Source organism: Streptomyces sp. GB4-14 (genome assembly GCF_022696125.1).
Taxonomy (GTDB): Bacteria; Actinomycetota; Actinomycetes; order Streptomycetales; family Streptomycetaceae; genus Streptomyces; species Streptomyces werraensis.
Genome location: NZ_RZHO01000001.1, coordinates 172,321 through 287,663 on the forward strand (window position 1 = coordinate 172,321; position 115,343 = coordinate 287,663).

Here is a 115,343-nt window from a genome sequence, read left to right on the forward strand (position 1 = left end):
GCAGGATCAGGTCCGCCTCGGCGACCTCCTCCAGGGTGGAGCGGAAGGCGTCGACCAACTGGTGCGGCAGGTGCCGTACAAAACCGACGGTGTCGGCCAGGGTGTAGGCGCGGCCGGCGGGCGTCTCGGTGCGGCGCACGGTCGGGTCGAGGGTGGCGAACAGCGCGTTCTGCACGTGGGCGTCGGCGCCGGTGAGCCGGTTGAGCAGGGAGGACTTGCCGGCGTTGGTGTAGCCGGCGAGGGCGACCGAGGGGACCTTGTTGCGGCGCCGTTCCTGCCGCTTGAGGTCCCGGGAGGTCTTCATGTCCTCGATGTCCCGGCGCATCTTGGCCATCTTGTCGCGCAGCCGCCGCCGGTCCGTCTCGATCTTGGTCTCGCCGGGGCCGCGGGTGGCCATGCCGCCGCCCCCGCCGCCGCCCATCTGCCGGGACAGCGACGCGCCCCAGCCGCGCAGCCGGGGCAGCATGTACTGCATCTGCGCGAGGGCGACCTGCGCCTTGCCCTCGCGGGAGGTGGCGCGCTGGGCGAAGATGTCGAGGATCAGGGCGGTCCGGTCGACCACCTTCACCTTCACCACCTCCTCCAGCCGCACCAGTTGGGCCGGGCTCAGCTCGCCGTCGCACACGACGGTGTCGGCGCCGGTCTGCTCGACGAGGTCGCGCAGTTCGGCGGCCTTGCCGGAGCCGATGTAGGTGGCCGGGTCGGGCTTGTCCCTGCGCTGGACCACCCCGTCGAGGACGAGGGCTCCGGCGGTCTCGGCGAGGGCGGCCAGCTCGGCCAGGGAACTCTCGGCCTCGGCGACCGTGCCGGAGGTCCAGACGCCGGCCAGTACCACGCGTTCCAGGCGCACTTGGCGCTGCTCGACCTCGACGACGTCCCTGAGGTCGGTGGACAGGCCGGCCACGTGGCGCAGGCCGGTCTCCTCGGTGGCGTCGATGGCGTCGGCGGGGCCGATGACGGTTCGGGTCCGCGGCGTGTCGCTCGTGTGGTTCGTCAACGTGTTCCTTTCGGTTTCCCTCGGTCGGGAGCGGTGGGGGGTCGCGGCGTGCGGTCGGCCGGGGTCAGCCCGCGAGGCGGCCGGTGAGGCGTATGTCGGCCGATGAGGAGCCGACCTGGACCGTACGGGCACCGGGCGCGGGCTGCCAGGCGTCCCGGGCCGCGTCCCAGTAGCGCAGCGCGCGGGCGTCGACCGGAACGGTCACGCGTCTCTCCTGGCCCGGCGCGAGCGTCACCTTGGTGTATCCGGCCAGCTTCCTGACCGGTTGCGGTACGTCCGTCCGCGTGCCCGGGCCCAGGTAGACCTGGACGACCTCCTTGCCGGTGCGCTCACCGGTGTTGCGCACGGTGACCCGCACCACGGCGCCGGCGTCCGTGCGCTCGACGGCGAGGTCCCGGTAGCCGAAGGAGGTGTACGACAGTCCGTGACCGAACGCGAAGAGCGGCCGGACGCCCTGCTGGTCGTACCAGCGGTGGCCCACGTGCACGCCTTCGCTGTACTGCTGCTCGCCGTCGACGCCGGGGAAGCGCTCGGGGTGCCCGGCCATGGGGTGGGCGTCCTCGGCGGCGGGGAAGGTCTGGGTGAGCTTGCCGCCCGGGTTGGCGTCGCCGTACAGCAGGGCGGCGGTGGCCTGCGCGCCTTCCTGGCCGGGGTACCACATCTGGAGTACGGCGGCGGTGTCGTCGAGCCAGGGCATGAGCACCGAGGAACCGGTGTTGAGGACCACGACCGTGTTCGGGTTGGCCTCGGCGACGGCCGCGATGAGCCGGTCCTGGCCGTCGGGCAGGGAGAGCGAGGGCCGGTCGTAGCCCTCGGAGCCCTCGTCCTGGGCGAAGACGACCGCGGTCTCGGCGGCGGCCGCCGCGGCCACGGCACGGTCGAAGTCGGCGGCGGCCTGCTGGGGCGTGACCCAGGTCAGGTCGACCTCCAGCGGCCGGTCCGGCCACGCCCAGCCGCTCATGGTGACCCGGTGGGTGCCGCGGGTGAGCTTCATCGGGACGCTGGTGGTGTCGCTGAAGGAGTCGGCGGCGTAGACCGGGCTCTGGCCGTCGATCTGGAGGATCGCCATGCCGCCGTCGACCCGCACGCCGATGCGGTAGTCGCCGTCGGCGGGCACGGTCAGGGTGCCCTCGTAGAACTGGCGGTCGCCGCCCGCGTCGAGCTGCCTGCCGTTGGTGAAGGCGGGGCTGAGGCTGTCGGCGGTCAGGGGGCTGCCCAACCGGTCGATGCCGGGCTCGTAGGTGACGCTCGCGTCCGTGCCCGCGCGCTCGCGCAGCGCGTCGAGGGGCGCCGCGGCGGCGTCCGGGACGACGTGGGCGCTGCCCAGGCCGGAGACCTTGGGGTGCTTGGCGCTGTCGCCGATGACGGCGAGGTCGGCGCCGGCCGTGCCGGTCAGGGGCAGGGCGGGGCGGTCGCCGGTGGTGGTGTTGCGCAGCAGGACGGCGCCGTTCTCGGCGATCTTGCGTGCGGTGGCGCGTCCGGCTGCCGTGTCGCGCACGGGGCGGGCCGGGGCGGTGGTGGCGAGCAGCCCGAAACGTTCCATCCGGCCGACGATGCGGGTCACCGCGGTGTCGAGGGCGGTCTCGGGGACGGTGCCGTCCTGGACGGCGGCCTTCAGGGCGGCCCCGAAGTAGCGGGTGTCCGGGACGGGATCGGTGGGCTTGCCCATCTCGAGGCCGAGTTCCTGGTCGAGTCCCTTGGTGAGGTCGCTGGTGGCGTGGGTGGCCAGCCAGTCGGACATGACCCAGCCCTTGAAGTCCCACTGGTCGCGCAGCACGGAGCGCAGCAGGCCTTCGTTGCCGCAGGAGTGGGCGCCGTTGACCTGGTTGTAGGAGCACATGACGGCGGCGGCGCCGGCGTCGACGGCGGCCTGGAAGCCGGGCAGTTCGACCTCGTGCAGGGTCTGTTCGTCGATGGCCGCGTCGACGGTGAAGCGGTCGGTCTCCTGGTTGTTGCCGGCGAAGTGCTTGACCGTGGCCATCAGGCCCTGGCTCTGGATGCCCTCGATCTCGGCGGCGGCCGTGCGGGCGGTGACCAGCGGGTCCTCGCTGAAGGTCTCGAAGTTCCGTCCGCCGTGCGGCACCCGGATGGTGTTGACCATGGGAGCGAGCACCACGTCCTGCCCGAGTGCGCGGCCCTCGTGGCCCAGCACCTTGCCGTACTCCCGGGCGAGGCCGTCGTCGAAGGTGGCGGCGAGCGCGGTCGGGGTGGGCAGGGTGGTGGCGCGGACGCCGTTGAGGCGTATGCCCGTCGGGCCGTCGGAGACCTGGAGCGGGGGTATGCCGAGGCGGGGCACGCCGGGCAGGTGGCCGACGCCGCGGGCGAGCGGCCCGTTCTCGGGACCGGCGGTCCAGTGGACGAAGGACAGTTTCTCGTCCAGGGTCATCAGGGCGACCAGCGACTGGACGCGGTCGCTCCCCTCCTGCGCGGCGGGGGCGGGCGCCGGGGCCGCCGTGGCCGGGGTGAGCAGGCCGCTCGCGCACCCGAGGGCTACGGCGGCGGCCAGCAGCCGTGCGGGCCGGACGGGGCGGCGCCGGCCGGGCGTGCCGGAACGGGGGCGGGGGCGGGGCTCCCCTGGGCCGCGGCGGAAGAGCATGAGGTCTCCGTAGGTGTCGGTCGGCCCGACAGGGCCGGGTGTGGCTGATGGGGTGTCATGTCGCCCCGGCGACTCGGCTCGCGCTCCCCGCGGGAACGTAACCGCCCTGGTCCGGGCGGGCAATCGGCCGCGGGGGCCCCGGCGGGGGCGGCACGCGCACCACGAGGGCGGGCGGGCCGGGCGGGGGCGGTGGCCCGGGCACCGGATCCCGGACGCCGCCTGGGCCGATGGCCCGAGGAGCGGCGCGGCGCGGCATGCGCGGCGCTCACAGCCGGGGGCCGGCGCGGGGTCGGCCCTCCAGCGGACTGCGAGCGGTTCTCCGGTGGTTCTCCGGTCGCTCCCGAGGGGCGATGGGGCTCGCAGGCGCCTGGATCGTCGCCGTGGCGGGCTGGTGGTGCCGGTTCGGGGGCGGTCAGGGGCGGGTGCCGAGGAACAGGCCGCGGCCGGAGGGTCCGCCGGGGAGGAACTCGGTGCCGAGTCCGGCGCGTTCGAAGGCCAGCTCGTAGGCGGAGCGCGGGAACAGGGTGATGCGGTGGCTCTCCGAGAGGTGCTCGATGCCCCGTCCGGGTTCGGCGACGAGGTAGTGCACGTCGATGCGGGTGGCATCGTCCTCCAGCCGGGAGTGGGAGACCCGGGAGATGGTCTTGCCCTCGGCCTCCACGACGGCGGCGCCGACGTAACCGGGGGTGAACGTGTCCGGGAACCACCAGGGTTCGACCACGACGACACCGCCGGGTGCGGTGTGGGCGGCGAAGGAGGCCACGGCGGCGTCCAGTTCACTCTGGTCGGCCATGTGGCCGATGGAGCTGAACATGCAGGTGACGGCCGAGTACGTGGTGTCCAGGGCGAAGTCGCGCATGTCACCGTGGTGGACCGTGGTGCCCGGGTTGCGGTGCCGGGCCGCGGCGAGCATGTCCGGGGACAGCTCCAGCCCCTCGGCCCGCGTGAAGCGGCCCGTCAGGTGGGCCAGATGCAGGCCGGTGCCGCAGGCCACGTCCAGGAGGCTGTCGGCGCCGGGGACCCGGCCGGTGACCAGGTCGGCCAGATCGGCCGCCTCCCGGGCGTAGTCCTTGCCCTTGCCTTGGTGCACCAGGTCGTAGACCCGGGCGATGGCGCCCGTGTAGCCGTCGGCGGGACGGGCGTCGGTGGTGGTCACTGGGACTCTCCTCGGCGTCGGGGTGCGGTGCGGTGGCGGTCGCGGTGGGCCGCCGTGAGGTGTTCGAGCCGGGTCACGACGGCGGCCGGGGAGGGGTCGGCGAGGGCCTGCTCGCGCAGCCGCCGGGCCCCCGCGGCCAGCGCCGGGTCCTCGACGGCCCGGATGATCGCGGCACGCAGCGTGTCGGTGTCCAGCTTGTCCGGCGGCAGGTCGATGCCCGCGCCGGCCTCGGCGTGCAGCAGCGCCTTGAGCGGGGCGTCCCACAGGGCGCCGACGATGATCTGAGGCACGCCGTGCAGCGTGGCGGTGGAGTGGGTGCCGGCGCCGCCGTGGTGGACGATCGCCGCGCAACTGGGCAGCAGGGCGTCCAGGGGGACGAAGTCGACGACGCGGATGTTGGCGGGCAGCGCGTCGCGGTCGGCGAGCTGGGCGGCGTCGAGGGTGGCGACGATCTCGGCGTCCACGTCGCCCAGGGCGTGCAGCAGGTCCTCGAAGGGAACGGCGTCGCGGCCGAAGGTCTCGCGGGCGGAGACGCCGAGGGTGAGGCAGACCCGGGGGCGGTCGGGCGGTGTCCGCAGCCAGTCGGGGACGACGGACGGCCCGTTGTAGGGGACGTAGCGCATGGGCAGGACGTCACCGACGGCGGGCAGGCGCAGGCTCGCCGGGGCCGGGTCGACGGTCCAGTCGGCGGTCACGATGTTCTCGATCTCGGCGGCGTCGGGGGTGATGCCGTGGCGCTCCAGGGTCCAGGTCAGCCACTCCGCCATCGGATCCTCGCGCCGCTCCGCGGGCTGACGGCTCATCAGGTCGAGGAACTGGCCACGGGCGTTCAGGACGACGTCCGGCCCCCACAGGACCCGGGCGTGCGGGGTTCCGGTCACGTGCGCGGCGATGGCACCGGCGTAGGTGAAGGGCTCCCAGACGATCAGGTCGGGCCGCCAGGAACGGGCCACGTCCACCAGGTCGTCGATCGTGGTGTCGCCGTTGAGGGGCGCGAACGACATCGCGGTCATCATGGTCTGCTGACCGAGGGCGTGCTCCCAGCCGTAGGGCAGGTGGCGGGTCTCGGCGAAGTCCAGGCCCCGCTGGTAGGGGGTGGGGTCGCCGGCGATCTGTGTCATCAGCTCGGTGATGGAGTCCAGGTCGCCGACGGGCTGCGCGGTCAGGCCGGAGCCGTTGACGACCTCGGTGAGGGCGGGCTGGCTGGCCACCCGGACCTCGTGGCCGGCCGCGCGCAGCGCCCAGGCCAGGGGCACCAGCGGGTGGTAGTGGGTGTTGTGCGCGAAGCACGTGATCAGGACGCGCATGGCGTCGACTCCCTTTTGGCGACCGGGAAACGGGCGGGGGCGAGCAGGACGGGCGACCGCGGCCGGGTCACCGGCTCGCCGGCTTCCCGCAGGTGGGGCAGGGTCTCGGCCAGGGTGCGCAGCGCGGCGGTGGCCAGCACCGTGATCAGGGTCGCGGACAGCGCGAAGTGCAGGTCCGGGGCGAAGCCCAGGGGTGCGGCGCCGGCCGGTGCGGCGGGGTCGCGGTGGGCGGCGGCGACCAGGACGACGACCCGGCTCCCGGCGGGCAGTGGGGTGCCGGCCAGGGTCGTCGCGGTGCGGGTGATCCGGGTTTCCAGGCGGACCGGCGGGGCCGTGCGCAGGGTGTCCCGGACGGCGTCGGCGGCGAGCGCCGGGTCGGCGGTGAGGCGTTCCCAGGCACCGGGCCGGGCGCGCAGGCGCCGTACCGTCTCGACGAGGAGTACGGCGGTGGGCTCGGCGGCGCCGACGGCCAGCACGCCGGCGGCCCGTACGGCGTCCTCGCCGGCGTCGGACAGGTGCCGGGCGAGCAGCCCGGTGACGGCGGCCTCGGCGGCGCGGGTCGCGCGGGCGGTGGCGTACGGCTGGGGGCAGACCAGGCCGTCCAGGGCGTGCCGGCAGTCGGGCAGGACGCGGGCGAACTCCTCGTGGGCGGCGTCGGGCAGGCTGAGCTGCTCGGCGAGGACCGGCCCGACGAGCCGGCGGGCGAAGTCCTCGGCGAGGTCGAAGTACTCGCCGCAGCCCTCCAGGAGCCGCCGGGCGTAGGTGGCGGCGCGCTGCGCCACGCAGTCCTCCTCCTGCGCCCACAGCAGCGGGCCGCCGAACGCGGTCAGCGGGGCGAGGCGGGCGGCGGTGGCCCGGTCCAGGGCGAGCAGGTCGCTGCGGTAGGGCAGGTCGTCCCGGCCGACGGGGGTTCCGTCGGGGCCGGTGCCGTCGAAGGCCGGGTCGGTGAAGACCTGTTCGGCGACGGCCCGGTGGGCGGTGACCCAGGTGTCCAGCGGTGCGCTGCGGTGGAGCGGCCCCTGCGCGCGGACGCGCTCCTCGTGGACGGCGGGGTCGTCCCGTCCGGCGCGCAGGAGCAGCCCGTACGGGTCGTCCTCGATGCCCGCGAACCACTGGGCGGCACGGGTGAGCTGGTTGCGCCGCGCGACCCGGGCCTCCGCCAGGGCGACGTCCCGGGCCGCGGGCCCGGCGGGGGCGGGGGGCGCCGGTTCCGCGGAGGGCTCCGCGGGGGCGGGCGCTTCGGGGGTGGGCGGCTCGGCGGGCCGGTGTGCGCCCGGCGACGGTTGCGCCGGGATCGGCTCGGCGGACAGCGGCTTCGCCGGGACGGCCTCGGCGGGCAGCGGCTCTGCGGTCATGTGCGGCTCCTCATCGGTCACCGCCGGGCAGCGCCCCGGTCCAGGCGTCGACGGCGCGGGCCGTCTCCGGGGCGTGCTCGGTCATCATCGTGAAGTGGTTGCCGGGTATGTCGGCGGTGGTGTGGGCGCCGTCCCACACCGAGCGCCAGTCCCGGTCCGGGTCGGTCCAGGGGGCCATCGGCAGGCCGGCCCTGAGGTGCAGCACGGGGGCGCGGGTGGGCCGCGGCCGCCAGTCCTGGAGCAGTCGGTGGTAGGCGCCCATGGCGGTGAGCCGGGTGTCGTCGAGCGGCACGACCGCGCGGTCGCCGGCCCAGCGCAGCATGACGTCCCGCCAGACGCCCATCGCGCCGGGGTCGGCGGGGGTGTAGATGTCGGCGAGGACGAGGCCGGCCGGCCCGGTGCGCCCCTCGCTCTCCAGGTGGGCGGTGAGGGCGTGGGCCAGGTTGGCGCCGGCGGAGTGGCCGATCAGGACGTAGGGCCGGCCGGCGGTGTGCTCGGCGAGGCTGTCGGCGTGCGCCGCGCACAGCGCCGCCAGGGAGTCCGGCAGCGGCTCGCCGGACCGGAACCCCGGCTGAGGCAGGGCCAGTACGGTGCGCCGGTCGGCCAGCGCGGCGGCGAGGGCGGTGAACTCCGCGGGGCCGGACACGGCGGCGGTGCCGGCCAGCGCGATCAGCAGCGGGCCGTCCCCACGGCTGTTCCCGGGACTTTCCCCGGGTCCTTCCGCGAGTCGGACGGGGCGGGTCGGCCGCCGGGTGGCGGTGGTGAACGCCGGGCGCAGCGCGGCCACGGCCGACAGGGCGTCCACGGCATCGCCCACCCGGCCGTCGTCCAGCGCCGCGCGGTACAGGGCGACCAGGGTGCCGTCGGGAGCCGTGGCGGGCGGGGCGTCCGGTTCCCCGCGGCCGAGCAGATCCAGCAGGTGGGCGGAGAGCGCGTCGGGGGTGTCGTGCTCCAGGAGGGTCTCCGGCGCCAGTTCGGTGCCGGTGGCGCCGGCCAGGCGGCGCCGCAGGCGGGTGAGGGCGAGGGAGTCGAAACCACTGTGGGTGAACGGTGTGTCGGTGGCGACGTCGTCGGCTCCGTCGAGGCCCAGCACGGCGGCGGCCTCGGTGCACACCAGGGTGCGCACGGCGGCGGCGCGGGCGGCCGGGTCGAGGGCGGCCAGTGCGCGGGCGCGTTCGCGGGGCAGACCGCGCGGGGCGGTCTCCGGTGCCGTTCCGACCGGGACTTCGCCGTCCAGGCCGTCACCGTCCGGGGCGGGGGCGGGTGCCAGCTCCTCGATCAGGGGGCTGGACCGGTGGCCGGTGAACCCGGCGGCGAACCGGGGCCAGTCGGTGTCCGTGACGGTGACGGTCGTCTCGCCCGCGCCGACGGCCCGCAGCAGCTCGGTGAGCGCGTCCTCGGGATCCATCGGCCGTATCCCGCGACGGCGCAGATGGGCCGTGCCGGCGCCGTCGCCGAGGTCGCCCATGCCGCCGCCGCCCCACAGACCCCAGGCGACGGACGTGGCCGGCAGACCCCGCGCACGGCGCCGCTCGGCCAGCGCGTCCAGCGCCGCGTTCGCCGCACCGTATGCGCTCTGGCCGGCGCTCCCCCACACACCGGCGCCCGACGCGTACAGCACGAACGCGTCCAGTTCCAGCGACCGCGTCAACTCGTCCAGGTGCAGCGCGCCCGCCACCTTCCCCCCGTACACCTCGCGGACGAGGTCCGGTCCGGTCCCGGTGAGCGGGGCGACCTGCGGGACGCCCGCCGCGTGGAACACGGCGGTCAGCGGTGCGTCGGCGGGGACGGCGGCGAGCACCTCGGCGAGCGCGTCCCGGTCGGCGACGTCGCAGGCGGCGAAGGTCACCTTGGCGCCCAGGGCGAGGAGTTCCGCCTCCAGGGCGTCGGCGCCGGGGCTGCGACGGCCGCGGCGGCCCAGCAGCAGCAGGTGGCTCGCCCCCTCCCGGGCGAGGCGGCGGGCGAGCCGGCCGCCGAGCGCTCCGGTGCCGCCGGTGATCAGCACCGTGCCGTGTGCCCGGTACGGGGCGGCAGCGGGCCGGGGCGCGGGGGTGAGCCGGCGGCCGTGCAGGCCGTCGGCGCGTACGGCGACCTGGTCCTCGTCGCCCGCGAGGACGGTGGCGAGCCGGTCCCAGTCGGCGGGGCCGGGCTCCGGCGGCAGATCGGCCAGGCCGCCCCACCGGGCGGGCAGTTCGAGGGCGGCGGTACGGCCGAGGCCCCACAGGGCGGCGCCCGCGACACCGGGCGGTTCCCCGGGCGCGACGGCCACGGCCCCCCGGGTGACGCACCACAGGCGGGCGGGCACCGCACTGTCCGCCAGGGCCTGGGCGAGGGCCAGGGTGGCCCGCAGCGGGGCGGGGACCGGGTCGGCCGCCAGGGCGGTGCCGGACCACGCCGGGTGGTCCGGGGCCGGGTCGTCCTGGCCGAGCAGGGACAGCACCCCGTCGAGGGGGCCGGCGTCGGTGTGCGCCTCGCGCAGGGCGGCGGTGAGGGTGCGGCGGTCGGCGGTGGCGGGGTCGGCGGCGAGGCGGTGGACGGTGACGCCGCGCGCGGTGAGGGCCCGCGCCGCCGCGTCCCCGGCGGCGGACCCGGTGCGGGGCTCGACCAGGAGCCAGGTGCCGTCCGGTCCGGTCCGGCCGGCCGGGAGGGGACGCCAGGTGATCCGGTAACGGCGGGGTCCGCCGGCCCGGTCCGGGTTCCGCGGCGTGGGTTCGATCCAGTACCGGCGGTGCTGCCAGGCGTACACCGGCAGCGGCACCGCGGAGGCGGGAGGGTCCGGGAAGAGGCGCGCCCGCTCAAGGGAGGTACCGCGGGTGTGGGCGGTGGCGACGCCCCGCAGCAGCGTGGCCCGCTCGTCGCGGTCCCGGCGCAGCAGGGGCACCGTGCCCGGGTCCGCGCCGTCCGCACCGTCCGCGAGGGTTTCCTCGACCGCGCCGCACAGCACGGCGTCCGGCCCCAGCTCCACGAAGGTGGCGGCGCCGAGGTCCCGGGCGGTGCGGACGGCGTCGGCGAAGCGGACGGTGCCGCGCACGTGCCGGGCCCAGTAGGCGCCGGTGCGCAGGTCGTCGCCGGTGGCGCGGCGGCCGGTGAGGTCGGAGACGACGGGGATGCGGGGCGTCCGGTAGGTGAGCCGGTTCGCCAGCGCGCGGAACTCCTCCAGCATCGGCTCCATCAGCGGGGAGTGGAAGGCGTGGCTGACGGTCAGCGGCTTGGTGCGGTGGCCGAGGGCCCGCAGCGCGGCCCCGATCCGCTCCACGGAGGCGGCGGCGCCGGAGACGACCACGGAACGGGGCCCGTTGACGGCGGCCACGTCCACCGTCGGGTCCGCGTCCAGCAAGGCGCGCACCTCGTCCTCCGAGGCGCGTACGGAGAGCATCGCGCCGCCCGCGGGCAGGGCCCGCATCAGCCGGCCGCGGGCGGCGACCAGGGCGCAGGCGTCGTCGAGGTCCAGGACGCCCGCGGCGTGGGCGGCGGCGATGCCGCCCACGGAGTGCCCGAGGAGGACATCGGGGCGCACGCCCCAGTCCTCCAGGAGCCGGAAGAGGGCGGTCTCCAGGGCGAAGAGGGCGGCCTGCGCGTTCTGGGTGCGGTGCAGGGCCTGCTCGTCGTCGAGGAGCGCGGCCAGCGGCCGGTCCAGTCCGGGGTCGAGGCGGGCGGCCACGGCGTCGAACGCCTCGGCGAACACGGGGTGCGCGGCGTGCAGTGCGCGCCCCATGCCGAGCCGTTGGCTGCCCTGGCCGGTGAAGAGGAACGCGGTCTTCGCGTCGCGGCGGGAGACGCCGCGGACGAGGAAGGGGTGCTCTTCCCCGGCGGCGAGCGCGTCCAGCGCGGCGGCCAGCCGGTCCGGGGTGTCGCCGAGGAGCACGGCACGGTGCTCGAAGGCGGAGCGGGTGGCGGCGAGGGCGTACCCGAGGTCGCGCGGTCCGGTGCCGGTCGCGGCGGCGATGTGCTCGCGCAGCCTGGACGCCTGTGCCCGCAGGGCCTGGCCGGACCGCCCGGAGACGAACCACGGGACGAGGCCGGAGACGGCCGTGGACGCCGCGGCGGGCGCGGAGGGCCGCGTGGTGCCCGGCGGACCCGGGGGCGGGGCGGGGGGTTCCTCCAGGACGACGTGGGCGTTGGTGCCGCCGACGCCGAAGGCGGAGACGCCGGCACGGCGCGGACGGCCGTCGGCGGGGGGCCAGGGGACGGGCTCGGTCAGGAGGCGGACGCGGCCGGCGGACCAGTCCACGTGCGGGGTGGGCGTCTCGGCGTGCAGGGTCCGCGGCAGTCGGCCGTGACGCATCGCCTCGACCGTCTTGATGATGCCGCCGACCCCGGCCGCCGCCTGCGCGTGGCCGAAGTTCGACTTGAGCGAGCCGAGCCACAGCGGATGCCCGTCCGGCCGGCCGGCCCCGTAGACGTCGAGCAGTGCCTGGGCCTCGATGGGGTCGCCGAGCCGGGTGCCCGTGCCGTGCGCCTCGACGGCGTCGACGTCCCGGGGTTCCAGGCCCGCGTCGGCGAGCGCCCGGCGGATCACGCGCTGCTGGGAGGGGCCGTTGGGGGCGGTCAGCCCGTTGCTGGCGCCGTCCTGGTTGACGGCCGTGCCGCGGATGACGGCGTGGACGGTGCGTCCGGCGCGTACGGCGTCGGAGAGCCGTTCCAGCACCAGGACGCCGACGCCCTCGGCCCACCCGGTGCCGTCGGCGTCGGCCGAGAAGGCCTTGCAGCGGCCGTCGGCGGCCAGGCCCTTCTGCCGGGAGAACTCCACGAAGGCGGCGGCGTCCGGCATCACCGCCACTCCGCCCGCCAGCGCCAGCCCGCATTCGCCGCGCCGGAGGGCGGCGACGGCCAGGTGCACGGCGACGAGGGAGGAGGAGCAGGCCGTCTCGACGGTCATCGCCGGGCCCTCGAGGCCGAGGACGTAGCTGATGCGCCCGGACAGCACGGCGTCCGCGCTGCCGGTGAGCAGGTAACCCTCAGAACCGGCCGGGACGCGCCGGGGGTCCGTGGCGTACTCGCCGTGCGCGGCGCCGACGTACACGCCGGTGCCGGAGCCGCGCAGGGTGCGCGGGTCCAGCCCGGTGCGTTCCAGGGCCTCCCAACTGGTCTCCAGGAGCTGCCGCTGCTGGGGGTCCATGACGACCGCCTCGCGGGGCGAGATGCCGAAGAACGCGGCGTCGAAGTCGGCCACGCCGGAGAGGAACCCGCCCTCGGCGCAGTACGTGGTGCCCTCCGACTCGGGGTCGGGGTCGTACAGGGCGGCCACGTCCCAGCCGCGGTCCCGCGGGAACGGTCCGACGGCGTCCGTCCCGGAGTCGACCAGGCGCCACAGGGCCTGAGGCGAGTCCACCCCGCCCGGGTACCGGCAGGCCATGCCGACCACGGCGACCGGCTCGTGCGCTGCCTCGGTGAGTTCCCGGTTGCGCCGGCGGAGCCGCTCGGTCTCCTTCAGTGAGGTCCGCAGCGCCTCCATCAGCTTCTCGGAGGACATGGCCATCGGTGAGGGTCACCTCTCTCGGCGGGCGTGCGACGGCTCAGGCGGCGTCGCGCAACGCCAGTTCGATCAGTGCCTCGTCGTCCAGGGCGTCGATGTCGGCACCGCCGTCCGGCTCAGTGAATCGGGTGGCACCTGAGAATCGCTCGGGCGACGCCAGTGCCAGCAGGGTGTCCAGCAGTCCCGCCTCCCGCAGCACCGGCAGCGGGACGCCGGCGAGCGCGGCCCGGACGGCCGCCTCCTCCGGGTCGGCCGCCCCTGCCTGGTCCTCGTCCGGTGCGAGCAGTCCGACGAGGTACTCGGCCAGGGCGGACGCCGTCGGGTGGTCGAAGACCAGGGTCGGGGGCAGTTTGCGTCCGGTGGCCCGGCCGAGCCGCGCGGCGAACTCGCTCGCGGTCAGTGAACTGAACCCGAGGGCGCTGAACGCCTGGTCCGGGTCGACGTCCTCCGGTCCGCTGTGGCCGAGGACGGCCGCGACGCCGCCGCACACTTCGGCGAGCACGGTCTCGTACCGCTCGGCGGGGTCCACGTCGGCGAGGTGCGCGACCGGTCCGAGGGCGGCCGGCTCGCCGCCGTCGTCGTCCCGGCCCAGCGCCTCACGCACGCCGGGCAGCCGGCCGATGAGCGGGCTGGGCCGCAGGGCGCAGTACGAGCGGGCGAACAGCGGCCAGTCCAGGTCGGCCAGGGCGACGCAGACGTCGTCGCGGTCCAGGGCGTCGGCCAGGGCGCGGACGGCCATCGCCGGGTCCATGGTGCGCAGGCCGCGGCTGCCGAGGAACTCCTCGCCGGCGCCCTCGCCCATGCCGCCGCCGCCCCACAGCCCCCAGGCGACGGACGTGGCCGGCAGACCCTGCGCACGGCGCCGCTCGGCCAGCGCGTCCAGTGCCGCGTTGGCCGCACCGTAGGCGCTCTGGCCCCCGCTGCCCCACACGCCCGCGCCCGAGGCGTACAGCACGAACGCGTCCAGTTCCAGCGACCGCGTCAACTGGTCCAGGTGCAGCGCACCCGCGACCTTCCCCCCGTACACGTCCGCCAGGGAGTCGAGGCCGGTGTCGAGGAAGGCCTCGGAGTGCGGCACGCCGGCGGTGTGGAAGACGGCGGTGGGCGGGTGCTCCGCCAGCAGCGCGGCGAGCGCGTCCCGGTCGGCGACGTCGCAGGCGGCGACGGTCACCTCGGCGCCCAGCGCGCGCAGTTCGGCGGCGAGTTCCCCGGCGCCGGGGGCGTCGGGCCCGCGCCTGCCGGTGAGCACCAGGTGTCCGGCGCCGGCGGCGGCGAGCCAGCGGGCGACGTGCCCGCCGAGGGCCCCGGTGCCGCCGGTGACCAGGACGGTGTCACGCGGGGTGTAGGCGCGGCGGACGGGCGCGGTGGCGTCCGGGGCGAGCCGGCGGCCGTAGGTTCCGGACGCCCGTACGGCGATCTGGTCCTCGTCGTCCCGGCCGGCCAGCGCGGCGACGACCCGCTGCCAGGCGCGCGCGTCCGGTTCGGCGGGCAGGTCCACCAGGCCGCCCCACAACCGGGGGTGCTCCAGTGCGATGCCCCGCCCCAGCCCCCAGACCTGGGCGCCGGCGGGGGACGGCCGCTCTGCGGGTGAGACGGCGACGGCTCCCTGGGTGAGGGCCCACAGCGCGGCGGCGGTGCCGGAGTCGACGGCGGCCTGGGCGAGCGCGGTCGTCCCGCTCACCGCGAGCGGCAGCCCGTGGTCGCGCGGATGGGCCCGCTCATCGAGGCCGAGGAGGGAGAGGATGCCGGTGAGGTCACCGTGGGCCGCCAGCCGCTCGGCCAGCTCCGCCCGCCCGACGGACACCGGGTCCACCACCAGCCGCTCGACCGCCGCCCCCGCACCGCTCAGCACCGCCACGGCCTCGTCGGCCACCCCGGACCCCACACCCCCGGGAACCACCACCAGCCAACGCCCACCGAGCGAACCGGCAACATCCCCGGCCGACCCCAGCCCCTGCCACGTCACCCGGTAACGCCAGGCATCGGTGCCGGTGGCCCGGCCGGCGTCGGAACGGGTGCCGGGCTCCAGCCAGTAGTGCTGGTGCTGGAAGGGGTAGGTGGGCAGGTCGACGTGCCGGGCGCCGGTGCCGTCGAAGAGGGGCGCCCAGTCGACGGGCGTTCCGTGGACGAAGAGTTCGGCGGCCGAGGTGAGGAAGCGGGCCAGTCCGCCCTCGTCGCGGCGGAGCGATCCGACGGCCGTCACGTCGGCCGTCTCCTGCACGCCCATCGTGAGCACGGGGTGCGCGCTGGACTCCACGAAGGTACCGAAGCCCTTGGACGTGAGCAGCCGGACGGTCTCCTCGAAGCGGACGGTGTGACGCAGATTGCGGTACCAGTAGCGCGCATCCAGCGACGCGGTGTCCACGGGTGCCGCGTCCACCGTGGAATAGAAGGGGATACTTGCCTCAAGCGGGGTGATCGGGGCGAGGACCTCGAGAAGCTCCGCCTCTATGCGCTCGACGTGCGCGGAGTGCGAGGCGTAGTCCACGGGAACCTGACGGGCCCGGATCTTCTCGGCCCGGCAGGCCTCCACGAACTCCACGATCGCGTCCGCGTCCCCGGCGACGACCGTGCTGGAGGGGCCGTTCACCGCGGCCACATCCAACCGGCCTTCCCAGCCGGAGGCCAGGCGTGCCTCGACCTCCGCACGCGGCAGCGACACCGACGCCATACCGCCCAGACCGGCCAGCTCCCGGCCGATCACCTGCGCCCGCAGAGCCACCACACGCGCCGCGTCCTCCAACGACAGCGCACCACTGACCGCGGCAGCGGCTATCTCGCCCTGTGAATGCCCCACCACCGCGTCCGGCACCACACCCAACGACCGCCACAACTCCGCCAGCGACACCATCACCGCCCAGGTGACCGGCTGGATCACCTCCACCCGCTCCAACGCCGCACCGGAACGCAGCACTTCGACGGGATCGAAGTCCACGAACGGCGCCAACGCCCCCGCACACTCCGCCATACGCGCCGCGAACACCGGGGCGGTGTCCAGCAGTTCCCGGCCCATCCCCGCCCACTGCGTCCCCTGACCCGGGAACACCAGCACCGTCCGGCCAGGCGACGCCGACACCACCCCCTCCACCGTGACCTGGTCCAGCGTCACCGAGCGGTGCTCCAGGACGGAGCGTTCGGTGGCGAGGCTGTAGGCCACGTCCAGTGGACGCGGCGCACCGGCCGGCTCCAGCAGCTTGCGCACGCGCGCGGACTGGTCCTCCAGTGCGGCCCGGGACTTGGCGCTGACCACCAGCGGGACCACCGGCAGGTCACGCACCACGGCCGGCTCCCCGACCGCCTCGACGGCCGGCGCCTGCTCCAGGATCACGTGCGCGTTGGTCCCGCTCACCCCGAACGACGACACACCCGCCCGGCGGGGACGGCCGTCGGTGCTCTGGGGCCAGTCACGGCTCTCCGTCAGCAGTTCCACGCCGCCGGCTGACCAGTTGATCTCCGCGGAGGGCGTGTCGACGTGCAGGGTCTTCGGCAGGACACCGGCGCGCAGCGCCATCACCATCTTGATGACGCCCGCGACGCCGGCGGCGGCCTGGGTGTGGCCGATGTTGGACTTCAGCGAGCCCAGCCACAGGGGGCGTTCGGCGGCCCGGGCGCGGCCGTAGGTGTCCATGAGGGCGTGGGCCTCGATCGGGTCGCCCAGGCGGGTGCCCGTACCGTGCGCCTCCACGGCGTCGATGTCGGCGGCGGTGAGTCCGGCGTCGGTGAGGGCCTGGCGGATCACACGCTGCTGGGCGGCGCCGCTGGGAGCGGTGAGGCCGTTGCTGGCGCCGTCCTGGTTGACGGCGGAGCCCCGCAGGACCGCCAGGACGCGGTGGCCCCGGCGTACCGCGTCGGACAGTCGCTCCACGAGGAGCATGCCGGCGCCCTCGCCGGGACCGAAGCCGTCGGCGGCGTCGGCGAACGCCTTGCACCGGCCGTCGGCCGCGAGGCCCCGCTGCCGGGAGAACTGGACGAAGACGGCCGGGGTGGACATGACGGTGACGCCGCCCGCGAGGGCGAGGTCGCACTCCCCGGCGCGCAGGGCGCGGACGGCCTGGTGCAGGGCGACCAGGGAGGAGGAGCAGGCGGTGTCCACGGTCACCGACGGCCCTTCCAGGCCGAGGGTGTAGGAGATGCGGCCGGAGCTGAAGCTGACGACGCCTCCGGTGAGCAGGTCGCCCTCCAGTTGGGCCGAGGGCTCGCGGACGGTGGAGGTGTAGCCGCTGTCCCAGGCGCCGACGAACACGCCGGTGCGGGATCCGCGCAGGGAGCGCGGGTCGACGCCCGCGCGCTCCAGGGCTTCCCAGGAGGTTTCCAGCAGCAGCCGCTGCTGGGGGTCCATGGCCACCGCCTCGCGCGGTGAGATGCCGAAGAACGCCGCGTCGAAGGCGCCCGCGTCCGGCAGGAAACCGCCTTCGCGGCAGTAGGTGCGGCCGGCCGCGTCCGGGTCGGGGTCGTACAGGCCCGTGGTGTCCCAGTTGCGGTCGCCGGGCAGGGGGGAGACCGCGTCGGTGCCGGTGGACACCAGCTCCCACAGCGCCTGGGGTGAGGCGGCGCCGCCTGGCAGGCGGCAGGCCATGCCGACGATCGCGACGGGCTCGTGGGCCCGCGCCTCCAGGTCCCGCAGGCGTTCGCTGGTGCGGTGCAGTTCGGTGGTCGCCCGCTTCAGGTAGTCGCGGAGCTTGTCTTCGTTCGCCATGTCTGTCTGGTCACCCCGTCATGTGGTCGCGGCTCAGTACCGCTCGTCGATGAATGCGAAGATCTCGTCGTCGTCGGCGTCCTGGAGGGAGTCGGCCGTCGTTCCGTCCGCGGCGGGTGTGCCGCGGGTGCCGCCGATGCCGTTCCACAGTCCGGCCAGGGCCGTGAGGCGGCCGGCGATCTCCTGGTGTGTGGTGGTGTCGGGAGCGGTGCCGTCGGCGGCCTGTCCGGCGAGGGCGCCGAACAGGGCCTCCAGACGGTCGAGTTCCGTCATGACGGACGTGCCGTCGGCCTGGGCGGGCAGTGATGTCCCGGTCTCCTCGGGAGCCAGTGCGGCGCGCAGGTGCGCGGCGAGGGCGAGGGGCGTCGGGTGGTCGAAGACGAGGGTGGCCGGCAGGCGCAGGCCGGTGTCGGCGGCCACCCGGTTGCGCATCTCGACCGCGGTGAGGGAGTCGAAGCCGGTCTCCTTGAACGCCCGGTCGGCGGCGATGCCCTCGGGTCCGCCGTGGCCGAGGACGGCGGCGGCGTGGCCGCGGACGGTGTCGAGGAGGAGTTCCTCCTGTTCCTCGGCGGACAGTCCGGCCAGGCGGGCGGTGAGGGTGCCCGCGTCGGCGGTGCCCTCCTGCGCGGCGGGCCGGGAGGCCTCGGTGGTGCCGCCCTGGACGAGTGTGCTGAGGAAGGCGGGGACGGGCCCGGCGGCGCGGACGGCCGCGTGGTTGAGCCGGATGGGTACCTGGAGCGGGCTGTCGGCGGCCTGGGCGGCGTCGAACAGGGTCAGCCCCTCGGCGTCGGTGAGGGGCAGGATCCCGCCCCGGGCGAGCCGGCGGTGCATGCCGCTCTGGTCGAGGTGGCCGGCCATCCGGCTGTCGCCGGCCCACAGGCCCCAGGCGAGGGAGACGGCGGGCAGGCCCAGGGAACGCCGGTATCCGGCGAAGGCGTCGAGGAAGGCGTTGGCGGCGGCGTAGCCGCCCTGGCCCGGGCTGCCGAACAGCGCCGACGAGGACGAGTACATGACGAATCCGGTGAGGTCCAGGTCGCGGGTGAGGTCGTGCAGGTTGAGCACGGCGTCGACCTTCGGGTGCAGGACGGTGTCGAGGTCGTCGTGGGTCAGTGCGGGCACGGTGCCGTCGGCGAGGACGCCGGCGGTGTGCACGACGCCGGTCAGCGGCCGGTCGGCGGGGATGTCGGCGAGGAGCGCCGCGAGCTGCTCGCGGTCGCCGGCGTCGCAGGCCCGTACAGTGATCTCGGCGCCCAGTCCGGTCAGTTCGGCGGCGAGTTCCGTGGCGCCCGGCGCGTCGGGTCCCTGGCGGCCGGCGAGTACGAGGTGGCGTACGCCGTGTTCGGTGACCAGGTGGCGGGCCACGGCGCTGCCGAGGGTGCCGGTGCCGCCGGTGACCAGGACGGTGCCGTACGGTCCGAAGGACGGCGGCATGGTGAGGACGAGCTTGCCCGTGTGCCGGGCCTGGCTGAGCGTGCGGAAGGCCTCGCGGGCGCCGCGGATCTCGTACGTGGTCAGCGGCAGCGGGCTCAGGACGCCCCGGGCGAACAGGTCGAGCAGTTCGCGGAGCATCTCGCCGACGGTGTCGGGCCCGGCCTGGACGAGGTCGAACGCCTGGTAGGCGGTGCCCGGGTGGGTCCGGGCGAGGTGTTCGGGATCGCGTACGTCGGCCTTGCCCAGTTCCAGGAAGTGCCCGCCGCGCGGCAGCAGCCGCAGGGAGGCGTCGACGAAGTCGCCCGCGAGGGAGTTGAGGACGATGTCCACGCCCTTGCCGCCGGTCGCGGCGAGGAACGTGTCGGCGAACTCGGTGGTGCGGGAGTTGGCGATGGCGTGGTCGCTCAGGCCGAGGCGGCGCAGGGTGTCCCACTTGCCGGTGCTCGCGGTGGCGTACACGGTCAGGCCGAGGTGGCGGGCGAGCTGCAGGGCCGCCATGCCGACCCCGCCGGCGGCCGCGTGGATGAGCAGGGTCTGGCCGGGCCGGGCCGCGGCCAGACGGGTGAGGGCGTAGTGGGCGGTGAGGAACACGGCCGGTACGGAGGCCGCCTCGGCGTAGCTCCAGGTGTCGGGGACGGGGGCGACCATGCGGGCGTCGGCGACGGCGAAGGGGCCGAAGCCGCCGGTCCACATGCCGAGGACGCGGTCGCCGGGGGCCAGGTGGGTGACGCCGGGTCCGGTCTCGGTGACGATGCCCGCGCCCTCGGCGCCCATGACGGCGTCGCCCGGGTACATGCCGAGCGCGATGAGGGTGTCGCGGAAGTTGACGCCGGCGGCGCGTACGGCGATGCGCACCTGTCCGGGTTCGAGGGCGGCGAGGGTGTCGGGGGCGTCGGTCAGGCGCAGGCCCTCCAGGGTGCCGGTGCCGGTGGTGGCGAGCCGCCAGGCGGTGCTGTCGGCCGGGGGCAGCAGCAGGTCGCCGCGTGCGGTGGCGTCGGCGGCGCGGGCGAGCCGTGGGACGCGGACGGTGCTGCCGCGGACGGCGGCCTGGGATTCGCCGCAGGCGAGGGCGGCGGCCAGGGTGGTGCCCTTGAGGGTGTCGGGGTGGTCGACGTCGAGGACGTCGAGGAGGGCGAAGCGGCCGGGTTCCTCGGACTGGGCGGAGCGGATCAGGCCCCACACGGTGGCCGCGACCGGGTCGCCGACCTGTTCGTCGGCGGCGGTTGCCACCGCTCCGCGGGTGATCAGGGCGAGGGTGGTGCCGGCGAGCCGGTCTCCGGCCGCCAGCCAGCTCTGGGCCAGGTCCAGGGCCCGGTGGGCGGTGGCGTGGGCGGCCGCGGCGTCGGGGCAGGGGTGCTGCGGGAAGGAGATGGCCACGGTGTCGGGGGCGGGCCCGGTCCCCGTGGCGGCGAGCAGCGCGGCCAGGTCGGGATACCAGTCGCCGTCATGGCCGGCGGCCTCCAGCGCGGCGAGCACCTTGGCGTGGTCCTCGCCGACGACCGCGAGGCGGCGCACGGGCGGCGCGGCGGGGACGGGCAGCGTCGGCCAGTCCACCTCGTACAGGGAGCCGTGGTGTCCGGCCCGGCCGGCCGACGCGGCGGCCAGTTGGGCGTCGGAGACGGTGCGGACCAGCAGTTCCTCGATGTCCAGGACGGGCCGTCCGCTGTCGTCGGTGGCGTGCAGGGAGACGGCCTCCTCTCCGGCGGGGCGGATCGTGACGCGCAGGCGGGCGGCGCCCTCGGTGTGCAGGGTCACGCCGCGCACGGCGAACGGCATGCGGGTGAGCCCGTCCTCGGGGAAGAACCGGCCCAGGCTCATGGCCTGCAGGGCGGCGTCGAGGAGGGCGGGGTGCAGTCCGTAGCCGGTGCCGGTGGCCTGTTCGGGCAGGTGCACGTCGGCGTGCACGGTGTCGCCGTCCGTCCAGCCCGCGCGGTAGCCGCGGAAGGCCGGCCCGTAGTCGTAACCGCGGTCGGCGAACTCCGCGTAGAAGGCGGCGGGTTCGGTGTGCCGTGCGGGGGCCGCGGCGGTCGGCGGCCAGGGGGCCGGCGCGGGGGCCGGCGGTGCGGCGGCGGGCGCGGGGGCGACGACGGCTTCGGCGTGCCGGGTCCAGGGGGTGCCGGGGGCGGCGCCGGACTCGCGGGAGTGGACGGTGAGGGTGCGCCGTCCGTCCTCGTCGGCGGCGGCGACCAGGAGCCGCAGTTCCAGGGCGCCGGTGTCGGGCAGCGCGACGGGTGCCTGGAGGATCAGTTCGTCGGTGCGGGCGCAGCCGGACTGCCGTCCGGCCCAGCCGGCGAGGTCCATGAGGGCCGCGCCGGGCAGCAGGGCGGTGCCCAGCAGGGCGTGGTCGGCCAGCCAGGGCTGGGTGTCGGCGCCCAGGCGCGCGGTGTAGACGACGGAGCCCGACTCGGGCAGTTCCACGCCGGTGCCGAGCAGCGGGTGGGCCGCTTCGCGCAGGCCTACGGCGGACAGGTCGCCGCGCCGGGCCGGGGCGCTGTACCAGTACCGCTCCCGCTGGAAGGGGTAGGTGGGCAGTTCGACGCGGCGGGAGCCGGTGCCGAAGAGGGCGTCGGCGTCGATCTCGACGCCGCTGACGTGGGCGGTGCCGAGGGCCGCGGCGAACCAGCGGGCGCCGCCTTTCTCGCGGCGCAGGGTGCCGAGGACGGAGGCGCGGGCGCCGCAGTCCGCGACCGTCTCCTGGAGGGAGGCGGCCAGCATGGGGTGCGGGCTGGGCTCCAGGAACACCTCGTGGCCGTCGGCGACGAGGGCGCGGGTGGCGGCCTCGAACTCCACCGGGTCGCGCATGTTGCGGTACCAGTAGCCGCTGTCCAGTGCGGCGGTGTCCAGCAGACCGCCGGTGACGGTGGAGTAGAACGGGATGTCGCCGCTGCGGGGCGCGACGGGGGCGAGGACCTCCAGGAGGTGGTCCTTGAGGGCGTCGACCTGCGCGGAGTGCCCAGCGGTGTCGACGCCGGGGATGGGCCGGGCGTGGACGCCGTCGGCGGCGAGTTCGTCGAGGAGTTCCTTCAGCGCCCCGGGTTCGCCGGCGACGGCGGCGGTGTGGGGGCTGTTGACGGCGGCCACGGAGAGCCGGTCGCCGAAGCGGGCGAGGCGGGCCCGGAGGTCCCCTGCGGACAGGGACGCGGCGATCATGCCGCCCTGCCCGGCCAGGGTCAGCCAGGCCTGGCTGCGCAGGGCCACGATGCGGGCGGCGTCGTCGAGGGAGAGGCCGCCGGCGACGTACGCGGCGGCGATCTCGCCCTGGGAGTGGCCGACGACGGCCGAGGGGTGCACGCCCAGGGAGCGCCAGGTGGCGGCCAGCGACACCATCATGGTGAACAGCACCGGCTGGACCACGTCGACGCGGGCCGTGGAGGGGGCGCCGGGCACCTGCCGCAGGACGTCCAGCACGGACCAGTCGAGGTGGGCGCGCAGCGCCTCGTCGCACTCCCGCACACTCGCGCGGAAGGCGGCGGAGCGTTCCAGCAGTCCTTCGGCCATCGCCGCCCACTGGGAGCCCTGCCCGGGGAAGACGAACACGATCCGGTCGCCGGGCCCGGCGGTGCCGCGCAGCACGACGGGGTGCGGGCGGTCCTGGGCGAGGCAGTTGAGGGCGTCGAGGAGTTCCTCGCGGCTCTCGCCGATGACGGCGGCCCGGTGCTCGAAGCGGGAGCGCGCGGTCATCAGGGTGTAGCCGGCGTCGGCGGGGTGGGTGTCGGGGTGTTCGATCAGTCCGGCGCGCAGCCGGGCCGCCTGGGCGCGCAGCGCGGATTCGTTGCGGGCGGAGAACAGCAGCGGGACGGTGACCTCCGACCACCAGTCGGTGTCGTCGTCCCGGCCGGGGCCGGCGGCGTCGGGCCGCGGCTCGGGACGGGGGGCCTCTTCGAGGACGACGTGGGCGTTGGTGCCGCTGATGCCGAAGGCGGAGACGCCGGCGCGGCGCGGGGTGTCCCGCTCGGGCCAGGCCACGTCGTCGGTGAGCAGGGACACGGCGCCCGCGGTCCAGTCGACGCGGGGGGTGGGCTCGTCGACGTGCAGGGTGCGCGGCAGTACGCCGCCGCGCAGGGCGAGCACCATCTTGATGACGCCGGCGACGCCGGCGGCGGCCTGGGTGTGGCCGAGGTTGGACTTCACCGATCCGAGCCACAGCGGGTCGCCGGCGGGGCGCTCGGCGCCGTAGGTGGCCAGGAGCGCCTGCGCTTCGATGGGGTCACCGAGTTCGGTGCCGGTGCCGTGCGCCTCCACGGCGTCGACGTCCGACGGTCGCAGGCCCGCGTCGGCGAGGGCCTGGCGGATGACCCGGATCTGGGAGGGGCCGCTGGGGGCGGTCAGGCCGTTGCTGGCGCCGTCCTGGTTGACGGCGGAGCCGCGGATGACGGCGAGCACGGGGTGGTTGTTGCGTACGGCGTCGGAGAGCCGCTCCACGAGCAGGGTGCCGGCGCCTTCGCCGAGGGCGACGCCGTCGGCTCCGGCGGCGAAGGCCCGGGAGCGGCCGGTGGGTGACATGACGCGCTGGCGGGAGAACTCGACCAGCATCTCCGGTGTGGACATGACGGTGGCGCCGCCGACGAGGGCCATGCCGCATTCGCCGCGGCGCAGCGACTGCACGGCCAGGTGCAGGGCGACCAGGGACGCCGAGCAGGCGGTGTCCACGGTGACGGCGGGGCCTTCCAGCCCGAAGACGTAGGAGAGGCGGCCGGACATGACGCTGGCGGAGTTGCCGGTGCCGAGGTAGCCGTCGAAGTCCTCGTCGCCGTTCTGGAGGAGCGGCATGTAGTGCTGGCCGTTGGTGCCGATGAAGACGCCGGTGCGGCTGCCGCGCAGGTGGGCGGGGTCGAGTCCGGCACGTTCCAACGCCTCCCAGGACGTTTCCAGCAGCAGCCGCTGCTGGGGGTCCATGGCGAGGGCCTCGCGGGGCGAGATGCCGAAGAACTCCGGGTCGAAGTCGGGTGCCTCGGGCAGGAAGCCGCCCTCGCGGACGTAGGTGCGGCCCTTGGCCTCCGGGTCGGGGTCGTAGAGGCCGTCGAGGTCCCAGCCGCGGTTGGTGGGGAAGGGGGTGACGGCGTCGCCGCCGTCGAGGACGAGCCGCCACAGCTCTCCGGGGGTGCTGACGCCGCCGGGGAAGCGGCAGGCCATGCCGACGATGGCGATGGGCTCGCCGGCGCGGTCGGCGGGCGCGAGGGCGAAGGGCGCGTCGGCGGACCGGTCGGTGCCCGTGCCGGTGGCCAGCTCCTTCAGGTGGCGGGCGACCGCGGCGGGGTTCGGGTGGTCGAAGACGAGGGAGGCGGCGAGGTGCAGGCCGGTGGCCTCGCGCAGCCTGTTGCGCAGTTCGACGGCGGTGACGGAGTTGAAACCGAGGGCGCGGAAGGCCCGGTCGGGGGCGATGCCGTCGGCGTCGGTGTGTCCGAGGGCCGCGGCGACGTGGGTGCGCACCAGCCGCAGCAGTTCCCGTTCCTGCTCCTGGTCGGACTTGCCGCGCAGGACGGCCGCGAGTCCGGTGGCCCCGTCCTCGCGGTCGGTGGCGGCCCGTTCCTCGTGGCGCGCCCGCCGTACCTCGGGCAGTTCGTCGAGGAGGGCGCAGGGCCGGGCGGCGGTGTAGGCGGGTTCGAAGCGGCTCCAGTCGACGTCCGCGACCGCGATGCCGGTCTCGTCGCGGCCGAGGACGGCGTCGAGGGCGTCCAGGGCCCGCTCGGGGGCGAGCAGGGACAGGCCGGTGCGTGCGAGGTGTCCGGCCAGGACGCCGGAGGTGTTCCGCCAGGGGGTCCAGGCCACCGAGGTGGCGGCCAGGCCCACGGCCCGGCGGGTCTGTGCGAACGCGTCCAGGTACGCGGTTCCGGCCGCGTAGCCGCCCTGGCCGGCGCCGCCCCAGACGCCCGCGACGGAGGAGAACACGACGAACGCGTCCAGTTCGCTGCCGGCGAGGAGTCCGTCCACACGGGTGGGCAGGTCCGTCTTGGCGGCGACGGCGGCGGCGAAGCCCTCCATCGTGGTCGCGGTGAGCGTGGTCGGCGGCGCGGCGGGCGGGGCGACGTAGACGGCGGACGGGGTGTGCCGGGTGAGGAGTTCACCGAGGGCGCGGTCGTCGGTCAGGTCGCAGGGCGTGACGGTGGCGCGGTCGGCGAGGTCGTCGAGGTCGTCCGCGACGGCGCCGGTGAGTCCGGCGAGGACGACGTGCGCGGTGCCGGAGGCGAGCAGGCGGCGGGCCAGTGGCTCGGCGACGCCCGCGATGTCGCCGACGACGAGCGCGGTGCCGTGCGTGGGCCGCGTACCGCCGTCCGGGGCGAGCGGGGCGTGGACGATGCGGCGGCCGAAGATGCCGGAGCCGCGGACGGCCACCTGGTCGTCGGTGCCGGGTGCGGACAGCAGGACGGCGAGCTGCTGCCAGGAGCGGGCGTCGGCCGCTCCGCCGGCGGGCAGGTCGGCCAGTCCGCCCCACAGGGTGGGCAGTTCGAGGGCGGCGACTCGGCCCAGGCCCCAGACCTGAGCCTGGGCGGGGGACGGCACCTCGCTGGCGGTCACCGTCACGGCGCCTTCGGTGACGGCCCAGAGCCGCGCCCCGGTGCCCGCGTCGGCGGTGGCCTGGGCGAGGGTGAGGGTGGCGGCGAGCCCGAGCGGTACGGCCGGGTGGTCGGGGTGCTCGCCCTCGGCGAGGGAGAGCAGGGACAGGATGCCGGTCAGTGGTTCGGCACCGGGACGGTCGGCCGTCTCGGCGAGCCGGGCGCGCAGCAGGGACCGGTCGGTGGCGGCCGGGCTGACGGCGAGCGACTCCACGACCGCTCCGCGGGCGGCCAGGTGCTGCCGGGCGGCGTCGGCGGCGGCCTCCCCGGCGGGCCCTTCGGGCAGTACGAGCAGCCAGCGCCCGGACATCCGCGTGGCGCCCTCGTCGACGCCGAGGGCCTTCCACTGGACGCGGTAGGTGAGCGAGTCGTTCTCCGGCGTGCCGGATTCCAGCCAGTAGTGCTGGTGCTGGAAGGGGTAGGTGGGCAGGTCGACGTGCCGGGCGCCGGTGCCGTCGAAGAGGGCGGCCCAGTCGACGGGCGTTCCGTGGACGAAGAGTTCGGCGGCCGAGGTGAGGAAGCGGGTCAGTCCGCCCTCGTCGCGGCGGAGCGATCCGACGGCCGTCACGTCGGCCGTCTCCTGCACGCCCATCGTGAGCACGGGGTGCGCGCTGGACTCCACGAAGGTGCCGAAGCCCTTGGACGTGAGCAGCCGGACGGTCTCCTCGAAGCGGACGGTGTGGCGCAGATTGCGGTACCAGTAGCCCGCGTCGAGGGTCGTGGTGTCCGCCGGGGCGGCATCGACGGTCGAGTAGAACGGGATACGCGCCCGGCGCGGGGTGATCGGGGCGAGGACCTCGAGAAGCTCGGCCTCTATGCGCTCGACGTGTGCGGAGTGCGAGGCGTAGTCCACGGGAACCTGACGGGCCCGGATCTTCTCGGCCCGGCAGGCGGCGACGAACTCCACGATCGCGTCCGCGTCTCCGGCGACGACGGTGCTGGAGGGGCCGTTGACCGCCGCGATGTCGAGGCGGCCCGTCCAGCCGGAGGCCAGGCGCGCTTCCACCTCCGCACGCGGCAGCGACACCGACGCCATACCGCCCAGACCGGCCAGCTCCCGGCCGATCACCTGCGCCCGCAGAGCGACGACACGCGCCGCGTCCTCCAACGACAGCGCACCACTGACCGCGGCAGCGGCTATCTCGCCCTGTGAATGCCCCACCACCGCGTCCGGCACCACACCCAACGACCGCCACAACCCGGCCAGCGACACCATCACCGCCCAGGTGACCGGCTGGATCACCTCCACCCGCTCCAACGCCGCACCCGAACGCAGCACCTCGACGGGATCGAAGTCCACGAACGGCGCCAACGCCTCCGCACACTCCGCCATACGAGCCGCGAACACCGGGGCGGTGTCCAGCAACTCCCGGCCCATCCCCGCCCACTGCGTCCCCTGACCGGGGAACATCAGCACCGTCCGTCCGGGGGACTCCGGGACCACGCCTTCCACCGTGACCTGGTCCAGCGTCACCGAGCGGTGCTCGAGGGCGGAGCGTCCGGTGGCGAGGCTGTAGGCCACGTCGACCGGGCGTGGGGAGAGGTCCTCCTGGTCCAGGAGGGCGCGCACGCGTGCCTGCTGTTCCCGGAGGGCTTCCCGGGACTTGGCGCTGACCACCAGCGGGACCACCGGCAGGTCACGCACCACGGCCGGCTCCCCGACCGCCTCGACGGCCGGCGCCTGCTCCAGGATCACGTGCGCGTTGGTCCCGCTCACACCGAACGACGACACACCCGCCCGACGCGCACGACCCACCTCCGGCCACACACGCTGCTCCGTCAGCAACTCCACCGCACCCGCCGACCAGTCCACCCGCGACGACGGCCCATCCACATGCAGAGTCTTCGGCAGCACACCCCGCTCAAGAGCCATCACCATCTTGATGACCCCACCCACACCGGCAGCAGCCTGCGCATGCCCGATGTTCGACTTCAACGACCCCAGCCACAAAGGCCGCTCGGCATCCCGCCCCTGCCCGTACGTCGCCAGCAACGCCTGCGCCTCGATCGGATCACCCAGCCGCGTCCCCGTACCGTGCGCCTCCACCACATCCACATCAGCCGCCGACAGACCCGCCGACTCCAACGCCGCCCTGATCACCCGCTGCTGCGACGGACCGCTCGGAGCCGTCAGCCCGTTGGACGCACCGTCCTGGTTCACCGCCGAACCCCGCACCACCGCCAGCACCCGGTGACCCAGCCGACGCGCGTCCGACAACCGCTCCACGAGCAGCATCCCGACACCCTCACCCCAGCCCGTACCATCCGCACCCTCCGCGAACGCACGGCACCGCCCGTCCACCGACAACCCCCGCTGCTGCGAGAACTCGACGAAGGTGTTCGGGGTGGACATGACGGTGACGCCGCCCGCGAGGGCGAGATCGCACTCCCCGGCGCGCAGGGCCTGCGCGGCCAGGTGCAGGGTGACGAGGGAGGACGAGCAGGCGGTGTCCACGGTCACCGCGGGGCCCTCCAGGCCCAGGGCGTAGGAGATCCGGCCGGAGACGACGCTGCCGGAGGTGCCGGTGCCGCCGTAGCCGCCGGTGTCGTCCGTGGCGGCGGTGCGGTCGGTGCCGTAGTCGTGGTACATGGCGCCGACGAAGACGCCGGTCCGTGACCCGCGCAGACCCTCCGCCGGGACACCCGCCCGCTCCAACGCCTCCCACGACGTCTCCAGCAGCAACCGCTGCTGCGGATCCATCGCCACCGCCTCACGCGGCGAAATACCGAAGAACCCCGCGTCGAACTCCCCCGCCCCGTGCAGAAACCCACCCTCACGCACATACGTACGCCCAGGCCGGCCCGGCTCCGGATCGAACAACCCCTCCACGTCCCAGCCACGGTCCACCGGGAAACCCGACACCGCGTCCGCCCCCGACACCACCAGATCCCACAAACCCTCCGGCGACCCCACCCCACCCGGGAACCGGCACGCCATCCCCACGATCGCGATGGGTTCGGTGCCGCGTTCCTCGGCCTGGCGGAGCTTCTCCCGGGTCTCGTGCAGTTCGGCCATGGCACGGCGCAGGTAGTCGCGGAGCCGGACCTCGTTGCCGGCGGCGTCCTTGTGAGTTTCGTTGGCGGACACAGCTCTCCCCTGAAGGTGTGGTTGCCGAGGCGTCAGACGGCGCGGAAACCGCTGTCGAGCAGCTCGAACAGTTCGTCGTCGGAGGCGGATCGGAGTAGTTCGGTGACGTCGCCGGTGGCTTCGGCGGCGTCGGTGGACGGTTCGGTGCCCGCGGGTGCGGTGGCGTCGCCGCCCTCGTCGAGCCGGGTGAGCAGCCGGCGGAGCTGTTCGGTGACCGTCTGCCGGGCTCGGTCGTCGAGGGTGTCGGACCGGTCCACGGCCTGCGTCAGCTCTCCGAGCAGGGCGAGGACCGCGCTGTCGGCGCCGGGCAGGGCGCCGTCGATGTGGGCGGCCAGTGCCTGGGGGGTCGGGTGGTCGAAGACGAGGGTCGGGGTCAGGCGCAGACCGGTCTCGGCGGTGAGCCGGTTGCGCAGTTCCACGGCGGTCAGGGAGTCGAAGCCGGCGTCCTTGAAGCTGCGGCCGGCCGGGATGCCGTCCGTGCCGGTGTGGCCGAGGACGGCGGCGACCTCGGCCCGGACCAGTTCCAGGACAAGCGCGGCGCGTTCGGCGCGCGGCAGGCCGGCGACGCGGTCGGCGAGGGAGGGACCGGCCGGCGCGGCAGCCGGGAGCGCGGCCGTTCGGGCGGCGGGACGGTGCGGGACGCCGGTGGTGAGGCCGCGCAGCACGGCGGGTACGTCGGTGCCGGCGCGGGCCGGGTCGAAGCGCAGCGGCAGCAGGACGGGTGCCTCGGTGTCCAGTGCGGCGTCGAACAGGGTGAGGCCCTCGGCCTGGGTGAGCGGTACGAGTCCGGTGCGGCGCAGGCGGACGGCGTCGGCGCCGTCGAGGGCGGCGGCCATACCGTCTCCCGCCCACGGTCCCCAGGCCAGCGAGAGGGCGGGCAGGCCCTGGGCGCGTCGCCAGGAGGCGAAGGCGTCGAGGTGGGCGTTGGCGGCGGCGTAGCCCGCCTGTCCGGCGCTGCCGAGGAGGCCGGCCGCGGAGGAGAAGAGCACGAACGCGTCGAGGTGCAGGTCCCGGGTGAGGTCGTGGAGGGTCAGCGCGGCGTCGGTCTTGGGCCGCAGGACGGCGTCGACGCGGTCGGGGGTCTGGGCGGTCAGCACGCCGTCGTCCAGGACGCCCGCGGTGTGCACGACGGCGGTGAGCGGGTGGGCGGTGGGCAGGTGGGCGAGCAGGGCGGCGAGGCGGTCGCGGTCGGCGGCGTCGCCGGCGGCCACGGTGACCTCGGCGCCCGACGCGGTGAGGTCGGCGGCGAGTTCGCGGGCGCCGGGTGTGCCGGGGCCGCGGCGGCTGACGAGCAGCAGGTGGCGCACGCCGTGGGTGGTGACCAGGTGCCGGGCGACGGCGGCGCCGAGGCCGCTGGTGCCGCCGGTGACGAGGACGGTGCCGTCGGGGTCGAAGCGGGTGCCGTTCCCGGTGGAGCGGGCGCGGGCGGTGGCCGGGGTGTGGGCGGTTCCGGCGCGCAGGGCCAGTTGCGCGTCCGGTCCGGCGGCGGCGAGGGCGGCGGGCAGGGCCCGGTGGGAGGCCTCGGTCGTGTCGGTGTCCACCAGGGCGAAGCGGCCGGGGTGTTCGGTCTGGGCGGTGCGCAGCAGGCCCCAGGCGGCGGCGCCCGCGGGGTCGGTGACGGGGCCGGCCGCGTCGGTGGCGCCCTCGGTGAGGACGGTGAGGCGGGCCGGAGGGAGGTGTTCGGCGGCCAGCCACCGGTGGACGAGGTCGAGGGCGAGGTGCGCGGCGCGGTGCGGGTCGCCGGTCGCGGGCAGGGCGGCCAGGACGTGCGGCGGGGCGGCTCCGTCGGCCGGGACGCCGTGCGGGTCGTCGGCCGTGTGGACGGTGGCGCCGGTGGCGGTGAGGGCCTCGGCGAGGCCGGGGGTGGGGGCGCCGAGCAGGTACCAGGTGCCGGGATCCGGTGCCTGAGGTCCGGCGGCCAGGGGGGTCCAGGTGGGCCGCAGCAGTGGCGGCGTGGCGGTGCCGGCCGCGGCGATGACGTGGTCGGCGGCGATCTCTCGCAGGGCGAGGCCGCGGGCTGTGAGGACGGGGCGGCCGGTGAGGTCGGCGGCGGTGACGGCGACCGAGTCGGTGCCCTCCGGGGTGATGCGGACGCGCAGTGCGTCGGCGCCCCGGGCGTGCAGGCCGGCGCCGGTCCAGGCGAAGGGGACGAGGCCGTGGGCGTCGGGCCGGGTGGCGGTCACGGCGTGCAGCGCGGCGTCCAGCAGGGCGGGGTGCAGCAGGTAGCGGGGCGCTTCCGCGGCCTCGGCGGCGGGCAGGGCGGCCTCCGCGTACACGGTGTCGCCGAGCCGCCAGGCGGCCGTCAGTCCCTGGAAGGCGGGGCCGTAGCCGACGCCGGCGGCGGTGAAGCGGGCGTGCTCGTCGTCGAGCGGCACGGGCTCCGCGCCGGGCGGTGGCCAGGTCCCGGCCAGGTCGGTGACCGGCGTGTCCTCGGGCGCCCCGGCGGGTTCCGTGCGGCCGGTGGCGTGCGCGGTCCATGCGGCGCCGAGGTCGAGGGGCGCCGAGTGCACGGTCACGGGGCGGGAGCCGTCGGCTTCCTCGGCGCCGACGCGTACCCGCAGCCGTACGGCGGTGTCGTCGGGCAGGACGAGGGGCCGGCCGAAGGTGAGTTCCGCGATCGCGTGGCCGTCGCCGGCGGCGGCGAGGGCGAGTTCGAGCAGGGCGGTGCCGGGGACGACGGTCCGGCCGGCGAGGGTGTGGTCGGCCAGCCAGGGGTGGGTGCGGGTGGAGAGGGTGGCCGTCCACACGCCGCCCTGGCCGTCGGGGAGTTCCACGGCGGCGGCGAGCAGCGGGTGCCCGGCGTCGTCGAGTCCGGCGGTGGCCAGCGGCGCGGCGGGGGCGGGGGCGTCCAGCCAGTAGCGGGTGCGTTCGAAGGGGTACGTGGGCAGTGCCGCGGAGAGTTCGGCGGCGGGGCCGGGGTCCGGCTCGGCGGCCGGCCGTACGGGCAGGCCGTGGGTGTGGAGGGTGGCGATCGCCCGGTCGAGGACGGCTCCTTCGGAGTGGCCGCGGCGCAGCACGGGCACGGTGAGCACGTCCGGCCCCGCGGGGGTGCGGCCGTCGGTGCCGGTGGCGGTGGCGTCGTCGGTGTCGAGGATCGTGCGGGTGACGGCGGTGAGGACGGCGTCGGGGCCGAGTTCCACGAAGGTGTCGGTGCCGGTGGCCCGCAGGGCGCGCAGCCCGTCGAGGAACCGTACGGGCCGGCGGGCGTGGCGGACCCAGTGGTCCGGGTCGCACAGGGTGGCGTCGTCCGCGAGGGCTCCGGTCAGGTTCGACACGACGGGGATCGTGGGCGGGCGGAGTTCCAGACCGCGGACGACGGTCTCGAACCGGGGCAGCATGGCGTCCATGTGCGGGGAGTGGAAGGCGTGCGAGACCTTGAGGTGCTTGACGGACCGTCCGAGTCCCTTGAAGTGCTCGGTGAGTCCCGTGACGGCCGCGGTGTCCCCGGCGACGACCACCGCGGCGGGCCCGTTGACGGCGGCGAGGTCCAGCTCGTGGGCGCGGTCGGCCAGCAGGGGCAGCACCTCCTCGGGCGTGGCCTGGAGGGCGGCCATCGCGCCGCCCTCGGGGAGTTCGCCCATGAGACGGCCGCGGGCGGCGACCAGCGTCGCGGCGTCCTCCAGCGACAGGACACCGGCAACGTACGCGGCGGTGATCTCGCCGACGGAGTGGCCGGTGACGGCGTCCGGGACCAGGCCCCGCGCGGTGACCAGGGCGTACAGGGCGGCTCCGAGGGCGAACAGGGCGGGCTGGGTGTACTCGGTGCGGTCCAGCAGCGCGGCGTCGGCCGAGCCGGGGCCGGCGAACATCACCTCACGCAGCGGACGCTCCAGGTGGGGTGCGAAGGCCGCGTCGATCTCGTCGAGGGCGCGGGCGAACTCGGGGTGCCGAGCGTGCAGTTCACGGCCCGTGCCGGGGCGCTGGCTGCCCTGGCCGGTGAAGAGGAACGCGGTGCGGCGCCCGGCGGTGGCGTGCCCGGTGACCAGGCCGGGGGCGGCGCGGCCGGCGGCGAGGGCGGTGAGTCCCTCGGTCAGCTCGTCGAGTCCGGTGCCGAGCACGACGGCCCGCTCAGGGAAGGCGGTGCGCCGGTGGGCCAGCACCCCGGCCAGCAGACCGGGATCGGTGTCGGAGCCGGCGGCGTCCAGGTGGGCCAGCAGGCGGCGCGCCTGCGTCCGCAGGGCGGGCCCGGAACGCGCGGACAGCGCCCAGGCGGCGCCGGCGGGCGCGGAAGCCGGTCCGGCGGGTGCCTTCGAGGGGGCGGGCCCCTCCGAGGCGGTGGGGGAGGCCGCGGGTTCCGGTGACTGCTCCAGGATCAGGTGGGCGTTGGTGCCGCTCGCGCCGAAGGCGGAGACGGCGGCACGGCGCGGTTCGCCGGGGCGGTCCGGCCAGGCGGTGTTCTCGTGCAGCAGACGCACCGCGCCGCCCGCCCAGTCGACGCGGGAGGAGGGCACGTCCGCGTGCAGGGTCCGGGGCAGCAGTCCGTGCCGCAGGGCCAGGACCGTCTTGACGACACCGGCGACGCCGGCGGCGGCCTGGGCGTGGCCGATGTTGGACTTCAGCGAGCCGAGCCACAGCGGCCGCCCGGCGGTGCGGGCCTGCCCGTAGGTGGCGAGGAGGGCCTCCGCCTCGACGGGGTCGCCCAGGCTGGTGCCGGTGCCGTGGGCCTCCACGGCGTCGACCTGGTCGGCGGTGAGCCGGGCGTCGCGCAGCGCGGCCCGGATGACGGCCTGCTGGGCGGGCCCGTTGGGCGCGGTCAGGCCGTTTCCGGCGCCGTCCTGGCCGACGGCCGAGCCGCGGAGGACGGCGAGGACGGTGCGGCCCTCACGCCGTGCGTCGCTCAGCCGCTGCAGCAGCAGCAGACCCGCGCCCTCGGCGAACGCGGTGCCGTCGGCCGCGTCGGAGAACGCCTTGCACCGGCCGTCGGCGGCGAGTCCGCGCTGCCGGGAGAAGTCGATGAACATCGTCGGCGTGGCCAGTACGGTCACCCCGCCCGCGAGCGCCAGGTCGCACTCCCCGGCGCGCAGCGCCTGGGCGGCGAGGTGCACGGCGACCAGCGAGGAGGAGCAGGCGGTGTCGACGGTGACGGCGGGGCCGCGCAGCCCGAAGGTGTACGACACCCTGCCGGAGGCGACGCTGCCCGCGCTGCCGTTGACGAGGTAGCCCTCCAGGCCCTCGGGCAGCCGGCCGCCCGGCGTGTGCGGGAGACGGGCGCCGTAGTCGTCGTACATGACGCCCGCGTACACCCCCGTACGGCTGCCGTGGACGGCGTCGCGGGTGAGTCCGGCGCGTTCGAAGGCTTCCCAGGCGGTCTCCAGAAGCAGTCGCTGCTGGGGGTCCATGGCGAGGGCCTCGCGGGGCGAGATGCCGAAGAACTCCGGGTCGAAGTCGGCGCAGTCGTGCAGGAAGCCGCCTTCGCGGGCGTAGCTGGTGCCGTGGGCGTCCGGGTCGGCGTCGTAGAGGGCCGCCAGGTCCCAGCCGCGGTCCTCGGGCAGCCCGGACACCGCGTCGGTGCCGGTCTCCAGGAGCCGCCACAGGGCTTCGGGGGTGTCGGCGCCGCCGGGCAGCCTGCAGCTCATCGAGACGATGGCGACGGGCTCGCGGGCGGCTTCCGCCGCCTCCTGCGCGGTCTTCAGCCGGTCGCGGGTGGCGACGAGTTCGGCGGTGACCCGCTTGAGGTAGTCGCGCACCTTGGCCGTGCTGTCGGGGCTGTCGGGGCTGTCGGGGCGTGCCGTCGTCACAACTGCTCCTCGATGAAGGCGAAAAGTTCCTCGTCGTCGACGCCTGCCAGGTCCCGGGGTGCGGTCACGAGCGGGTCAGGACCGGCACCGCCCGCTGGGCCGCCCGCGTCGGGGCCGCCGAGGGCGGTCACGAGCACGGCCAGGCGGCGGTGCAGGGTCTCCCGGCGGATGTCGTCGTCCGCGAGCGCGGCGACGGCCGCCTCCAGCGTCTCCAGTCCGGCGAGGGCGGTCTCCCCCGCCTGGCGGGCGCCGCCGGTGACGGCGGCCAGCTCGGCGCCGATGTGCGCGGCGATCGCGTGGGCCGTGGGCTGGTCGAAGACCACGGCGGCGGCCAGCCGCAGCCCGGTCGCCGCGTTGAGGCGGTTGCGCAGCTCCACCGCGGTGAGGGAGTCGAAGCCGATGTCCCGGAAGGTACGGCCGGGGTCGACCGCGTCGGCTCCGCCGAGGCCGAGGACGGCGGCGACCTCGGTCCTGACCAGGGTGAGCAGCTCCCGTTCCCGGGCTGACGCGTCGAGACCGGCGAGGCGCTCGGCGATGTCCTGCCGGGCTCCGGCCGGCCGCGCCGCCGCGCCGCCGGGCGCCGGGGTGCGGGGGGCCGGGGCGGCCGCCGGGACGAGTCCGCGCAGCAGGGCGGGCACCTGGGCCCCGGGCCCGCGCAGCGCGTGGGTGTCCAGCTTCGCGGGCACGAGCAGCGACGGGCCGCCGGGCCGGGCCAGGGCCCGGTCGAAGAACGCCAGCCCCTGTGCGTTGCTCATGGGCGCGATGCCGGAGCGGCGCAGGCGCCGCAGGTCCGTGTCGGAGAGGTGGCCGGTCATACCGCTGGCCTCCCCCCACAGCCCCCAGGCCAGGGCGGTCGCGGGCAGGCCGGTGGCACGGCGGTGGGCGGCGAGCGCGTCCAGGAAGGTGTTCGCCGCGGCGTAGTTGGCCTGCCCGGGGCGGCCGAGGAGTCCGGCGGCGCCCGAGAAGAGCACGAACGCCGCCAGCGGCAGGTCCGCGGTCAGTTCGTGCAGGTGCAGGGCCGCGTCCGTCTTGGGCCGCAGGACGGTGTCCAGCCGCTCGGCGTCGAGCGCGGTGACCGGGGCGTCGTCGAGCACTCCGGCCGCGTGGACGACGGCGGTCAGCGGGTGGCCGGGGTCGACGTCCTCGAGCAGGGCCCGCACCGCGGCGCGGTCGCCGGTGTCGCAGGCGGCGATCCGGACGTGCGCCCCGAGGTCCGTCAGGTCCCGTTCCAGTTCACCAGCCCCGTCGGCTGCGGACCCGCTGCGGCTGACGAGGAGCAGACGGCGGACACCGTGGGCGGTGACCAGGTGCCGGGCGATCAGGGCACCGAGGGTGCCGGTCGCCCCGGTGACCAGGACGGTGCCCTCGGGGTCGAGGGCCGGGCCCGCGGTGACGGCCGGGGCGTCGGTGGTCGCGGCGGGGGCGGCGTCCTCGTGGCGGACGAGTCCGGGGACGCGTATCTCACCGTTCCGCAGGGCAAGTTGCTCCTCGCCCGTGCCGAGCGCGGCGGCCAGTGCGGCCGCCGAGGCGTCCGTGCCGTCGGTGTCGACGAGCACGAACCGGCCGGGGTGCTCGGTCTGCGCGGAGCGTACGAGCCCCCACAGCCCGGCGCCCGCCAGGCCCGGCAGTTCCTCGTCGGGCGCGGCGGCCACCGCGTGCCCGGTCAGCACGACGAGCCGGGCCCGCTCCGTGACCGCGTCACCGTCCCCGTTCCCGTCCTCCTCCCGGCTCAGCCAGTCCTGGAGCAGGGCCAGCCCGCGCGCGGTCCACTCGCGCACCTGCTCGGGAGTGGCCGGCCCGGGCGGGAAGGCGGCGACGACGGCGTCGGGCTGCGGGGAGGCGCCGGAGGCCACGGCGTCCCGCAGGGCGTCCAGGCCGGCGTGGACCTCCATCTCGGCACCCGAGGAACGAGCGTGCACACCGAGGGCGCCGGGGCTCGGGTCGGAGCCGATCAGGCCGGGGGTGATCAGTGCTAGCCGCCGCACGGGCCACGCCGACCCGACGGTGCCCTGCCAGCGGACCCGGTACAACGGCAGCCGGTCGGCGGAGGCACCGAGCAGGGCCCCCAGCCTGGCCCGCTCCACCGGGCGCATGACCAGGGCCGCGAGATCCAGTACCGGAGCACCGGTGAGGTCGACGGCGGTCAGGGAGACCTCACCGTCGCCCGTCCTGGCGATCCGCACCCGCAGGGCGTCCGCGCCCGGAGCGTGCAGGGTGATGCCCTGCCAGGCGAAGGGCAGCAGCAGCGCGCCGTCCGGTACGTCGAGCAGTCCGCCCGCGAGCCAGGGCTGGAGGGCGGCGTCGAGTAGTGCGGGGTGCACGCCGTAGCGGACGGCGTCGGTCCGCACCCGGGCGGGCAGCCGGATCTCCGCGAAGACCTCGCCCTCGCGGCACCACAGCGCCTCGACGCCGGAGAACACCTCCCCGTAGTCGTACCCCAGGTCCGCGAACCGCGCGTACACGTCCTCCGCGGCCACCCGCTCGGTGCCGGCCGGCGGCCAGGCCGCGCCCGCCCAGTCGACGGTCGCGGGTGTGGGGGCGTCCGCGCCGAGGACGCCTGCGGCGTGTCGGGTCCAGGCGGTCTCGGAGCCGTCGGCGGCCTCGGTACGGGAGTGGACGGTCATGCGCCGCCGACCGGTCTCGTCGGCGGCCCTCACCCGTACCTGCACCTGCGTCGCGGTCCGCTCGGAGAGCGTGAGCGGCGCCTCCAGTCCCAGTTCCTCCACGCTGCCGCACCCGGTGGCCGCGGCGGCGCGCAGGGCGAGTTCGACGAACGCCGTACCGGGCAGCAGGCTCCGCCCGAGAACGGCGTGATCCGAGATCCACGGGTGATCGGCGAGGGAGAGGCGTCCGGCGAGCACCACCTCACCGCTCTCGGCCAGCGGCAGGGCACCCCCGAGCAGCGGATGCGTCTCCCACCGCATGCCGAACCTGGCGGCGGCGACGTCCCCCGTACCCGCGGGCGAGGTCGGGGCCCAGTAGTGCCGGCGTTGGAAGGGGTAGGTGGGCAGGTCGACGTGCCGGGCGCCGGTGCCGTCGAAGAGGGCGGCCCAGTCGACGGGCGTTCCGTGGACGAAGAGTTCGGCGGCCGAGGTGAGGAAGCGGACCAGTCCGCCCTCGTCACGGCGCAGCGATCCGACGGCCGTCACGTCGGCCGTCTCCTGCACGCCCATCGTGAGCACAGGGTGCGCGCTGGACTCCACGAACGTCCCGAAGCCGTCGCCGATCAGGAGGCGGACGGTCTCCTCGAAGCGGACGGTGTGACGCAGATTGCGGTACCAGTAGCCCGCATCCAGCGACGCGGTGTCCACAGGGGTCGCGTCCACCGTGGAATAGAAGGGGATACGCGCCTCAAGCGGGGTGATCGGAGCCAGCACCTCGAGAAGCTCCGCTTCGATCCGCTCGACGTGCGCGGAGTGCGAGGCGTAGTCCACCGGAACCTGACGGGCCCGGATCTCCTCGGCCCGGCAGGCCTCCACGAACTCCACGACCGCATCCGCGTCCCCCGCGACGACCGTGCTGGAAGGGCCGTTGACCGCCGCGATGTCGAGGCGGCCCGTCCAGCCGGAGGCCAGGCGCGCTTCCACCTCCGCACGCGGCAACGACACCGACGCCATACCGCCCAGACCGGCCAGCTCCCGGCCGATCACCTGCGCCCGCAGAGCCACCACGCGCGCCGCGTCCTCCAACGACAGCGCACCACTGACCGCGGCAGCGGCTATCTCGCCCTGTGAATGCCCCACCACCGCATCCGGCACCACACCCAACGACCGCCACAACTCCGCCAGCGACACCATCACCGCCCAGGTGACCGGCTGGATCACCTCCACCCGCTCCAACGCCCCACCCGAACGCAGCACCTCCACCGGATCGAAGTCCACGAACGGCGCCAACGCCCCCGCACACTCCGCCAAACGAGCCGCGAACACCGGAGAAGCCTCCAGCAACTCCCGCCCCATCCCCGCCCACTGCGTCCCCTGACCCGGGAACACCAGCACCGTCCGGCCCGGCGACGCCGACACCACCCCCTCCACCGTGACGTCCCCGACCCGGACCTGCCGGTGCTCGAACACCGACCGCCCGGAGGCGAGCGTGTAGCCGACGTCGAGGAGACGGGCGCCGGCGCCGGTGTGCTCCAGGGCGGCGTCCAGCCGCTCCGCCTGCTCGCGCAGCGCCTCGGCCGTACGGCCCGTGAGGACCAGCGGGACGACGGGCACGTCGCGGGTCGTCGGCTCCTCGGCCGGCACGACGGCGGGGGCCTGCTCCAGGATCACGTGCGCGTTGGTCCCGCTCACCCCGAAGGCGGACACGCCCGCCCGGCGCGGACGGTCGACGCCGGGCCACGGCCGGGTCTCGGTCAGCAACTCCACCGCACCCGCCGACCAGTCCACCCGCGAGGAGGGCCGGTCCACGTGCAGGGTCTTCGGCAGGACGCCCCGCTGAAGGGCCATGACCATCTTGATGATCCCGCCCACACCTGCGGCGGCCTGCGGATGCCCGATGTTGGACTTCAGCGAGCCGAGCCACAGGGGCTGTCCGGTGTCCCGCCGCTGTCCGTAGGTCGCCAGCAGCGCCTGCGCCTCGATGGGGTCGCCCAGGCGGGTGCCCGTACCGTGCGCCTCCACCGCGTCCACGTCGGCGAAATCGAGTCCCGCGTTGGCGAGGGCCTGGACGATGACGCGTTCCTGGGAGGGGCCGTTGGGCGCGGTCAGGCCGTTGCTGGCGCCGTCCTGGTTGACGGCGGAGCCACGGACCACGGCGAGGACCGGGTGTCCGTTGCGCACGGCGTCGGACATCCGCTCGACGAGGAGGATGCCGGCGCCCTCGCCCCAACTCGTACCGTCCGCCGCGTCGGCGAACGCCCTGCTGCGGCCGTCGGCGGAGAGCCCGCGCTGGCGGGAGAACTCCACGAACAGTCCGGGCGCCGCCATCACGGTGACACCGCCGGCGAGAGCGAGGTCGCACTCCCCCGCCCGCAGTGCCTGCACCGCCTGGTGCAGGGCCACCAGGGAGGAGGAGCAGGCCGTGTCGAGGGAGACCGACGGGCCTTCCAGGCCGAGGACGTACGAGATGCGGCCGGAGACCACGCTGGCGGACTTGCCGGTGAGCAGGTAGCCCTCGTGCTCCTCGTCGGCCTCGTGCAGCCGGGAGGCGTACTCCTGGTGGGTGAGGCCCGCGAAGACGCCCGTGCGGCTGCCGCGCAGGGACCGCGGGTCGATGCCCGCTCGCTCCAGGGCCTCCCAGGATGTCTCCAGCAGCAGCCGCTGCTGGGGGTCCATCACCAGCGCCTCGCGGGGCGAGATGCCGAAGAACTCGGCGTCGAACTCGGCGGCTTCGTGGAGGAAACCGCCCTCGCGGACGTAGGTGCGGCCACGCGGAAGGTTCTCGGGGTCGGGGACGAAGATCTCGTCCAGGTTCCAGCCCCGGTCGGCGGGGGCGGGGCCGATGACGTCGCGTCCGGCCATGACCAGGTCCCACAGCGCCTCGGGAGTGGCGGCGTCGCCCGGGTAGCGGCAGGCCATGGAGACGATGACGACCGGGTCGCGGTCGTCGGTGGCGGAAGTGGACGCGGGCACCACGGGGGCCGGCGCGGCGGCCGGCGAGTCGCCCAGCAGCCTGCCGAGGAGGTGTTCGGCGAGCACCGCCGGGCTGGGCCGGTCGAAGACGACGGTCGCGGGCAGTGTGAGCCCGGTGGCGGCGTTGAGGCGGTTGCGCAGTTCCAGAGCGGTCAGCGAGTCGAATCCGGCGTCCTTGAAGGAACGGTCGGGGCGGACGGCGTCGGTGCCGGGGTGCCGGAGCACGGTGGCCGCCTCGGCGCGCACCAGCTCCACCAGCACCCGTGTGCGTTCGGCGTCGGGAAGGGCGGCCAGCCGTCCCGCGAGTCCGTCGGCGGGCCCGGTCGCGGACCCGGCGGAACGGTCGTCGCGGGCCTCCAGGGCCCGACGCGCCTCGGGCACGGTGTCGAAGCCGGGTCCCGGACGCAGGGCGCACGTGCGGGGTGCGAAGTGCTCCCAGTCGACGTCGACGACGGTGACGCAGGTGTCGCCGTGGTCCAGGGCCCGGCGCAGGGCCTCGATGCCCCCGTCCGGGTCCATGGGACGGATGCCGCGACGGCTCAGGCTCTCCTCGCCTGCGCCCTCGGCCATGCCGCCGCCGCCCCACAGTCCCCACGCGACGGACGTGGCGGGCAGCCCTTGGGCGTGGCGCTGCACGGCGAGCACGTCGAGGGAGGCGTTGGCCGTGGCATAGGCGGCCTGCCCGCCGTTGCCCCAGGTGCCCGTGACGGAGGAGAACAGCACGAAGGCGTCCAGCTCCAGGCCTTGTTCGACGGTCAGTTCGTGCAGGTGGCGGGCGGCGTCGGCCTTGGGAGCGCGGATGGCGCGCAGGTCGTCGGCCGAGACGGTGCCGATCACGCCGTCGGCGAGGACGCCGGCGGTGTGGAAGACGGCGGTGGGCGGGTGCTCCGCCAGCAGCGCGGCGAGCGCGTCCCGGTCGGCGACGTCGCAGGCGGCGACGGTCACCTCGGCGCCCAGCGCGCGCAGTTCGGCGGCGAGTTCTGCCGCGCCGGGGGCGTCGGGCCCGCGCCTGCCGGCCAGGACCAGGTGTCCGGCGCCGGCGGCGGCGAGCCAGCGGGCGACGTGCCCGCCGAGGGCCCCGGTGCCGCCGGTGACCAGGACGGTGTCACGCGGGGTGTAGGCGCGGCGGACGGACGCGGTTCCGGCGCGGCTGATCCGTCGGCCGTAGGTTCCGGACGCCCGTACGGCGATCTGGTCCTCGTCGTCCCGGCCGGCCAGCGCGGCGACGACCCGCTGCCAGGCGCGCGCGTCCGGTTCGGCGGGCAGGTCGATCACCCCGCCCCACAGGGCGGGCAGTTCGAGGGCGGCGACCCGGGCGAACGCCCAGACCTGCGCCCCGGGGTCGTCCGGCACCTCTCCGGGCGCGACGGCCACGGCCTCGTGGGTCAGCGTCCACAGCCGTGCCCCGGTCTCCGTGTCGGCGGCGGCCTGGACGAGGGCCACGGTCCCGGGAACGGTGTCCGGGGTACGGGCGAGCGGAAGGAGGGAGAGGATGCCGGTGAGGTCACCGTGGGCCGCCAGCCGCTCGGCCAGCTCCGCCCGCCCGACGGACACCGGGTCCACCACCAGCCGCTCGACCGCCGCCCCCGCACCGCTCAGCACCGCCACGGCCTCGTCGGCCACACCGGACCCCACACCCCCGGGAACCACCACCAGCCAACGCCCACCGAGCGAACCGGCAACATCCCCGGCCGACCCCAGCCCCTGCCACGTCACCCGGTAACGCCAGGCGTCGGACTCCGCGACGTCTGCGGAGACGGTGGGAGTCGTCGAGAGCGGCTCGTGCCAGTAGTGCTGGTGCTGGAAGGGGTAGGTGGGCAGGTCGACGTGCCGGGCGCCGGTGCCGTCGAAGAGGGCGGCCCAGTCGACGGGCGTTCCGTGGACGAAGAGTTCGGCGGCCGAGGTGAGGAAGCGGGTCAGTCCGCCCTCGTCACGGCGGAGCGATCCGACGGCCGTCACGTCGGCCGTCTCCTGCACGCCTATCGTGAGCACGGGGTGTGCGCTGGACTCCACGAAGGTGCCGAAGCCCTTGGACGTGAGCAGCCGGACGGTCTCCTCGAAGCGGACGGTGTGACGCAGATTGCGGTACCAGTAGCCCGCATCCAGCGACGCGGTGTCCACGGGTGCCGCGTCCACCGTGGAATAGAAGGGGATACGCTCCTCAAGCGGGGTGATCGGAGCCAGCACCTCGAGAAGCTCCGCCTCGATCCGCTCCACGTGCGCGGAGTGCGAGGCGTAGTCCACGGGAACCTGACGGGCCCGGATCTCCTCGGCCCGGCAGGCGGCGACGAACTCCACGACCGCATCCGCGTCCCCCGCGACGACCGTGCTGGAAGGGCCGTTCACCGCCGCGATGTCGAGGCGGCCCGTCCAGCCGGAGGCCAGGCGCGCTTCCACCTCCGCACGCGGCAGCGACACCGACGCCATACCGCCCAGACCGGCCAGCTCCCGGCCGATCACCTGCGCCCGCAACGCCACCACGCGCGCCGCGTCCTCCAACGACAGCGCACCACTGACCGCGGCAGCGGCTATCTCGCCCTGTGAATGCCCCACCACCGCGTCCGGCACCACACCCAACGACCGCCACAACTCCGCCAGCGACACCATCACCGCCCAGGTGACCGGCTGGATCACCTCCACCCGCTCCAACGCCGCACCCGAACGCAGCACCTCCACCGGATCGAAGTCCACGAACGGCGCCAACGCCCCCGCACACTCCGCCAAACGAGCCGCGAACACCGGAGAAGCCTCCAGCAGTTCCCGCCCCATCCCCGCCCACTGCGTCCCCTGACCCGGGAACACCAGCACCGTCCGGCCAGGCGACGCCGACACCACCCCCTCCACCGTGACGTCCCCGACCCGGACCTGCCGGTGCTCGAACACCGACCGCCCGGAGGCGAGCGTGTAGCCGACGTCGAGGAGGCGCAGCCCGCCCTCCGGCTCGATCAGCCGCCGTACGCGCGCGGACTGGTCCTCCAGGGCGACCTGGGACTTGGCGCTGACCACCAGCGGGACCACCGGCAGGTCACGCACCACGGCCGGCTCCCCGACCGCCTCGACGGCCGGCGCCTGCTCCAGGATCACGTGCGCGTTGGTCCCGCTCACACCGAACGACGACACACCCGCCCGACGCGCACGACCCACCTCCGGCCACACACGCTGCTCCGTCAGCAACTCCACCGCACCCGCCGACCAGTCCACCCGCGACGACGGCCCATCCACATGCAGAGTCTTCGGCAGCACACCCCGCTCAAGAGCCATCACCATCTTGATGACCCCACCCACACCGGCAGCAGCCTGCGCATGCCCGATGTTCGACTTCAACGACCCCAGCCACAAAGGCCGTTCGGCATCCCGCCCCTGCCCGTACGTCGCCAGCAACGCCTGCGCCTCGATCGGATCACCCAGCCGCGTCCCCGTACCGTGCGCCTCCACCACATCCACATCAGCCGCCGACAGACCCGCCGACTCCAACGCCGCCCTGATCACCCGCTGCTGCGACGGACCGCTCGGAGCCGTCAGCCCGTTGGACGCACCGTCCTGGTTCACCGCCGAACCCCGCACCACCGCCAGCACCCGGTGACCCAGCCGACGCGCGTCCGACAACCGCTCCACGAGCAGCATCCCGACACCCTCACCCCACCCCGTACCATCCGCACCCTCCGCGAACGCACGGCACCGCCCGTCCACCGACAACCCCCGCTGCTGCGAGAACTCGACGAACATCCCGGGGCTCGCCATCACCGCCGCACCGCCCGCGAGGGCGAGATCGCACTCCCCGGCGCGCAGGGCCTGCGCGGCCAGGTGGAGCGACACCAGCGACGAGGAGCACGCCGTGTCCACGGTCACCGCGGGGCCCTCCAGGCCCAGCGCGTAGGAGATCCGGCCGGACAGCACGCTGGCGGTGTTGCCGGTCAGGAGGTAGCCGTCGTAGCCCTGCGCGGGTTCGTGGAGACGGGGTCCGTACTCCTGTGTCATGGCGCCGACGAAGACGCCGGTCCGTGACCCGCGCAGACCCTCCGCCGGGACACCCGCCCGCTCCAACGCCTCCCACGACGTCTCCAGCAGCAACCGCTGCTGCGGATCCATCGCCACCGCCTCACGCGGCGAAATACCGAAGAACCCCGCGTCGAACTCCCCCGCCCCGTGCAGAAACCCACCCTCACGCACATACGTACGCCCAGGCCGGCCCGGCTCCGGATCGAACAACCCCTCCACGTCCCAGCCACGGTCCACCGGGAAACCCGACACCGCGTCCGCCCCCGACACCACCAGATCCCACAAACCCTCCGGCGACCCCACCCCACCCGGGAACCGGCACGCCATCCCCACGATCGCGATGGCATCGTCGTCCGAGTGGGCGGAGTGGTTCCGCTGCTCGCGGGGCGCGGGCGCCGTCGGCAGGCTCGGGGTCTCCGCGTCGGCGGCGACGTCCCGGATCAGTCGGGCGACCTCCGCCGGCGTCGGGTGGTCGTAGACGAGGGTGGTGGGCAGGGGCAGGCCGGTCGCGGCGCGCAGCCGGTTGCGCAACTCGATGCCCTGGATCGACTCGAAGCCCTGCTCCTTGAAGGTCAGGTCGGGGCTGACCGTGTCGGCGGCGGTTCGGCCGAGCACGGTTGCGGCGTGGACCCGGACGAGTTCGAGGACGTAGTCCAGTCGCTCGGCCTCGGAACGGCCCCGCAGCTCACGACTGAGCAGCGTCTCCTCGGTGTCCAAGACTCCGTGGGCCGGCTCCGCCTCGGGCACGGAGTCGAACCAGTACCGGGTGCGCTGGAAGGGGTAGGTGGGCAGCTCGACGCGCCGGGCGTCGGTGCCCTCGAAGAGGGCGGCCCAGTCGACGGGCACGCCCTGGACGAACAGTTCGGCGGCGGCGGCGAGAAAGCGCTCCAGTCCGCCTTCGTTCCGGCGCAGCGACCCGACGGCCGTCACGTCGGCGGTCTCCTGGATGCCCATGATCAGTACCGGGTGCGCGCTGGACTCCACGAACGTCCCGAAGCCGTCGCCGATCAGGAGGCGGACGGTCTCCTCGAAGCGGACGGTGTGACGGAGATTGCGGTACCAGTAGCCCGCATCGAGGGTCGCGGTGTCCGCCGGGGCGGCATCGACGGTCGAGTAGAACGGGATACGCGCCTCAAGCGGGGTGATCGGAGCCAGCACCTCGAGAAGCTCCGCCTCGATCCGCTCCACGTGCGCGGAGTGCGAGGCGTAGTCCACGGGAACCTGACGGGCCCGGATCTTCTCGGCCCGGCAGGCGGCGACGAACTCCACGACCGCATCCGCGTCCCCCGCGACGACCGTGCTGGAAGGGCCGTTCACCGCAGCCACATCCAACCGGCCTTCCCAGCCGGAGACCAGGCGCGCTTCCACCTCCGCACGCGGCAGCGACACCGACGCCATACCGCCCAGACCGGCCAGCTCCCGGCCGATCACCTGCGCCCGCAACGCCACCACACGCGCCGCGTCCTCCAACGACAGCGCACCACTGACCGCGGCAGCGGCTATCTCGCCCTGTGAATGCCCCACCACCGCGTCCGGCACCACACCCAACGACCGCCACAACTCCGCCAGCGACACCATCACCGCCCACGTGACCGGCTGGATCACCTCCACCCGCTCCAACGCCGCACCCGAACGCAGCACCTCCACCGGATCGAAGTCCACGAACGGCGCCAACGCCCCCGCACACTCCGCCAAACGAGCCGCGAACACCGGGGAAGCCTCCAGCAACTCCCGGCCCATCCCCGCCCACTGCGTCCCCTGACCCGGGAACACCAGCACCGTCCGGCCGAGGCCGGACGGGTCGGTGGCGACGCCGTGGACGGCGGAGCGTTCCAGGCGGGTGAGGAGTTGCTGCTTGTCGCCGGCGAGAACCACGGCGCGGTGGGCGAAGACGGTGCGCGCGTCGGCGAGGGTGCGGGCGGCGTCGCGCAGGGCGAGTTCCGGGGTGTGTTCGACGTGGGCGCTCAGCTGGGCGGCCTGGTCGCGCAGGGCCTCGGCGGTGCGGCCGGAGACGACGACCGGTACCACCGGCAGGTGGTGGCCGGGTTCGTCGGCCGGGGCGGTCACGGGGGCCTGGGACAGAACGAGGTGCGCGTTGGTGCCGCCCATGCCGAAGGCGGAGACGCCGGCGAGGCGGGGGGTCGCGGGGTCGGCGGTCCAGCACTCCAGTTCGGTCGGGACGCGGAGGCGGAGCCCGTCGAGGTCGATGTCCGGGTGGGGCGTGGTGTGGTGCAGGCTCGGCGGCAGCTCGCCCTCGCGTACGGCGAGGGCGGCCTTGAGGAGGCCGACGATGCCGGCGGCGCCTTCGAGGTGGCCGACGTTGGTCTTGGCGGAGCCGACGGCGAGCGGGGTCGCGCGGCCCGGGGCGATTCCGAGGACGGCGCCCAGGGCGGCTGCTTCGACGGGGTCGCCGGCGCGGGTGCCGGTGCCGTGCAGTTCGACGTAGCGCACGTGTGCGGCGGGGACGCCGGCGTGGTCGTATGCCTCGCGGAGGACGGCCTCCTGGGCTGCCCGGTCGGGTGTGGTCAGGCTGGGGCCGCCGCCGTCGTTGTTGACGGCGCCGCCCTTGATGACGCAGTGGACGCGGTCGCCGTCGGCGAGGGCGCGGCGCAGCGGCTTGAGCACGAGGACGCCGCCGCCCTCGCCGCGCACGTAGCCGTTGGCGCGGGCGTCGAAGGTGTGGCAGCGTCCGTCGGGGGAGAGGGCGCCCATCAGCTCCATGGCGGTGGTGCTGTCGTCGGCGAGGATGAGGTTGACGCCGCCGGCCAGGCACAGGTCGCTCTCGCCGCGGCGCAGACTCTCGCAGGCGAGGTGGACGGCGACGAGCGCGGAGGACTGGGCGGTGTCGACGGCCATGCTGGGTCCGCGCAGACCGAGCAGGTGGGAGAGGCGGTTGGCGGCGAGGGCGCGGTGCCGGCCGGTGGCGGTGTAGCCGTCGGCGTGGCCGGCGGCGCGGGTGAGGGTGGCGTAGTCGTCGGAGGCGAGGCCGACGTACACGCCGCCGCGGGTGGAGCCGAGGCGGGCCGGGACGATGCCGGCGTGTTCCAGTGCTTCCCAGCCGAGTTCGAGGAGCAGGCGGTGCTGGGGGTCGGTGGCGGCGGCTTCGGCGGGGGTCATTCCGAAGAATCCGGCGTCGAAGTGGCCGTGTTCGGTGAGGGCGCCGCGCCAGGTGCCGTCCGGTTGGCGGGTGACGGCGTCGCGGCCCTCGCGCAGCAGGTTCCAGAATTCCCCGACGGTGGCGGCTCCGGGAAGTCGGCAGGCCATCCCCACGACGGCTACGTCGTTGTTCTCCGTGTGCTGCTCACGGGTCTTCGTGGTCATGAATTCTCCATAGCCAGGGATGAGGTGCGTAAGGGCCCACGGGCAAGAATGGGGAATGCGGCCAGAGCGCCGCTGGAATCACCAGGTGACGGGCAGTTCGACCAGGCCTCGGACGAGCATTCCGCGGTGCCAGTCGAGTTCGGCGGCGGGCCGGGCGAGGCGCAGTCCGGGGAGCCGGCCGGTGAGGGCTTCGAGGGCGCACTGGAGTTCGGCGCGGGCCAAGGGGGCGCCGAGGCAGAAGTGGGGGCCCTGGCCGAAGGCGATGTGGGGGTTGACGGTGCGGTCGAGGAGGACGTCGTCGGGGGCGTCGAAGACAGTCTCGTCGCGGTTGGCGGAGGCCAGGGAGTAGACGACGGCCTCGCCGGCGCGGATGGTGACGCCGCCGATCTCGACGTCCTCGGTGGCGACGCGGCTCGGACCGACGCTGGCCCACAGGGGGACATAGCGCAGGAGTTCCTCGACGGCGGCGGGGACCAGGTCGGGCCGGGCGACGAGGTGCTCGTAGCGGCGGCGGTCGTCGAGGAGGACGAGGACCTGGCCGGCGAGCTGGTTGGCGGTGGTCTCGTGGCCGCCGACGAGCATGCCGCCGGTGAGCATGAGGAGTTCGTCCTCGCTGAGCCGGCCGTCCTCGTCGCGGGCCTCGATGAGGGCGCTGAGGAGGTCGTCCTCGGGGTGGGCGCGGCGCTGGGCGACATAGCCGCGCAGGTAGTCGGCGTACTCCTCGGCGGCCTGGGCGACCTGTTCCTCGGTGAACCGGCTGGCGGACATGAGCGCTTCGGTGAAGACGCGGAAGATGCGCTGGTCGGTGCGGGGGATGCCGAGCATCTCGCAGATGACGGCGGTGGGCAGGGGCAGGGCGAGCCGGGTGACGAGGTCGGCGGGGCCGCCGTCGGCGACGAGGTCGTCGACGAGGTGGTGGGTGATCTCGGCTATGCGGGGACGCAGGGCGGCGACGCGGCGGGCGGTGAAGGCGCGGGAGACCAGGCGGCGCAGCCGGGCGTGGGACTCGGGCGGCATGCCCATGAGGCCGACGGAGTCCAGGGCGCGGGGCGCGGCGCGCGGTACGTCCCGGTCGGCGGCGGCGTGCATGCTGAGCCGGGGGTCGCTGGAGGCCTTCTTGACGTCGGCGTGCCGGGTCAGGAGCCAGGCCTCGCCGCCGTAGGGCATGCGGACGCGGGTCACGGGCGTGGTGGCGCGCAGTGCGGCGTAGGCGGGGTGCAGGCGCAGGTCGGCGTGGTCGCCGAAGGGGTAGGCGGGGACGGTTCCGAGGGCCGTGGCGGCATGGGGGCAAGTCATGGCGGAATCTCCTCTGTTGACGGACCCGGGGGGACTTTCACCGGAACAGCACCCGAACGGCGCCGCGGTGCGGATACCGCGGTCAGGTGAGGAATTGTGTCAACCGGGAGCGCGGGGAAAAGGGAATTCGAGCGGCGCTGGAGCGGAATGCGAGCCACCAGCGACGAGCATGAGAGGGCGCTGCTGCATGGTGGTCTGGCATCACCGGCCGGCGGACGACCACGCCGGGTCACTGCCGGCGGCCGTGGTGCCTCGCTCCCTGGTCGGGGGCGCGCCGGCACGTCGTATCCGATTCGCCTCGAAGGGCTGGCCCTATGGCGCACATCGCCTTTTTCATTCTTCCCGCGGCAGGTCATGTGAATCCGACACTGTCCGTGGCGAGGGAACTCGTCGCGCGCGGGCATCGGGTCACCTACGCCCTGTCGGAGAACTACCGCGAGCGTGTTCTCGCCACCGGCGCGGAATTCCTGCCGTACGCCCTGGACCAGGACCGTTTCTGGGACACGATGGTGCCGAAGCAGGATGCGGCCGCGTACACGGACCAGCAGGAGTTCGTGAACATGATGAACTGGATGCTGGATCTGACGCGGCAGACCATCGGCGATTTCGAGCGGCACTTCGAGGAGGCGGCGGACCGGCCGGACGTGTTCGTGTGCGATCCGTCGTCGTTCTGGAGCGGGCACATCCTGGCGGCGAAGTGGGGTGTGCCGGTGATCCGGAGCACTCCGACGTACGTGGCGAACGAGCACTGGTCGCTGCATCCGCCGGTGGACACGGCCGAGGAGCAGGCCGAGGACCCCGAGACGGGCGCCCTGTTCGCGGTGGTGGCCGAGCTGCTCGCCGAGCACCGGGTGGAGAAGTCCATCGGGGACTTCGCGGCCGAGGTGCACTCGGGTCCGGCGCTGGTGTATCTGCCGCGTGCGTTCCAGTACGCCGGCGACACCTTCGGCGAGGAGGTCCGGTTCGTCGGCCCGTGCACGAGCGCGAACTGCTTCCACGGCGAGTGGGAGGCGCCGGGCACCGGGCGGCCGCTGGTGCTGATCAGTCTGGGGACGCTGTACAACAAGCAGCCGGAGTTCTTCCGGGCCTGTGTGGAGGCGTTCCGCGAGACCGACTGGGACGTCGTCATCACGCACGCGGGCGGGGTGGCCGAGGGCGAACTCGGCGAGATCCCCCCGCACATCCAGGTGTACGACTTCGCGCCGCAGGGCGCGGTGCTGGCGCACGCCTCCCTGATGATCAACCACGGCGGTACGAGCACCGTGCTCCAGGCCGTTTCCGAGGGTGTGCCGGTGATCGCGGTGCCGCAGATGGCGGAGCTGCACGCGACCGCCACCCGGGCCGAACAGCTCGGTGTGGGGGCGAAGATCCTGCGCAAGGACGTCACTCCCGAGCGGCTGCGCGAGACGGCGCTGGCCCTGGCCGGCAGTGCCGAGGTGCGGGCCGCGGTGGGGAGGCTGCGCGGTGAGATCGAGGCCGCGGGCGGTCCCGCCGCCGCCGCCGACGCCGTCGAGGCGCTGCTCGTTCCCGTCGGGGCCGCCGCGGCCTGAGCGCCGCGCGCCACCCCCACCACCCCCGCCACTCTCCGACTTCTCACGACCTTCAGGAAGCGACACAGCGACATGACGACACAGACCGCAGAGGTCACCGACGCGGAAGTCACCGACGCCGAGGCGCCCCACCCGCTGGCGCAGCCGGTGGACGCCGACGCCGCCCAGTTGCTCGACTGGTTCGCGCGCGCCCGCCGTGAGGCGCCGGTGTTCTGGGACGCGACCCGGTTCGCGTGGCAGGTCTTCTCGTACGAGGACTACAACACCGTCTCCACCAACCCGCAGCTCTTCTCGTCGGACTTCTCGCCGGTGTACCCGGTGCCCGAGGAGCTGGCCCTGCTGATGGGCCCGGGTACCTTCGGCGGCATCGACCCGCCCCGGCACGGCCCGCTGCGCAAGCTGGTCAGCCAGGCGTTCACGCCGCGCCGGATGGCGGCGCTGGAGCCGCGGATCGAGGAGATCACCCGGCGGCTGCTGGCCGGCCTGGACGGGCGTACCGAGATCGACGTGGTGACGGACCTGGCGTATCCGCTGCCGGTGACGGTGATCGCGGAGCTGCTGGGGGTGCCGGCCGAGGACCAGGACCTGTTCCGGGAGTGGGTCGATGTCATCCTCAACAACGAGGGGATGGAGTACCCGAACCTGCCGGACGACTTCGCCGAGACGATGGGCCCGGCGATCAAGGAGTGGGCGGCCTACCTGTACGCGAAGATCGCGGAGAAGCGGGAGCGGCCGGCCGACGACCTGATGAGCGGTCTGATCGAGTCGGAGGTCGACGGGCGCAGGCTCACCGACGAGGAGATCGTCAACATCGTCGCGCTGCTGCTGACGGCGGGTCACATCTCCAGTGCCACGTTGCTGAGCAATCTGTTCATCGTGCTGGACCGGCACCCCGGGGCGCAGGCCGAACTGCGGGCGGACCGGTCGCTGATCCCGGCGGCGGTGGAGGAGACGCTGCGTTTCCGCAGCCCGTTCAACAACATCTTCCGGCTGCTGAAGGAGGACACCGACATCCTCGGTGTGCCGATGAAGGCGGGCCAGATGGTGGTGGCGTGGAGCCAGTCCGCCAATCGTGATCCGCGCCAGTTCCCGGACCCGGACACCTTCGACGTCCACCGTTCGGCGAACAAGCACATGGCCTTCGGTCACGGCATCCACCACTGCCTGGGCGCGTTCCTGGCCCGGATGGAGGCGAAGGTGTTCCTCAACCTGGTCTTCGACGCGTTCGGGTCGTTCACCGTCCACCACGACCGGGCGGAGTTCTACGAGAGCGACCAGCTCACCGCCCGTCACCTGCCGGTCTCCGTCGCCCGCGGCTGAGCGGGCCCTTATCCAGGGAGCTGGATCGTGGCGGTGGGGATCAGTACGGAAGTGGCGGTGGGCGGGGCCAGGCCCTGCACCGTCATCGACTTGGAGCAGCACGTCGACGAGCGGGGCAGCCTTTCGGTCGTGGAGTCCGAGTGGACGGCCGGATTTCCGATCCGGCGGGTGTACTACCTGCACGACCCGGGTGTCGGTTCCTCCCGCGGCGGTCACGCGCACCGGGCGCTGGAGCAGCTCGTCATCGCCGTCCACGGCGGTTTCACGATCACGGTGGACGACGGGGCGAACGAGGCCGAGTTCCGGCTGGACGACCCGGGGCGGGGGCTGTACATCGGCCCGGGGGTCTGGCGGAACCTGAAGGACTTCACGCCTGGTGCGGTGGCCCTGGTGCTGGCCTCCCTGCACTACGACGAGGCGGACTACTACCGCGACTACGCCGAGTTCCTGGCCGCCGCGAGGAGGTCGCGATGACCGCCGCGGCGCCGGCGCGGGCGCGGCGGGTGGCCTTCCACGACCTGCGGGACCTGCACGCGCTGGACGGGGTGCAGGAACGCATCGACGCCGCCGTGCTGCGGGTGGCGCGTTCGGGCCGCTATCTGCTGGGTCCGGAACTGGCGGCGTTCGAGGAGGAGTTCGCGCGGTACTGCGAGAACGACCACTGTGTGGGCGTCGGCAGCGGGCTGGACGCGCTGGAGCTGACGCTGCGGGCGCTGGACGTGGGTCCCGGGGACGAGGTGATCGTGCCGGGGCACACCTACATCGCCACCTGGCTGGCGGTGTCGGCGGTCGGGGCCCGGCCGGTTCCGGTGGAGCCGGAGGCCGGCTCGTACCTGATGGATCCGGAGCTGGTGGCCGCCGCGATCACGTCGCGGACGCGCGCGGTGATGCCGGTGCACCCCTACGGGCATCCGGCGGACCTCGACGCGATCGACGCCGTGGCCGCCGCCCGGGGCATCCCGGTGGTGGAGGACGCGGCGCAGGCGCACGGGGCGCGCTACCGGGGTCGGCGGGCCGGTTCCCGGTACGCGGCGGCGTTCAGTTTCTACCCGGGCAAGAACCTGGGGGCGCTGGGCGACGCGGGCGCGGTGGTGACGTCGGACGCACGGCTCGCCGAGCGGGTCCGGCTGCTGCGCAACTACGGGTCGCGGGTGAAGTACCGGCACGAGGTGCCCGGCACGAACTCGCGGCTGGACGAGATGCAGGCGGCGACGCTGCGGGTGAAGCTGCCGTACCTGGACCGGTGGAACGCCCGCCGGGCCCAGGTCGCGGCCCGCTACACGCAGGGTCTGGCCGGGCTGCCGGGGCTTCGGGTGCCCGAGGTGCGGCCGTGGGCCGAGCCGGTGTGGCACCAGTACGTGGTGCGTGCCACGCGGCGTGCCCCGCTGGTGTCGGCACTGACGGCGGCCGGGGTGGAGACGCTGGTGCACTATCCGGTGGCCGTGCACCGCTCGCAGGCCTACGCGGGGGCGGTCACCGTGCCGCTGCCCCGCTGCGAGCGCCTGGCCGACGAGGTGCTGAGCCTGCCCATGGGGCCGCAACTGACCGCGCAGGACGTCACGGCCGTCATCGCGGCGGTCCGCGAGGCGACGGAGAACAGTCATGATTGACGTGGTACGGAACACCCCGCCGCCCCCGGCGGGGCCGCCGCGGCAGGCGGCCGGCGGTGGGCCGGGCAGGCGGCCGATGAAGGGGATCGTCCTGGCCGGCGGCAGCGGCACACGGCTGCGCCCGCTGACGGGCACGATCTCCAAGCAACTGCTCCCGGTGTACGACAAGCCGATGATCTACTACCCGTTGTCGGTGCTGATGCTGGCCGGCGTCCGGGACATCCTGATCATCTCGGCCCGGGACCACGTCGGCATGTTCCGCTCGATGCTCGGCGACGGCTCGCGGCTCGGGCTGGAGCTGAGCTACGCCGCCCAGGACGAGCCGCGGGGCATCGCCGAGGCCTTCCTCATCGGGCAGGAGCACATCGGGGACAGCCCGGTCGCGCTGATCCTGGGGGACAACGTCTTCCACGGCCCGGGCTTCTCGTCCCTGATCCACCAGGCCGCGGGCCGCCTGGACGGCTGCGAGCTGTTCGGCTACCCGGTCAACGATCCGAAGCGCTACGGGGTCGGCGAGGTCGACGCCGAAGGGCGTCTGGTGTCGCTGGTGGAGAAGCCGGTCAAGCCGCGCTCCAACCTGGCGGTCACCGGCCTGTACCTGTACGACAACGACGTGGTGGACATCGCCCGGGGCCTCACGCCGTCCGCGCGCGGAGAACTGGAGATCACGGACGTCAACCGCGCCTACCTGGCCGCCGGCCGGGCCCGCCTGACCGCCCTGGGCCGCGGCTTCGCCTGGCTGGACATGGGCACCCACGACTCCCTGCTCCAGGCCGGCCAGTACGTGCAGCTCCTGGAGCAGCGCCAGGGCGAGCGGATCGCGTGCGTGGAGGAGATCGCCCTGCGGATGGGATTCATCGGTCCCGAGCAGTGCCACGCGCTCGGCCGGGAACTGGGCGACTCCGGCTACGGCCGCTACGTGCAGGAGACCGCCCGCCGGGCCGCGGCCCGGGCCCCGGAGCCCGCCGTCGGCTTCTCCGCCGCCTGAGCGCCGCGCCCACCCCACCCACCCCCTTCCGGAAAGGCCCTTGTCGATGCGTGTCCTGGTGACCGGAGGTGCGGGCTTCATCGGCTCGCACTTCGTCAGAGAACTGCTGTCCGACGCCTACCCGGACCTCGCGGCGACCCGGGTGGTGGTCCTGGACGCGCTGACCTACGCCGGCAACCGGGCCAATCTCGGCCCGGTACGCACCGACGGCCGGCTGGAGTTCGTGCACGGCGACATCTGCGACGCACCACTGGTCAACCGGCTGATGCGGGACGTCGACCTGGTGGTGCACTTCGCCGCCGAGTCGCACGTGGACCGCTCCATCCAGGACGCCTCCGCCTTCGTGCGCACCAACGTGCAGGGCACCCAGACGCTGCTGGACGCCGCGGTACGCGCGGGAGCGGGGCGGTTCGTGCACGTCTCCACGGACGAGGTGTACGGGTCGATCGAGACCGGCTCCTGGCCGGAGGACCACCCGCTGGCGCCCAACTCGCCGTACGCGGCCTCCAAGGCGGCCTCGGACCTGATGGCGCTCGCCTTCCACCGCACCCACGGACTCGAGCTGTGCGTGACCCGATGCTCCAACAACTACGGGCCGTACCAGTTCCCGGAGAAGCTCGTCCCGCTGTTCACCACCAACCTGGTCGACGGCCTGACCGTGCCCCTGTACGGGGACGGCGGCAACAGCCGGGACTGGCTGCACGTGGACGACCACTGCCGGGGCATCGCGCTGGTCGCCGCCAAGGGCCGGCCGGGCGAGGTCTACCACATCGGCGGCGGTACGGAACTGACCAACCGCGACCTGACCGGCAGGCTGCTGGCGCTGTGCGGGCGGGACGCCTCGGCGGTGCGCCCGGTGGCGGACCGCGCCGGACACGACCGCCGGTACTCCGTGGACATCACGAAGATCTCCACCGAGCTGGGGTACGCGCCCCGGACCGGCCTGGACCGGGGGCTGGCGGACACGGTGGCCTGGTACCGGGACAACCGCGACTGGTGGGAGCCGCTGAAGGCCGACGCCCGGGAGGGGGGTGGCCGTGCGCGTCGATGAGACCGGCATCCCCGGCACCTACCGGGTGCGGCCCGAGCGCCTGTCCGACGAACGCGGCCACTTCCACGAGGCCGCCAGGTACAGCGTGCTGACCGATCGGACCGGGATGCCCTTCGAGGTCCGCCAGGTCAACAACTCCGTCTCCCGCAAGGGCGTACTGCGCGGCGTGCACTGCAACGACGTGCCCGACGGCGCGAGCAAGCTGGTGTCCTGCGTACGCGGGTCGATGCTGGACGTGATGGTCGACCTGCGGGTGGGTTCGCCCGCCTTCGGACGGCACGAGGTCACCCGGATGTCGGCCGACGACGGTGTCGCCCTGTACCTGCCGGGCGGGGTCGGCCACGCCTTCCTCGCCCTGGAGGACGGCACCTGCGTCAACTACCTGCTCGCCGCCGAGTACGTGCCGGGCGCGATGGTCGACGTGGACGCCCTGGACGAGGAGCTGGGGCTGCCCTGGGACCTGACCGGGCCGCCCGTGCGCTCGGCCAAGGACGCCGCTGCCCCCGGCCTCGCCGAGGTGCTGGCCTCCGGCAGGCTGCCGCGCTACTCGCCGTCCCCCGTCCCTCCGTCCTCTCCCTCGCTTCCCTCGCCTCCTTCCCGTCCCCCTCGCCCGAGGAGCTGACAACCACCGTGACTGCCCCCACCACCGCACGCGGGCCGGCCGCCACCCCCGGGGGATGGCTGCGCCGCTACCGCCCCGTCGACGACGCGACCGTCCGACTGGTGTGCTTCCCGCACGCCGGCGGCTCGGCCTCCGCCTACCTGCGCTTCGCGGCCGCCCTGGCCCCGGCGGGCGTGGAGGTGCTGGCCGTGCAGTACCCGGGCCGCCAGGACCGGCGCGGCGAGCCGTTCCTGGAGACCGTCGAGGAGCTCGTCGAGGCGGTCCTGCCGGAACTGCGGCAGTGGACGCACGGCCCGTTCGCGCTGTTCGGGCACAGCCTGGGCGCGACGCTGGCCTTCGAGACGGCCCGGCGGCTCACCGCCGTCGGCCGTCCGCCGGCGCACCTGTTCCTGTCCGGGCGCCGGGCGCCGGTCGTGCCGCGCACCGACACGGCCTACCTGCTGGACGACCGGTCCCTCGTCGAGCGGGTGACCCGCCTTCAGGGCACCGACCCGGCGCTGCTCCAGGACGAGGAACTGCTGCGCATGGTGCTGCCGGCGATCCGCAACGACTACGCGATGGCCGGCGCCTACCGCTACCGGCCGGGCCCGCCGCTGACCGTGCCGACCACCGTCCTGACCGGTGACGCCGACCCGAACGTGACGCCCGACGACGCCGGGCGCTGGGCGGAGGTGGTCGGCGGGACGTTCACCCTGCGCGTCCTGCCCGGCGGCCACTTCTTCCTCAACGACCACACGGCGGGGATCTCCTCGCTGATCGAGGAGGAACTGGCCGATGCTCACTGACCTTCCGGCACCGGCCGGACCGCTGTCCTTCGCCGCGGACCGGGCCGGTACGGCCCGCAGGGTCCTGCTGTCGGCCCGGACGCCCGAGAGCACACCGATGCCCGTCGACCGGGTGCCGGCGTGGCTGGCCGAGCAGGCCCGCCGGGGCGAGTACCGGGTGACACCGGTGCCGTTCGCGCTGCTGCGAGGCTGGCACTTCGAGGAGGGCAGCGGCGACCTGCGGCACGAGTCGGGCCGGTTCTTCAGCGTGGAGGGCCTGCACGTGCACGCCGACGGGCTGCCCGCGCGGGGCCGGCGCCAGCCGATCATCGTGCAGCCCGAGGTGGGTCTGCTGGGCATCGTGGCCCGGGAGATCGACGGGGTGCTGCACTTCCTGATGCAGGCCAAGATGGAACCGGGCAACGTCAACTCCTTCCAGCTCTCCCCCACCGTGCAGGCCACCCGCAGCAACTTCACCGGGGTGCACCGAGGCCGGGGCATCCCGTTCCTGGACCTGTTCCTGGAGCGGGGGCGCTCCCGGGTGCTGGTGGACGTGCTCCAGTCCGAGCAGGCCGACTGGTTCCTCGCCAAGCGCAACCGCAACATGATCGTCGAGATCGACGAGGACGTGGAGACCGGCGAGGGGTTCCGCTGGCTGACGCTCGGCCAGCTGCTGCGGCTGCTGCGCCTGGACAACGTGGTCAACATGGACAGCCGCTCCGTGCTGGCCTGCCTGCCGACCGCCGGCGCCGGCCCGGCCGCCGCCGACGATCCGGCCGACGCCGCGGCACTGCGCTCCTTCCACGATCCGGGCGCCCCCTCGGTGCACGGCACGACGGAGGTCCACAGTTGGCTGACCGGCGTTCGGGCGCTGCGCGAACTGGTCCAGCGGCGGGTGCCGCTGCGCGAGGTCGCCGAGGACGGCTGGCGGTTCTCCGGCACCGAGATCGGGCACGCGAGCGGCCGGCGCTTCCGGGTGATCGGCGCGGACGTCGCGGCCAGCAACCGCGAGGTGGGCTCCTGGACGCAGCCGATGATCCAGCCGCAGGTCCCCGGGCTGATGGCGCTGATCGTCAAGCGCATCCGCGGCACCCTGCACGCCCTGGTGCAGGCCCGGGTGGACGTGGGGCACCTGAACGTGGCCGAGCTGGCGCCGACCGTGCACTGCCGGCCCGCCGACCACACAGGGCCGGGCTCCGAGCCGTTCCCGCCGTTCCTCATGGACGTGCTCACCGCGCCCGCGGAGCGGTTCCGCTACGACACCGTGCAGTCCGAGGAAGGCGGCCGCTTCTACCACGCGGAGAACCGCTACGCCGTGCTCGAGGCCCCCGACGACTTCCCCGAGGACCTGCCCGAGGATTACGCCTGGCTGACGTTCGCCCAGCTCACCGAGTTGCTGGCGCACGGCAACTATCTCAACGTCGAGCTGCGGACCCTGGTGGTCTGCGCCCACACCCTCTACTGACGGCCGACGGCCCCTCACCCACGGACGGTCATGCCCCCTCCCCTGCGCCTCGGCCTGCTCGGCTGCTCGGACATCGCCGCCCGCCGCACCCTGCCCGCACTGCCGCGCACCCCCGAGCTGCGGCTGACGGCCGTGGCCGCCCGGGACGCGGACCGGGCGGCCGGCTACGCGGAACGTTTCGGCGGCACGCCCGCCGCCTCCTACGACGCCCTGCTCGACCGGGACGACGTCGACGCCGTCTACCTGTCCCTGCCGACCCTGCTGCACGCGCGGTGGGCCGAGCGGGCGCTGCGCGCGGGCAAGCACGTCCTGGTGGAGAAGCCGCTGGCGGCCACGGGAGCTGACGCGACACGGCTGTTCGCGCTGGCCGGGGAGCGCGACCTGGTGCTGCTGGAGAACTTCATGTTCCTCCACCACGGCACCCACCGGAAGGTGACGGAGATCCTCGCCTCCGGAGTCCTGGGTGCCGTGCGCGCCGTGTCGGCGGCCTTCACCATCCCGCCCCGTCCCGAGGGCGACCTGCGCCTGGACCCGGACCTGGGCGGCGGGGCGCTGCTGGACAACGGCGTCTACCCGCTGCGCGCGGCCCTGCGCTTCCTGGGGTGCGACCTCACGGTGGCCGGGGCGAGTCTGCGGCACAGCTCGCGCTTCGGGGTCGACCTGTCGGGTGCCGTCCTGCTGACCGCCCCCGACGGCGCGAGCGCGCAGGTGCGCTTCGGCATGGAGCACCACTACCGCTCCTGGTACGAGGTGCAGGGCGCCGCGGGCACGCTGGCGGTGGAGCACGTGTACACCACGGCCGCCGGCCACGCGCCGGTGATCCGCCTCGCCTCGGGCCGCGACGTGGCTGAGATCCCGGTGCCGGCCGAGGACCACTTCGAGGCGGTGCTGCGGTTCTTCGCGACCGCCGTGCTGGACCGTGCGGCGGTGTCGTCCGGCCTGCGCCTGCTGAGCGCGGAGTCACGGCGGCAGGCCGCCCTGCTGGACGAGACACGGGCGCGGGCGGTCGTCGTCCGCGTGTGACACGGGGTGGGCGGGCGGTCCGCGTCCGGGTGGGGAACGGACCGCCCCCGGGGGCCGTCAGGCGGTGACCCGGCGGCCGGCGGCCAGTTCCAGGTGGGTGCCGGTGAAGGCGCGGCGCATCCGGCGGTCGTGGGTGACGACGACGACCGTGCCCGGGTAGTCGGCGAGCGCGGCCTCCAGTTCCTCCACCAGCAGCGGCGAGAGGTGGTTGGTGGGCTCGTCCAGCAGCAGCAGGTCGACCGGGCGGGTGACCAGGCGGGCCAGGTCGATACGGCGGCGCTGGCCGACCGACAGGGAACCGACCGGCAGGGCGAGTTCGGAGCGCCGGAACAGGCCGAGGGACAGCAGTTCGTCCGTGTACTCGTCGGGGTGCCCCGGGCGGCCCTCGGCGAACTCGGCGAGGACCGAACGGCGGGGCTGCTTGGGCAACTCGTCCTGGCGCAGCCACCCGGTGTGCCCGGCACGGCGGACGGTGCCCCGGTCGGGTTCCAGGTCGCCGGCCAGGACCCGCAGCAAGGTGGACTTCCCGGCGCCGTTCGGCCCGGTGATGAGCAGCCGTTCGCCGGGGGCGACCGCCAGGTGGTCCAGCCGCAGCCGTCCGTCGACCTCCAGGCCGCTCACCTCGGCCAGCGGCGCCGAGGGGTCGGCGGCGGGATCGCCCGCGGGGGTGAGGGAGACCGTGAACCGCAGCGGGTCCGGCGGACGCGGCACGGGGTTGTCCCGCAGCCGCTTGAGCCGCTCGTTGGCGTTACGGGCCTTGCTGGAGGTGGCGGAGCTGGACGACCGGGCGCGGTGGTGCTCGGAGCCGCTGAACGCCCAGGGGCCCTTCTTGGCGATGGAGGCGAGCATCCGCCCGGCGTTGGCGGCCAGGGTCTCCTGCCGCTCGATCTCGGCGAGATGGTCCTGGTACTCGCGCTCCCAGCGGGCGCGGGCGGCGGCCTTGGCGGTGAGGTAACCCTGGTAGCCGTCGCCGTAGCGGTTGACGGTGCGCCGGTCGGGGTCGACCTCCAGGATGGTGGTGGTCACCGCCTCCAGGAAGGCCCGGTCGTGGGTGATGACGACGACCGTGCCGCGGTGTTCGCGCAGCCGCTTCTCCAGCCAGTCCACGGCCTGGTCGTCCAGGTCGTTGGTGGGCTCGTCCAGGAGCAGCAGTTCGGGGGCGGCGGCCAGGGTGGCGGCCAGGGCGAGCCGGGAGCGCTCACCGCCGGAGAGGGTGTCCACGGCCCGGTCCCGGTCCAGTCCGGGCAGGCCCAGTCCGTGCAGGGCGGCATCCGCCCGGGCGTCCGCCTCGTAGCCGCCGCGGTACTCGAACTCCGCCTGAAGGTCGCCCAGTTCGGACATCCGGCGGGGGCCGTCGTCACCCGCGAGGGCCGCCTCCGCCTCGTGCAGCCGCCGCTCCAGGTCCCTGAGGTCGGCGAACGCCCGGTCCAGGACGTCCCGCACGGTGGCCCCGGCCGGAAGGTCCAGGCGCTGCGGGAGATACCCGACGCCCCCGGGGGCGGCTACGGTCACCTCGCCGTTGTCGGCGCTCTCCGCTCCGGCGATCAGCCGCAGCAGCGTCGACTTGCCCGACCCGTTGTCTCCGATGACGCCGGCCTTCTCACCGGGTCTGACGGTGAGCGAGACCCGGTCCAGCACGACGTGCTCGTCGTACCGCTTGGTGACCTCCTCGAGGGTGAGCTGGGAATGCGCCCGGGACGCGGTGGGTGAGGACAGTCGCACAGGCATCTCCAGGTGGTGGGGGGGCTGCGGGCGGTGCCGTCGTCCATCATCCCGGCCGGACCGCGCGCGTGGTACCGACGGTGGCCGGGGCCGCTCAAGATCCGCTCGAGAACCGCTCGGGAGGCGTGCCGGGAGGGGGCGCGCGGCGTGCGGATGCGGCCGTTCTCGAGCGGTGACTGAGCGGTTCTCCGGGGTTCGTCGGCAGGGTGGCGGCGTCCGTGTGCCGTCGTACCACCGGCAGGAGGCCGCCATGACCACGCAGGTTCCGGAGCAGCCCGTCACACGGGTGCGGGTGCGGGAGGCGCCCGCACCCCGCCCGCGCATCCGGGGCCGGTCGGCCGCCGCGCTCGGGGTGATCGCCGGGTGCAACGCGATGATCCAGCTCGACGACCCGATCGTGAACATCGCACTGCCCGGCATGCGCGAAGGGCTCGGGCTGTCCGCCGTCGGCGCGTCGTGGGTGATCAACGCCTATCTGCTGGCTTTCGGCGGGCTGCTGCTGCTCGGTGGCCGGGCCGGTGACCTGCTGGGCCGCCGCCGGGTGTTCACGGCGGGCGTCGCCCTGTTCACCGTCGCCGCGGCACTGCGGCCGCTTGCGCCGTCGGTCGAGTTCCTGGTGGTCGTCCGGGCCGTGCAGGGCGCGGGGGCGGCGCTGGCGGCGCCGAGCGGGCTGGCGCTGCTGCTGAGCACCTTCGCCGAGGGCGGCTGCCGCAAGCGGGCCATCGCCCTGTGCACCACCGTCGGAGCCGTCAGCACGGCCGGCGGGCTGCTGCTGGCCGGGGCGCTGACCTCGCTCGGTTCGTGGCGCTGGGTGCTTCTGCTGGACGTTCCGGTGGGCCTGGCGATCCTGCTGCTGGCGCCGCTGGTGCTGCGCGAGACGCCCCGCCACCGCGGCCGGTTCGACCTGGCGGGGGCGCTGCTGTCGGCGGCGGGCGCGGCGACGCTGGTGTACGGGCTGACGCGGGCCGCCGAACTGCCGTGGAACGACCCGGGGGTGACGGGCTGGGTGGGAGCCGGGGCGGCGCTGCTGGGCGTGTTCGCGGTGGTCGAGCGGCGGGCCCGGCAGCCGATCGTGGCGCCCCGGCTGTTCGCCGACCGGGACCGGCTGCTCGCCTACGCGGGCACGCTCGCGGTGCCGGGCGCGCTGATCGGCACGTACTTCTTCCTCAACCAGTTCTTCCAGCGACAGCACGGGTGGTCGGCCCTCGCCACCGCCTGTGCGCTGCTGCCGCTGCCGGTCACGATGGCGGCCACGGCGGTCGCCGCCGGCCGCCTGGAGCGGTACACGGGCGCCCGCCGCATGTGGATCGCGGGCGCCTCGATGCTGGCGGCCGGGAACCTGTGGCTGGCCGCACTGTCGGCGGGTGACTCCTACGTCACGTCCGTGCTGCCGGCCCTGCCGCTGCTCGGGGCGGGCATGGCGTGCAGTGTGCTGCCGGCGACCGTGCTGGCCACCTCGGGGCTGCGCGCCGACGAGGCGGGCGGTGCGGCCGGGGTGCTCAACGCCCTTCAGTCCGTGGGCGGTTCGGTCGGCCTCGCGGCCCTGGTCACGGTGTCCTCGCAGACCGGCGGGATGACGGGCGGCTTCGCCGCGTCGGCGGCCTTCGCCTGCCTGGTGCTGCTGGCCGCGACCCTGGTACGGGGCCGCGGCCGGGGAACTCGGTGAGCACGGCCTCCGCTCAGAGACCGGCCGCGTCCCGCAACTGCTGGACGCGGTCGGTGCGTTCCCACGTGAAGTCGGGCAGCTCGCGGCCGAAGTGGCCGTACGCGGCGGTCTGGGCGTAGATCGGGCGCAGCAGGTCGAGGTCGCGGACGATGGCGCCGGGGCGCAGGTCGAAGACCTCGCTGACGGCATCCTCGATGCGCCGCTGGCCGACCCGCCCGGTGCCGAAGGTCTCCACGAAGAGGCCGACCGGCTCGGCCTTGCCGATGGCGTAGGCCACCTGGACCTCGCAGCGCTCGGCGAGGCCGGCGGCGACGACGTTCTTGGCGACCCAGCGCATCGCGTACGCCGCCGAACGGTCCACCTTTGAGGGGTCCTTGCCGGAGAAGGCGCCGCCGCCGTGGCGGGCCATGCCGCCGTAGGTGTCGATGATGATCTTGCGGCCGGTCAGGCCGGCGTCGCCCATCGGGCCGCCGATCTCGAAGCGCCCGGTCGGGTTCACCAGCAGGCGGTAGTCGTCGGTCTCCAGCTTGATGCCGTCCCCGGCCAGCTCGGCGAGGACGTGCTCGACGACGTACTGGCGGATGTCCGGAGTGAGCAGCGCGTCGAGGTCGATGTCGGAGGCGTGCTGGGAGGAGACCACGACCGTGTCCAGACGGACCGGGCGGCTGCCCTCGTACTCGATGGTGACCTGGGTCTTGCCGTCGGGACGCAGGTAGGGCACGGTCCCGTCCTTGCGGACCTCGGTCAGGCGGCGGGACAGCCGGTGGGCCAGTTCGATGGGCAGCGGCATCAGGGAGGGCGTCTCGGTGGTGGCGTAGCCGAACATCAGGCCCTGGTCGCCGGCGCCCTGCCGGTCCAGCTCGTCGTCCTCGCCCTCCACGCGGGCCTCGTACGCGGTGTCGACGCCTTGCGCGATGTCCGGGGACTGCGCGCCGATCGACACGGACACGCCGCAGGAGGCGCCGTCGAAGCCCTTGCGTGAGGAGTCGTAGCCGATGGCCAGGATGGTGTCCCGGACGAGCTGGGCGATCGGGGCGTACGCCGTGGTGGTGACCTCGCCGGCGATGTGCACCTGGCCGGTGGTGATGAGCGTCTCGACGGCGACTCGGGCGCCGGGGTCCTCGCGGAGGAGGGCGTCGAGGACGGCGTCACTGATCTGGTCGGCGATCTTGTCGGGATGGCCCTCGGTCACGGACTCCGAGGTGAACAGGCGACGGGACATGGCTCTCCAGTGGTGTGGCGTCCGACGACGGCCGGCGGACCCGGCCGTCGCTGCGCCGCCGGCATGCCGGTCACCTGGGGCGTCCGGCTCGTGCGGCGACGGATTCGAGCGTCCTGGCGAAGGCTGCGTCGTCGGTCGTGGTACCGGTGAGCACCACGAGCGGGGGCCGTCCTCCGTCCGCGGCGATGCGCCGGGCGGTCTCGCAGGCGGCGGTGCCGCCGCCGGAGAAGGCGGCGAGGACGAGCAGCGGGTCGGTGTCCCGCGCGGGGTGCGGTGCGGCGGACCGGCCGCTTCCCGTGGTGCGCAGCAGGACGACCGCCTCGGGGCCCCGGTAGGCCTCGGCGAGCCGGGCGTAGCGCGTGCGGGGCAGGCCGTGCGTCTGGACGAGACAGACGGTGCCCGCGCCGGGGCCGGCGGCCGGCCGCAGCGGGACGAGCGCGGGTTCGGTGTCGGCCCCGGGCCCGGCGGCGGGGGGCGGACCGGCGGGGGCGGTGGGTGCGGCGGGGGCCGTGGACAGCAGGCGCAGCAGGTCGGCGACGGTGGTGGAGTCGGCGGCCAGGTAGGGCACCTCGGTCAGCAGCGACGCGCTGTCGGCGAGCACCGCGGTCGCGTCGGCGTAGGGGGAGCTGTCGTGGGACGCGGTCAGGACGAGTCCACCGTCGGCGTCGTGCCGGGTGACGAGGGTGACGGGGAAGGCGGTGCGGGCGCCCAGCGGTTCGGGCCGTCCCACCCGGACGCCCAGCACGGCGAGTCCGGCCGACAGGTCGTCGAGGGGGCGGGGGCCGCCTTCGAAGACCAGGAGGCTGCCGTCCGGGAGCGCGGAGGCGGGCGCCTGCGACACGGGCGTCGGGGAGGTGGACCAGTCGCGGATCTGGCCGGGCGAGACCCATTCGTAGGCCGCCATGTCCAGCATCCGGTCGCGCACCTCGGCGAGCAGGGTCGCCACCGTTGACCGGGGGTCGACCTCGACGCTCAGGGGCAGCGCCGTGCGCAGGGGGCCGGGGAGGCGTTCGGCGCCCTCCAGCAGGATGCCGCGACCGGAGGCGGCGACGCCGAAGCGGACCTGCGCCGGGCCCTTCGCCCCGCTGGCCCGGTACAGCAGGACGGCCCACAGGGTCTGCAGGACGCCGCTCTCGGTGCTGCCCCAGTGGGCGGCCCAGGCGGTGAGCCGCTCGGTGAGGGCCGCGTCGAGCCGCACCTCGGCGCGCCCGGCGGGAACGGGGGACGCGGCGGCCGGCCCCGGGGGGGCGGTGAGCGGGACGGGGGAGACGGCGTCGGCGCGAGGCGCGGACCGCGACCAGTAGTCACGGGCCGGCGCGGTGTCCTGACGGTGCAGCCAGCGGACGTAGTCCCGGATGTCGGGGCGCCGTTCGCCGCCGGGCAGCCGGCCGCCGGCCAGGTAGGCGCGGTGGAACTCGCGCACGAGCAGGCGGGCGCTGAAGTCGTCGAGCAGCGCGTGGTGGTAGGTGAGCAGCACCCGGGAGGGCGTGTCACCGTCGCGCCCGGCGGATCCGCCGCCCAGGACGGTGACCCGCAGGGCGGGGGGCAGGCGCGGGTCGAGTCCGCGCCGGACGTCGTGCGCGACCAGGTCGGGCCAGCCGACCGTGCCCTCGGGCAGCCACAGGACCTCCGCGGTCACGACGTCGTGGAGCAGGAGCAGCGGTTCGGGGCCCTCGCCGAAGGCGGCGCGCAGGACGCTTTCCCGGTCGACGACGGACTGCCAGGAGGCGCGGAACCGCTCCGGGTCGAGCCGGCCGTGCCAGGCCCAGGTCAGGCGCTCCACGTGCCGGCCGGGGTGGGCGTCGGCGTCGGCGAGCAGTTCGCGCTGGAGTGCGGTGGGCGGCACGGACCGGGTGGTGCGGGCGCCGGGCGCCGGGTGGGTGAGCAGGTCGGCGAGCAGGCCCCAGGGGAAGGCGACGCCGGGCGTCCCGGGGGACAGCCGCAGGGTGTGGCGCGCGGGCCCGTGACCCTCGACCCGGTGCGGCCGGGCGGGCGCGTCGGGGTGGTGGACGGCGACCTGGTCGAGGGCGGCCTCCAGCCGGTCCCCGTCCAGCGGGCCGAGCACTTCCAGTGCCGGGTCGTCGTGGGGGGCAGGACCGAGGTCGAGGACGACGGTCGTGTCCCGGCCGGGCGGTGGCTTCGGTGCTGTGTGGTGTGCGGTCATCGACGGTGTGGGGCGGGCACCTTCCGTGGTCGCGTACGGCGTACGTCCACGCGTACGGCGGTGTGCACGGCGGCTGTGTGCACGACCTCGGCGTGCGGCTCGAAGGCCCCCTCCCTCCCCTCTGTGGGAACGCCCGACGAGTATGCGCGGCGGCGCCGACACGGGCCCGACACCGCGCTGACACGGCGCTGGACAGGGCCGGCGCCCGTGGCTCAGGTGCCCGGACCGGGCGCGGGGCCGTCCGGCGGTCCCGCGTCGAGCAAGCCGGCGACGGCGCCCATGAAGCCCTCGTCGAGCATGCTGCCGGCGGCGGTGTCGCGGGAGGTGTCCAGGCCGGCGTCGTGGCAGGCGACGCTGAGGAGGTAGCGGCCGAGCACCCGGTGCGTGCCGAAGGCCCATTCGCCGCGGGAGGCGGGCCGGCCGCCGGGGGTCAGCAGGCCCGTTTCGCCGCCGCCGCCGAACCCGAACTCGGTGAAGCCCAGGCGCAGTCCCTGGCCGATGGCCTTGGTGTACGCCTCCTTCAGGGTCCACAGCCGCAGCAGGGCCGCCGACCGCTGCTCGGGGGGCATCCGCTCCAGTTCGGCGCGTTCGGCGGGGCTGCACATGTGGCCGTGCAGCAGGTCGAACGACATGGGGCGGCCGGCGGGTTCGGCGTCCACGCCGATCCGGCCGTTGCGGCTGACGCCCACGGCGATCAGGTCGTCGGTGTGGGTGAGGCTGATGTCGACCTGGTCGAGACCGCGCAGGTAGGGCCGCCCGCCGATCTTGTACGCCAGGTTCAGGTCGGTGGCCCGCGTGTCCAGCGCGGCGGCGGCCGTGAACTTGGTGACCAGGCGCGAGGTGACGAACCGGTAGCGGATGAGCGGGTCGGTGGTGCGCCGGTAACGCTGCCAGTCCCGGCCCAGCAGGGGGCGCAGGCCCGGGTCGGTGACGGCGGTGCCGAGCCACTCGCCCCACGTGGTGAACACCGTGGCGTTGCCGCGTGCCCGCATGTCCTCGCGGACCCGCTGCCAGGGGCCGTCGGGGCCGCCGACGTGGACGGGTTCGCTGATGCGGTCGGTGTCGACGGTGCCGGTGTCTGTCAGGGGGTCCACTTCGGTCCACCCTTTCGGTGGGTCGGGCAGGCGGGGGTGCGGGGCGGTGCCGTCCGCGTGCGGTCTGCGCCGCCGGGCCGGCCGCGGTGCCGGGGGTGTCACTGGGCCAGGACGGTGGCGTCCAGGTCGCAGCCGAGGCCGGACCGGTAGCGGCGGATCAGTTCGTCGAGCACCTGTCGTACGCAGCCGTCGGGCAGGTCGGGCACGGGGACGCCGAGCCGGGCACCCAGCCGGGACAGGGCCAGCACGGCCCAGGCCGGGTCGGCGAGGAACGGGTCGGTGCCGTCCTGGCCCTCCCAGACGCCGAGGACCGCGGCGGCGCCGACGAGCAGGCTGTAGCGGTCGCTGAGGACGCACACCGCCGGGTCGGCGAGGCCCCGGCTGCCGTAGGGGGGCAGGGTCCGGCAGGTCTCGCGCAGGGCGCGCAGTTCGGCGACGAACGCCTCGGCGAGTTCGGCGAGCGCGCCGATCTGGCCGCCGACCGCGCGGCCGGCGGCGAGGCGGGCGGCCGAGCCGGCCAGGGACGCCGCCATGAAGTCGCCGCCGCCCGCGATGCCCAGCGTCCGGAAGTCCAGCGCGGGCAGTTCGGCGCCCGGGCGGAACAGTTCGGGCGGCGGCTCCTCCTCGGCGAACCAGGCGGTCTCCGCCAGCGTCCGGAGCTGCGGGACGATCACGGCCTGGCAGGAGGCGGTGCCGGCGTGGCCGAGGCCGGCCACCGGCAGGTCCCGGACCAGCTTGTCGAGGGCGCCGTACTCGGGGCTGTCGAGGTCGTAGCCCCGGCCGCCCAGCACGGCGGCCAGCTCCTCCAGGTCCTCCCGCAGCAGGTCGGGGACGACGTACTTGACGGCCGCGGCGCACACATGGGCCCGGCCGGGCAGCAGGCCGAGCGCGCGCAGCGCGACGGTGGCCATCGCGTCGCAGGCCAGCAGGTCGGCGAAGACGCCGGTGAGGGGCTTGTGCCAGCGGCGGGCGACGGGGCCGGCGCGTCCGGTGGTGGCGGCGCGGACCGCGGAGTGCAGGACGGTGTCGGCGGCGGCGGTGACGACGCCGCAGATCACGCTGCGGTTGACCTGGAAGGTGCGCAGGGCCAGGGCGACGCCGTCGCCGAGGCCGCCGACGAGCGTGTCCCCCGGCACGGCGCGGCCCTCGAACTCCAGGCCGCTGAAGAGCGCTCCGCGCATGCCGGAGGTCTCCACCCGCGGCAGGTGGCGCATGGTGCCGGGCGCGGCCCGCGCGGGGTCCAGGAGGAACACCGAGTGGCTGCGCGGTCCCCGGGCGGCGTCGGTGCGGGCGTAGACGACGTGGGCGTCGGCGCGCGAGGCGTTGATGACGACGTCCTTGCGGCCGTACAGGCGGTGGCCGCCGCCGGGGGCCGGGCGGGCGGTGAACTCGTCCCGCAGGATGGCGTTGGCGTGGGCGAGTTCGTGGTGCAGGATCGTGGCGCGTCCGCCGCCCAGCAGCAGGGCGGCCACCTCGTGCCGCAGGCGTTCGTCGCCGGCCGCCCAGACGGCGCCGGTCGCGAACATCGAGGTGATGCCGTGGCCGAAGCCCAGGGCGACGTCCCGCCGGAAGACCGGGCGCAGGGCCCGGGCGAGCAGGTCCGCGCGGGTGAGCCGGCCGCCGTACGCGGCGGGCACGAACTCGGCGGCCCAGCCCTCCTCGTCGAGCAGGGCCTCGGTGTCGGGCGGTGGGGTGCGCCGGCCGTCGGCGTCGAACAGGGCGCGCAGTCCGTGCGGGTTGGCCGGCTCGTACGGGTCGCCGAGCAGGGCTTCGAGCCGTGCCGCACGCGCGCGTGCGTCCGCCTCCCAGCGGCCCGGCGGGCCGCCGGGCGCCGACGCGGCTGCGGCTGCGGTCTGCGCGGTGCCGGTCATGGCGCGGTGATCAGCTCCTTCGTCCCCTGACGGGGTCTCTCGCACGCCTGGGGACCACCTTGGCGGTGCCGCCTCGTGAGCGGCCGCAGCGGTGGTGGAGCGGTGCCGGAGCCGGGCCGGACCACCGCGCGGACGCGGCCCGGGGGTGTGCCGTCAGACGCCCGCCCGCGCGGACTGCTTGCGCGTGACGAAGGCGTCGAGCGCGCGGAGGGTGCGGAAGTGCTCGAGTTCCATGTCCGCCTCCTCGACGGTGACGTCGAACTCGCGCTCGACGAAGGCCACCAGTTGGAGCGCGAACAGGGAGCTGACGTAGCCCTGCTCGAAGATGTCGTCGTCGTCCCCGAGGTCGTGGACCGGGAAGAACCTGGAGAGGTACGCCGCCGTCCTCGCCCTGGCGTCCGTGCTCATCGCCTCACCGTCCTGTCCTCGTGCGGCCCCGCCGGGATCCGTGGAATGACTCCACCGTCGACTGTCCCGGGCGGCGCTGGAGTGCGCCCGGAGCCGCGACGGACCGCGGGCGCACGGGCGGTTCAGCCGGAGCGGACCGCGGACTCGGCGTGTTCCCGGGCCAGTTCGAGGGTGGCCGTGGAGTTGCGGCCGAGGGCCTCGCGGACGTATCGGCGGGCCTGCGCCAGGTCCGCGCCGGGGCCGAGGACACGTTCGACCGCGTCCTCGCGCAGCACCACGCTGTGCTGGGAGACGGCGGTCGTCCCGCTGCCGTCGGACACCACGGACCACTCGCCGGTGTGCGCCTCCATCAGCGCGGGGGTGGCCGTCTGCTTGTAGACGATGCGGCCGGCGTGCGGGAAGCAGATCCGCACGGACTCGGTGGTGTGCGCGGCGCCGTCCGCGGTGAGCGTGTCCATCGCCATGACCTGGACGCCGGGCGCGTCCTCCGTGAGCTCCAGCCGGGACACGTGGGGGATCAGCCGGGGCCAGTCGCCGGCCCGGTAGAGGAAGTCGTAGACCAGCTCGGCGGGGGCGTCCACGCGGACCGAGTCCTCGAAGGACAGCACCAGTTCGTCGAAGTGCCGCCAGCGCTCGGCGAGCTGCCTGAGGCCGGCCAGTTCGGCGCGGGAGTTGGTGTCGACGGCGCGCTGCACCCAGTCCACGTCCTGCGGCCGGTCCCCGTGGACGGTGAAGTCGTGCAGCAGGGTCAGCAGGGTGGTGCCGCCCGGCAGCTCCTCGACCGCCCAGGTGCCGTGCATGGTCTCCACCGGCGCCTGGGGGTGCGACTGGCGGAACTCCACCCGCCGGGTCGCCGGGTCCTGCACCCGCCGCGAGATCCAGGACCGCACCTGGCCGTTGGCCGTCGCCCACATGCGCAGGCGCTCGTTGGTCCCGTCCGTCTCCAGTTTCTCGACGTGGACGTTGGGGGGGAAGAACAGCGGCCACCGCACCGCGTCCGCGATCAGTCCGTAGACGATCCCGGCCGGGGCGTCCACCTCGGTCGAGTGCGACGTCCTGTGCACGCGCTCACCCGTCACCACACACCTCTTCTCTGACGTCGTGGTCCGACGTCGTCTCAGAAATTGCCCAGTCCGCCGCAGACGTTGATCGCCTGCGCGGTGACGGACGCGGCCGGTCCGGAGGCCAGATAGGCCACGAGCGCGGCGACCTCCTGCGGCGTGGAGTAGCGGCCGAGGGGGATCTTCGCCTCGAACTGCTCCAGCACCGCGTCCTCGGTGGTGTCCCAGGCGGCGGCGTACCCCTGCCGTACGCGGGAGGCCATCGGCGTCTCGACGTAGCCCGGGCAGACCGCGTTGACGGTGACGCCCGTGGGCGCGAGTTCGCGGCCCAGGGCCTTGGTGAAGCCGACGACGCCGTGCTTGGAGGCGCTGTAGGGGGCGCCGAGCAGCACGCCCTGCTTGCCGGCGGTGGACGCGATGTTGATGATCCGTCCGTGTGCGGCGCCGGACAGGCCGCCGTTCTTCAGTACCTCGCGGGTCACCAGGAACACGCTGTTGAGGTTGGTGTCGATGACGTCGTACCAGAGGTCGTCGGTGAGGTCGGCGGTGACGCCGCCGCCGCTGCGTCCGGCGTTGTTGACCAGGACCGTGACCGGCCCGTACGTGTCCACCGCGGCACGCACCAGGTCGGCCACCGCGGTGCGGGAGCGCACGTCGGCGGCCTGGCCGTCCGCCTGGAGGCCCTCGGCGCGCAGGTCCTCGACGGTCTGCTTGACGTCGGCGTCGGTGCGGGCGCACAGGAAGACGCGGTGGCCCGCGCGGCCCAGTTCGCGGGCCACGGCCAGTCCGATGCCGCTGGTGGCGCCGGTGACCAGGGCGACGGGGGTGGTGGGGCCGTCGGGGGTGACGGCGGGTCGGGCGGCGGTCACGGTCGGTCCTCCTTCGAGCGGGGTGCGGGGGCGGGGCGTGCGACGGCCGGTTCGCGCGGGGGCTCCCCGGCGAGGCGGGTGGCCGGACGCAGCGGGGCCAGGGACTGCTCCAGCGCCGTGCGGGTCAGGGTGCGGCCGCGTGCGGCGACGTAGCCGTCCGGGCGGACAAGCAGCCAGCAGCCGGGTGCCAGGCCGAGCGCCCGGCGCAGCGCGGAGCCCGGGTCGGTGAGGGGGGCGGGGCCCTCGGTGGGGCCGCCCCCTACGGTGCGGACGGACAGCCACTCGCCGTACTGCACGGCGGCGGTGACGGCGACGCCGGCGGGTCCGTCGCCCGGTCCGGTGCCGCCGCCGGCCAGCAGCAGCGACCAGCGGGGGTCGCGCAGTTCCTCGTGCAGGGCGCGGAAGCCGGGCACGTCGGGGTCGTGGACCGGGGCCGCGGTGGCCCGCTCGCCGGGCGCGGGTCCGGCGACGGTGAGGTGCGGGTGCTGGTCGGGGGTGGTCAGCGGGGACCCGGGGTAGCCGAGGCGCAGTCCGGACATGCCGCCGAGCACCTTGCGCTGGATGGCGCGCCGCAGTCTCGGCACGTTGCGCACGACGGTGAAGACGACGGGCAGCGCCACCGACGCCAGGAGGTTCTTGAGCTGGACGAGGGAGGTGGCGGTGCGGGTGGAGCCGAGCAGGGCCTCGCCGATGGGCACCCGCTCCTCGCTGTAGGTCTCCAGCAGTTCCGGTCCCGCGTGCCCCTGCTCGACCTGGGCCAGTTTCCAGGCCAGGTTGTAGGCCTCCTGGATGCCGGTGTTCATGCCCTGGCCGGAGGCGGGGCTGTGCACGTGCGCGGCGTCTCCGGCGACGAAGACCCGGCCCCGCTGCATGCGCCGGACCATGCGCTGCTGGAAGGTGAAGACGGAGGTCCACTCCGGTGGGCCGACCCGGGCGGTGCGTCCGAGGCCGGCCGTCAGCTTGGCGCCGAACCGGGCGGCGGTGCCGGCGGCGTCCGCGGCGGCCCGGGACGCGGCGTCAGGACCGGGCGCGGTGTCGAGGAGCCTCCAGTACCCGTCCCGGGCGTAGGGCACCATCATCATCGTCTGGCTGCCGGTGTGCGCCCAGTAGATGGTGTCGGGCGGCAGGTCGATGTCGACGGGCGCGTCGGCGAGCATCCAGGTCTCGCTGGTCTCCCCGAGCAGTTCCAGCCCGAGCAGCTTGCGCACGGTGCTGTGCCCGCCGTCGCAGCCCACCAGCCACGACGTCTCGACGTCCTCCTCCCGGCCGTCGCGGGCCAGTCGCAGCACCACGCGGTCGTCGTCCTGCTCGAACGCGGTCAGGCGGGTCCCCCACTCGACCTCGACGCCGTGCCGGGCCACGGCCCGGCGCAGTTCGGCCTCGGTGTCGGTCTGGGCGACGATCAGCGAGTACGGGTGGGAGGTCGGCATGGTGGAGTAGTCGGCCTCCAGGCGCACCAGGCGGCGCCCGCGGGCGTACATGGTGAAGGCCCGGTTGCGGCGGCCCCGCGCGATCACGGCGTCGACGATGCCCATCTGCGCGAACGTCTCCAGGGTGCGCGGGTGCGCGGCCACCGCCCTGCTGGTGCGCGCGGGTCCGTCGGCGGCGTCGATCAGGCGCACCGCGACGCCCCTGCGGGCGAGTTCGTGTGCGGCGGTCAGTCCGACGGGGCCGGCGCCCACGACGACGGCCCGGGGCCGCCCGGGGCCGGTCATCAGGCGCTCGCCTCCACCGTCTCGAACAGTCCGGGCTCGGGGGTGGCGAGCGGGCCGAGCTGCTTGACCAGGGCCTGGAACTCCTCGCTGCGCACGGCCCTCTGGTGCGCGTCGGCGTCCTCCCAGACGGCCAGCTCCAGGTAGACGTTGGGGTGCCAGGCGTGGCGCATGACCTGGTGGCTGACGTAGCCGGGCTGGGCGGCCATGTAGGCGGTGAGCTGGTTCTTGACGCTGAGGAAGGTGTCGAGGTCGCCGTGCACGGTCAGTTTGTTGACGAAGGTCACCATGGTCTGCTCCTGGAGGTGGTGGAGGGAACGTGGCGCGGACCGGGTGCGGAACGCGGCCCGCTCGGCGAGCGCCTGCCGCACGCGGCTGCGCGCGGGTTTGCCGGTGGGGGTGCGTGGTACGGCGGACAGGACGTCGGCGGCGCGGATGTGCTCGAAGGAGGCGAGCCGTTCGTTGGCGCGCGCGACGACGGAGCGCAGGACGGCGTCCGCCCTCCGCTCCCCCGGGTCCTCGCGCAGGACGACGCCGGCCCAGGCCGTCCGGCCGTGCTCGGCGTCGCGCAGGCCCGCGACGACGCAGTCGGCGACCCGCGGGTCCCGGGCGAGGGCCCGTTCGACGCGGGCGGGCGAGACGATCTCGTTGTCGTACTTGAAGATGTCGTCGACGCGGTCCACCAGCCGCAGCACCCCGTCGTCGTCGGCCGTCCCGATGTCCCCGGTGCTGAACCAGCCGTCCGCGTCGACGCGGGAGCGGGTGTCCTCACCGAGGTACCCGGCCATCAGCTGCGGTCCCCTGACCTGCACCTCGCCCAGGGAGCCGGCGTCGACCGGGCGGCGGGTGGCGAGGTCCACGAGCCGGCAGTCGGTCCCGGGCACGGGGGTGCCGACGGTGCCGGGCCGTGGCGGGCTGCCGGGGCGCCGGCAGTGGGTGAGCGGGGACAGTTCAGCCATGCCGTAGCCCTGCACGACGGGGACGCCGAGCAGGTCGCCGAGGGTGTGCGCGGCCTCGGGCAGCAGCGCCGAGCCGCCGGACAGGACGGCGGTGAGGCGGGTGCCGCCGCGGGCGGCGCGGGGGGTGCGGGGCAGCCGCTCGTCGACGGCGAGGCGGTGCAGGCGGGCGGGCAGCCCGTAGTAGTGGGTGGCGCCGGTGCCGGCGGCGACGGCCAGTGAGGTCACCGGGTCGGGGTCGGCGCACAGGACCTGGCAGGCGCCCGCGTCCAGCGCGCTGTTGAGGTGCATGACGTGGTACAGCGGCAGGTGGTTGAGGGCGACCGAGCCGGGGCCGAGGCCGTGCGCGAGGGCCGTCTGGCGGGCGTTGGCGACGAGGTTGCGGTGGGTGAGCAGGACGCCCTTGGGCATTCCGGTGGTCCCGGTGGTGAACTGCACGCAGGCGACCGCGTCGGGGTCCGCGCCGCCGGGGCGTCCCAGGGCGGCCTCGGTCAGGCCTTCGAGGGCCACGTTCAGGGACAGGCAGCCGGAAGGCACCGCGCCGGAGGCGTCGGCGTCGGTCACGACGACCGTGTGCAGGGCGGGCAGGGCGCCGCGCAGTCCGGCCAGGTGCCCGGCGACGGCCGAGGGCACCAGGGCCAGTTCGACGTCCGCGGCGGTGAGGACGTGCCGCAGTCCGTGTGCGCCCATCAGCGGATTGACCAGCACGACCGTGGCGCCGCCGCGCGCGGCGCCGTGGTAGGCGGCGGCGAACACCGGGTCGAGGACGCAGGCGACACCCACGCGCGCGCCCGGCCGTCCCCCGGTCGCGCGCTGTACGAACGCGGCGATCCGGTCGGCCAGCGCGTCCAGCTCGCCGAAGGTCCAGGCGCGGCGCCCGGTGCGTACGGCGAGCCCCTCGGGATCACGGACGGCGGCCGTGCGCAGCAGACCGTCCACCGTCATGTCGGGGTACGCGAGGTTCGCCACGGCTCGTCCTCCAGCGGGTCTCGGGGGGCGCTGTCCACGTTCTGCCGAACCGCTTGAGGAAGGTTCGAAGAGCACTCGATCCGGGCGGCGGACAGTGGGCGCAACCGACGGAACGAAAGGCTGGTCCGCATGACCACCGAGACGCTCGAACGCTCCGTAGACCTCGCCGGGCAGACGGGGTTCGGCGACCTGTACGCACGGGTGCAGCGGTTCTACGCGCACCAGATGCAGCTTTTCGACCTGCACGACGCCGACCGCTGGGCCGCGACGTTCACCGAGGACGCCGTGTTCAGCGTGCCGACCCTGGACGCGCCGGTGCGCGGCAGAGCGGGCCTGGTCGCCAACGTGCTGCGCAACCGGCGCCGCCAGGAGGACAGCGGCGAACAGCACCGGCACTGGATCGGCATGCTCGACGTGCGCCCCGGCCCGGACGGGACGCTGCGCACCCGCTGCTACGCCCTGGTGTACGTCACGCCCCGGGGCGGCGGTTCGCGACTGCTGCGGGTCTGCGTCATGGAGGACGAGCTGGTCCCCGCGGGCGGCGACTGGCAGACCCGGCGCCGTGTGGTCACCCGGGACGACCTGGCCTGAAGGAGGCTGACGACATGACGGTGCAGACGATCGGGGAAGGGTCCGCCACCGACGGGACCGCCCTGTACGCGCGCGTCCAGCAGTTCTACGCGGACCAGGTCGCGCTGCTGGACGAGCTGCGGGCCCATGAGTTCGCGGAGACGTTCACCGAGGACGGCGTCCTCTCGCCCTCGCCCTCGGTGCCGGCCGCCCACGGTCGCGCGGCCATCGCGGCCGCGCTGCTGGCCGCCCACGAACGGCGGTTCCGCTCGGAGGAGGTGCGCAGGCGGCACTGGTACAACATGCTGCGGGTGTCGGTCCGTCCGGACGGGGCGCTGCACACGCGGTACTACACGCTGGTGGCCGTCACCCGGCCCTGGAACCCGGTGCCGGACATCGGGCCGAGCAGCGTGGTGGAGGACCTGCTGGTGGTCCGGGACGGCGCGCTGCTCACCCGCGAGCGGCGCGTCGTCCCGGACCACCTGTCCTTCTGAGGGCCTCCTGGGGGCGTTCCCGGGCCGTGCTCAGGCGCGGCAGACCGGGAGCCCTCCGTGGTAGCGCGCCATCTCGGCGAAGAGCGCGGGGATGTCCAGCGGGTCGCCGGGCCGGCCGCCGAGCGCCTCGTGGAAGGCACGGTGCAGGTTGGGCACCAGCCGTTCCGCGTCGAGCAGGTCGGCGTAGGGTCCGGGGCCGGCCTCGCGGGCGGTCTCCAGGGGTCCCAGTCCGGCGGCCAGGCCGTCGGCGGCCAGGCGCTGGAGGCGGCGCAGGTAGGCCTCGTTGGCGTCGAACAGCTCCGGTCCGCCCACCGGGCCGTGGCCGGGGACGACGGTGCGGGCGTCGAGGGCGCGCAGGGTGTCCAGTGCCTCGATCGACCCGGCGACCGACCCCATCGGGCAGAACGGCGTCACCCCCGACATGACGAGGTCGCCGGTGAAGAGCACCCGCTGCCCGGGCAGCCAGACGACGGTGTCGCCGGTGGTGTGCGCGGGTCCCGGGTGCAGCAGTTCGGCGCGCAGCGGGCCCGTGTGCACGGTCATCCGGTCGCGGTAGGTGAGCTGCGGCGCCACCACCTCCGGGTCGCCCCAGCCCACGTCGGGCCACAGGCCGGTCAGGTGCAGGCCGGCCGCGGTGACGTCCTCGCGGGCCCGTTCGTGGGCGACGACCAGGGCCTCGGGGAAGAGGTGGTTGCCGAAGGTGTGGTCCCCGTGGAAGTGGGTGCTGACCAGCAGGCGCGGCGGGCGCGGCACGGTCCGCAGCACCGCCTCGCGCAGCCGCAGGGTCCGCGCGCGGGTCGCCGCGGTGTCCACGAGGAGGGCGTCGTTCCCGTCGGTGACGAGTCCGGCGTTGCTGAGGCACCATCCGCCGTCCATCTGCACGTACGCGTGCACGCCGTCGGCGACCTCGACCAGCTCCCCCGCCGTGCCGGCCGCGCTCACGCCCCGCTCCGGGCACCCGACGGGACGTGGGCCTCGTGCCCCGTCGGGGGCGCGGGAGTATCGGCGGGCTTCGGCGCGGGGGTGGTGAACAGATCCGTGCGTACGGTGGCCGGGTCGGGTCCGTAGGCGATGCGGTGGGTGATGCGCTCGCCGATCCCGGAGCGGGTGACCACCGACGCGGCCCGGGAACGCAGCCTGGTGGCGACCGGGCCGCTGCGGCCCAGCAGCGCCTTGGCCTGGATCCGCTGGACGCGGTGCACGGTGGCCGCCGCCGGCCTGCGCCGCCGTTCGTAGGGCAGCAGCCGCTCCCGGCTCGCGTCGCCCGCGCGGACGGCGTCGAGCAGGACGGGGTGCGCGGCGGCGGCGTCCTGGAGGGCGAGGTTGATGCCCTGGGCGCCGATCGGTCCGTGGGTGTGGGCGCTGTCGCCGACGAGCAGCAGCCCGTCGTCCACCCACCGGGCGGCCTGTGCGGCGAACACGTCGAGCAGGGTGAGGTCGGACAGCGAGCGCAGGTGCTCGTGGAGGAGGTCCGCGAACTGCGGCAGGGCGCCGGCCAGTTCGCAGCGGACGTCCTCGATGCCGCGGACTGCGACCCGGCTCCAGGTGCGGTGCGGCAGGGTCCAGCCGACACGCAGCCGGTCCGGGTGGGTGTCGTGCACGAGCAGCGCGCCCGTCCCGGTGCGGTGGATGCGTACCGCGCCGGTGGCGTGCCCCGGCGCGGGCAGCGCGAACCAGGCGACGTCCTGGTCGAAGGCCTCCCGGCGGCCGGCGTCGATGCCGGCCAGCATCCGGGTGCGGGAGTGGCGGCCGTCGGCGCCGACCACGACCCGGGCCCGCACGCCGGTGCTGCCGCCGTCGTGCCGGTGCGCCACCACGCCCGCGATCCGCTCGCCCTCGCGCAGCAGCCCGGAGACGCGGTGCCCTTCCAGGAACGTGAGCCCGGGCAGCGCCCGGCAGGCTGCGAGCAGTTCGTCCAGCAGGTGACGCTGGGGCAGCGCGAGCAGACGGTCGTAGGGTGCGGCGAGCCGCCGGTAGTCGATGTCGAGCAGCACCCGCCCGTCCTGGAGGACCTGGAATGCGTCCAGGTCGCGGGCGCCGCGGGCGCGGGCGGCGGACAGCACGCCGAGTTCGTCGAGGACGCGTTGTCCGCCGGGCTGGAGTATCTCGCCGTGGAAGTCGCGGCGCAGGCCGGTGGAGCGCTCCACCAGGGCGACCTCGACGCCGGAGCGCAGCAGCATCAGGGTGAGGGCCAGTCCGGCGGGCCCTGCGCCGACCACACAGACGTCGACGCGCGGCGCGTCGGCGCGGCTCGTCCCGGGTACGCCCAGCGACGCCATGTCGGTGTCCCCCCTTCAGGCGGTGGTGCGCGCGGACAGGGCCCCGTTGACGAGGTCGAGGTACTGGCGCGGCGTCTCGGCCTCGTCCAGTGCCTCCTCGTCGAGCGTGACGTCGTGGTCGCGTTCGATGATGCCGGTGACCTGGAGCAGGGCGAGCGAGTCGTAGCCCAGGTCGAGGAAGGGGGTGTCCAGGACGTCGCCGTTCAGGTCGATGCCCTCGCCCTCGCCGGCGCACGCGCGCAGCAGGGCGGTGAGTTCGGTCAGCTCCAGCCGGTCCACGATGTGCCTCGTCCTTCTTGGGTCCGTGGGTGGTCCGGGCCGGGCGTGGCCGCCCGGACCGGGTGTCGTCGTCAGCGGGCGGCCCGCAGGACCGTCGCGGCGTTGAAGCCGCCCCGGCCGCGGGCCAGGACCAGCGCGGTGCGCAACCGGGCGGGCCGGGCCGCGCCGGTCACCAGGTCCACCGGGCAGTCGTCGGCGACGCGCCGCGTGCCGACGGTCGGGGGGATCACCTGGTCGCGCAGGGCGAGCAGGGCCGCCGCCAGGTCCACCGCCGAGCCGCCCGACAGCAGCCGCCCGGTCATCGTCTTGGGCGCGGTGACGGGCACACCGAACGGCCCGAACAGGGCGGTCAGCGTCTGTGCCTCGGCCCGGTCGGCGGCCCGTTCGCCCGCGGCGTCGGCGAAGACGACGTCCACGTCGGCCGGGGTGATCCCGGCGTCGGCCAGGGCGAGTTCGGCGGCGGGAAGCAGCCGGGGGCGGCCGGTGCCGGGTGCGGGGTCGAAGGTGGCCGCGCACCCGGCGACGACGCCGAGGGCGTCGGCGCCCCGGGCGCGCGCCGTGTCGCCGTCCTCGACGACGAACAGGGCACCGCCCTCCCCGACGACGTGTCCGCGTGCGGCGGCGTCGAAGGGCAGGTAGGCCCGGTCGGGGTCCTCGGCGGTGCTCAGGCCGCCCGCGGCCAGGTGGGCGGTCCAGCCCCAGGGGCACAGGGTGGAGTCGACGCCGCCGGTCACCACGGCGCCCGTTCCCCGGCGCAGCAGGCGGCGTGCCTGGGCGACGGCGTCGAGGCCGCCGGCCTGTTCGGAGATGACCACGCCGCTGGGGCCGCGCAACCCGTGCCGGATGGAGATCTGGCCGGAGTTGGCGGCGTAGAACCAGGCGAAGGACTGGTAGGCGCCGACGTGCCGGCTGCCCCGGCTCCACAGGGCCTGGAGTTCGCGCTGCCCGAACTCGAACCCGCCGGCGGCGTTGGCGGTGACGACGCCGACGGCGTAGTCGGGCAGTCGGGCGGGGTCCAGCGCGGCCGTCTCCAGGGCCTGGGCGGCGGCGGCGAGCGCGAGCCGGGTGACGCGGTCGGTCTGCGGCAGCAGCCGCCCGGACACGTGCTCCTCGTCGGTGAACCCGCTGACCTCGCCGGCGAGCCGGACGGGGTACCCGGACGCGTCGAAGCGGGTGACGGGGGCGATGGCGTTGTGGCCGCGCAGCACGGAGGCCCACCAGGACTCGGTGCCGACCCCGCCGGGCGCCACGACGCCGAGGCCGGTGACGACGGCCGTGACGTCGCGGGCGCCGATCAGTCCGCGTTCCTGGGCGGCCAGGGCGGTCATGCCGCCACCTCCGGTCGCCCGTCGGTGAGGACCATCGCGCTCTGGAAGCCGCCGAAGCCGCTGCCGACGCTGAGCACGGTGTCGGTGCGCTGTTCGCGGGCGGTCAGCGGTGTGTAGTCGAGGTCGCAGTCGGGGTCGGGGTCGTGCAGGTTGGCGGTGGGCGGCACGGTGTCGTGCTTGATGGCCAGGGCGCAGGCGGCGATCTCCAGGGAGCCGATCGCGCCGAGCGAGTGCCCGATCATCGACTTGATGGAACTGACCGGGACGCGACGGGCGTGCTCGCCCAGGGCGCGTTTGAAGGCGGCCGTCTCGTGCTTGTCGTTCTGCTTGGTGCCGGAGCCGTGGGCGTTGACGTAGTCGACGTCCTCGGGGTTCAGCCGTGCCTCCAGCAGCGCGACGCGGATGGCCTCCGCCATCTCCGCGCCGTCCAGGCGCAGTCCGGTCATGTGGTAGGCGTTGGAGCGGCCGGCGAACCCGGCGATCTCGGCGTACACGGGCGCGCCGCGCCGCAGCGCGTGTCCGTACTCCTCCAGGACGAGCACGGCGCAGCCCTCGCCGAGGACGAAGCCGTTGCGGGTGCGGTCGAAGGGCCGCGAGGCGGTCTCCGGTTCGTCGTTGCGGGCGGAGGTGGCGCGGATGGCGTCGAAGGAGGCCAGGGTGATCGGGGTGATCGGCGCCTCTGAGGCGCCCGCGACCATCACGTCGGCGCTGCCCTCGCGGATGAGTTCGACGGCGTGGCCGAGGGCGTCCAGGCCGGAGGTGCAGCCGGTGGAGACGACGGCGACGGGTCCCAGGGCCCCGGCGTCCCGGGCGACCTCGGCGGCCAGGGAGCTGGGGACCAGGTAGTCGCCGAGCCGTGCCTCGGCACGGGTGTGGTCCAGTTGCCAGTCGGCGCCGTGCTCGCTGACGTGCGCGTAGATCTCGTCGAGGCCGGTGCTGCACCCGACGGCGCTGCCCAGCACCACGCCGGTGCGTTCCGCCGTCGCGGCGGTGTCCAGTCCGCTGTCGGCGACCGCCTCGCGGGCGGCGACCAGCCCGAACTGGGCGGCCCGGTCCAGGCGCCGGGTCTCCTCGGCGGTGAAGCCGTGCCGGGCGGGGTCGAAGTCGGCCTCGGCCGCGATGCGCGACCGGAACGCCGAGGCGTCGAAGAGGGTGATCGGCCGGGTGGCGGTGCGTCCCTCGGTGAGCAGCGACCAGAACGCGGCGGTGCCCACGCCCCCGGGCGCGACCACCCCGATCCCGGTGATGGCGACTCGTCTCATCGGCTGTCCCTCACGTTCGTCCTCCGGTGGTCGACAGTGCGGGCGGCGCCGCCAGCCTGCGTACGACGCGGCAGGCCCGCCCGAGCAGGTGGGGCAGTGGCTGCTCCCGGACGAAGAAGTGGTCACCGGGCAGGGTGCGGGTGACCGTCCGCCCCGCCGTCCAGCGCTGCCAGCCCGCCACCGCCGCGGGCGGCGCCAGCGGGTCGTGCGCGCCCGAGACGGCCAGCACCGGCACCCGGAACGGGCCGCCGGTCACCGGCCGGCGGGCGGCGGCGCGCAGGGCGTCGGCGAGGGTGAGGTCGTCCCGCAGCACCGGCAGCACCATGCGCTGCCACAGGTCGCCGGGGACCGCGTCCCCCGGGCCGGCGCCGACGGCGTCGAGCAGGTCCCGCAGCGTGCCCGGGGACTCGCGGCAGGCGTCGGAGAGCACGGAGCCGGCGTCGGGCGGCGGGCAGGCGCCCACGGCCAGCAGCGCGGGGGTGGGGAGCCCGGCCTCGTGCAGCGCCCGGGCGAGGGTGTAGGCGACCAGCGCGCCGAGGCTGTGGCCGTAGAGCGCGTACGGGCCGGCCGGCGCGCGGAAGCCGTCGAGCAGGTCGGCGAGGAGCGCCTCGCGTCCGGTCGCCCGGGGCTCGCGGCGGCGGCGTTCGCGGCCCGGCAGCAGATGGGGCACGGGCACGGCGCCGTCGCCCAGGGCGGCGGACCAGCCGTGGAAGGCGGAGATCCCGGCCCCGGCGTGTGCGAAGCAGTGCAGGGGCAGCGGCGGTGCGTCGGACATGAACCGTCCCTCCCTGGCGAGTCGCCCCCGGACGTCCGGGAGTCGTCGGCGCCGGCCCGCCCGGCGTGGCGCGGGCGGCCCGGGCCCCGCCGGACTCGGGTACGCCTCAGGCGGCGTACAGGTTGAAGGTGGAGGTGCGGCGCGGTCCGCACACCACGTCCAGGGCCGGGTCGACGGTGAGCATCGCCTGGTGCAGCCGCTGCAACTGCGGCGACGGCTCCACGCCCAGCTCCTCGATCAGGCGGCCGCGCAGCCGCCGGTAGACGTCGAGCGCGGTGGCCTGCCGGCCGGAGCGGTACAGCGCGACCATCGCCTGCGAGTGCAGTCCCTCGTGCTGCGGATGGCGGGCGATCAGATCAGTCAGTTCGGCGATGAGTTCGGCGTGCCGGCCGAGCCGGAGGTCGACGTCGATGCGCCGTTCCACGGTGCCCAGGCGGCTCTCCTCCAGTCGCATGACCTCGATCTCCAGGATCGGGCCGACGCGGACGTCGACCAGGGCCGGGCCCTGCCACAGGGCCAGCGCGTCACGGAACAGGTCGGCGGCCTGCTCGTCCCTGGCCTCCTCGAAGGCGGCCTGACCGGCCGTCACCAGTTGCTCGTAGCGGTGCACGTCGACGCTCTCCGGCGGGACCTGGAGCAGGTATCCGCCGTGCCGGGTGGCGAGCACCTCCTTGGCCCGGCCGGGTGCGTCGGGCCCCATCGCGGTGCCGAGGCGGCGGCGGAGCTGCAGTATGTAGGTCTGCATGGTCGTCATGGCGCTCTGCGGCATGTTGGTGCCCCAGATCTCCTCCATGAGCGTGGGCACGGGCATGACCCGGCCCGGATAGAACGAGAGCAGGGCGAGGATCTGCCTCGGCTTGCCCGCTGTCGGAACGATCGAGACCCCGTTGACGTCGGCGCGCAACGGACCCAGAACCTGAATCTCCATGGTTTCCTCCCCGTACCGGTCCAAGTGGTCGAGGCCCCTCGGTGGCTCAAAGCCGTCGGCCGTTAGGCAAGCTAGCCCCGTTCGGGCCGTACCCCCCGGGATCTCCAGTGGCGTTCGAGCGACTCTCCACGTACGGGCTTCCGCCTTGTCGACGCCCTGCTCAAGAACGCTTGTACGACAGCTGGAGGCCGGCTCGCGACTCCGTCGCCGGGCCCTCGCGGCGGTTACCGTCCCGAGCGTCCATCCCCCTGCCCTCCGACCGCCCCCGGACCGGATTGCCGTCCTCCGCTTCCCGGGTCGCCCCGCCGACGACCACCCGCCGACCGCACCACGCCGACGACCGGCCACGACCGACCGACCCACGACCGGCCGCCCCACCGACCGACCCACGAGGGAGCCCTCATGGAACACCCGCCGGACGGTGCCCCGTCGATCGCCCGGGGCGGCACCGCCACCGGTCACCGCCCGCCGTCCCCCGGAGCCGCCGGGGAGACCGAGTTCCGGCTGCTGGGACCGGTCGAGCTGCACGACGGCACGACCGGCGCGGGCATCGTGCCCTCGGGTTCCAAGCAGCGAGCCCTGCTGTCGGCGCTGGTCCTGCACGCCGACCAGCTGCTGTCCGTCGACCGGCTCACCGAGGAACTCTGGGGCGACCGGCCGCCGGCCAACGCCCAGAACGCCCTCCAGGCCCATGTGGCCCGGCTGCGCAGGCTGCTGCCCGAACCGGGCGAGCGCTCCGCCGGCCACGAGTGGATCAGCACCCTGCCGACCGGCTACCAGCTGAGCCTCGGCCCCGCCACCACCGACGTCGAGCGCTTCCAGCGGCTGTCCGCCCTCGGCCGGGCGGCGGTCTCGACCGACCCCGGGTACGCCGTCCGGCTGCTGCGGCACGCCCTGTCCCTGTGGCGCGGCCCCGCCCTCCAGGACAGCCGCCTCGGCCCGCTGTGCACGAGCGAGGCGGACCGGCTGGAGGAATGCCGGCTGACGGCCCTGGAGTCGCTGTACGAGGCCAGCCTGCGCTGCGCCCAGCACGGCCAGATCACCGGGGAACTGGAGAAGCTGACCATCGACCACCCGCTGCGTGAACGGTTCTACGACCTGCTGATGGTCGCCCTGTACCGCGGTGGCCGCCAGGCCGAGGCCCTCGGCGTCTACGAACGCGCCCGCCGGCGCCTGGTGGAGGCCCTCGGCATCGAGCCGGGCCCGGCGCTGCGCGCCCGGATGGAAGCCGTCCTCAACCACGCCCCCGATCTGTCCGCCCCGCCCCACCTACTCCCCCGCGGCGGGACCGCGACCCTCTCCGAGGCCCTGGAACTCGGCGGCGAGATCGCCCGCCTGCAACGGCGCATCGACGAACTGAGCCGCTCCCAGGATGCCCTCGTACGCCGCTACGACAGCATGGTCGCCCACCTCGCCACCGAGCCGGCCGTCCCCTGACAGCGCCCCCGACGGGCCCCCTGACAACGCCTCTGGACGGCACCCGGCGGGCGCACCCCCTGGGGGATCCCCTGTCCTCCCCCCCCTGGACCGGGGCGGGCGGAAACCGGGGGTGGTCTGGGGTGCCGCGGACCCGCCCCGGTGTTCCACGCTGCTGTCCGACGTGCCGTTGCGCAGCCGTGTCGAGAGGACCGGGAACTCACGTGGACGAGATCATCCAAGCCGTTGCCTGCGGCGGTGACGCCTCGTCGGAGGACTTCGCGGGGCTTCGGCTGCCGGAGTCGTACCGGGGAGCCGTGGTGCGCCGCGAGGACGTGGCCATGTTCGAGGGCATGGCCTCCAGGGACAAGGACCCCCGCAAGTCGTTGCAGGTCCAGCGGGTTCCGGTGCCGCTGCCCGGGCCCGGCGAGGCACTGGTGGCGGTGATGGCGTCCTCGGTGAACTACAACACCGTCTGGTCGTCGATCTTCGAGCCGCTGTCGACGTTCGGGTTCCTCGAGCGCTACGCGAAGCTGTCGCCGCACACCGCCCGCCACGACCTGCCGTACCACGTGCTCGGCTCCGACCTGGCCGGGGTGGTGCTGCGCACCGGTCCGGGAGTGAGCCGGTGGAAGCCCGGCGACCGGGTGGTGGCGCACTGCCTGTCGGTGGAGCTGGAGTCGGCCGACGGCCACGACGACACGATGCTCGACCCCGAGCAGCGGATCTGGGGGTTCGAGACGAACTTCGGCGGCCTCGCGGAACTCGCCCTCGTCAAGTCCAACCAGCTCATGCCCAAACCCGCCCACCTCACGTGGGAGGAGGCCGCGGCGCCCGGCCTGGTCAACTCCACCGCCTACCGGCAGCTGGTCTCCCGCAACGGCGCGCAGATGAAGCAGGGCGACAACGTGCTCATCTGGGGTGCGAGCGGCGGACTCGGCTCCTACGCCACCCAGTTGGCGCTGGCCGGCGGCGCCCACCCGGTCTGTGTCGTCTCCAGCGAGCAGAAGGCCGCGATCTGCCGGTCGATGGGCGCGGAGGCGGTCATCGACCGGGACGCCGAGGGCTACCGGTTCTGGAAGGACGAGAACACCCAGGACCCGAAGGAGTGGAAGCGCTTCGGCAGGCGCATCCGTGAACTGACCGGCGGCGAGGACGTCGACATCGTCTTCGAGCACCCCGGCCGTGAGACCTTCGGCGCCTCGGTCTTCGTCACCCGCAAGGGCGGCACCATCGTCACCTGCGCCTCCACCTCCGGCTACCGGCACGAGTACGACAACCGCTACCTGTGGATGTCGCTGAAGCGCATCGTCGGCTCCCACTTCGCCAACTACCGCGAGGCGTGGGAGGCCAACCGGCTGGTCGTCAAGGGGAAGATCCACCCGACGCTCTCCAAGGTGTACGCGCTCCAGGACACCGGCCAGGCGGCCTACGACGTCCACCGCAACCTCCACCAGGGCAAGGTCGGCGTGCTGTGCCTGGCCCCCGAGGAGGGTCTCGGCGTCACCGACCCCGATCTGCGCGCCCGGCACATCGGCGCCATCAACCGCTTCCGCGAAGGGCAGGCTCCGACCCCATGACCCAGCAGACCCCGCGTACCCATGCCGCGCCGATCGGCGTCGTCGGCCTCGGCTCCGTCGGCGAGGCCCTGACGCTCCTGCTGCACGCGGCCGGCCACCCGGTCGTCGGTGTGGACACCGACCTCGACGCACTGGCCCGCGTCGGCACCCGGGTGAAGGCGTCGACCGCCCCCGAGGGCGCCCCCGACCCCGTCCTCACCGACGACACGGCGGCTCTGCGCGGTGCCCGCCTGGTCGTCGAGGCCGTACCCGAGGACCGGGCCGTCAAGACGGAGGTGCTGCGTCGGATCACCGGGGTCTGCCCGCCCGGCACACCGCTCGTGACCACCACGGCGGCCCTGTCCGTCGCCCGGCTGGCCATCGCCTGCGGGCGCCCCGCCGACCTCGCCGGACTGCGCCTGTTCACCCCGCCCGCCCCGGGCGGACCGGCCGAGCCGGTGCCCACGGGCCTCACCTGCGCGCAGACCGCGGAGGCGGTGCGCGAGCTGGTGGCCGCCGCGGGACTCACCGAGGTCGAGGTCGGCGCGGGACCCGCGGCCGACGCGAACGCCCTCGTGCTCGGGCTGCTGAACCGCGCGGTCGTCCTGTGCTCGGAGGGCTACGCCCCGCACGACGACGTCGACACCGCGATGCGGCTGGGCTGCGGGCTGCCGGCGGGACCGCTGGAGACCCTGGACCGCATCGGGCTCGACACCGCCCACGCCGCCCTGACGGACCTGTGGCGGCGTACGGGTGACACCGCCTTCGAACCGGCGCCGCTGCTCAGCCGGATGGTCGCGGCCGGACGCCTGGGCCGCAAGAGCGGCGGCGGCTTCTACTCCTACGACGAGACCGGCGCCGAGGTCCGGGAGCGGGGCGCCGCGCCGGACGAGACCGGCGCCCGGCCGGTGCGCCGGGTCGGTGTCCTCGGCTCGGGCGCGATGGCCCGGGGCATCGCCGAGGTCACCTCCCTCGCCGGCCACCCCACCGTGCTGGTCGCCCGCACCACGGCGAAGGCGGACGCCGCCCTGGAGTCGGTCGCCGACTCGCTCACCCGCGGGGTGCGCCGCGGCAGGGTGACGCCGGCCGGCCGGGAGGCGACGCTGGACCGGCTGAGCGCCGCCACCGGCCTCGACGCGTTCGCCGACTGCGACCTCGTGATCGAGGCGGTCGCCGAGGACCCGGACGTCAAGCGGACGGTGTTCGCGGCCCTCGGCGAGGCGTGCGCCCCCGGCACGGTGCTGACGACCACGACCTCCAGCCTGTCCGTGGCCGCCTGCGCCGAGGCGTCCGGTCGGCCCGCCGACGTCGTCGGCCTGCACTTCTTCAACCCGGCCCCGGTGATGCGGCTGGTGGAGCTGGCGCACGCCCCCGGCACGGACCCCGGTGTGCTCGCCACCGCCCGTGCCTTCTGCCGGGAGCTGGGCAAGACCGTGGTGGAGTGCCCCGACCGCACCGGCTTCATCGTCAACAGCCTGCTGTTCCCCTATCTCGGGGCGGCGCTGGCGCTGCTCGACCGGCCTGGGGCGGACGACCGTGTCGTCGAGCGCACCGACGCCGCCGTGGAGCGCGGATTCGGCTACCCCATGGGCCCGTTCGCGCTGCTGGACACCATCGGCCTGGACGTCTCCCTGGCCATCCAGCACCGTCTGTTCGACCACTTCGAGACGCCGGAGCACGAGCCCTCCGACGCCCTCGCCGAACTGGTGTCGGCCGGGCTGCTCGGCCGCAAGAACCGCCGGGGCCTGCGCACCGGCGGCCGCTGACCCGCCGCCCGGCTACCCCGCGCCGTCGGCGGGCCCGGCGGCGCGGACGGCGGCCAGCTTGGCCAGGTCGCCGCGCGATCTCACGCGCAGCTTGCGGTAGACGTGGGTGAGGTGCTGCTCGACGGTGCTGGGAGTGACGTACAGCTGGGCGGCGATGGCCCGGTTGGTGCAGCCGGCCGCGGCGAGCAGCGCGACGCGCCGCTCGGCCCGGGTGAGCACGGCGACGGGGTCGTCGTCCGGGGTGTCGCCCAGGCGGCGCAGCGCCCGGTCGGCGGGCGTCCGCCAGTCCAGTCCGTCCCGGCTCCGCTCGCCCCAGTCGGCCAGCAGGTCGCGGCAGGCGTGGAAGTCGGCGAGCGCGGTCCGCGCCCGTCCGGCGGCCAGCAGATGACCGCCCCTGGCCAGCAGGTAGTGCAGCCCGGCCCGGGTGCGGAACATGGCGTCCGGCACCGGGACCCGCAGCAGCCGCGCCGCCTCGTCGTGCGCCTGCCGTGCGGTCGCCGCGCGCACGGCGGCCGCCAGCGGCATGCCCACGGCCACGCCCCAGGCCGCGGGCGACAGCAGGGCCAGCGCCCGCGCCGCGTGCCCGGCGCCGGCGTCGTACGAGCCGGTGCGGACGTGCAGTACGGCGGTGGTGGCGGCGGCGACGGCCTGCCGGGCCGGTGTGGTCCCGGCCGGTTCCGCCGCGCCGGTCAGCTCGCGCCACCGCGCGGCCCGGTCGGTCTCTCCGGCGTACAGCAGGGCGACGAGCAGGGCGGCGACGGAGGGCGGTGGGGCGAGGGTGTGGACGAGCGACTCCAGAACCCGCTCCACCGCGTCGGGTGCGGGTGCGGGACCCTGCCGGCCCGGGCACAGATGGGCGAGCGCGGTCCGCACCTCACGGGCCCGCGTGCCGTCGCCGGCGCCTGCGGCGCCACGGGCGACCGTGTCGTGCCGGCCGTGCCACAGCAGCAGGGCCGCCGCCTCCGCCCACCGCCCGTCGTCGGGCCGCAGTGCGGCCAGATCGCGTTCCAGGGCGGGCAGATGGCGGATGACGGACGCCGGATCGCTCTCCCACTCGGCGCGGGCGAGCGTGGTCAGCATGCCGTCCGGGCGCTGCCCGCCGTCGTGCAGGCGGTGGGCGGTGCGCAGGAACTCGGCGGCGCGGCGCGCCTGCCCGGCCGGCATCGCGTGCCGGGCCGCCTCCGCCAGTACGGGGACGGCCCACGACGGGGCGTCGGCGGTGCCGCCGTCGGCGGTCCGGGCCGCCTGGGCGGCGACGAGGTGGCCGGCCACGACGGGCGGTTCGGCTCCGGTGTCGTAGAGCACCCGGGCGGCGCGGGCGTGCAGGCGGGCGCTCTCCTCGGCGGTCAGCGACTCCAGTACGGCGGCGCTCACCCCCTGGTGGCGCAGCCGGCCCACGTCGAGCAGTCCGGTCGCCTCCAGCGCGGCCAGGCTCGGGACCACGGCCCGTTCGGGCACGCCCAGGAACCGGGCGAGCAGCGTCAGCGTCACCTGGTCGGCGAGGACGGCCAGCGCCTTCGCGGTCCGCGTCACCGCGGGCTCCGCACCGCGCAGGCAGCCGACGACGGCCCGCCGGAAGGCGGTACCGGCGACCGGCCGGGCGGGACGGACCGGCCCGCAGTCCCGGTGGTCGGCCAGCACACCGTGCAGCAGCCGCGGGTTGCCGCCGGTGAAGCGGTGCCAGTCGGGGGCCAGCCGCCGGGCCGTCGCCGCGTCCATCGCGCCCGCCGGGCGTGCGCCGAGGAACTCGGCGACCCCGTCCTCGGACAGGGTGCGCAGGGGCACGGGGACGCAGCGCGGGTGCCGCAGCACCTCGGCCAGCGGCAGCGACGGCGTCGACGACGGCCGTCCGGCGAGCACCAGCAGGACGCCGGTGGCGGCCAGGCGCCCGCACAGGTAGAGCAGGCAGCGCGCGGACGGTTCGTCGGTGTGGTGGACGTCGTCCACGGTCACGACCACGGGCCGGTGGGCAGCGAGCGCGCGCAGCGCCTCGTAGAGCGTCTCGGGCCGGTCCGCGTCCCGGCCGTCCCGTGCGCCGGACGGAGGGCCCGTGCCGCCGGCGGTGCCGCTGAGGAGCTGGCCCACCACTCCGTACGGCAGGCCCCGCTCGGCCTCGGTCGCGCACGCGCCGAGCACCGTGGCCCCTGCCTCGGCGGCCGTTGCGGACAGGGCGCGCAGCACGGCGCTCTTGCCGGTACCGGGGCTGCCGGTGAGCGCGGCGGCGCTTCCCCTGCCCTGCCCGGCGTCCGTCAGCAGCCCCTCCAGCAGTCGCAGCGGGTCCTCCCGCCGGATCAGGTCCCCCACCGTCCCCACGCGCTCACCCCGTCGTCGGCGCCGGTTCGGGCAGGGTCACCAGCCGGGGGGCGGACCGGCCCCACGGGAAGCCGTGGTGGAGCTGGAGGGCGGGCGGCGCGTCGGAGTCGGCCAGGACGGCCACCGCGACCAGCACATCGGGCACCGGCTCCAGTTCGACGAACCGCCACCGCCGCTCGGCGTCGTTCCCGGGCGGCTGGAACCCGAGGACGCCGCGGTCCTCGGCCAGCCTGAAGGAGAACGCGTCGAAGGGCAGGCCGAGCCCCAGCCCGCGTGCCTTGGAGTACGCCTCCTTCAGCGTCCACAGCCGCAGCAGCCGCCGGTCCCGGGGGCGGCCGGGCGCGGCGCGCGCCACCCAGGCCTGTTCCGAGGCGGCGAACGTCTCCAGGATCGCGTCGAAGCCCTGGTCTCCGCGGTCGAGCCGTTCCACGTCCACGCCGATGCGGTGCCGTCGGACCACGCCGAGCAGGTTGTGCCCGCCCGCGTGCGAGAGGTTGAAGTCCAGCTCCCGGCCACCGCGCGGCAGCCCGTCCGGCGGTTTCTGCAGGAACGGCCGTCCGCGCGAGGAGCGCCAGATGACGGCCTCCGCCTCCGGCAGGCCGCACTCCAGGGCGAGTACGCGCCGCACGAGGGCGTGTGCGACGAGGTACTGGCGCCGGTCGCGTTCGAAGAGGAAGCGGCCGGCGATCTCCTGCTCGTGTTCGTCCAGCCAGTGCCGGGCCAGGATGGCCGCGATGCCCGGGGCCAGTTCGTCGTTGGGACAGAACCACAGCTTCACGGGTTCGGTGCCGTCGAAACGCTCCAGGACGGCCGGGGCGCCGGCCGCGCGTGCCTCGTCGTTCATCCCGTCGGCTCCGGTTCCCGCGGTGCGCCGGCGCCGTCGGTGCTCAGCCACAGCGGCCTGCGCAGGTGGACGGAGGGCGGCGGCTCGGCGGATGCCGCGCCCGGCGACGCGGCCTCCAGCGCGGCCCAGTCGACGTCGACGCCGTTCAGCCAGAGCCGGGTCACCTGCTCCCGGTGTCCGGCGCGCCACAGGGCGGTGAGGTAGTCGCGGGTCTGCGGCAGGCCGCCCAGGTCCATCGGGTCGGCTCCGCCGCGCAGGTCGGCCGTACGGGCCTCGTCGCCGGCGCTTCCGGTGTCCGCGAAGCGCCGCAGCGCGGCGATGACGCCGGGCGCGTCCGAGGCGGGCAGCGCGAGCCGGCACGGCAGGGCGGCGCGTCCGGCGCGCAGGGCGCGCGCGAGGCCCGCGGGCAGCGCGCCGGCCGGGTGGCCGGCGTCGGCGGCTCCCGCCAGCCAGTCGGCGAACCGGCGGGCGGTGGCGGCCAGATGGGCGGGCGTCGGGGCCGACAGCAGGAACGGCCCGTCGTCGCCGGGTTCCTCCCCGGTCGGCGCCTCGGCCGCCGGGTGCTCCTCGACCACGGCCCGTGCCGCACACCCGCCGTCGGCCGCGATCTCGACCGTGGCGGTACGCGGCAGTTCCCGTCCCGTGTCGTCGCACGTCCGCGGCCAGGGGGCCGCCGCGTCCCGGCCGTCGCCGGGCGCGAGGACCCCGTGCCGCACCTGGAGCACGGCGGCGGTCAGCGCCGCGATCCCGGTGGCCGCGCCGGCCGAGCCGATCCGCCGGGCGGTGCTCTCGCGGGTCTCGTGCGCCCCGTCCGTCCGCCGGCGGGTGCGGGAGCCGGCGGTGCGGCCGTCGGCGGTGTCGCGGATGACGGCGTGCACCCGGTCCCCGTCGTCGAGCGCCCGGCGCAGCGGTTTGAGCACCACGGCGCCCACGCCCTCACCGGCGCCCTCCCTGATCCGAGAGGGGTGCAGCAGGAGTTCGACGCCTCCGACGACGGCTGCCGCGCACTCCTCGCGGCGCAGCGCGCCGACGGCGAGGTGGAGGGCGGTCAGGGCGGAGCACTCCGCGGTGTCGACGGCCCGCGCGGGCCCGGTCAGCTCCAGTGCCGAGGCCAGCCTGCCGGGCAGGCCCCCGTGGCCGGCCGCGGGGGCCGGGCGTCCGTCGGTCCAGGAGGCGGCGGCCAGGAGGGCGTAGTCGTGGCTGCTCGCGCCGACGAACACGCCCAGGGCGCGCGGTGGTCCGCCCGGGGAGGTCAGGGCGTCCAGCCGTGAGCCGGTGCACCCCGCGCTCTCGAGCGCCTCCCAGGCGACCTCCAGGAAGAGCCGTTCCTGCGGGTCCGTCAGGGCGCCCTCATCAGGCGTGATGCCGAAGAACTCGGGGTCGAACCCGGCCACGTCGTCCAGGAAGTGGCCGCGCCGGCCGGGCGGCGCCGGGGCGAGACCGGGCCGGGTGACGGGCACGGCGCGGGACGTGTCGCGGCCGGTCCGCAGGTTCTCCCAGTGGGCGTGCAGGTCGGGGGCGAGCGGATAGCGGCCGGCGATGCCCACGACGGCGTAGCGGTCCTCCACCGCCGGACGCCCGGGGGGCGGCACGGCACCCGGCTCGGCGTACCACGGGCCGGGAGACGGCGCGGACGGCTCCGCGTCCAGGGGGGCGGGCGGGTCGGCGTCGGGCCGCACGGACGGTTGCGCGTACGGCTCGGCGGGGGCCGCGGCGGGCGGCTGTACGGGCGGCTGCGTGTCCGGGTCGCCGGGTGGTGCGGCGGGGGGCCGCGCGTACGGCTCGGTGGGCCGGGACGCCGTCTCCGGCCGGGTCCTCGTGTCCGTGCGGGCCTGCCGTGCCCCGGTCAGCAGGCGGGCGGCGTCGTCCCGGCCGAGGGTCCCGGCCTTGAACCGGGTGAGGATCTCGCGTTCGTCCATCGGGCACACCGGTCCGTTCAGGCCCGCCGGGGCAGCAGGGCGAGGGCGTCGTCCACGGAGATCCGGTCCTCGCGCACGGCGTCGAGGAGGTCCGCGAGGTCCGGGGAGCCGCCCGGGGCGGGCGCGCGGCGGGCGGTGAGGGAGGCGATGTGCGCGGCCATCGCCGCCAGGTTCGGGTGGTCGTACAGCGTGACGGCGCGCTCCCGCACGCCGTAGATCGCGTTGACCGTCGCCACGAACTCCGCGCCGAGGATGGAGTCGATGCCCAGGACGTTGAAGGCGGCGGTGGTGCTGATCTCCCAGGGGTCGCAGCACAGGATGCGGGCGAGTTCCTCGCTCAGCACGTCCAGTACCGCCTCCTGCGCCGAGGTGTCGGTCCGGGTCTGCCCGGAGGGCGCGCCGGTGTGCCCCTGGCCGAGGCCGGCCGCCGGGGAGGCGGCGGGCGTTTCCGGGACCGTTCGGTGGGCGGGTGCCGGGGCACCCACGGGCCCCGTGCCGGAGTGGTCCGGTGCGTCGGCCCGGGTGGTGGTGCCCGGACCCGCCCCCTCGCGGGCCACGTGCCGGGCGAAGGCCTGCGGGGTGGGGTGGTCGAACAGCGCATCGGGTTTGACGGCGAGGCCGTGGCGCGCGTTGACGGTGGCGACGAACTCGACGGTCAGCAACGAGTCGAGGCCCAGCGACCGGAACGTCCGGTCCGGGTCGATCTTCTCGGGCTTGAGGTGCAGGACGGCGGCGAGTATCCCGACGAGTTCGGTCAGCAGGCCCTCGGGGGCCGGTGCGAGGCTCGTGGGCGGGCGGGTCCGGCTGCTGTCATAGGACATGGTCTGACTCCTGGGGTTCCGTTCCGGAGGGCCGGTGACGGACGGGGCGAAGGTGCGCACGGTCCGCCGGGTGGACGGGCGGGGAGGCCGCGTTCAGGCCACCTCGGCGGACCGTACGCACAGGTTCGTGGAGTGGACGTCGTAGCGCCCCACGTGCGCGGCGGGGACGAGGGCGGGCAGCAGGAACTCCCACAACGCCGCGACCCGGCGCCCGGGTTCGCCGGGACCGGTGCCGGTGCGGGACAGTGACGCCAGTCCGCACACGGCCGCTGACAGCACGGTCTCCGGCCCTTCGGCACCGAGGTGCTCGCGCAGTTCCCCCGCCGTCCGGGCGCGGGAGACCAGCCGCAGCACTTCGGTGATCCATGCCTGACGGACGTCGGCGACCGGGGGCTGCCGCCCGCTGCACTCGTCGGTGATGCGCAGACCCGCCCGGACCACCGGGTCCTCGCGCAGCACCCGCGCCAGCCAGTGCGAGGTGTCGATGAGGCTCTGCACGGCCGGCACGCCGGCCTCGCGCTGCCGGTGCGCGAAGTCGCGCAGCACGGCGTGCGCCTGTTCCTGCACGGCGTCGACGAGACCGTCCTTGGAGGCGAAGTGGAAGTACAGGGCGCCCTTGGTCATGCCCGCGGCGTCCGCGATCTGTTCTAGGGAGGCGCTGGCGTAGCCGTGCTGGTCGAACATCCGCGCCCCGGCGCGGACCAGCTTGCGTCGCGTCCTCTCCGACCTGGCCTGCATACCCGCTCCCTCCCCGTCTACCCGACGCGGCTGAGCCGCTCACTGCCGACGGCCGCGCCGACCGGCACGGACTCGGGGCCGGACATGAGGATCGAACGCTGCATCCGGCGCAGGCCCGCGGAGGGTTCGAGGCCGAGTTCCCGGACCAGGGCGTTGCGCAGCCGCTGGTAGACCTCCAGGGCCTCGCTGCGCCGGCCGGAGCGGTGCAGGGCGAGCATGAGCTGGCCGTGCAGGTTCTCGTGGGTGCGGTGGCGGCTGACGAGCACGGTGAGTTCGCCCAGCAGTTCGCGGTGGCGGCCCAGCCGCAGGTCGGCCTCGATGCGCTGGTCCAGCGCGCACAGCCGGGTCTCCTCCAGCCGCCTGGTCTCGATCTCCAGTTGGGCCCCGGTCTGCACGTCGGCCAGCGCGCCGCCGGTCCACAGCCCGAGGGCGTCGCGCAGGTGACGGGCCGCGCCCGCGAAGTCGTCGGCGTCCATGGCCCGGTAGCCCAGGCCGGCCAGCCGCTCGAACTCGCGGACGTCACTGGTGCCGTCCGACGTGTTGAGCAGGTATCCGCCGGGCAGGGTGACGAGCACGTCCTTGGCGGTGCGCCCGGCGGTGTTCTCCGGGTCGCGCCGCAGGGCGGCCGAGATCAGCTCCCGGAGCTGGAGCACGTACGTCTGGAGCGTGGTGCGTGCGCTGCGGGGCGGCCGTTCGCCCCACAGTTCGTCCATGAGCGTGCGGACGGGCACCACCTGGTCCGCCTGGAGGGCGAGCAGCGCGAGCACCTGACGCGGTTTCGGCGCCGTCGGGGTGACCGAGATGCCGTTTTCCCTGACGCTGAGCGCCCCCAGAACGTCGATGTCCATGCCGTCTCCCCTATCCCTGCATGAGTCGTCCTGACACAGCCGCTTCCTGGCATGACCCCAACTAAAAAACAGGACGGATGGTTTGTCAATACCAAACCAACCGCGCTGTTTTATTTTCGCAGACGCACTCGAGCGCCGCCGGAGTCGGAGATGAAGCCAACAAAACCGACATTTTTACCGACTGCATGGTCTTTTTATTGAAGGGTGAAACAGCCCGCCCGGACCAGCGTGGGTCGCTCCGTCAGGCGGGGCAGCAGCAGCTTCCAGAGGCCCGCGACCCGTTCCTGCGACAGCCACGCCGCTTCCTCGCCGCCGAGCACCTCGAAGCCCACCGTCGCGGCCACGACGACGGTCGCGGCGTCGTCCGCCGACACCCCCCGGGTGAGCCAGCCGTCCCGCTCCGCGCGCCGCACCGTCTCCTCGACCCAGTGCTGCCACTCCCGCCTGAGCGAGGCGCTCTCGCCGCGGCCGGGGTCGTCGCCCAGCTCGAAGCCGGCCCGGACCACGACGTCCTCGGCGATCCGGTCCACCAGTCCGTAGGTCGCCTCCACCAGGGCCGGCAGGGCGCGGCCGTCCCGCCCCAGCGACTCCTCGATGACCAGGCGCAGCCTCGCCAGGGCCTCGTCCTCGACGGCCCGCGCCAGGGCCCGCTTGCTCTCGAAGTGGAAGTGCAGGGCTCCGTTGCTGACCCCCGCCTCACCGCTGATCGTGGACAGCGAGGCGGCCACGAATCCCTCCCTGGCGAAGAGTTCGGCCCCGGCGCGGATCAGCGCCTGGCGCGTACGGAGCGCCCGCTCCTGCTTGACCATCAGTCGCCTCCCGGCTGGGGCCTGGGCTCATGGCACACGGGGCGTCCTGCGCCTTCTCTGCCAGGCGGTTCGTTCCATTCCAGGTTAACAAACCGCCCGCGCGGTTTATAGGGGGGTAGGTGGAGGGCGCACGACCCTCCACCCCTGGCGCGATGGGCCCTATTGCCAACTACGGGGAGAGCGATAGGTCACGGGGGGCCACTGCGGGCGACGCCGCGACGGGGCACCGGACGACACCCTCCCGGCGTCCGCCCCGCCGCGCCCGGCCAGCACCGAGCACAGCACGAGGACCACGGCCGCCAGCTCGTCCTCGTCGGCGCTCCCGCGTTCTATGCGCAACGCGAGTTCAAGGGACCCAGCTCCGTCCATGTCCGCCCCTCCCCATCCCCGCCACGGTGCGGCGCCGCGCTACAGACGCGCTCCAGTCCCGCTGGAGAGCGCCGTGCCGACCGGCCCGGACGGCAGGGCGCCCGCGGTGCAGATGAGCTGGAGGAACGGTCGAGAAAAGACCAGAAATAAGAGATGTCATTCCGCTCCTGGTCCACGACGGCTCTGATCGATCGTTGGCGGAGGCTCCGATTCCTCTAGAAATCAAACCGGCCGGTCTCTATCTTTTGAGCTCCGCAGCACACACTCCGATCACGTCCAGGGGGAGCGATGACCGCGAGCACGTTTCAGACAGAAGGCCCGTCGATCGAACAGAGTGCGGCACCGGCCGCCCTGTCGCCCTTCCGGACGGCAGTCGCGTACGACAGAAAGCTGACGACCACGGTCCCCAGGGAACTGGTGCACCGCGCGGCCGTCGCCGAGGTCATGCTGACCGACTGGAAGCGGCTGGACGACACCCGCTTCGACATGACCGCCCAATGGCCGCGGGGCCACAGCTTCTTCACCGCCGTGGAAGGGGTCCACCACGACCCGCTGATCGCCGCCGAAACGATTCGACAGATCGGTTCCCTGCTCGCGCACGCCGAGTTCGGCGTCCCCTTCGGCCACCAGTTCCTGATGGAGGAACTCAGCGTCACCGTGCATCCCGAGCAGCTCGAGGTCGCCCGGACACCCGCCGCACTGGACCTGGAGGTCCTGTGCAAGGAGGTCAAGAAGCGCGGCAGCCGGCTGACCTCCCTGTGCTACGAGACGACGGTCCTGCGCGAGGGACGGCTCGCCGCGTCGGGGCGGTTCTCCTTCGCCTGCATCGCTCCGGCCGTGTACCGCCGGCTGCGCCCTGAGCGCGTGTTCGATGCCGAGTACGGCCCGATCCCGCTGACCGCTCCGGTGGCGCCGCAGAGCGTGGGGCGCACGTCGTCGGCCGACGTGGTCCTCTCCCCCACCGGGGAGCCGAACCACTGGCAGCTCCGGGTGGACACCCGGCACCCCGTGCTCTTCGACCACCAGGTCGACCATGTCCCGGGCATGGTGCTGCTGGAGGCGGCCCGCCAGGGGGCGACCGTGGCCCTGGGCGGCTCCCCCATCCTGCCGCTCGGCCTGCAGTGCGAGTTCAAGAAGTACGCAGAGCTTGACCGGCCCTGCCTGATCGATGCCCTGCGCCTGCCCAAGGCCCCCTCCGCCCCGGAGATGGTCCTGGTCACGGGCCACCAGGACGGCAACATCGTGTTCACCGCGACGGTGACCGCCGCGCCCGCCGCCTGACGGCACGAGAGCGGGGGGCCGGCCTGTGGGCCGGTCCCCTCGCTCTCACCCGGCACAGGAACTACCGGCAGCCCAGCGTGCTGCTCACCCGGGACGAAGCCCCCGGACCGGCCGGGCCGCCCCGCCCCCCGCGTCGTCCGCCCCGCCGCCGAACGCCGCGATATGGTCCCGCGCCCAGACCGAGAAGGGCCGAGCCGGACGTCCGGTCAGCCTCAGAACCGTGTCCTCGGCATGAGCCTTGGCCCCCGCCCGCTGTCGCTCCGCGCCGGCCAGCAACGCCTCGGCGACGGCTTCGGGGTGACGCTGCCGCAGGGCCGCGCGCGCCTGGGCGAGGGAGAGTTCCTCGAAGCGCAGGGGAACGCCCAGCAGCTCTCCGAGCCGCGCCGTCTGCTCCGCGGCGCTGATCGGTTCCGGCCCGGTCAGGGTGTAGGCGCGCCCCTCGTGCCCGTCCTCGGTCAGCGCGCACACGGCCGCCGCGGCGACGTCCCGCGGATCGACGCAGACGTTGGCCGAGTCCCCGTACAGCGCGCGCACGACCTGCTCGGACCTGATGGACGCCGCCCAGGACAGCGTGTTGGACATGAAGGCGCGCGGGCGCAGCACCGTCCATCCCAACCCGGAATCGCGCAGCAGGTCCTCGCCGGCGCGGTGCCAGCGGGTGATCAGGTCGTCCGCCCCGCTGTCCTCGACGGCGGCCGCGGACAGCCTGACCAGATGCCGGACACCCGCCGTGCGCGCGGCCCGGACGAAACGCGCGTCGTCGTCACCGCCGATCCGGCTGGTGAGGAGGAAGGCGCGGCGCACGCCCCGCAGGGCGCGTTCCAGTGAGAGCTGGTCCGCGTAGTCGCCGGCCACCACCTCGGTCCCGTCGGGCGCTCCCACCACCTTCGACGGGTCCCTGGCCATGACGCGTACCGCGACACCGGCGGGGAGCCGCCGCAGCACTTCCCCTCCGATGGTTCCGGTGGCCCCGGTCACGAGAATCACCCGTACGTCCTCCCTCAAGACGGCAGGCGCGGAGTGCGCCGCACGATTTTTTTCCGGCTACCTCACGGCTGCGCGAAGCTCAATAGGCTGTAAGATACGTACTGGGCGGTTTTTTTGGGGGTTGGTCCGAGGCACCCAGGCCGCCGAGCAAACTTCGTTTCGACGAGAAGGGGAGGGCGGCAGCGTGGTGAAGCAGGACCGTGCCATCCGTACCCGCAGGAACATCCTTGAGGCGGCGGCGAAGGTCTTCGAGGAACGCGGGTACCAGGCCGCGACCATCGCAGAGATCCTCGGCACCGCCGGCGTGACCAAGGGGGCGCTGTACTTCCACTTCAGCTCGAAGGAACAGCTCGCCCTCGGGGTACTTCACGAGCAGGACCAGCGTTTCGTGATCCCCGAACGCTCCTGCAAGTTGCAGGAGCTGGCGGACGAGGTGCTGTTGCACGCCTACCGCCTCCAGTCCGACCCCATGGTGCGCGCGGGCGTGCGCCTGAGCATGGACCAGCACGCGGAGGGACTCGACCGCAGCGGTCCCTTCATGCGCTGGAGCGGTGTCTGCCGGGAGCTGCTGGAGCGGGGTCAGGCCCAGGGCGAGCTGCTGCCCCACGTGGTCCCGTTGGTGACCGCCGACATCGTGGTCGGCACGTTCGCCGGCATCCAGTCCATGTCCCAGGCGGTCAGCGACTACCAGGACCTGCTCCACCGATCCTCCGAGCTGCTACGTCATCTGTTCCCCAGCATCGCCGTGCCCTCCGTACTGGCCTCGCTGAACCTCTCCGAGCAGCGGGGCGAAGAGGTCTACCTGGAGATCCAGCACGGACTGCGGGAGCCGGTGGCCGCCGCTAGCTGAGCGCCCCCGCGCCCGCCATGGCCGGCCGGTCGGCGACGGTGGCCGGCCGGCCACCGAAGTACAGTGCGAGCGCGTCGCCCAGGCCGTCACCCGGGCCGTCGTCCTGCCCGGAGGCCGACGCCCAGGCGACATAGCCGTCGGGCCGTACCAGCAGGGCGTCGCAGGGGACTTCGGGGGTCGGTTCGGCGCGGACCAGCCGCAGTACTCCCGTCCATCCGCGCGGTCTGCGCGCGCACCGGAGCCCTTCCTCACCGAAGGCCAGCAGCAGGGGCCGGCCCGCCTGGAGCAGCGCGATCACGTCGGTCCGGCCCGCGCTCGTGTTCAGGGCCACGTTGTGCAGGAATCGTCCTTCCCATGCGGAGGGCCGCGGGGTGCGGCCCGGCAGGACCGTGTCCTGACCGCTGATCATGTCGCTGAGGTACCGGCTCTCCCGGCCCGCCGTCACGAGTTCGGCGAACACACCGCGCAGCGCTTCGGCGTCGGGGCCCGGCCGCATCAGGGCGAGCTGGGCCCGCGTGTTGTCGATGACCCGCTGGGCCTCCGGGCGGCGTTCCGCGTCGTAGGTGTCCAGCAGGTCGTCCCCGGCGCGGCCCAGCACAGTGAGCGCGAGTTTCCAGCCGAGGTTGAGGGCGTCCTGGACGCCGCCGCTCAGGCCCTGGGCGCCGACCGGGAAGTGCATGTGTGCCGCGTCTCCGGCCAGGAGGACCCGGCCGAAGCGGTAGGAGCGGACGAGCTGGGCGAAGTCGCTGAACCGGCTGAGCCAGCGCGGCTCCCGGATCCCGATGTCCTTCCCCGCGATCCGGGCGAGCTCGCCGCGCAACTCCTCGGGGGTCGGCGGCAGATGGCGTTCGGGGTGTGCGCCGGCGCAGTCGAGGGTCTTGACGTGGGTTCCGGCGCCGGCGATGTCGTGCGCGACGATCCAGCCGCGCGGGGTGCGGTGCCAGCCCGGCGGCAGCGAGCGCGCGTCCTCCAGCGTGACCAGCCCGGCGAGCCCCGAGGTCGTCGCCCGGTACGTCCGGGCGGGTATGCCCGCCAGTTCACGGACGGTGCTGCGTCCCCCGTCCGCCCCCACCAGGTACCGGGCGGTGCAGAGCAGCGGGCCGTGCGGCCCCTTGGCCGTGACCCGGACGCCGTTCCGGTCCTGGGCGATCTCGGTCACGTGGTGCGCCCGCAGGATCCGGACCCCGACGGCCCGCGCCCGCTGCTCGAACAGGCGCTCGAGGTCGGCCTGGGGCCGTTGCAACACAGGGCCGGGCTCCGAGGCGGGGGCGGTGATGGACAGGCCGGGTATCCCGGCGTAGCGGAACGGTGCCCGGGCCTCGGGCGCCGTGGCGTCCGCCTGCGCCACGAGTTCGGGGAAGTACCCCCGCCTGGCGAGTCCTTGCAGGGCCCTGGCGTGCAGCACTCTCGCCTTGGGCCGCTCCGACACGGTGGCCTGCGCCTCCAGCAGGAGCGTACGAACCCCGTGGGCGCCCAGCTCGGCCGCCACCAGCAGGCCGACCGGCCCGCCCCCCACGATCACCACCTGTGCATGCTCACGACGCCTCACCCCAGGACCTCCCCTTGACCTCGAAAGGCGCCGCGGCACGAGACCCGGACGGGAACCACCATGTGACAACCGCACGATGCACGCCCCTTCCCCCTGCCGTGGCGTACGGAATGCCGACCTCCGGCCCTCTGTGGTGCCGGACGGCCTCGACGTCGAGAAATATACCGGATGGACGGTTCTTTTCAAGGGGGAGTACCCGTTACGCCACCGTCACAGCTTGTACCGAAGAACGTCAAGAACAAGAGGACTTCATGCTCCTGCCCGAACACCACGGGCCGGGCGGGCCGGGAACCCGGAGGTCGCAGGGTTGAAAACAAAACCGGATGGTACGTATCTTACTCAGGTCCGGGCTCCTGTGGGGGGTTACACAGGATCAGAGTCGCTTGAGTCGCTCGGGTCGCCGTAGGGGGAAGCACATGGGTTCTGAGCTGCGCGCCGTCACCAGCGCATCACGACACCGGAGGACACCGCCGCCAGGACCGCTCCCGGGGAGCCTGACCGACCGCGGCCTGGCCGAGCTCTTCGCCCAACGGTACGCCGACAGGTACCGTCACGTCCCGGGCCTGGGCTGGTACCGCTGGACGGGCGCCCGCTGGCAGCCCGACGGGGACGGCACGGTGCTCTGGGCGGCCGGCGACCTCGTGGAGTCCCTCGCCTCCTCCGATCCCCTCGGCCGGTACTCCGACGCCGCCCTGCAGACCCACCGCCGTCGCGCCCTGTCCACCGCGGGTATCAACGCGATGCTGGCGCAGGCGAGGTCGGCGCCCGGCATGGTGCTCAACGCGGCTCGTCTGGACGCCGACCCGTACGCGCTGTGCACCCCGGACGGCATCGTCGACCTGCGCACCGGACTGCTCGAACCACCCGGCCCGGGCAACGGCCTCCACTCCCGCTGCACCGCCCTGACGCCGCGGCCGGCGAAGACGCCGCGCTGGGAGAGGTTCCTCGCCGACACCTTCGGCGACGACGCGGCGGGCGCCGAGACGGCCGACTACCTCCAGGTGCTCCTCGGGTACTCGGTCACCGGCGACGTGGGCGCCCAGGTGCTGCCGTTCCTGTTCGGTTCCGGCAAGAACGGCAAGTCCGTCCTCCTCGATGTGCTGATGAAGCTCCTCGGGGACTACGCCGACGCCGCGCCGCCGGGCTTCCTGATGGCGCGTCCCCACGAGGGCCACCCCACCGACCTGGCGGAACTGCACGGGCGCCGGATGATCGTGTGCAGCGAGGTCAGGCCCGGCGACCGGTTCGACGAGGCCCGTCTGAAGCTGCTGACCGGCGGTGACCGCATCAAGGCACGCCGGATACGGCAGGACTTCTTCAGCTTCACGCCCACGCACAAGCTGTGGCTGCTGGGCAACCACCGCCCCGAGGTCGGCACCGGCGGCTTCGCCTTCTGGCGCCGGATACGCCTGATCCCCTTCGAACGCGTCGTCCCCGACGACCGGCGGATCGACAACCTCGCCGACGTCCTGGTGCGCGAGGAAGGGCCGGGGATCCTCCACTGGCTGGTCCTGGGGGCCCGCCGCTATCTGGCCGGTGCGAGGGACCTCGCCGGGCCGGAGAGCGTACGGGTCGCGACCGCCGCGTACGCGCAGACCGAGGACCACATGGGGCGCTTCGTGTCGGAGGTGTGCGCCCTCGGCCCCGCGCTGCGGGCCGAGCAGACCCGGCTGCACGCGGCGTACCGGGAGTGGTGCCGGGCGGAGGGCGTGCACCCGGTCTCCTCGCGCGCGCTGGCGGCAAGGATCCGCGAGACCGTGGGACTGGCGTCGCCGAAGGCGATGGTCCTCTCCCGGCAGCGCAAGTACTACCCGGGCATCGGGCTGCCGGCCGCCGGGGAGGCGGCATGAACCGGGCAGGGGTCAGAGCGGGGGCGGCGCCAGGTGCGTGAGCGCCCGGGCGGCCAGACGGTAGCCGTAGGCTCCGAGGCCGACGACGACACCGCTGGCCAGCGGGGCGATGACCGACTCGTGCCGGAACTGCTCCCGGGCCCACACGTTGCTGAGGTGCACCTCGATCCAGGGCGGCGCGTAGCTGGCGAGGGCGTCGCGAAGACTCCAGCCGGCGATCATCAGGGCGCCGGGGTTGACGATGGCTCCCACGGTGCTGTCGCTGTGCCGGTGCACGGCGCCGACGAGGTCGCCCTCCGAGTCGTGCTGGACGGAGAGCACCTTCCAGCCCCGGTCGCTCAGCTCGTCGGCGACCGCCGCCTCGATGTCGGCGAGCGTGTCCGTGCCGTAGATCTCCGGTTCCCGGCGGCCGAGAATTCCCAGATTCGGGCCGTTCAGGAGAAGCACGGTACTCAAGAGGCCCACCTCTGTTTTCGCCGCGGCCCGCTCGTCTCGGCCGCGGAGCCGGGATTTCCTCCATGCTGTCGCCGCACTTCACCGCGCGCCACCCTCAGAGCTGATAGTCCCGCTCCCGGAGCCGTCCCCCGCGCGCCCGGCCGCGCCGCTCAAGGACCGCTCGTACACACGTCGAGGCCGTCTACACGCCGCGTCGGCCCGCACCGCCCCGCCCGCACCCCCGCCCTAACGTGGTCCGCGCACGGACCCCACTCGGACGGCACGTATCCCATGACTGGAGATGTGATGCTCGATTCTCCGTTTCGCCTGCGGCTGCCCCCCGTTTTCTCCGTCCTACGTGTCTGCCGGAACAACGCCTGCGCATCCTCCGCCCTGCCGGAGTCCTCTTTCTCCTCCTGGTCCCGCGGGGATCTGGAGGAAGGTATTCGCCTGGCAGAGGCCGCTGTTCGAACGGAACCCGATTGCGCCGGGAACTGCGAGGCGCTGGCACGGGCCTGGTACGCGGCACTGCTGGTCAGGGTCCGCCGGCTGTCGTCCGCCGCGCTGGTCCTGGCCGAGGTGGACGAACTGTCCGCCCGGTCGGGCGCCGACTGCGGGACCGCGGTCGTCTCCCTGCTCGGCGCGGCGGACCTCGCCTTCGCCAGGGGCGACACCTCGGCGGCCGTCGATCTCGCCGCCCGGGGTGCCGACCGCGCGCGGCGGGCCGGGCTGCACGGTTTCCTGCCCGACGCGCACACCGTGCTGGCGCTCAGCGCGCTTCGGCAGGGCGACATGAGTGTGAGTGCGCAGTTCGCCGATCAGCTGCGGGACTACGCTCTGCTCGGTCGGACAGCGCACGGGCCGAGCCAGTGCGCCTGGGCGGCGGCGCAGCTCCTCGAGGTGCGGGGCGGCCCGGCGAGCGCGGCCCAGCTCATCGCGGGCATCGCCACGGACGACCGGTTGCTGCTGGAGCTGCTGGCCTCCCAGCCCACCGCCGCCGCCTGGCTCGTGCGGGCCACCCGCAAGCTGGGTGACGAGGTACTCGCCCGGCGGGTGGTGGCGGGAGCCGGCGCGCTCGCGGTGCGCAACCCGGGGCTGTGCTCCGTGGGCGCGGCGGCGGGGCATGCCGCCGGGCTGCTGGACGGCGATCCGGACGGGGTGCTCGCCGCGGCCGCCGCGCACCAGGACCCGTGGGCCGCCGCGTCCGCCGCGGAGGACGCGGGCAAGTTCCTCGCCGCGCGGCCCGCCGAACGCCAACGGGCCGTCGAGGCCTTCGAGTCGGCGGCGGACGGCTACGCGGGGGCCGGGGCCCCACGGGACGCGCGGCGGGTCGCGAGCCGGTTGCGTGCGCTCGGTGTGCGGCGGGGCCGCCATCCGCAGTACGCCGGCCGGAGCGGCCCGGACGCCGGCACGCTCACCAACACCGAGGCCGCCGTGGCCGAGCTGGTGAGCCAGGGGTTCACCAACTCACAGGTGGGGGAACGGCTCTTCATCTCCGGGCACACCGTGGCCTTCCACCTGAAGAAGATCTTCCGGAAGATGGACGTGGCCTCGCGGGTGGAACTGACGCGGGCCTGGAGCCGGGTGCCGGGCGCGTCCCCCGAAGGCGCGAGGGCCTCCTGAGCCCGGGGCCGCCGCACGGACAGCCGCGGTTCGGTGAGTGGCCTGGCGGTGGTCCACCGGTCACAGGATCGTGCGGGGCGTGCCCGGCGGGTTCTGCCGCCTGCGCCACTCGCGGGGATAGCCCACGGACACCTCCTCGAAGCGGACGCCCTCGTGGTGGGTGGTCCGCGGGATGTGGAGGTGGCCGTACACCACGGCGGCCGTGGGGTACCTGCGGTGCCAGCCGGCGGTCAGCCGGGTGCCGCACCACATGGCGAACTCCGGGTACCACAGCACCTCCGTCGGGTGCCGGTGCAGCGGATAGTGGTTGACCAGGACGACCGGCGTCCCGTCGGGCAGTGAGGCGAGCCGGCGTTCGGTCTCGGCGACCCGGGCCCGGCACCATGCCTCACGGCTCGGGTAGGGATCGGGGTGGAGCAGGCTCTCGTCGTTGCACACGACGCCGGTCTCGTGCGCGTAGGCGAGACCCTCGTCCTTGGTGGCGCACCCGGCCGGCAGGAACGAGTAGTCGTACAGCAGGAACAGCGGCGCCACCACCACCGGCCCGTCCGGCCCGTGCCAGAGCGGGTAGGGGTCCTCGGGCGTCGTGACGCCGAGGTCCCGGCAGAGTTCCACCAGATGCTCGTAACGTGCGACGCCGCGCAGGGTGACGGTGTCGCTCGGGTGGGTCCACAGCTCGTGGTTGCCAGGCACCCAGACGACCTTGCGGAAGCGGCCGGCAAGGGTCTTCAGACACCAGTGGATGTCGGTGACGGTCTCCGCCACGTCACCGGCCACCAGCAGCCAGTCCTCGTCCGTCCCGGGTGCCATCCGCTCGACCAGGGCACGGTTGTCGGCGTGGCCGACGTGCAGGTCGCTGATGGCGAGCAGTCGTCCGCCGCGGTACGTCCCCGCCGTCGTCACGTCCCGCTCCTCTCCCCCGCTCACACCGCGGCGGACGGCGGCGCCGCCAGGTCGCGCGGTGCCGTGCCGGCCATGCCCATCCCCGCCTCGGCGTCCTCGTCGATCCGGGCCATCGCGAAGCGCAGCACGGGCGGCGCCATCAGCGAGGTGACGATTGCGACGAGGATGATGACGGTGTACGCCTCGGCGCTGAGGACCCCGAGTTGCAGGCCCACCATCGCCACGATGACCTCGATCACCCCCCGGGAGTTCATGCCGGCGCCGAGGGCGAGGCCCTCCCAGCGGCCGAGGCCGCTCATCTTCGCGCCGGCGAAGGCGCCGGCGAACTTCCCGAAGATCGCCACGGCGAGCACCGCGCAGGCCGCGGCCAGGACGGTGGGGTCGGTCAGCGCGGTCAGGTCCATCCGGATACCGGCCGTGGCGAAGAAGACCGGTGCGAGGAAGGCGAGGACGACGGTCCGCAGCGGGGCCAGCTTCTCCCGGTCCAGCTGCCCGCTCGTGCCGATCAGCGCACCGCACACGAACGCGCCGAAGACCGCCTCCAGGTGCAGCGCCTGGGTCGCCGCCGCGCCCAGCAGCACGATCAGCGCCGTCACCGCGACGGTGGGCACCGGTGACGCGGAGCGGCCCGCCGCGCGCAGCGCCGCCTTCACCAGGGGGCGGCCCACCAGCCAGGCGGCCAGGACGACGCCGACGGGGTAGAGCAGGGACGTGGCGACCGTGCCGGTGCTCAGTCCGGCCGTAGCCATCGCCGACACGATGGAGAGCAGGAACCAGCCCACGATGTCGTCGAGGACTCCGGCGGCGAGGGTGAGCTGCCCGATGTCGCGGTGCAGCAGGTTCATGTCCATCAGGGTCTTGGCGATCACGGGGATCGCGGTGACGCACAAGGCCACACCGAGGAAGAGCGCGAAGACCGTCGGGCTGGTACCGTCCGGCACGATCGAGGAGGGCAGCAGGAAGCCGACCCCGACGCCGAGCGCCAGGGGCAGGACCAGACCGCAGACGCTCACCCGGGCCGCGGTGAGCCGGCGCCGCCTGACGAGGTCGAACTTCAGCTCCATGCCGGTGATGCCGACGAGCAGCACGACGCCCACCTGCCCGACCACGTCGAGCATGTGCATCTGGGCGGTGTCCTTCGGCATCAGCCAGTCGGCGAGGGCGGGCCAGGCGTGGCTGAGGACCGAGGGTCCCACGAGGACTCCGGCGAGCAGTTCGCCGACGATCGCCGGCATCTTGAACCGTGCGGCCAACTGTCCCAGGGACAGGGCCAGCAGGAGCAGGACCGCGAGCTGGAGGAGGAACACCAGGAGCGAGTGGTGGGGGATGGTGGGGACGGGCATGGAGTTCAACTCGGTCACCTCAGACGCGGGCTTCGTGGGGCGCGCCGGCGGGCCGGCGGGACAGGCGGTTCGCGAGGAGCCGGGTCAGGCGCGCGTTCTGGTCGAGCAGGAAGAAGTGGCCGCCGGGGAACACTTCCAGCTCCGTCGGGCCGTTGGTGTGCTCCTCCCAGGCCGTCGCCTCGTCGACCGAGACGCGGGGGTCGCTGTCCCCGGTGAGCACCGTCACGGGGCACTCCAGGCGCCGGCCGGGTGCGCAGCGGTAGCTCTCGACGGCGCGGTAGTCGCCGCGCAGTGCCGGCATGATCATGTCCCGTACGTCCGGCTCGGCGAGCAGCGCCGCGTGCGGGCCGTCCAGCTTGCGCACCTCGGCCAGGAGGTGCTCGTCCGAGCCCAGGTGGAGCCGTTCGTCACGGTCCCGGGAGGGGGCGCGCCGTCCGGAGACGAAGAGCCGTACGGGGGCGGGGAGTCCGGCGTCCTGAAGGCGCAGCGCGACCTCGTAGGCGAGGACGGCGCCCATGCTGTGGCCGAACAGCGCCAGCGGCCGGTCGTCGAGGTGGCGTATCGCCTCGAAGATCCTGTCGGCCAGCTCGGGGAGGCTGTCGATGTTCGGTTCGTGGCGCCGGTCCTGCCGTCCCGGGTACTGCACCGCCAGGACGTCCACGGCGGGCGTGAGCGACTTGGACAGCGGAAAGTAGAAGCTCGCGGACCCGCCGGCGTGCGGCAGGCACACGAGACGGACGTCGGCGTCCGTCACCGGACGGAACCGGCGGACCCATGTTCCGAATTGCTCCGGGGTTCGAGGCACGGCCTTAATTCCCTTCAGGAATCGTTGTCCGGCACGCCGCTTTCCCCGTCACGGATCGACGGACGTACGGAATGAGAATCGCGCCGGTCCCGTGATGCACATGTCCAGCGACAGGATAGGAAGGGCTTCGCGGGCCCGATATCCCTCGATCTGATAGGCCGAAGCCTTGGCTGGTCCGCCGCCTCTCGTCCTTTCGCCGCGGTCCTTATGGGCGTGCGCTCGAATACGGCTGGAGCGGCACCGGCGAAACGCCGCGTCCAGGGCGGTGAGCCGTATTCCTCGGGCATCATGGCCGACGGCCTGCATTCCACCCGTAGGAGGCGATCGCTGTGAAGATATTCGCGGACACCGACAAGTGCGTCGGCGCGGGACAGTGCGTGCTCGTCGCGCCGGAACTGTTCGACCAGGGCGAGGACGACGGCGTGGTGGTCGTGCTGGACCCGGAGCCCGGTCAGGCCCTGTGGCCGGCGGCCGACGAGGCAGTCGACCTGTGCCCGGCCCGGGCGCTCACCACGGACGGCTGATCCCGGTACTCCGGACGGCGCTCGAGCGGGGCTCCGGGGGGAATCCACGGGGGCGTGGGGACACTCGGGCAGCCGATGCCGGCAGTGCGGATCCAGTGCCGTTTCCATGCCCTCGCGCTCTTCGACCCCTGCGAGTTGGGATGACGATGTCCACCACGCGCCCGCACGACCCCTACGAGTCCCCGACGGACACCGGCACGGACACGGACGTGGCCGTCGTCGGCAACGGGCCGGTCGGCGCGGCGCTGTCGGTGCTGCTCGCCCAGCGCGGGCTGCGCGTGACCGTCCTCGAACGCCGGCCCCGGCCGTACCTGCTGCCGCGGGCGACCAGCTTCGACGGGGAGACCGCGCGACTGCTCGCGGCCACGGGCGTCGGGGACCGGTTCGGCGAGATCACGGAGCCTGCCACCGGCTACCAGTGGCACACCGCGGGGGGCGAGACGCTGCTGGACATCGCCTTCTCCCCGACGGGGCGCTACGGCTGGCCGGACGCCAACACCATGCACCAGCCCGCGCTGGAGAGACTGCTCGCGGCCCGCGCCGCGGCGCTGCCCGGCGTCACGGTGCTGCGCGGGCACCGGGTCGTGGACCTCGCCGAGCGGGACGACCGGGTGTCGCTGACCGTCGAGACCGACGACGGAGCCGCCCGCACGGTCGACGCGCGCTGGGTCGTGGGCTGCGACGGCGCCAACAGCTTCGTGCGCGAGCACCTCGGCGTCCCCATGACCGACCTTGGGTTCTCCTACGAGTGGCTGCTGTGCGACGTCGAGCTGCGCGAACCGCGTGCGTTCACGCCCACCAACGTCCAGATCTGTGACCCGGCGCGGCCCACGACGCTCGTCGGCAGCGGGCCGGGGCACCGCCGCTGGGAGTTCATGCGGCTGCCGGGTGAGAGCAGCGCCGAGCTGAACCGTCCGGAGACCGCCTGGCGCCTGCTCAAGCCGTTCGGTGTCACTCCGGAGACGGCCACGCTGCTGCGCAGCACGACCTACATCTTCCGGGCCGCCTGGGCCGACGAGTGGCGCTCGGGCCGGGTCCTGCTGGCCGGGGACGCGGCCCACCTGATGCCGCCGTTCGCCGGGCAGGGCATGTGTTCCGGGCTCCGGGACGCGGCCAACCTGGCGTGGAAGCTGGACCTGACGCTGCGCGGCCTGGCCGACGCGTCGCTCCTCGACACCTACGCCGAGGAGCGGCGGCAGCACGTGAAGGAGTCGATCCTGTCGTCGGTGCAGCTCGGGCGGGTGATCTGTGTGACGGACCCGGCGGCCGCCGCGGAGCGGGACGCCACGGTCCTGGCGGGCCGGCGCGGTCGTACGGGGCCGGGGGCGCCGGATGCGGCGAAGCCGCTGTCGGCCGGACTGCTGCGGGCGCCCTCGGGCGCGCCGCGGGCACCGGCCGGCGAGGTGGTGCCGCAGTGGCGGGTGAGCACGGCGGACGGCACGGGCCTGTTCGACGCGGTCGTGGGGGGCGGCTTCGTGCTGCTCACCACGGACGATCCGCGCCCGGCGCTCGGGGAGGACCGGTGGTCCTTCCTGGCGGCCCTCGACACGCGTGTGGTGCGCCTGTCCCCGCCCGGCACGGTCCTGCCGCCCGAGGACACCGAGCCGGGCCTGACGGACGTCATCGACACGGACGGCTTCTACCGGGCGTACTTGGCCGAGCACGACGCGAGCGCACTCCTGGTCCGCCCGGACTACCACGTCTTCGGTGCCGCGCGCGGCACCGAGGACACCGCCGCGCTCGTCGACGGCCTGCGCGACCGGTTGGCGGCGGCCGTGCCGGCGGGGGGACCGCACCGCGGGACCTGACCGGGGGCACCCGTGCCGGCGGCGCCTGCCGCGCTCGAGCACCTCGGCGTTCACCCGCTCACCCGCTCGCCCTCACGCATGCGTCCGGCGGGCCAGTTCCACCGCTCCGCGCAGGGACGACAGGCCGCCCAGGGCGGCGGGGCGCGCGGTGAGGGGCGGGTGGCCCGGACGGGCGAGGCCGGCCAGGTGCTCGGTCAGGAGGGCGTCCAGGCCGGGCAGGCCGCTCGCGAAGCCGCCGCCGATCAGCAGCAGCCGCGGGTGGAGCAGTTCCTGGACGCCGGTCGCGGCCGCGGCCAGGGCCCGGCAGGTGCGGCGCAGGGCCGCCACCGCCCAGGGGGCCGCGTCCAGCCAGGCCTGCCGCAGCGCGTCGTAGTCGACGTCGCTCCCGCGCAGCCGGGCCGCGTGGCGGAGGGTGGCCGGGCCCGAGGCGATGGCCTGGAGGCAGCCCCGGCGTCCGCACACGCACCGCGGGCCGCCCAGGTCGACGACCGTGTGCCCGATCTCGAAGGAACCGCGGCCCAGCCCCGGGCAGAGGTCGCCGCGCAGGACGAGGCCGCCGCCGACACCCGTACCGACCCCGATGTAGAGGAGGTCGGCGCAGTCGGCGGCCCGTGCCTCGGCGAGGGCGCCGAGGTCGCCGTCGTCCGCCCAGGCGACGGGCGTGCCCGGCAGCAGTGCGCGCAGCGCCGCGCCCAGGTCCGTGCCGGTCCACTCGGGCCGGCTCGGCCAGGCGGTGATCCGCTCGTCGGGTCCGACGGTCGCCGGTACGGCGACGCCCACCGCCCTCGGGGGCACGGCCAGCCGCTCGCTCAGCCCGCCGACGTGCGCGGCGAGTTGGGCGAGGTCGCGGTCGGCGCTGTGCCGCGGCTGCCAGGCGAAGACGGTCTCGGCCACGCACCGCGCGCCGGCCTCGGCCCGCAGGGCGACCTTGGTGCCCCCGATGTCGACGCCGAGGCAGGGCCCGTCCTCAGTCACCGGGTACGGAGGGGCACAGGGCCAGCAGGTCACCGGGGTGGGCCAGGACGATGTCGGGCCCTGCGGCGAGCAGTTCCTCGGCGTCGGACAGCGCCCACAGCGCGCCGGCCGAGGTCACGCCGGCGCCGTGGGCGCTGGCGATGTCGGTCGGCGCGTCACCGACCATGACGGCCTGCTCGGGCGTGAAGCCCATCAGGTCCAGGGCGTGCTCCACGATGTCCGGGGCCGGTTTGGGCCGGGCGACCTCGTCCGAGCCGATCACGTGGTCGAAGAAGGGCAGCAGCCCGAGCAGGCCGAGCAGCGACCGAGCCCGCTCCCCGCTCTTGCCGGTGGCCACGGCGAGCCGGTAGCCGCGTACCCGCAGGGTGGTGAGCAGCTCCACGACGCCGTCGAAGACCGGCACCTGGGAGGCGAGCCGGTAGCTCTCGCGGACGAAGGGCGCCTCCATCTCCAGGGGCAGGCCCATGATGCGCATGATGTCGGGGAAGAAGCGCCCCAGGTGGCGCCGGTACTCGTCGAACGGCGCGGGGCCGTCGCCGACGACCTCCTTGTACGCGACGGCGAACGCCTCGTACATCACCGCGAAACTGTCGACGAGGACCCCGTCCAGGTCGAAGACCACGGCGCGTCCGACCGGCCGGAGCGTCCCCGTCGCCGGCGGGCCGGCGCCCGGGGCGGTGGGCCGCTGCGCGAGCCGCGCCGGTCCTGTCGAGATCGGTGATGTCACCGGCTTCCTCACCTTCTAGTGATGGGCGGGCACGGCGGTCTGCTCGTGCGCGCGGCGGGCCGCGGCGTAGAAGTCCTCGATGACGCGGACCGTCGTACGGGCCTCCTCGGCGGTCCTGCCGCGGTGGCCCGGGTCGGACAGGACGCCGGGGAGGACGTCCAACTGCCGCCGGTACTCGGTGCCGATGGGCTCCTGGGGTACCGGCAGGGAGGTCGTGGTGCCCTCACGCGTCAGCGTCAGCCCGGCGTGGGGGTGGCGGTTGGGGCTGAAGCCGAACGTGCAGCGCAGTTCGGCGGTGGCGGCGCTGCCCGTCACCCGGATCCGGGTGACGTCCCGCGCCTGGTGCGACGCCCAGCCGGCGCGGAGGCCCACGGAGACGCCGTCGTCGCGGACGAGGAAGCCCCGGGCGGTGTCCTCGACATCCACGGCTCCGGCGGCCGGGGCGGGCGCCGCGTCCTCCCGCCAGGCGGCGCTCCAGGCGCCGGTGTCCAGGAAGTCGTTGGAGGTGACGCCGAGGACCTGGGTGAAGCGGGCGGGGCCGAGCAGGGACGTGAGCGTGTCGAGCAGGTGCCAGCCCAGGTCGAAGAGGACGCCGCCGCCGGCCTTGCTGCGCTGGGTGAACCAGCCGCCGGCCTGCGGGATGCCCCGCGCCCGCACCCACGACAGGTCGACGTGGCGGATGCGGCCCAGGCCGGGCAGGAGGTTCGCCAGGGCGCCCACGTCCGCCCGGTGCGGGGCGGCGCTGCCGGCCAGCAGGGTGGCGCCGCCGTCCCGTTCGGCGGCGGCCAGGGTGTCGGCCTCGCGGGAGGTCAGGCACACCGGCTTCTCCAGGAAGACGCTCACGCCCCGGCGGAGCAGCCCGGCAGCCACGTCGGCGTGCAGGTGGTTGGGCACGGCGACGACGGCCAGGTCGACCGCGCGGGCGGTGAGCGCGTCCGCCGTCGGGTGCACGGGCACGTCCGGGGCCGCGTCGAGGGCGGTACCCGCCCGCGGGGCGGGGTCGACGACGGCGACCACGTCGAAGCCGGTGTGCTCGGTCAGGCGGGGCAGCCACAGCTCCCGCCCCGCCCAGCCGAGCCCGACGACGGCCGTCCTGATACTCATACGGCGGCCACGGCGTCCGCGATGATCTCCGCGGTCCGGTGCATGTCCTGTTCACCGGCGAGCAGGACGCGGTGGTGCAGCCAGACGCAGTCCCGGCTGATGGCCTCCGTGTGGGGGCAGCGTCCGGCGAGCTGCTCCGGGGTCTCGTCCGGGGCGCCGGTCTCCCAGAAGGCGTCGGTGCGGTAGATCGCGCGGAAGGCGGCGAACGCCGGCACACCGGCCTCCACGAGCCGGTCGACCAGGGCGTTGCGGTCGTCCTCGCCGATCCCGGGGACGCGGAACATCGCCATGTAGTGCGAGGGGGAGTCGGCGCGGGCGTCGGGGCGCTGCGGGACGACGCCGTCGATGGCGTCGAGCAGCGGGGAGAGCACGGCCCAGCGCCGGCGACGGGTGGCGATCTGCTGCTCCAGGCGGCTGAGCTGGGCGCGCAGTACGGCCGCGGAGAACTCATTGAGCCGCATGTTGGTGCCGGCGACCTGGTGCATATAGCGGCGGTCGGTGCGCGGGCGTCCGCAGCTGTGCCGCAGGAACGCCGCCTCGTAACTCTCCGTGTCGGGGAACAGGACGGCGCCGCCCTCGCCGGCGGTCATCAGCTTGCCGTTCTGGAAGCTGAACGCGGCGATGGTGCCGAGTTCGCCGACGCGCTTGCCCTGCCAGCGGGCGGCCTGGGCGTGGGCGGCGTCCTGGAGCAGCGGGACACCGGTGTCGGCGGAGAGCTTGGCCAGCGCGTCCATGTCGGCCAGGAAGCCCGCCATGTGCACGGGCATGATGGCCCGGGTGCGGGACGTCACGGCCGCCGCTGCCGCCGCCACGTCGATGTTGTAGGTGTCGGGTTCGACGTCCACGGGGACCGCGACCGCGCCGAGCCGCTGCACCGCCTGCGACGACGAGATGAAGGTGAAGGCCGGGACGACGACTTCGGTGCCCGGTCCCACCCCCATGACCTGGAGGGCCAGTTCCAGGGCGTGGGTTCCGTTGGTGACGGCCAGGGCGTGGGGGGCGCCGTGCAGTTCGGCGAACTCCCTCTCGAAGGAGTCGACTTCACTCCCGCCCATGCGCCACCACTGGCCCTGCTCGAGTGCGCGGATGAGACCTTCCCGCTCCTTTTCGTCGTACTGCGGCCACTGGGGGTATTCCGGCGCCTGTCGCACGTTCATGATTCTCCAAGAAACTGGATGTGGCTCGATTCCAAGGCACGGAACAGCTTTGACGGCGGTTTCCACATTAGGTTTCCGCCGGGGCCGTTACATCCCTCGGTCCGGTAGTGGTCGGCGTGCTTCAGCGAAGGTCGAAGAATTCCCGGTAGGAATTCAGTTGTCCCTCGAGCATGTGAATGCCGTGGTGGATCCGGTGTCCTCGTGCGGCGGCTTCGCGCAGCAGCCGTGTCTCGCGGGGTTTCATGATGATGTCGGCCACGACGCAGCCCGGTGGCAGGGGTTCGAGCGGGAAGGGCAGCGGATCGTGGGCGCGCAGTCCGAGCGGGGTGGCGTTGACCGCGATGTCGGTGTCCTCCAGCGTGGGTGCGGCGAGCGGGTGCACGCGGCCCGGCCAGAGCGCGTCGAGCCGGGCGGCCAGCGCGTCGAGCTTCGCGGTGTCGGTGTCGTGGACGAGCAGGTGCTCGACGCCGGCCGCGAGGAGCGCCGCGGCGATGGCGCTGCCCGCGCCGCCGGTGCCGACCAGTGCGGCCCTGCTGCCCCGGGGGTCGTGGCCGGCCGCGACGAGGCCCGCGACGAAGCCCGAGCCGTCGAAGTTCTCCGCGAGCCAGGTCCCGTCGGGCTCGCGGCGCAGCACGTTCGCGCTGCCGACGATGTCGACGGTCGGGCCGCACCGGTCGGCGAGGCTCCGGACGGCCACCTTGTGCGGCACGGTGACGAACAGGCCGTCGAGGTTCTCCACGCGTTGCAGGCCGCGTACGACGGTCTCCAGGTGCGGGGGCCGGGCGTGCACCGGGACGACCACGGCGTCGCGGTGCAGGGCGGCGAGCAGGGGGTTGATCAGCGCGGGCGCCTGGACCTGGGCGACGGGGTCGCCGAGGACGGCGTACAGCCGGGTGGTGCCGCCGATGGGCGCGGCTGGGGTCGGTGCGGTCATCGTGGTCCTTCCTCGCGGTGGGCGGCGGCGCCGGCTGCCAGCCGGGCCACGAGGTGGGCGAGTTCGCGTGCCTGGTCCGCGTTGAGGCGGGGGTCGCAGGCGGTGCGGTAGCGGTCGGGCAGGTCGCTCTCCGCCGGGCCTCCGGTGCCGCCGACGCACTCGGTGACGGGGTCGCCGGTGACTTCGAGGTGGACGCCGCCGGGGTGGGTGCCGAGCGCCCGGTGCACGTCGAAGAAGCCGGTGATCTCGTCGGCGATCGCGTTCCAGTGCCGGGTCTTGTGGCCGCCCGCCGTGGTGTAGGTGTTGCCGTGCATCGGGTCGCACTGCCAGATCACCTGGTGGCCGTCGGCGGTGACCTTCTCGACGATCGGCGGCAGCACGTCCCGGACCCGGGTGTGCCCCATGCGGCTGATCAGCGTGAGCCGGCCGGGTTCGGCGTGCGGGTCCAGGCGGCGCACGTAGGCGGCGGCCTGCTCCG

The 115,343-nt window shown here is 74.6% G+C and carries 69 protein-coding genes and 1 pseudogene (2 of these 70 only partly in view); 22 read left to right on the forward strand and 48 right to left on the reverse strand.

Annotated features, from left to right (window positions below; translation table 11 throughout):
* The 11 genes and pseudogenes from hflX to ELQ39_RS00680 all read right to left on the reverse strand — a co-directional run.
* A protein-coding gene (gene hflX, locus ELQ39_RS00620) for a GTPase HflX (protein ID WP_225626585.1) crosses the window boundary here: on the reverse strand, positions 1-955 show its 5' portion. The gene continues 407 nt to the left of window position 1, outside the view; only the first 955 of its 1,362 coding nucleotides appear in the window; it begins with the start codon at positions 953-955; the stop codon falls past the left edge of the window.
* A 106-nt stretch (positions 956-1,061) separates the two neighbouring features.
* Positions 1,062-3,593, reverse strand: coding sequence for a glycoside hydrolase family 3 protein (locus ELQ39_RS00625; RefSeq protein ID WP_242590532.1), 2,532 nt, complete (start codon positions 3,591-3,593; stop codon positions 1,062-1,064).
* A 412-nt stretch (positions 3,594-4,005) separates the two neighbouring features.
* Positions 4,006-4,749 (reverse strand): class I SAM-dependent methyltransferase, encoded by a 744-nt coding sequence (locus ELQ39_RS00630; RefSeq protein WP_242590533.1) that lies wholly within the window; start codon positions 4,747-4,749, stop codon positions 4,006-4,008.
* The gene (locus ELQ39_RS00635; RefSeq protein ID WP_190005741.1) at positions 4,746-6,056 is read right to left on the reverse strand and encodes an activator-dependent family glycosyltransferase; all 1,311 of its coding nucleotides are present in this window, start codon (positions 6,054-6,056) and stop codon (positions 4,746-4,748) included. Before ELQ39_RS00635 ends, ELQ39_RS00630 begins: the two co-directional genes overlap by 4 nt.
* A complete protein-coding gene (locus tag ELQ39_RS00640; protein ID WP_277994574.1) occupies positions 6,044-7,411 on the reverse strand; it encodes a cytochrome P450 family protein in 1,368 nt (455 codons plus the stop codon). Before ELQ39_RS00640 ends, ELQ39_RS00635 begins: the two co-directional genes overlap by 13 nt.
* Positions 7,412-7,421: 10 nt before the next feature.
* On the reverse strand, positions 7,422-12,884 hold the full coding sequence (locus ELQ39_RS00650) for an SDR family NAD(P)-dependent oxidoreductase (protein WP_443334319.1): 5,463 nt from the start codon (positions 12,882-12,884) through the stop codon (positions 7,422-7,424).
* A gap of 43 nt (positions 12,885-12,927) precedes the next feature.
* Positions 12,928-17,583: a type I polyketide synthase gene (locus ELQ39_RS00655; protein WP_277994575.1), complete on the reverse strand. Its 4,656-nt coding sequence runs from the start codon at positions 17,581-17,583 to the stop codon at positions 12,928-12,930.
* A gap of 33 nt (positions 17,584-17,616) precedes the next feature.
* Entirely contained in the window at positions 17,617-28,656 is an 11,040-nt protein-coding gene (locus tag ELQ39_RS00660; protein WP_242590535.1) for a type I polyketide synthase, read from the reverse strand.
* 32 nt (positions 28,657-28,688) lie between these two features.
* Positions 28,689-34,328 (reverse strand): annotated as a pseudogene (locus ELQ39_RS32340) (SDR family NAD(P)-dependent oxidoreductase); the annotation flags it as partial.
* Positions 34,329-34,390: 62 nt separating this feature from the next.
* Positions 34,391-47,290, reverse strand: a complete 12,900-nt coding sequence (locus tag ELQ39_RS00675) for an SDR family NAD(P)-dependent oxidoreductase (protein WP_242590537.1) — start codon at positions 47,288-47,290, stop codon at positions 34,391-34,393.
* A gap of 78 nt (positions 47,291-47,368) precedes the next feature.
* Positions 47,369-48,586, reverse strand: a complete 1,218-nt coding sequence (locus ELQ39_RS00680; protein WP_190005806.1) for a cytochrome P450 — start codon at positions 48,584-48,586, stop codon at positions 47,369-47,371.
* Positions 48,587-48,900: 314 nt separating this feature from the next.
* On the opposite strand from ELQ39_RS00680, the gene ELQ39_RS00685 reads away from it, so the two are divergent.
* The 10 genes from ELQ39_RS00685 (at position 48,901) to ELQ39_RS00730 (ending at position 58,979) form a co-directional block, all read left to right on the forward strand.
* The gene (locus ELQ39_RS00685) at positions 48,901-50,136 is read left to right on the forward strand and encodes a macrolide family glycosyltransferase (RefSeq protein WP_277994576.1); all 1,236 of its coding nucleotides are present in this window, start codon (positions 48,901-48,903) and stop codon (positions 50,134-50,136) included.
* Positions 50,137-50,208: 72 nt separating this feature from the next.
* Positions 50,209-51,456: a cytochrome P450 gene (locus ELQ39_RS00690; protein WP_190005804.1), complete on the forward strand. Its 1,248-nt coding sequence runs from the start codon at positions 50,209-50,211 to the stop codon at positions 51,454-51,456.
* A 33-nt stretch (positions 51,457-51,489) separates the two neighbouring features.
* The gene (locus tag ELQ39_RS00695; RefSeq protein WP_198427610.1) at positions 51,490-51,930 is read left to right on the forward strand and encodes a WxcM-like domain-containing protein; all 441 of its coding nucleotides are present in this window, start codon (positions 51,490-51,492) and stop codon (positions 51,928-51,930) included.
* Positions 51,927-53,066, forward strand: coding sequence for a DegT/DnrJ/EryC1/StrS family aminotransferase (locus ELQ39_RS00700; RefSeq protein WP_242590549.1), 1,140 nt, complete (start codon positions 51,927-51,929; stop codon positions 53,064-53,066). Before ELQ39_RS00695 ends, ELQ39_RS00700 begins: the two co-directional genes overlap by 4 nt.
* 76 nt (positions 53,067-53,142) lie before the next feature.
* Positions 53,143-54,054, forward strand: coding sequence for a glucose-1-phosphate thymidylyltransferase RfbA (rfbA, locus tag ELQ39_RS00705; protein WP_190005815.1), 912 nt, complete (start codon positions 53,143-53,145; stop codon positions 54,052-54,054).
* 46 nt (positions 54,055-54,100) lie between these two features.
* Complete coding sequence (gene rfbB, locus ELQ39_RS00710) at positions 54,101-55,105, forward strand: dTDP-glucose 4,6-dehydratase (protein ID WP_242590551.1); 1,005 nt, start codon at positions 54,101-54,103, stop codon at positions 55,103-55,105.
* Positions 55,092-55,727, forward strand: a complete 636-nt coding sequence (locus ELQ39_RS00715) for a dTDP-4-dehydrorhamnose 3,5-epimerase family protein (RefSeq protein ID WP_242590552.1) — start codon at positions 55,092-55,094, stop codon at positions 55,725-55,727. Before rfbB ends, ELQ39_RS00715 begins: the two co-directional genes overlap by 14 nt.
* 8 nt (positions 55,728-55,735) lie before the next feature.
* Complete coding sequence (locus ELQ39_RS00720; RefSeq protein WP_337662543.1) at positions 55,736-56,512, forward strand: thioesterase II family protein; 777 nt, start codon at positions 55,736-55,738, stop codon at positions 56,510-56,512.
* On the forward strand, positions 56,502-57,956 hold the full coding sequence (locus ELQ39_RS00725) for an NDP-hexose 2,3-dehydratase family protein (protein WP_242590554.1): 1,455 nt from the start codon (positions 56,502-56,504) through the stop codon (positions 57,954-57,956). The genes ELQ39_RS00720 and ELQ39_RS00725 overlap by 11 nt, the downstream gene beginning before the upstream one ends.
* Before the next feature lie 30 nt (positions 57,957-57,986).
* Positions 57,987-58,979, forward strand: a complete 993-nt coding sequence (locus tag ELQ39_RS00730) for a Gfo/Idh/MocA family protein (RefSeq protein WP_190005800.1) — start codon at positions 57,987-57,989, stop codon at positions 58,977-58,979.
* 57 nt (positions 58,980-59,036) lie between these two features.
* Here the strand turns inward: ELQ39_RS00730 and abc-f are convergent, their stop codons facing one another.
* The gene (gene abc-f, locus ELQ39_RS00735; protein ID WP_242590556.1) at positions 59,037-60,707 is read right to left on the reverse strand and encodes a ribosomal protection-like ABC-F family protein; all 1,671 of its coding nucleotides are present in this window, start codon (positions 60,705-60,707) and stop codon (positions 59,037-59,039) included.
* A gap of 244 nt (positions 60,708-60,951) precedes the next feature.
* Between abc-f and ELQ39_RS00740 the strand changes: the two genes are divergently transcribed.
* Positions 60,952-62,367, forward strand: coding sequence for an MFS transporter (locus ELQ39_RS00740; RefSeq protein ID WP_242590558.1), 1,416 nt, complete (start codon positions 60,952-60,954; stop codon positions 62,365-62,367).
* Positions 62,368-62,380: 13 nt separating this feature from the next.
* On the opposite strand, the gene metK is transcribed toward ELQ39_RS00740, so the two are convergent.
* The 9 genes from metK to ELQ39_RS00785 all read right to left on the reverse strand — a co-directional run bounded on the left by metK (position 62,381) and on the right by ELQ39_RS00785 (position 74,693).
* On the reverse strand, positions 62,381-63,589 hold the full coding sequence (gene metK, locus ELQ39_RS00745) for a methionine adenosyltransferase (RefSeq protein ID WP_190005797.1): 1,209 nt from the start codon (positions 63,587-63,589) through the stop codon (positions 62,381-62,383).
* Positions 63,590-63,659: 70 nt separating this feature from the next.
* A complete protein-coding gene (locus ELQ39_RS00750) occupies positions 63,660-65,753 on the reverse strand; it encodes a condensation domain-containing protein (protein WP_242590560.1) in 2,094 nt (697 codons plus the stop codon).
* 212 nt (positions 65,754-65,965) lie between these two features.
* A complete protein-coding gene (locus tag ELQ39_RS00755) occupies positions 65,966-66,847 on the reverse strand; it encodes a 4'-phosphopantetheinyl transferase family protein (protein WP_225629110.1) in 882 nt (293 codons plus the stop codon).
* A 98-nt stretch (positions 66,848-66,945) separates the two neighbouring features.
* Positions 66,946-68,718, reverse strand: a complete 1,773-nt coding sequence (locus ELQ39_RS00760) for an acyl-CoA dehydrogenase (RefSeq protein ID WP_190005795.1) — start codon at positions 68,716-68,718, stop codon at positions 66,946-66,948.
* 153 nt (positions 68,719-68,871) lie between these two features.
* Entirely contained in the window at positions 68,872-69,126 is a 255-nt protein-coding gene (locus tag ELQ39_RS00765; protein WP_225629111.1) for an acyl carrier protein, read from the reverse strand.
* 122 nt (positions 69,127-69,248) lie between these two features.
* Entirely contained in the window at positions 69,249-70,205 is a 957-nt protein-coding gene (locus ELQ39_RS00770; protein WP_242590562.1) for an aromatase/cyclase, read from the reverse strand.
* A 38-nt stretch (positions 70,206-70,243) separates the two neighbouring features.
* On the reverse strand, positions 70,244-71,056 hold the full coding sequence (locus tag ELQ39_RS00775) for an SDR family NAD(P)-dependent oxidoreductase (protein ID WP_242590565.1): 813 nt from the start codon (positions 71,054-71,056) through the stop codon (positions 70,244-70,246).
* Complete coding sequence (locus ELQ39_RS00780; RefSeq protein WP_242590567.1) at positions 71,053-72,771, reverse strand: FAD-dependent oxidoreductase; 1,719 nt, start codon at positions 72,769-72,771, stop codon at positions 71,053-71,055. The genes ELQ39_RS00775 and ELQ39_RS00780 overlap by 4 nt, the downstream gene beginning before the upstream one ends.
* Positions 72,771-74,693: an AMP-binding protein gene (locus ELQ39_RS00785; RefSeq protein ID WP_242590568.1), complete on the reverse strand. Its 1,923-nt coding sequence runs from the start codon at positions 74,691-74,693 to the stop codon at positions 72,771-72,773. Before ELQ39_RS00785 ends, ELQ39_RS00780 begins: the two co-directional genes overlap by 1 nt.
* Positions 74,694-74,822: 129 nt before the next feature.
* Here ELQ39_RS00785 and ELQ39_RS00790 point away from each other — a divergent pair, with 129 nt between their 5' ends.
* Both ELQ39_RS00790 and ELQ39_RS00795 read left to right on the forward strand, forming a co-directional pair.
* Positions 74,823-75,284 (forward strand): nuclear transport factor 2 family protein, encoded by a 462-nt coding sequence (locus ELQ39_RS00790; RefSeq protein ID WP_242590582.1) that lies wholly within the window; start codon positions 74,823-74,825, stop codon positions 75,282-75,284.
* A gap of 14 nt (positions 75,285-75,298) precedes the next feature.
* Positions 75,299-75,757: a nuclear transport factor 2 family protein gene (locus ELQ39_RS00795; protein ID WP_242590584.1), complete on the forward strand. Its 459-nt coding sequence runs from the start codon at positions 75,299-75,301 to the stop codon at positions 75,755-75,757.
* Positions 75,758-75,787: 30 nt separating this feature from the next.
* Here the strand turns inward: ELQ39_RS00795 and ELQ39_RS00800 are convergent, their stop codons facing one another.
* The 7 genes from ELQ39_RS00800 to ELQ39_RS00830 all read right to left on the reverse strand — a co-directional run bounded on the left by ELQ39_RS00800 (position 75,788) and on the right by ELQ39_RS00830 (position 82,608).
* Positions 75,788-76,699 (reverse strand): MBL fold metallo-hydrolase, encoded by a 912-nt coding sequence (locus ELQ39_RS00800; RefSeq protein WP_337662984.1) that lies wholly within the window; start codon positions 76,697-76,699, stop codon positions 75,788-75,790.
* On the reverse strand, positions 76,696-78,036 hold the full coding sequence (locus ELQ39_RS00805) for an FAD-dependent monooxygenase (protein ID WP_242590587.1): 1,341 nt from the start codon (positions 78,034-78,036) through the stop codon (positions 76,696-76,698). The genes ELQ39_RS00800 and ELQ39_RS00805 overlap by 4 nt, the downstream gene beginning before the upstream one ends.
* Positions 78,037-78,051: 15 nt before the next feature.
* On the reverse strand, positions 78,052-78,315 hold the full coding sequence (locus tag ELQ39_RS00810) for an acyl carrier protein (protein WP_190005786.1): 264 nt from the start codon (positions 78,313-78,315) through the stop codon (positions 78,052-78,054).
* A 71-nt stretch (positions 78,316-78,386) separates the two neighbouring features.
* Positions 78,387-79,643, reverse strand: coding sequence for a ketosynthase chain-length factor (locus ELQ39_RS00815; RefSeq protein WP_242590589.1), 1,257 nt, complete (start codon positions 79,641-79,643; stop codon positions 78,387-78,389).
* Positions 79,640-80,905: a beta-ketoacyl-[acyl-carrier-protein] synthase family protein gene (locus ELQ39_RS00820; RefSeq protein WP_242590591.1), complete on the reverse strand. Its 1,266-nt coding sequence runs from the start codon at positions 80,903-80,905 to the stop codon at positions 79,640-79,642. Before ELQ39_RS00820 ends, ELQ39_RS00815 begins: the two co-directional genes overlap by 4 nt.
* A 10-nt stretch (positions 80,906-80,915) precedes the next feature.
* Positions 80,916-81,680: a thioesterase II family protein gene (locus tag ELQ39_RS00825; protein ID WP_190005783.1), complete on the reverse strand. Its 765-nt coding sequence runs from the start codon at positions 81,678-81,680 to the stop codon at positions 80,916-80,918.
* Positions 81,681-81,786: 106 nt separating this feature from the next.
* Positions 81,787-82,608 (reverse strand): AfsR/SARP family transcriptional regulator, encoded by an 822-nt coding sequence (locus tag ELQ39_RS00830; RefSeq protein WP_190005782.1) that lies wholly within the window; start codon positions 82,606-82,608, stop codon positions 81,787-81,789.
* Positions 82,609-83,010: 402 nt separating this feature from the next.
* Here ELQ39_RS00830 and ELQ39_RS00835 point away from each other — a divergent pair, with 402 nt between their 5' ends.
* The 3 genes from ELQ39_RS00835 to ELQ39_RS00845 all read left to right on the forward strand — a co-directional run bounded on the left by ELQ39_RS00835 (position 83,011) and on the right by ELQ39_RS00845 (position 87,349).
* Complete coding sequence (locus ELQ39_RS00835) at positions 83,011-84,045, forward strand: AfsR/SARP family transcriptional regulator (RefSeq protein ID WP_242590592.1); 1,035 nt, start codon at positions 83,011-83,013, stop codon at positions 84,043-84,045.
* 203 nt (positions 84,046-84,248) lie between these two features.
* Entirely contained in the window at positions 84,249-85,604 is a 1,356-nt protein-coding gene (gene ccrA, locus ELQ39_RS00840; RefSeq protein ID WP_225629120.1) for a crotonyl-CoA carboxylase/reductase, read from the forward strand.
* Positions 85,601-87,349 (forward strand): 3-hydroxyacyl-CoA dehydrogenase family protein, encoded by a 1,749-nt coding sequence (locus tag ELQ39_RS00845; RefSeq protein WP_242590593.1) that lies wholly within the window; start codon positions 85,601-85,603, stop codon positions 87,347-87,349. The genes ccrA and ELQ39_RS00845 overlap by 4 nt, the downstream gene beginning before the upstream one ends.
* A 12-nt stretch (positions 87,350-87,361) precedes the next feature.
* On the opposite strand, the gene ELQ39_RS00850 is transcribed toward ELQ39_RS00845, so the two are convergent.
* The 8 genes from ELQ39_RS00850 to ELQ39_RS00885 form a co-directional block, all read right to left on the reverse strand.
* Positions 87,362-89,662, reverse strand: a complete 2,301-nt coding sequence (locus ELQ39_RS00850; protein WP_242590595.1) for an AAA family ATPase — start codon at positions 89,660-89,662, stop codon at positions 87,362-87,364.
* 4 nt (positions 89,663-89,666) lie between these two features.
* On the reverse strand, positions 89,667-90,506 hold the full coding sequence (locus ELQ39_RS00855; protein WP_190005777.1) for a 4'-phosphopantetheinyl transferase family protein: 840 nt from the start codon (positions 90,504-90,506) through the stop codon (positions 89,667-89,669).
* Positions 90,503-92,425 (reverse strand): beta-ketoacyl synthase N-terminal-like domain-containing protein, encoded by a 1,923-nt coding sequence (locus tag ELQ39_RS00860; protein WP_242590597.1) that lies wholly within the window; start codon positions 92,423-92,425, stop codon positions 90,503-90,505. The genes ELQ39_RS00855 and ELQ39_RS00860 overlap by 4 nt, the downstream gene beginning before the upstream one ends.
* A 17-nt stretch (positions 92,426-92,442) precedes the next feature.
* Positions 92,443-93,246, reverse strand: a complete 804-nt coding sequence (locus tag ELQ39_RS00865) for an acyl carrier protein (protein ID WP_225644021.1) — start codon at positions 93,244-93,246, stop codon at positions 92,443-92,445.
* A gap of 93 nt (positions 93,247-93,339) precedes the next feature.
* Positions 93,340-93,984, reverse strand: coding sequence for a ScbR family autoregulator-binding transcription factor (locus tag ELQ39_RS00870; protein WP_225628722.1), 645 nt, complete (start codon positions 93,982-93,984; stop codon positions 93,340-93,342).
* Between the two features lie 17 nt (positions 93,985-94,001).
* Positions 94,002-94,832 carry an AfsR/SARP family transcriptional regulator gene (locus tag ELQ39_RS00875; RefSeq protein ID WP_190005773.1) on the reverse strand — a complete coding sequence of 277 codons (831 nt, stop codon included), beginning with the start codon at positions 94,830-94,832 and terminating at the stop codon, positions 94,002-94,004.
* A gap of 194 nt (positions 94,833-95,026) precedes the next feature.
* Positions 95,027-95,641: a ScbR family autoregulator-binding transcription factor gene (locus tag ELQ39_RS00880; RefSeq protein ID WP_242590599.1), complete on the reverse strand. Its 615-nt coding sequence runs from the start codon at positions 95,639-95,641 to the stop codon at positions 95,027-95,029.
* A 159-nt stretch (positions 95,642-95,800) separates the two neighbouring features.
* On the reverse strand, positions 95,801-96,010 hold the full coding sequence (locus tag ELQ39_RS00885) for an acyl-CoA carboxylase subunit epsilon (RefSeq protein WP_242590601.1): 210 nt from the start codon (positions 96,008-96,010) through the stop codon (positions 95,801-95,803).
* A 288-nt stretch (positions 96,011-96,298) separates the two neighbouring features.
* Here ELQ39_RS00885 and ELQ39_RS00890 point away from each other — a divergent pair, with 288 nt between their 5' ends.
* On the forward strand, positions 96,299-97,291 hold the full coding sequence (locus ELQ39_RS00890; RefSeq protein WP_190005770.1) for a ScbA/BarX family gamma-butyrolactone biosynthesis protein: 993 nt from the start codon (positions 96,299-96,301) through the stop codon (positions 97,289-97,291).
* 84 nt (positions 97,292-97,375) lie between these two features.
* On the opposite strand, the gene ELQ39_RS00895 is transcribed toward ELQ39_RS00890, so the two are convergent.
* The gene (locus ELQ39_RS00895) at positions 97,376-98,278 is read right to left on the reverse strand and encodes an SDR family oxidoreductase (RefSeq protein WP_242590603.1); all 903 of its coding nucleotides are present in this window, start codon (positions 98,276-98,278) and stop codon (positions 97,376-97,378) included.
* Positions 98,279-98,462: 184 nt separating this feature from the next.
* Here ELQ39_RS00895 and ELQ39_RS00900 point away from each other — a divergent pair, with 184 nt between their 5' ends.
* Positions 98,463-99,128: a ScbR family autoregulator-binding transcription factor gene (locus ELQ39_RS00900; protein ID WP_190005768.1), complete on the forward strand. Its 666-nt coding sequence runs from the start codon at positions 98,463-98,465 to the stop codon at positions 99,126-99,128.
* On the opposite strand, the gene ELQ39_RS00905 is transcribed toward ELQ39_RS00900, so the two are convergent.
* Positions 99,121-100,653 carry an FAD-dependent monooxygenase gene (locus ELQ39_RS00905; RefSeq protein ID WP_242590605.1) on the reverse strand — a complete coding sequence of 511 codons (1,533 nt, stop codon included), beginning with the start codon at positions 100,651-100,653 and terminating at the stop codon, positions 99,121-99,123. The two genes, ELQ39_RS00900 and ELQ39_RS00905, sit on opposite strands and share 8 nt — an antisense overlap.
* Before the next feature lie 440 nt (positions 100,654-101,093).
* Between ELQ39_RS00905 and ELQ39_RS00910 the strand changes: the two genes are divergently transcribed.
* Positions 101,094-102,527, forward strand: a complete 1,434-nt coding sequence (locus tag ELQ39_RS00910) for a DNA primase family protein (RefSeq protein WP_242590607.1) — start codon at positions 101,094-101,096, stop codon at positions 102,525-102,527.
* 12 nt (positions 102,528-102,539) lie between these two features.
* Here the strand turns inward: ELQ39_RS00910 and ELQ39_RS00915 are convergent, their stop codons facing one another.
* Positions 102,540-102,983, reverse strand: a complete 444-nt coding sequence (locus ELQ39_RS00915; protein WP_190005765.1) for a type II 3-dehydroquinate dehydratase — start codon at positions 102,981-102,983, stop codon at positions 102,540-102,542.
* Positions 102,984-103,541: 558 nt separating this feature from the next.
* On the opposite strand from ELQ39_RS00915, the gene ELQ39_RS00920 reads away from it, so the two are divergent.
* Complete coding sequence (locus tag ELQ39_RS00920) at positions 103,542-104,585, forward strand: helix-turn-helix transcriptional regulator (protein ID WP_242590609.1); 1,044 nt, start codon at positions 103,542-103,544, stop codon at positions 104,583-104,585.
* A 60-nt stretch (positions 104,586-104,645) separates the two neighbouring features.
* On the opposite strand, the gene ELQ39_RS00925 is transcribed toward ELQ39_RS00920, so the two are convergent.
* From ELQ39_RS00925 to ELQ39_RS00935, 3 genes are read right to left on the reverse strand one after another with little or no spacing between them, the layout of a single operon-like run.
* Complete coding sequence (locus ELQ39_RS00925) at positions 104,646-105,488, reverse strand: metallophosphoesterase family protein (protein WP_242590610.1); 843 nt, start codon at positions 105,486-105,488, stop codon at positions 104,646-104,648.
* Positions 105,489-105,508: 20 nt separating this feature from the next.
* Entirely contained in the window at positions 105,509-106,831 is a 1,323-nt protein-coding gene (locus tag ELQ39_RS00930) for a cation:proton antiporter (protein WP_242590668.1), read from the reverse strand.
* 19 nt (positions 106,832-106,850) lie between these two features.
* Positions 106,851-107,585 carry a thioesterase II family protein gene (locus tag ELQ39_RS00935; protein ID WP_242590612.1) on the reverse strand — a complete coding sequence of 245 codons (735 nt, stop codon included), beginning with the start codon at positions 107,583-107,585 and terminating at the stop codon, positions 106,851-106,853.
* A 380-nt stretch (positions 107,586-107,965) separates the two neighbouring features.
* Between ELQ39_RS00935 and ELQ39_RS00940 the strand changes: the two genes are divergently transcribed.
* On the forward strand, positions 107,966-108,160 hold the full coding sequence (locus ELQ39_RS00940; RefSeq protein WP_242590613.1) for a ferredoxin: 195 nt from the start codon (positions 107,966-107,968) through the stop codon (positions 108,158-108,160).
* A 146-nt stretch (positions 108,161-108,306) separates the two neighbouring features.
* Positions 108,307-109,968 (forward strand): bifunctional 3-(3-hydroxy-phenyl)propionate/3-hydroxycinnamic acid hydroxylase MhpA, encoded by a 1,662-nt coding sequence (gene mhpA, locus ELQ39_RS00945; protein WP_242590615.1) that lies wholly within the window; start codon positions 108,307-108,309, stop codon positions 109,966-109,968.
* 72 nt (positions 109,969-110,040) lie between these two features.
* Here mhpA and ELQ39_RS00950 read toward each other — a convergent pair whose 3' ends face one another.
* The 6 genes from ELQ39_RS00950 to ELQ39_RS00975 all read right to left on the reverse strand — a co-directional run.
* On the reverse strand, positions 110,041-110,943 hold the full coding sequence (locus ELQ39_RS00950) for an ROK family protein (RefSeq protein ID WP_225644040.1): 903 nt from the start codon (positions 110,941-110,943) through the stop codon (positions 110,041-110,043).
* Positions 110,936-111,670 (reverse strand): HAD-IA family hydrolase, encoded by a 735-nt coding sequence (locus ELQ39_RS00955; protein ID WP_443334317.1) that lies wholly within the window; start codon positions 111,668-111,670, stop codon positions 110,936-110,938. The genes ELQ39_RS00950 and ELQ39_RS00955 overlap by 8 nt, the downstream gene beginning before the upstream one ends.
* 15 nt (positions 111,671-111,685) lie before the next feature.
* Positions 111,686-112,774 (reverse strand): Gfo/Idh/MocA family protein, encoded by a 1,089-nt coding sequence (locus tag ELQ39_RS00960; protein ID WP_242590617.1) that lies wholly within the window; start codon positions 112,772-112,774, stop codon positions 111,686-111,688.
* Positions 112,771-113,931, reverse strand: a complete 1,161-nt coding sequence (locus ELQ39_RS00965; protein ID WP_242590618.1) for a DegT/DnrJ/EryC1/StrS family aminotransferase — start codon at positions 113,929-113,931, stop codon at positions 112,771-112,773. Before ELQ39_RS00965 ends, ELQ39_RS00960 begins: the two co-directional genes overlap by 4 nt.
* 121 nt (positions 113,932-114,052) lie before the next feature.
* The gene (locus tag ELQ39_RS00970; protein WP_190005756.1) at positions 114,053-114,865 is read right to left on the reverse strand and encodes a shikimate dehydrogenase family protein; all 813 of its coding nucleotides are present in this window, start codon (positions 114,863-114,865) and stop codon (positions 114,053-114,055) included.
* Positions 114,862-115,343, reverse strand: partial view of a 3-deoxy-7-phosphoheptulonate synthase gene (locus ELQ39_RS00975; protein WP_242590620.1) — the end only. It continues 874 nt past the right edge of the window; 482 of the gene's 1,356 nt are visible here — the last part of the coding sequence; the start codon falls outside the window, past its right edge; it ends in the stop codon at positions 114,862-114,864. Before ELQ39_RS00975 ends, ELQ39_RS00970 begins: the two co-directional genes overlap by 4 nt.

What these genes read in the sequence shown, in the direction of transcription:
- ELQ39_RS00625 (WP_242590532.1), bottom strand. Translation starts at nt 3,593, where the DNA reads ATGCTCTTCCGCCGCGGCCCAGGGGAGCCCCGCCCCCGCCCCCGTTCC.
- ELQ39_RS00635 (WP_190005741.1), bottom strand. Translation starts at nt 6,056, where the DNA reads ATGCGCGTCCTGATCACGTGCTTCGCGCACAACACCCACTACCACCCG.
- ELQ39_RS00640 (WP_277994574.1), bottom strand. Translation starts at nt 7,411, where the DNA reads ATGACCGCAGAGCCGCTGCCCGCCGAGGCCGTCCCGGCGAAGCCGCTG.
- ELQ39_RS00650 (WP_443334319.1), bottom strand. Translation starts at nt 12,884, where the DNA reads ATGTCCTCCGAGAAGCTGATGGAGGCGCTGCGGACCTCACTGAAGGAG.
- ELQ39_RS00655 (WP_277994575.1), bottom strand. Translation starts at nt 17,583, where the DNA reads ATGGCGAACGAAGACAAGCTCCGCGACTACCTGAAGCGGGCGACCACC.
- ELQ39_RS00675 (WP_242590537.1), bottom strand. Translation starts at nt 47,290, where the DNA reads ATGACCACGAAGACCCGTGAGCAGCACACGGAGAACAACGACGTAGCC.
- ELQ39_RS00680 (WP_190005806.1), bottom strand. Translation starts at nt 48,586, where the DNA reads ATGACTTGCCCCCATGCCGCCACGGCCCTCGGAACCGTCCCCGCCTAC.
- ELQ39_RS00685 (WP_277994576.1), top strand. Translation starts at nt 48,901, where the DNA reads ATGGCGCACATCGCCTTTTTCATTCTTCCCGCGGCAGGTCATGTGAAT.
- ELQ39_RS00690 (WP_190005804.1), top strand. Translation starts at nt 50,209, where the DNA reads ATGACGACACAGACCGCAGAGGTCACCGACGCGGAAGTCACCGACGCC.
- ELQ39_RS00700 (WP_242590549.1), top strand. Translation starts at nt 51,927, where the DNA reads ATGACCGCCGCGGCGCCGGCGCGGGCGCGGCGGGTGGCCTTCCACGAC.
- rfbA (WP_190005815.1), top strand. Translation starts at nt 53,143, where the DNA reads ATGAAGGGGATCGTCCTGGCCGGCGGCAGCGGCACACGGCTGCGCCCG.
- rfbB (WP_242590551.1), top strand. Translation starts at nt 54,101, where the DNA reads ATGCGTGTCCTGGTGACCGGAGGTGCGGGCTTCATCGGCTCGCACTTC.
- ELQ39_RS00725 (WP_242590554.1), top strand. Translation starts at nt 56,502, where the DNA reads ATGCTCACTGACCTTCCGGCACCGGCCGGACCGCTGTCCTTCGCCGCG.
- ELQ39_RS00730 (WP_190005800.1), top strand. Translation starts at nt 57,987, where the DNA reads ATGCCCCCTCCCCTGCGCCTCGGCCTGCTCGGCTGCTCGGACATCGCC.
- abc-f (WP_242590556.1), bottom strand. Translation starts at nt 60,707, where the DNA reads ATGCCTGTGCGACTGTCCTCACCCACCGCGTCCCGGGCGCATTCCCAG.
- ELQ39_RS00740 (WP_242590558.1), top strand. Translation starts at nt 60,952, where the DNA reads ATGACCACGCAGGTTCCGGAGCAGCCCGTCACACGGGTGCGGGTGCGG.
- metK (WP_190005797.1), bottom strand. Translation starts at nt 63,589, where the DNA reads ATGTCCCGTCGCCTGTTCACCTCGGAGTCCGTGACCGAGGGCCATCCC.
- ELQ39_RS00750 (WP_242590560.1), bottom strand. Translation starts at nt 65,753, where the DNA reads ATGACCGCACACCACACAGCACCGAAGCCACCGCCCGGCCGGGACACG.
- ELQ39_RS00760 (WP_190005795.1), bottom strand. Translation starts at nt 68,718, where the DNA reads ATGACCGGCACCGCGCAGACCGCAGCCGCAGCCGCGTCGGCGCCCGGC.
- ELQ39_RS00765 (WP_225629111.1), bottom strand. Translation starts at nt 69,126, where the DNA reads ATGAGCACGGACGCCAGGGCGAGGACGGCGGCGTACCTCTCCAGGTTC.
- ELQ39_RS00780 (WP_242590567.1), bottom strand. Translation starts at nt 72,771, where the DNA reads ATGACCGGCCCCGGGCGGCCCCGGGCCGTCGTCGTGGGCGCCGGCCCC.
- ELQ39_RS00790 (WP_242590582.1), top strand. Translation starts at nt 74,823, where the DNA reads ATGACCACCGAGACGCTCGAACGCTCCGTAGACCTCGCCGGGCAGACG.
- ELQ39_RS00795 (WP_242590584.1), top strand. Translation starts at nt 75,299, where the DNA reads ATGACGGTGCAGACGATCGGGGAAGGGTCCGCCACCGACGGGACCGCC.
- ELQ39_RS00805 (WP_242590587.1), bottom strand. Translation starts at nt 78,036, where the DNA reads ATGGCGTCGCTGGGCGTACCCGGGACGAGCCGCGCCGACGCGCCGCGC.
- ELQ39_RS00815 (WP_242590589.1), bottom strand. Translation starts at nt 79,643, where the DNA reads ATGACCGCCCTGGCCGCCCAGGAACGCGGACTGATCGGCGCCCGCGAC.
- ELQ39_RS00820 (WP_242590591.1), bottom strand. Translation starts at nt 80,905, where the DNA reads ATGAGACGAGTCGCCATCACCGGGATCGGGGTGGTCGCGCCCGGGGGC.
- ELQ39_RS00825 (WP_190005783.1), bottom strand. Translation starts at nt 81,680, where the DNA reads ATGTCCGACGCACCGCCGCTGCCCCTGCACTGCTTCGCACACGCCGGG.
- ELQ39_RS00830 (WP_190005782.1), bottom strand. Translation starts at nt 82,608, where the DNA reads ATGGAGATTCAGGTTCTGGGTCCGTTGCGCGCCGACGTCAACGGGGTC.
- ELQ39_RS00835 (WP_242590592.1), top strand. Translation starts at nt 83,011, where the DNA reads ATGGAACACCCGCCGGACGGTGCCCCGTCGATCGCCCGGGGCGGCACC.
- ELQ39_RS00845 (WP_242590593.1), top strand. Translation starts at nt 85,601, where the DNA reads ATGACCCAGCAGACCCCGCGTACCCATGCCGCGCCGATCGGCGTCGTC.
- ELQ39_RS00855 (WP_190005777.1), bottom strand. Translation starts at nt 90,506, where the DNA reads ATGAACGACGAGGCACGCGCGGCCGGCGCCCCGGCCGTCCTGGAGCGT.
- ELQ39_RS00860 (WP_242590597.1), bottom strand. Translation starts at nt 92,425, where the DNA reads ATGGACGAACGCGAGATCCTCACCCGGTTCAAGGCCGGGACCCTCGGC.
- ELQ39_RS00865 (WP_225644021.1), bottom strand. Translation starts at nt 93,246, where the DNA reads ATGTCCTATGACAGCAGCCGGACCCGCCCGCCCACGAGCCTCGCACCG.
- ELQ39_RS00870 (WP_225628722.1), bottom strand. Translation starts at nt 93,984, where the DNA reads ATGCAGGCCAGGTCGGAGAGGACGCGACGCAAGCTGGTCCGCGCCGGG.
- ELQ39_RS00875 (WP_190005773.1), bottom strand. Translation starts at nt 94,832, where the DNA reads ATGGACATCGACGTTCTGGGGGCGCTCAGCGTCAGGGAAAACGGCATC.
- ELQ39_RS00880 (WP_242590599.1), bottom strand. Translation starts at nt 95,641, where the DNA reads ATGGTCAAGCAGGAGCGGGCGCTCCGTACGCGCCAGGCGCTGATCCGC.
- ELQ39_RS00885 (WP_242590601.1), bottom strand. Translation starts at nt 96,010, where the DNA reads ATGGACGGAGCTGGGTCCCTTGAACTCGCGTTGCGCATAGAACGCGGG.
- ELQ39_RS00890 (WP_190005770.1), top strand. Translation starts at nt 96,299, where the DNA reads ATGACCGCGAGCACGTTTCAGACAGAAGGCCCGTCGATCGAACAGAGT.
- ELQ39_RS00910 (WP_242590607.1), top strand. Translation starts at nt 101,094, where the DNA reads ATGGGTTCTGAGCTGCGCGCCGTCACCAGCGCATCACGACACCGGAGG.
- ELQ39_RS00930 (WP_242590668.1), bottom strand. Translation starts at nt 106,831, where the DNA reads ATGCCCGTCCCCACCATCCCCCACCACTCGCTCCTGGTGTTCCTCCTC.
- mhpA (WP_242590615.1), top strand. Translation starts at nt 108,307, where the DNA reads ATGTCCACCACGCGCCCGCACGACCCCTACGAGTCCCCGACGGACACC.
- ELQ39_RS00960 (WP_242590617.1), bottom strand. Translation starts at nt 112,774, where the DNA reads ATGAGTATCAGGACGGCCGTCGTCGGGCTCGGCTGGGCGGGGCGGGAG.
- ELQ39_RS00965 (WP_242590618.1), bottom strand. Translation starts at nt 113,931, where the DNA reads ATGAACGTGCGACAGGCGCCGGAATACCCCCAGTGGCCGCAGTACGAC.
- ELQ39_RS00970 (WP_190005756.1), bottom strand. Translation starts at nt 114,865, where the DNA reads ATGACCGCACCGACCCCAGCCGCGCCCATCGGCGGCACCACCCGGCTG.